The organism is Neobacillus sp. S1227, assembly GCF_055385255.1.
This window is the reverse complement of sequence record NZ_AP038276.1, coordinates 5,096,896-5,212,238: the sequence shown is the minus strand read 5'-3', so window position 1 is coordinate 5,212,238 and position 115,343 is coordinate 5,096,896. Positions and strand designations below refer to the sequence as shown.

The window sequence follows — 115,343 nt, the reverse complement described above, 5'->3', positions numbered from 1 at the left end:
CTGACGACCGCTGGATTCTTGACCATGCGATTTCCCGTCAGCTGGAGGGCAGCCCGACGACCGTGGAATATCGCATTATTCGTTCGGATGGCGAGGTAAGGTGGATTGAGAATCGTGCCCATTCGATTTTGGATTCGAAGGGAAAGGTCATCGCTATTAGCGGGTCGATCTATGACATTACCGAGCAAAAAAGAGAGTCCTTACAACTGCAGGAACAGCTCATCATGAACGAAAAAAGGTATAAGTCACTCTTTAACTACAACCATGATTTAGTGTGTTCCCTGGATTTGAAAGGGAATGTGACGAGTGTTAATAAAAGCTGTGAAGCTTTAACTGGATACAGTGAGACGGAAATGATGAGTAAGTCCTTTAAAGATTGGGTTTATGAAGCAGACCTGCCTAAAACCTATCAAGCTTACAAACTTGCGAAAAATGGTCATTCTGAGCGGATGGAATTAAGAATCGTCCATAAAAGTGGAGAAATTCTTTTCACAAGTACGACCACTATTCCAATCATGATTGATGAAAAAATGGTTGGTGTGTACTGCATTATTAAAGACATCACTGAACAAAAAAAATTGCAGAAGGTATTAGAAGAAAACAACCTGCGGTACAATTCGCTGTTTGAATATAATGCTAACTGTGTCTACTCTTTTGATTTAGATGGGTATTTTACAAGCTGTAATTCCGTTTGTGAACAACTTACGGGCTATCGAAGAGAAGAATTACTTAAGCCGATTTCTTTTCATTCGTTCATTGTTCCGGAAAAACTGGCCGATACCATCTATTATTTTGAACAATGCAAAAATGGCACACCACAAAATTTCCGAACGTCCATTAAAAGTACAAATGGCATGATTCTTCATGCCAACGTGACCATCGTCCCCCTAATGGCAGATGGGCAAATTAATGGTGTTTTTGGTATTGCGCAGGACATTACAAAGCAGGTGGAAATCGAAGAAACCAACGAGCATATGGCCTACCACGATTATTTAACTGGCCTGCCCAACCGAAATAAGCTAAATTCGACCCTTTCGAAGGAAATTATTATCGCTCGCGAACGAAACCAGCAGGTGGCGATTCTCTTTTTGGACCTTGATCGCTTCAAACTGATTAACGACACACTTGGTCATACGACAGGAGACCAATTGCTTAAGGAAGTAGCGGAACGAATGAAGTCCTCTCTGTATAATAAAGACATTGTGTTCAGGCAGGGCGGAGATGAATTTATTATTATTTTAAAAAATGCCGATCGGGATGTCGCTTCCATCGTATCGAGAAAAATACTCGATATTCTGAGCGAGCCTTTCCAAATTGGAAACTACGATATTTTTACCTCTCCTAGTATCGGTATCAGTATGTACCCGGAAGATGGCGAAAACGTGGAAATCCTCATCAAAAAGGCCGATTTCGCCATGTACCATGCCAAGAATGACGGAAAAAATAATTTTAAATTTTATTCCCAAAAAGAACGTAAATCCAACATGAATCCATTAAAAATCGAGATGGACCTCCATAAAGCGTTGGAAAAAGAAGAGCTGCTTTTGCATTACCAGCCGAAGGTGAATTTAAAAACAGGGAAAATAACCGGAGTGGAGGCGTTAATCCGCTGGAACCATTCGGAATTAGGGATGATTGCTCCCGGTACCTTTATCCCGATTGCGGAAGAAACAGGATTGATCACTCCGATTGGCGAGTGGGCCTTATATACCGCCTGCAAGCAATGCAAGGAATGGCAGCGCAAAGGTTTTTCCACTACGGTCTCAGTCAATCTCTCGGCCCGTCAGTTTACGCAATCCAATTTGCATGAAACCGTTGCGATTGTCCTGTACGAGACGCAGTTGGAGCCGCACTTTTTAGAGCTGGAGATCACGGAAAGCATGACAGCCAGCATCGAACGGACTATCTATACGTTACAAAAGCTAAAAAAGCTGGGTGTGCGGATCAGTATTGACGATTTTGGAAAGGGTTTTAGTTCGTTAAATTACCTGCAAAAGTTCCCAGTCGATACGTTAAAAATTGATCAGGAATTTGTCCAGCGTGTGCATAAAAACCCAAATGACGAGACCATTGTCAAAACGATCATTTCGATGGCGCACAATTTAAACTTAAGTGTGGTCGCGGAAGGAATCGAGACAAAGGAACAGCTGTTGTTCCTGCAGCAGCACCTTTGTGACGAAGGGCAGGGATACTTTTTTACAAAACCTGTACCGGCCGCCGAAGTTGAAACTAAATGGTTCGACATTCAGCGGATGGTGAAGGAATTCGGTTTATCGCAGGACGTCAACGAACGCAAGTGGGCAGAGGAATTTGTCCGGATTGCAAGGAAGGAATTAAATGAAACGATCCGTCTGCAGCAAGGGATGACTTTTAAGATTAAGAAAATTAATGGCCGTTTCATTCATACCTTATGTGATGGGGAATTGCTGTACCGGCTGGGCCTTATCCCTAGTCTTGTGGTAGGAAAAAGTTTAACAGAGTTTTTACCTAAGGAGTATGCCGATCAAAAGGAAAGCTACTATCAAAGGGCATGGGACGGGGAAGAACACGTTTCCTACGAAGGAGAGATGAATGGGGTTTCCTATCTGGCCGCGTTAAGCCCGATAAAACGAGGCGGGGAAGTGGTCGAGGTCATCGCTTCGTGTGTGGATATTACGGAAAGAAGAAAAGTGGAAAAAGCCTTGCATGATAGTGAAAATAAGTACCGGTTAATTACGGAGAACATGACCGATTTGATTATTTTATTTGATCGGAATGGAACCTGCACTTACGCTTCTCCGTCCCATCATACCGTACTGGGTTATGATCCTGAATTTTTTATAGGAAACGACACGGCTCATCTTATTCATCCGGAAGATTCCAAGCTTATCCTTAAGCTATTTGCCGAGGTGCTGGACAGCAAATCTCCGTCGAAAGTAGAACTTCGCTTTTTACATGCGAATGGGGATTGGAGGCTGCTAGAATGTAATGGCACGCCGGTCATTGGTGAAAATGGCGAAGTGGAACATATCATGGTGGTCAGCAATGATATTACGGAGAAAAGAAGAGCCGAGGAGCTGCTATCGAAATCGGAAAAATTATCTTTGGTGGGTGAGCTGGCAGCCGGTGTTGCCCATGAAATTAGGAATCCGATGACATCGATTAAAGGGTTTATCCAGCTATTTCAGCAGGGAATCATCAGGGACGAATACTTTGATGTAGTACTTGGCGAGTTCGACCGGGTAGAGGACATTATTAAGGAGTTTCTTTCTTTGGCAAGGCCTCAAGAAATTCAGCTAAAGCAAGTGAATATTCCAGTTTTGTTAAAAGAGGTGGAGACCTTAATCAAATCGGAGGCGCACCTGAAGGATGTGGAAATCCTGCTAGGAATAGAGCCGGATCTCCCGACGATTATGTGCGACGCCAACCAAATCAAACAGGTGCTGTTAAATCTCTGCAAAAATAGTATGGATGCACTGGATAGCAAACGAAAGGGTCTCATTAAAATCACGGTAGGGATTGAGTGTGACCAGCTGCTGATTCAGGTCATCGATAACGGGATCGGAATCAGTGAGGAGCGTATCAAAAGACTTGGCGAGCCTTTCTACAGCAACAAAGAAAAGGGGACAGGCCTCGGCTTGATGATCTGCTTTAGAATCATCAAACAGCACAACGGAACGATTACTTTCCAAAGCGAAGGAAACAAAGGCACCACCGCGCAGGTGAGGCTGCCGTTATAGGAGATAACGCGTATGACAACATTGCAAAATCAAAAACTATCAGAACGATTCGAAGTGGCCTTCAACCAAATTCATGCCTGGCTGCAGCGGAATATAAGGGAGGAACGATCCGATAAGTTTACCGACCTGCTTCGGTCCGGCTTTCCGCGCCACTCGATTCTTCGCAAGTACTACCATGACCTAAAAATGTTTGGCCGCCTGAGAAACTCGATTGTCCACGACAAGGTGGAGCTGGGCTTTTATATTGCCGAACCACATGAAGATGTTGTGGCAAAAATTGAAATGATTGCCGATTTGCTCCTAGAGCCCAAGGCGGCATTTTCCATCGCATCCAAGCCCGTATTCTACTATTATGAAAATGCCAAACTGAAGGATATCTTAACCGTCATCCAAAAGAAATCCGTTTCGCTTTTTCCTATTTATGATGAGAACGGTTTTAAGTGGCTGCTAACTGCGGAGGAAATCATTGGTTGGTTTGCCAATCATCTAACCGGCAGCAGTATCGTGATTGACGAAGTAGAAGTAAGAGAGCTCTTTTCTGAAAAAAGAAATCGCCGTGTCGAGTTTGTTAGTAAAGATATTGATATCTTCGAGGTAGAAGAGATTTTTGAACAATATCATTTGAAAAATCAAAAGCTCGAAGCGGTCATCATTACGGAAACTGGGGAGCAGCAGCAAAAGCCGCTCGCCATTGTCACCTCCTGGGATTTGGTAGAGATTGATGCGATAGAGTAATTCTTCATAGAAAGGGTGCCTGGGCTCCCCTGCATTAACACTTTAAAGCAGCGGACCCAGGCACCTGTTTTATTTCCCTTTAATGAAAGATTGAAAATATTATGTTGACAAAGGTTCTGACAGAACTGGTTAAATAGTGCCAGTTGGCCGTGAATTTTTCGATATCGAAAGCCACAATCGCAATCAGAAGTGCGGCAAACGCCAGGATGTAATTCGTCTGCGATACCTTTGCAATATTTTTGTCGAGCGTCCTGCCACCCATCGTGTCGATAATATGGTGCCATAATTTGACAAGCTGTCCTTCGCCGATCTCAGTTATTTTCTTCTGCTTATTTAGTTCCTTTTTTTCATAGAGGCAGTATTGATAGATGGAATTGATCATCGCTTTGAGAAAATCATCGCTGACCCCGGCCCTTGTATAGATAATCGTCGAAGGGATACTGATGCGAATGTTATACTTCTTGCCAATCGGTGATAGTTTACTAGGTTCGGTGATATCAAAGGCCATTGTGGTCGTATCATTCGAAAAGACAGGGTCTTCTTTTTTCATGAAAAAGTTTAACCCCTCATGGATAATAAAAAGCGGGTAAATGTCGAAGTCCATAAACTTTAGAGCCCGGTTCGGCTGAATGATGGCATTTTGAATAATTTCCTTTGAATAGGATTTCAGATTTTGCCTTAAATTGCGCAGTTCAGGGTGAAGATTTTCCCCTTCAAGAATAAAACGGAAAATGACGCGATGATGGTAATATCCCATTTCAGCTGCCGTGATGGTACAAGCCGTTGTATGAAGGCTTTCCGTTATTTCCTTTTGATTCAATGGATAGTTGACCCATTTACTGGGCTGGTTGACTCTTTTAATGCCTAACTGATTTTCAATATTGGTATTGATTATGTTTAATTGTTCATTGCTAAAAACGATATTTTCGTCTTCTTCCCCTTGAAATGTAAACAGTCCAAGTATGTATACTTCCGCTTTCACTTGAAACTTCCCCTTTTCCCTTTACAATTTTTCTATTTAATAAATTCATTTACGATTTTTGATTGAAATGCCTCATGGATGCTTTCAAATGATACGGAGTTTGGATATTCAATCAGCTGGCCGATAATGACCACCTTGCCGGATTCGCGGAACATGGGCAGGTCATTTGTGGAGTCGCCGAAGGCCAAGATGTTTTCCTTCTCTATTTGTAATTCTTTAGATAGCTTTTTTAAAGCAGCCCCTTTGTCCACCCCAACGGGAACAATGTCGATTGCGTCCACATGCACATACATCACTACCTCTTTTTCAATCGGCGTCAGCATTTCCCTTAAATATTCCGCAAGGTGTGGGACTTCCTGTTGGTTTTTTGGAAAAATAGTTAAGGCGATGCGGTTAGGCTGAATCCAAATCTTATCCTTAAAATCTACCACGGCTTTCTTTTCGATTTCATCTAATACCGGAAGTCTTTTGACGATATAGGATTCCTCTAATGTTGCCGCATTAAAAATAACGCCGCCGTTTTCGCCGATTATTTGGGCCTTTTTCAATCCCATCCCCCGTGCCAAGCCTGCCAAGTAATAGGCCGGTTTCCCGGAACAAATTCCAATTATAAGCCCGCTTTGTTCATAGCGCCTTAATTGTTCTGCCACTTCCTCAGGGATTGCCGTTCCATGCCCAGACAAAGTCCCATCCACATCAAAAACCATTAACTTCATTTCGTCACATTCCTTTATACCGGCTGGTCATTTTCGCGGTTCTTTCGCAATAGCTAAATTTACCTATAATACACATATTATCCTTTAAATAAGTGCTGTGTAAAGAGTGGTGGTCTTGGGATTACCTTTTAGCAAAAGTTCACTGAGTTGAAGCTCTAGTGAGCATGCCATGATGAAATTTCCTTTCACTGAATGATTCCCAAAACATATGATGGTTTATAGCAGGGGAGAATTAGGGGGAAGAGAAGGTGCCTTCAGTTATTAATTTAGGGGTGTTAAATGTTAATTCCCCTCAACAAAATGCTTCGGTCAATGTCGGTGAGTCATTTGTGACAGGGATGGATGCCCACAGGAAATTTAATCAGGCTTTCGGTAGTACGTTTGGGTTCTTTAATAATATATTCGGGAATGTCGTTTTTAACTTTGACAACTTAGATTTCATTGATGGTCTAATGTTTGACCAAGATTTCAAAGGGAATTTTGGCGGGAATGTGTAAAACTGGAAAGACCCTTAATCATTTAAGGGTCTTTTGTGTTGTCTGCTCAGGTTCAGGTCCCGTTTTCGCCTGGTCTTCATAATTGGTCAATCCAGCACTCGAGTGAGCAAAGTTATTTCGGTTGCCGTGAATATTGCCTAGCCCCTGGTTATGTTTTTTGTTGCTTTTAAAATCATCAATGAAGTTATTTCCGATACTAAAAACCGATGCCGCTTCGATATGGCCAATATTGATCGTGCCGATGTGAAAGGTTGGGGATAAAATGGGGGACGCCACGAATTATTCATCCTTCCTTGCTCTAGTTTTCATCCAATGGCCTTGGCTGAGTGTATTTTCATTCCCGGACAAGGATCCCACGACCTCGTTTTTGCAGGTTTCGCTGTGGAACTGTTGATGGGTATTCTTTTCCCCAAAAAACACTCCTGATGTGTTCCCGATATAGGTAATGCTGATCTTCCCTAATGAAAGCTTCATCCGAATTCAACCCATTCCTTTTTCGTTATCATATTCAGGGGATGGGCGAATGTCACAAATTTTTCTCCTTTCCTAGGCAAATATCACGTTCTCCCTGCTGTTAACATATTTTGTAAGATAACTTCGGTAAAAAAAGAAACGTGGTGAGAAGTTAAGATGGGCTGTTCATTTGAATTTACGTTTAATGGGAATATTCAAGTCCAAACGATGGAGCGGCAGGCCGGCATCTTTATTGGGGAACGGAATAATGCGATTGGCTGGAGTGCCCACGGGAAAACCAATAATGTGATTGGCGATATTAGCGGAGAATCTAATTATGTATATCAAAATTTACTGATATTAAATGACCCGGATGTTATTGATACGCCGATTGATGACCGAGACATTAATGTTTCTTTTGCGAATCCAGGAAATGAAAACACCTCGACCATTAATTTAGATAGTATAAATGTTGCCTCAATGGAGCGAAATAACGTGGTGACGGTCGGTGAAGGTCATATCACTGGAATGGATGCCAATGATAAATTAAATCATGCCTATGGCAGTACTTATGGAAATGCGAATCATTCCATTGCCAATGTCGCCATCAATACAGACAACGATGTGATCGACTCTATTATTGATGACCAAGATGTTAAGATTGCCAATATTACCCGGGTTTAGTGGATTAGAGGTTTAACCGCCGCTGCGGAAGCGGAAGCCTTTGGAGGTTTTGGTTATGTTTTCATTTAGAGGAGGGGTTTCTTCTGACATGGCTTCCTGCTTCAGTTCCTGCTTGTCAATCTTTTGAATAATCGAGGCAGCGAGATCATCAGAGCCGCTTATATTTGTGCCAATCAGCAGTTTCCCGCTTAACTCATCTATTTCGATGTTCTCTAACTGGAAGGTGATGTTTTCAAGATAATCGATATGGACTTTATCGATGTGGATGCTCTTTCCGTTCGGTTCCTGCTGCTGCTTCTCAAGGAGCTCAATCATACGGTCCAGCTTATCTAAAAGAAGGGAGTTTATGTTGTCATCGTTTTTCTTTTGTTTCTTTTTTTTTGAAAAAAACTTGAACATAAACTCCCCCCATTTTTCACGAATTTATACGGTTCGCCCAAGAATACCTTCACTTCTAACTATATGAGTTGGTTGGAGCAGTTATTCAGGAGCCTGCCCCAAGCTGCTCTTGCTCTGGGAAAGGATTGGGGAGATTTCATGGGGATTTTATTCTTGCTGCTGTCCAAAGCGGTGAGCCCTACAGCCATTTCGGGTTAATATTTTGTTAGTTTTGTCCGAAGAAACGGTCCCTACGGACAATTTGCGTTAATTTGCCTTCGATATTGTCCGTGGTGCCAAGTCCTACGGACATTTCGGGTTAATATTTTGTTAGTTTTGTCCGAAGAAACGGTCCCTACGGACAATTTGCGTTAATTTGCCTTCTGATATTGTCCGTAGAGCCAGGTCCTACGGACATTTCGGGTTAATATTTTGTTAGTTTTGTCCGAAGAAGCGGTCCCTACGGACAATTTGCGGTAATTTTCCTTCGATATTGTCCGTAGAGCCAGGTCCTACGGAATTCCGAGTTAATAGTTTGTAGGTTTTGACCGAATTGGCCTTCCTCCTCCAAAAGGCCTATTCAAGTCCCCTGCCCTTCTCCCTTTGAATACTCTTGTGATAAAATAAACCTGAATTTTCCTTTTAAGTGGGTGATGGTATTGGCTTTGTTAAGGCTGTCGAGAATAGAAAGAAAAACGAAGGTGGAGGGACCTGGCTTAAGGTACTGCATTTGGGTCCAAGGATGCCCAATCCGCTGCGAAGGGTGTTTTAACCCGCATACGTGGGACTCTAACGGCGGGCGCTTGGTGGAAATTGAGGAAATCTACGAAGATATCAAACGTACCATTGAAGCATCACCTGAACTTGAAGGCGTCACTTTTTTAGGCGGTGAGCCATTTAGTCAAGCCCAGGCGCTCACCATCCTGGCGCAAAAAATAAAAGCTTTGAAGCTATCGATTGTGACATTTACTGGCTATGAATATAAAACTATCCAAAAATCGTCCAATCCAAGCTGGCACAGCCTGCTCAAGGAAACAGACCTATTGATTGACGGCCCTTATATCCAAAGCCAGCATGACCTCAGCCGTCCTTGGATCGGTTCGAAAAATCAGCAGTACCGCTTTTTGACGGATGTATATAAGCATCTCGAAGCAAAACTGCGTGAGATTCCTAACAAACTAGAAATACGGCTCCATCCGGACGGTACGATATCCGCCAACGGAATGGCCGAGCCTATTGATTTACATATGTTGCTAGAACTAGATTACGAAAGAAGGAGTTAAATAACATGAGTCTTGAAATTGTGCTGGTTCCGTTGGCAATTGCGGTCACGAAAGAGGTTGTCGAGGGGATCGCCAACCGTTCTCAAAAAAGCAACCAGGACTATACCGTCCTTCCTACTAGAATGAAGGACGAGTCCCTTCTTCAGCAGGCCTTAGAGGAGTGGAGCTGTTCGTTTCGCAAAGCGGAGACACTCGACTCACTAAAAACAAGCAATGAAAACGAAGTGACCTTCATGCTAAACGAAGAGGGCTGCTACTCGCTTGTCCTCCCGAAAACAGTCGATATCAAGGCGTTCGAGGATTGGATTGATAAGGTGGAAGGATCCTACACCCACTACCTGCAGCAGCGGGTCTATCAGCATTTACTAGAAAAAGCGAAGGAACAGGGAATGGTTTTAGAAAAAGAAGAACTGCTTGATGATCATTCCATCCAGCTAACTTATCTGGTGAATCGTTAAAAGGGGGAACATAGCTTGGCGAAAGTGTATACAGATAGAGGCAGGAAATGGGAGATTCTGAACAGTTGGTGGATCATCTTTACGTTTCTGCCGATCGGCATGACTAGTTATATTGCATTTTTGTATACAGGCACCAAGGTCAAAAATGCGCGCTGGCGGATTTATGGGCTAATTTATTTGGCCGTCTTCCTATTGGCGTTTATTCCGACCTACACCGAATTTGAAGCGATGATTTTTCTGGCTCTGTGGATTGTCCCGATTATCCATGCCTTTAAAATCCGTCCGGCCTATCTGGTTCAATTGGATGTGTTAAAGGCCAATGAAAAATCGTTCCTCAATCAAGAGGTGATGAAGCTTAGGCAGGAGGCGGAAGCGAAATTTGGCAAGACGATGCAAAAGCCGCCGCAGCCCAAAAGTGAGGCCCGTTCGAACCAGCAGGAGGCAAGAACTGAACCAATGACCCCGCCAATCCAGCCGCTTTTTTCCGAAGACCAGGAAATCAGGAAAATTAATATTAATCTAGCATCGGAAAAGGAAATCGCGGCCATCCCTGAGATTGGGATTATTTTAGCAAAAAAAGTTGTCGTGAAACGCGAGGAGCTTGGCGGCTTCACAACATTTGACCAGTTCGCACAAATCATGGGGTTAAAGGAGCACACGCTGGAAAAAGTGAAGCAGCGTCTGGTTTTCTCCGAAACGGCCCATACTGATACACATATTCATTCTGGAAGAGTCATTGATTACTAAGTAAGTAGGCAAGCCGGGTTGGTCCGGCTGCCTTTTTGCCATATGTACATAGGGAAATGTTTTAATAAAGGTTTCATTAGGACAAGACGCGCCCAAAAATCAGTGGAAGTGTCCTCATGAAGGTCCTATGAGGACAAGACGAGCTCCAAAATCGGTGAAAGTGTCCTCATGAAGGTCCTATGAGGACAAGACAGCCCAAAAATCAGCTGAAGTGTCTTCATGAAAGTCTTATGAGGACAAGACGAGCTCTAAAATCGGTGGAAGTGTCCTTATGAAGGTCTCATGAGGACAAGACGCGCCCAAAAATCAGTTGAAGTGTCCTCATGAAGGTCCTATGAGGACAAGACGAGCAAAAAAATCAATTGAAGTGTCCTCATGAAGATCTCATGAGGACAAGACGAGCTCCAAAATCGGTGGAAGTGTCCTCATGAAGGTCCTATGAGGACAAGACGAGCCCAAAAATCAGTGGAAGTGTCCTCATGAAGGCCCCATAAGGACAAGCGAAATCAAAAAACGATAGAAATGTTCTCATAAATATCCCATAAGGACAATCTCTCCAAATAATCTAAGAAAAGAATCAAAATAGGAGGAAGAAAATGGCTATCGTCAAACAAAAAGGAACAAGAACGCTGCTGGCCAATTTATTGAAGGCAAGATTTCCTTATTTATATATCCAAACCTGGGAGGAGGACCGAGTCCTATCACTAATCCGTTCGGTTGCCCAGGACACAGAACTCATTAAAACACCGCGGGAAGTGTTTACCTGGAGCATCACAAAGGGGATTCAGGACCATAACCGGCAGTCCGTCGGCATCGGCGATAGCAAACAACCGATGAAGGTTCTCGAGTTTATTGAAAAACACGATAAACCAAGCATCATCGTACTTCAGGATTTTCATATCTATTTTGGCGGCCAGGGACGCCATGCAGACTTTCAGGTGATCCGAAAGCTGAGAGATATTTTATTAAAAATAAAACAAAGCCCAAGCCCAATCAATGTTATCTTTACGTCTCCATTTCTAGTAATCCCGGATGACTTGCAAAAGGATATCACGATTGTCGACTTCGATCTTCCGAACTTTCATGAAATCCATGCAGTACTCGATGAAATGATTCGTGTGAACCAGCAGACGGGCCGGATCCAGATTTCCTTGACGGACGAAGAAAAGGAACGGCTTGCAAAAGCTGCACTTGGGCTGACCTTGTCGGAGGCTGAGAATGCCTTTGCCCGCGCGATGGTCGAGGATGGCCGACTCGATATCAATGACGTTGAAGTCATTTTGCAGGAAAAGGAACAAATTATTAAGAAAACAGGTATTCTCGAATTCATTACAAGCGATTTAAAAATTGAGGACGTCGGCGGACTTGAAAACCTCAAACGCTGGCTTTCAAAGCGGAATAAGTCATGGCTCGATTCAGCCCGCAAATACGGCTTGCCTGCGCCAAAAGGGGTGCTAATCACGGGAGTTCCGGGTTGTGGAAAAAGCTTAATCAGTAAAGCGATCAGCTCAATGTGGCAGCTGCCTTTGCTAAGACTCGATATGGGGAAAATTTTCAGCGGCCTTGTTGGGAGCAGCGAAGAGAACATGCGCAAGGCGATTAAGACCGCCGAAGCGATATCTCCATCTATCCTCTGGATTGATGAAATCGAAAAGGGCTTTAGCGGTATTACAAGCGGCGGGGACAGCGGGACTTCATCGCGGATATTCGGCCAGTTTTTAACATGGATGCAGGAAAAAACAAGCCCTGTATTTGTGATTGCAACAGCTAACAACATTTCCGGGCTGCCGCCAGAATTAATGCGGAAAGGACGTTTTGATGAAATCTTTTTCGTCGACCTGCCAACGCTTAGGGAACGAAAGGAAATCCTTAAGGTGCATATCCAGAAGCGCATTAAGGATGAGGAAGTAAAGGGCGATTTCCAGTTAACAGAAAATGTGCTTGATAGGCTGGCTAGAAACTGTGACGGCTTTGTCGGCGCCGAGATTGAGCATCTTGTCATCGATGCCTTGTTTGAGGCCTATTCCAATGACCGGCCGATCCGCCTCGAGGATTTCGAACGGGCGATTGCCAATACGGTGCCATTGTCAGTGACCCAGGCTGAGCAAATCCGTGGAATCCGTGAGTGGGCCAATGTCCGTGCCGTCGCTGCAACCCCACAGGAAGATCTCAAGGAATATGGAAAAGACCCTGTGCTTGTCCCAGACGGTGGATTGGAAAAGGCAGATAGTCAGGGTTATGCAGATGACGTCCGTTTTAACCGCGGCGGCAGGACTATCGATTTCTAAAAAAGGGAGTGAAGAGGGCAGATGGAGGAAAAACTTCAAATCCGCATATTTCCTGATGGCCGAATTGAGGCGGAAACGTTGGGCATTAAAGGGGAAAAATGCACTGATTATATATTGATTTTGGAAAACATTTTGAACGCCCAGGCCGTCCAGGCGGAATATACGAGGGAATTTTACGAAACCGAAGTAAACCTCGCGCAAACCCAGCGGAATATTTTAAAATAAATCATTTATTAGTCTTGCCAAAAAAATGGCGAGGCTTCTTTTTTTTATAGTCAGCTTTAGTACATTGATGCTGCAGCTATTTTTACCACTTAAATCCGGCTTCCTCTCATCAGGCAAAATCGGCCGCTATTTTTACTGTTCGCATCACTCTTCCTGTTCTTTGGGTAAAATCCCCCAACTATTTGACCTCTTCGAACTCCTATATTTTCTTTGCCTCCCTCATAAAAATGACTTCCTATAAAATGGTAATTTAGCCTCTTTTTGTAGTCCAATAGTTATGTGAGAATAAGATTATGGGTAATTACGGCGTTCACAAGCTAGTTTTGCAGCTTTAGAGATATTATGCTAGGAGAAGAATGATGAATGTAACGTTAATAAACAGAGAGAGGATTCACTCGATTTCCCTGCCAGAAAAGGTGCGGGGACAGTTTTGGATATATGATTCCAATGGAAAATCCTCCCGAAAACTGATTGGCATAGAAGGGGTCAATGGAGAGTGGATTTTAAAATCCAATAAGGATGTCAAGGTTCTCGATAATACCGGGAAGCCGATTCGAAATACGGTCTTGCAGCCGTTAAGTATTTATAATTTGGGTCTTTCTGACCAGGACCAAAAAACGATTATTTTTACGGAACCGAGCACGGACGACCGACAAATTTTTACAAAATACATGGTAGACCGAGATATCGAGATTTCCATCGGCCGGACCGAGCAAAACGACGTCGTGTTGGCCAATCGGTTTGTCTCGGCGTCTCATGCGAAGTTGTCCTTTCATAACGGACAGTGGCGCATCGAGGATTTACATAGTACGAACGGAACTTTTGTCGCCGGCGAAAGAGTAAAAGGCAAAGCATTAAAGATTGGCGACATTATATACATAATGGGCTATAAACTGATCATCGGCAGCTATTTTGTTGCCTTTAACAATCCGGACGGGACGTTAGCGATCCGGACCAATTCCTTAAAGCTGTTCATTCCGCAATCCGTCCAGCCCCCCGATGAAGAGGAAGAGTACGAGGTGCCGGAGACCGACTATTTCTACCGTTCACCCCGTTTTAAGCGGGATGTCGAAAAAGCGGTTATCAAAATCGATTCCCCGCCGCCGAACGCGATTGGTGAAGAAATGCCGATGATGCTTGTCATCGGCCCATCGATGACGATGGGGATGGCCTCAATGGCGACGGCGCTTTTTGCTGTCAATAACGCGATGGCGACCGGCGATATTTCAAGGGCGATTCCGTCGATCGTGATGTCCTGCAGCATGCTGCTTGGAACCATCCTCTGGCCAATTTTGACGAAAAAGTTCGATATGCGGCGAAGACGGAAAAAGGAGAAAATCCGCCAAGAAAAATACAAGGATTATCTCGACCGAATTGCAGTCGTCTTTAATGAGGAAGCGGAAAAGCAGGAGGAAATTCTACGGGAAAACCATGTCCCCATCACAGATTGCATTAACCGAATTGAAAATGTCCAGCGCAATCTGTGGGAGCGCGGCCCTGGCCAAAACGACTTTCTGAAACTCAGGGTCGGCACAGGCAGCGGTCTCTTAGCGGCAGACCTTACCTATTCAGAGAAAAAGTTCTCGATTGACGATGACAATCTGCAGGAAGAATTGTACACCTTGGTGGAGTCGCCAAAGATACTGAAAAATATTCCTATTACCCTATCGTTATATGAAGATCATATTTCCGGCGTTATTGGCAGCCGCAAACAGACGATCGAGTTTGCCAAAGGGTTGATTTTTCAACTGGCTGCCCTGTACAGCTACGATGAAGTGAAAATGATTTTCGTCTATGACCAGGACGAGGAAGCACAATTCGGCTTTACCAAATGGCTCCCGCATGTGTGGAGCAACGATAATAAATTTCGCTTCATTGCGACCAACAACAATGAGGTGAAGGAAGTTTCCGCCTATATTGAAAAAGAAATTGAAATTCGCGCGAACATGAATGAAAGCGAGATGGAGGATGTTAAGCCGTATTATATCGTGTTTGCCTTAAGCAAAGAGCTGGCCATGAAAGCCGAGATGCTAAAGCAGGTGTATTCAAAGAAAGAGAACCTGCATATCAGTGTTGTCACTTTTTATGATGAGCTGAAAAACCTGCCAAAAGAGTGCTCGATGGTGGTGGAGCTGGAGGAAAACAGCGGGAAGCTATTCGACAAAAACGATATTACCGGGAAGACGACCTCATTCACACCGGACATCTTCCTAAACGGTGCCGACCCTAACCAGTTAAGCGTGAGGCTAGCCAATGTGCCGCTCGATACGCTGGCGAATTCCTTTAACCTGCCGCAAATGGTCACGTTCTTGGAATTATATGGGGTTGGCAAGGTCGAGCACCTAAACGCTCTTACCCGTTGGAAGGACAACGACCCGACGAAGTCACTGGAAGCGCCGGTCGGCGTCGATACCCTCGGCGAATTGTTCAAGCTCGACCTGCATGAAAAATTCCACGGGCCGCATGGCTTGGTGGCTGGTATGACAGGTTCGGGTAAAAGTGAATTTATTATTTCCTATATCCTATCGCTGGCGGTGAACTACCATCCACATGAGGTGGCCTTCATCCTAATCGACTATAAAGGCGGCGGCATGGCGAAATCGTTTGAAAAATTGCCGCACACAGCCGGAATCATCACCAACCTGGACGGCGCGGCGATTAAGCGTTCGCTCGTGTCCATCGAAAGCGAATTAAAACGGCGCCAGGCTATTTTTGCCGAAGCAAGCAAGCTGGTGGGTGAAAGTAATATCGATATCTATAAATATCAAAAACTATATCGCGAAGGAGTCGTCCGCGAGCCGCTCCAGCATTTGTTCATTATCTCCGACGAGTTCGCTGAACTGAAAACGCAGCAGCCGGAGTTCATGACCCAGCTTGTCAGTGCCGCACGGATTGGCCGGAGCCTGGGTGTGCACTTGATTTTGGCAACACAGAAGCCGAGCGGGGTCGTCGATGACCAAATTTGGAGCAACAGTAAATTCCGGGTCAGCCTGAAGGTGCAGGAGCGGGCCGACAGTATGGATATGCTGAAGCGTCCGGATGCTGCTGAACTGACCGATACAGGCCGCTTTTACCTGCAGGTCGGCTATAATGAATTGTTTGAAATGGGGCAGTCGGCATGGGCAGGGGCGCCATATTATCCGTCTGATAAGGTCGTAGTCGAAAAAGATAACAGTGTTGTCGTCATTGACCGCAACGGCCGTCCGATTAAGCAGGCGAAGATTGATAAAAAGAAGGGCTTATTCGCAAATCCGAAAAAGCAGCTTGATGTGATTACTGATTATTTAAGTAATATTGCGGCAGAGGAGCATATTAAGATTCGTCCACTCTGGCTTGAGCCGATTCCGGCGTTGATCCTCTTGGATGATATTCGGAAAAAATACAATGCGGACCGTGGTTTTTGGCTAACGTCAGAAAATAAGCCAGATGTTTTTCAGGAGGCCGTCAGCGAAATTGCAGCGGCAGCGGAAACCGTGCAAGAGAACATGCTTAAAACAACAAAGACTGACCGCCGACAAGAGGATTCCCTAAAACGTTTGGCTTCCTTTAGGCTTAACCCAGTCATCGGCGAATACGACGACCCGGTTCACCAGCAGCAATGCCTGCTCCGCCTGCCGCTGACAGACGAAGGCAATACGATTATTTACGGGTCAGCCGGCACCGGCAAAACGACCTTCTTGAACACGATGATTTATTCGCTCATTCATGAGCATACTCCGGAGGAGGTCAATCTTTATCTATTAGATTTTGCTTCGGAGACACTGAGGGCTTTTTCAAAAGCACCGCATATCGGTGACGTCATTCTTTCGTATGAAAGCGAAAAAGTCAGCAACCTGTTTAAAATGCTGCAAGGTGAAGTGGAAAAAAGGAAGAAGCTGTTCGCTGATTACGGCGGCGACCACCGTTCTTATATGGAGGCGACCGGTCAGAAGATTCCGGCGATTGTTGTCACCATTCATAACTTCTCGGCATTCACCGAGATTTATGATGAAAAAGAAGAGGCTGTATCCTACTTGTCTCGTGAAGGCACGAAGTATGGCATCTATTTTGTCCTCACTGCGCTGGGGACAGGGGCTGTTCGCTTCCGCCTGCTGCAGAACTTTAAACAGCTATTAACCTTGCAATTAAATGATGAAGCCGATTATGCGACGGTTGTCGGCAAGACGGACGGTTTGTTCCCGTCGAAATTCAGAGGGCGCGGCCTTGTGAAGCGGGATGCGCTTTACGAATTCCAAGTCGCCCAGATTGTCAGCGATCCGGTGCCATATCCGTTCATTCAAGCGGAATGCCTGAAGCTGCAGGAGGCTTGGAAGGGTGCGGCAGCGAAGAAGATTCCAATTCTGCCGGAAAGGGTGGATCACGAATTCCTGGCAGAGTACACCGGACCAAAAGGAAGCCTCAGCGTTCCGATTGGGGTGGAAAAGAACTCGCTCGATGTTCACTATTATCCGTTCGGCAAGTCCTATATTCATATGATTCTTTCAGCCGGAACTGAGCACCAGTCGTTTGCCTATGACTTATCTCTATTCATGGCGCAAAAAGGCGGCTTGGATGTAACCGTGCTGGACGCCGAGCAAAGTTTCATGGAGAAACAGACGGATGGCATCACTTATTATTCTACTGTTAAAGAATTTGAAGAGGCGATAGGTAGCCTGTTTGATACCGTCGTCTATCGAAATAATACATTCAAAGAGGCTCTCGAGCAGGGCCGGGAAATCGAACGCTTTGAGCAAAAGGTGATGATCATCAATTCGATTTCTACGTTGAAAAATTCTCTTTCACAGCTTGGTGCTGAGAAGCTTGGGTTAATCCTGGAAAAAGGCGAAGCAAAGTATAACTTGACGGTTATTTTTGCTGAACAGTCCAAGAATCTTTCCGGGCTTACTTTTGATAAATGGTACAAACAACATATTCACAGTGGAAATGGGATTTGGATTGGCAGCGGCATAACCGAGCAATTCCAGCTGAAGCCAGCCAAAATCACTTCCGAAATGCGTGAAGAGATGCCGGCAGAGTTTGCTTACTCCCTTCAAAACGGGAAGGCCGTCAAGGTTAAGCTATTAAACTCGCAAAAGGAGGACGATGACAGCGATGAATAAAGTACTCGTGGAAATTATCCTTCCTGCAGCAGGCAAAAGCTTTGATGTGTACATTCCATTGGAAAGCCAAATGAGTGAAGTCCTCACATTGGTATCATCCCTGATCAGCGACTTGTCCGATGGCAAATACAAAGCCATGGGCAGCGAGGTTTTATGCGACGCTGAAACAGGAATTATTTTCAATATTAACATGCCGGTTGCCGAGCTGGGCATCAAGAACGGTTCGAAACTCATGTTGATATAAATTTTTACAAAAAGAGAAAGGAGCAACAAAAATGGGGAAAAGAATTAGAGTCACACCTCAAGAGCTTGAAACAGCTTCGAAAAAGTTAGCCGAACTATCTGAAACCTATACAGGAATTTATACTCAGTTAATGCAGGCGGCCAATACCATGGGCGAGGCTTGGGAGGGCGAGGATAACCTTGCTTTCGTTGACCAGATCAACGGCTTAAACGAAGATTTGAAACAGATGGCTGATAAGCTTCAAACCGCAAGCCGCGCTCTTGATACCCAGCGTGCCAACTACGCTGCTACTCAAGAAAATAACATGGTTCAAGTTAGGAAACTAACAAACTAGGAAGGAGTGAAGGAACGATGGCAGGTTCGATTAAAGTAAGTACAGCCCAGGTGGCTGATATAGCAAATACGATTGAAAGACTAAACCAACAGCTGTTGGAAGAATTGAAGAATAGCCAGAGCACGATCAAAAATCTTACCAATACATGGGAAGGGGAAGCAGCTCAAGCAACTGTTTCCGCTTATGACGAGTTTTCTGCGAAGTACTTTCAAACCTATTACGAGATTCTTGATAACTATGTAAAGTTTTTACGTGTCAATGTTGACCAAGGCTATTTTGAAACAGAAACAGCCAACGTTAACTTGGCTGATGCTTTTAAATAAGAAAGTTTTTGAAAAAATGAACACGCAGAAGGTGATGGGTTTCCCATCGCCTTTAGCCTTAATTTTGAAAATAAGTCCATGTGGATATTAATAGATACAAAAACATCAGATAAAGTTTGGAGAAGTGACCATGAAAAGGATCCTTTACAGCTTTCTTTTAATCATTTTAGCAGTAGGAGTGAGCGGGTGTATGAAGCAGGAGTCAACGGATAAAGAAGCCAAAACCAGTGAACAGGCAATGCTTAAGTATTTAAAAGATACGTATGGACAGGAATTTACGAAGGTTGAGTATATTCCAGCGAAACGCGGATTTAATGACAGTCTTAATAAGAATATTCTTGTTGCCAAATCGGAGGACGGTGTATTGGTCAATGTTCAAGAAACATTGGAGAGCAAAGGCGAGTTTTATGATAATTACCCCAATGCTTATGCTGGTAAACTGTTCGATGCAAAAATAGATTACCCGTCGATCAAAAATATACGGGCAGCCAAAACCTATGCCAATCTGAATAACGAAGATCTCACAATCGAAGATATGCAACAGAAAGAATTTACGTTTGCCAAGGGTGATGTTTACAGCTTGGACAGCATCATTTCCATTTCAGGTGAAGCGGACGATGAAGTGTTAAAGGATCTGTATCAAGTCTACCAAACTTTGCAGACATTTGACTCAGAAAATATTAGTTTCATTGTTGCATTTTCCGGAGACGAAGATAAAGCGAAAAAATACGTGGAAAATTTCTATCTCTACGGAGTCCAAGATTGGGAGGAATTTGACAAATCTGTAAAAGAGACGCTGACAGTGTTAGATAAAGGATTATCGTTTGAAGAGTTCAAGAGTCAGCTAAAGACAGTAGGAGGTTGAAAGCATGGCTGAACAAGTCTCTTTAGATCAGTTAAAAGATCGTCAAATCGCTGTGCTAAATAAGATTGCTTATACAGATATGCCAACAAAAAACTGGCATGCGGGAGATTCTCTTTATAAAAGGGTTCAAGCGGCCGACCCCAAGCTGGCAAAAGAGCTTAAAGCGGCGGGACTGGATCATTTGGTGATCAAGGACTATACGAACCGAAATGATAAATCCGGCTTTTGCGCGATTGCCTATGTAGACCCGACAACCGGTGCCACCGGCATGTCCTTCAGGGGAACGGAAGGCATGGATGATTTGCTCCACAACCCGAAAGATATGGCAGACAACACGATGACTGCCTCTATCGGTGTGTCCCCGCAGTCGCTCGAGGCCATTGCTTTTTTTGAAAAAAATGAGGATAAGAGCGGGAACAACTATTTATTCGGCCATTCCAAGGGCGGCGAGCTCGCTGCTGAAGTGTATGTGACAAATTATAACAATGTCAAAGAAGCCCATACCATCAACCCGCAGCCAATCAATCCCTACAAATTAAGCCCGGATCAGCTGGCAGCACTGCAGCGGGATAAGTATGACGCGATTGTGGTCAATGGGGACATTGTCGCCTGGCTTGGGACCACCCTGTATCCAGTGAGATATGTGAAAAACAATGGTTCACAGGAAGGTTTTTTCGGCCCGCATGCCGTTGATGCCATGCTGATTGACAAAGACGGCAATGCTGTTATTGAGAGAAATCCTTTTTCAGGTTATTTCGGCCAGGGAATTGCAGCATTGCTTGCCACAAAAATATTAGGCGGCGTCCAGCGCCATCTGATGCTGTACTCCTTTACGATCAACTTGATGGTGAGGGTCGGGAACTTTCTAGTCAATGACCTGCCCGATTTGGTCCATAAGTTCGTCGACCATGTGAAGAAGGCGATCGACCGGTTGGCTGAATTTACCCATGAAGTGAAGAATGCCCTGAAGGAATTTGTGGGCGAAGTGGTCAAAGGTGTTTCTTCCTGGTTTAACAAGCACTTCAACTCCGGCTTTAAATACGCAACAGCGCATCCCTCTATCCAGGTGGACACGTATAAGCTGCGCAACTATGCCCAGCGCTTGGAAAGTATCAATAAAAGATTAGGACAGATTGACCGGAGAATGGACTCCCTCTATACCAAAGTGGGATTTATGGATTTATGGAATCTGATCCAGGCCGATTTGTTCACGGGTGAAAGCTATAAATTGAGAAAATGTGCCGCCTACTTGGAGGAAACGGCTGACGACTTTGAAACGGTAGAGCGGAAAATAATGAGCAGCCTGTAAGATGACTAAAAAGATTTGGTTGGCGAACATAAATAGCTTGTAATGGGGGAAATGGTGATGGATGCACATGCACAGCAGGAGCTCTATCTGATTAAAAGAGAGCTCCAGCAGATTATAAGTGAATTGGAAAGTATTGCTTCGGGAATTGGCGGTGGCTTTGAAGGAATCGGCCAAGAAAAATGCGCCTCAAGAATCTATCAAATTGCCGATCACTACCGCTACGTTTCCGGAAAACTGAACAATATTGATACGTCGAAGGTGACGGAGTCATTTGCCAAAGCCCATGGAGGGGCAAGTTAATTTTATAGAAGAAAGGGGTTTTACCAATGGCTGATTTTATTAAAGTCGATACAGCCCGGGTGTCTGCAGCTGCGAAAAATATTGCTAACTATAATAGTAGAATCAGAGATGACTTCTCGTCTGTAGAGTCTGCGATGAGGGCATTAAACAATGCCTGGGACGGAACGGCTGCATCGAGGGCGATGAGTGCTTTCCACGAAATCAAAAACGCCTTTCATGAACCGCGTTTTGAAGTGGTCCAAAACTATGTGACCTTTTTGCATCAAACCGTTGACCCTGGCTACACGCAAACGGAAACAACAAATACTTCGCTTAGCAAACAGTTTTTATAAGGAGGAAAATGGCGTGAGCTACCATATAAAAGTGAACCACAGTCAATTTGAAGCGGCTGCGGATGCGATGGACACCTATATTTCCAGACACAATAAAAACATGTCTGCTGCCGGGAGAGAAGTCACTGTGCTTGCTGCATCCTGGCAGGGCAAGGACGCAGCGAAATTCCAGCAGCAGTGGAACCGGGTGGATGACTCGGATTCTACCTCGAAAAATATGACCAAGGCGCTCGAACAGTACGCTGATTTTTTGCGTTTTGCCGCCAAAGCGTACAAGGATGCGCAGGTGAAGGCCGTTAATAAAGCGAACCGGCTGTAAAAGTAGATTTAGATTTTGATAGCAGGAGATAGTTATGGGAAAAACAACCGTTGAACAGCAGGCAAATAAATATATGGTCGTAAATAAGCTGATCGACCCCGAGGCAATCAATGAGCGGGAGCTGAAGGCGATTGCCGCTGGGTTTGTGGGGTGTCTTCTGCCGGTAACCGCCGAGAAGACGAAAAAGGGCCTTACCTTAAGGTGCCAGGTCGACGGGATGATGACGCTGCAATCCTATTTTAGCGGGATTGTGACAAAGAAGAAGTTCCTGGGGACAATGGCAAGGGTTGCGGAGGCCGTCAAAGTATGCGAGAAGAATTTACTGAATGTCAGCAACCTGATGCTGAATTGGGAAACGATTTTTCTCGACCCAAGGACGAAAGAGGTCAAATGCATCTACTGGCCGCTCGTGAACAACCAAAATTCCAGCGTGGCACCCGACTTTTTTCAAGATTTGCCGTTTCGGGTGGTGTTTAACAAGCACGAAGACAATGGCTATGTATCGAGCTACCTGGCTTATTTCCGCAGCCACAGCCCGTTTTCTATTAATGGTTTTGAAAAATTGCTGCTTGAACTGCTGGGGAAGACAGTCGATAGCAAAGGGTATCTGCCATCCGGTTCCACGGGCAGCGTTGGCGAAGGTACCCGGGAGTCTGTGAGGACCGGGGATATGGCTGGAAAGACAGGCGGCGGCGCTCCGGCGGGATCAAAGGGGCGCCCTGCGAGCATTGCCTATAATCCGTTCGGTCAACCACACGATTTTTCAAAAAAATTAAAGGCTTGCCCAAGGTGCGGGGCGGACTGTTTGATGGATGCCCGGTTTTGTTCGGCTTGCGGGACGGAGTTGAAGGGGATAGCAGGGATGCCGGAGCAGCCGGCGGTCCCGTCGACTGCGGTGGAGAAAAGAGAACCTGCACCGGCACCTGCTCCAGCACTGCCGCCGGAGACAGTGCACTTTAGCGAGACAACGGTATTGGGTGTGGAAGATGTTGGAGGGACGACAGTGCTCGGTGCTGATGTATACGAGGAGCCGAGTTTCCCCTACTTGGTCAGGGAAAAAACGCAGGAAGAAATCAGCGTTAACAAGCCTGTCTTTCGGATTGGCAAGGAGCGGAACTATTGCGATTATTTTGTTTCCAACAATAACGCCATCAGCCGCAGTCATGCCGACATTATTACAAGGGGAGGCCGCTGTTACATCATCGACAATAATTCCACCAACAAAACGTACGTCGATGGCCGGGTGATCCCAGTCATGAAGGAAGTTGAAATCTTTTCAGGCACCAAACTGCGGCTGGCTAATGAGGATTTTACGTTTTATATATAAGAAAGGTAACTACGGACAAAACTGGTTGAAAAAACTCGGGAACTGTCCGCAGGAAAGGCGTCTACGGACAAAACTGGTTGAAAAAACTCGAGAAGTGTCCGCAGGAATGGTGTCTACGGACAAAATCGGTTGCAAAAGCAAAGGAACTGTCCGCAGGAATGGAGTCTACGGACAAAACTGGTTGAAAAAACTCGAGAAGTGTCCGCAGGAAAGGCGTCTACGGACAAAACCGGTTGCAAAAGCAAAGGAACTGTCCGCAGGAATGGGTTCTACGGACAAAACCGGTTGAAAAAGTAGAAGAACTGTCCGCAGGAAAGGGTTCTACGGACAAAACCGGTTGAAAAAGTAGAAGAACTGTCCGCAGGAAAGGATTCTACGGACAAAACCGGTTGAAAAAGTAGAAGAACTGTCCGCAGGAAAGGATTCTACGGACAAAACCGGTTGAAAAAGTAGAAGAACTGTCCGCAGGAAAGGGTTCTACGGACAAAACCGGTTGAAAAAGTAGAAGAACTGTCCGCAAGAATGGTGTCTACGGACAAAACCGGTTGAAAAAGTAGAAGAAATGTCCGCAGGAATGGGTTCTACGGACAAAACCGGTTGAAAAAGCAAAGGAAGTGTCCGCAGGAATGGCGTCTACGGACAAAATCGGTTGCAAAAGCAGAAGAAATGTCCGCAGGAATGGGTTCTAAGGACAAAACCGGTTGCAAAAGCAAAGGGAATGTCCGTAGGAAAGGTGTCTACGGACAAAACCGGTTGCAAAAGCAAAGGAAATGTCCGCAGGAATGGGTTCTACGGACAAAACCGCTGGGAAGCCAAGCGAATCTGTCCGTATGCAGAATTCATATAGGCTAAGCAGCTCGGAGCCGATGAATCATCCAAGCGATTAATTATGAAAAAGGCAACAATTTTTTAGAAAGGGCCCTTATATTGGCAGTGCCGCATTTCGGGGGGGAGGCCCCATCTGCGGTGTTGCGTTAAAGTGATGACGGGCAGCACCGATTATTTAGGCAAGGAGTTTTAGAAAATGGAAGTGTTATGCACGGCAGTTACAGATACCGGGATTAAAAAACCGACGAATCAGGACAGCCTGCTCATAAAGGTTGCTGAAACATCGGTCGGAAAGGTTGTTTTAGCTGTCATTTGCGACGGGATGGGCGGGCTTTCCAAGGGGGAAGTGGCCAGTGCCAGTGTCGTTCGTGCTTTTTCAGATTGGTTTGAAACTGAGCTCCCGGCCCAGCTTGCCCGGAAGGACTGGGACTATATCCAGTACCGCTGGGAGCGGATTATCAAAGAGCAGAACCAGCGGATTGCTGAGTACGGACGCCGCTTGAGGATTCAGCTTGGCACGACGATTACGGCGCTGCTTCTGATCGATACAGCATTCATGCTGATTGGCCATGTCGGCGACTCGCGTGTCTATCGAATCGGTGAGAGCCAGCTTGAAATCTTGACAGAGGACCAGACGGTAGTCGCAAGAGACGTCAAGCGGGGCACGATCACACCGGAGCAGGCGAAAACCGACCCGCGGCGGAATGTCCTTCTGCAATGTATCGGGGCCTCCAAGCTGGTTGAGCCAGAATTTATCCACGGCCGCGCGAACCCTGGCGAAGTCTATATGCTATGTTCTGACGGGTTCCGCCACATGCTGAGCGACCAGGAGATTTTTCAAGCATTTGCCCCGCAGTCGTTAAAAAACGAGGAAATCATGGAACAACACGCATTCCACTTAGTGGAACTTAATAAGCAAAGACAGGAAACAGACAATATCACTGTGCTGCTTGTAAAAATTCAGTAGGGATGGGGATTTCACGTGGCAGCAATTGGCTCCGTTATCGACGGAAAATATGAAATACTGAAGCTGATCGGCCAAGGCGGGATGTCCAAGGTATACCTGGCGATGGATAAACGCCTGAACAAGCAGTGGGCCGTGAAGGAAATTGAAAAAAGAGGCAGAGACAAGAACAACGAAGTCATCATCCAGAGCGCCATCGCCGAAGCGAACATGATCAAGCGGCTCGACCACCCGGCCCTGCCGCGGATTGTTGACATAATCGACAATGGCAAGGTTATTTTCGTTATCATGGATTACATCGAAGGCGAACCGCTAAACAAGATTTTGGAGGAGTACGGTGCCCAGCCTCAGGACCTGGTGATTGAATGGGCGAAGCAGCTTTGTGAGGTACTTGTTTATTTACATACCTGCAACCCGCCGATTATTTATCGGGATATGAAGCCGGCAAACGTGATGTTGAAGCCGGATGGCAATCTGAAGCTGATTGACTTCGGGATTGCGCGCGAATACAAGGAGCAAAACCTTGCTGATACCATCAGCCTGGGAACGAAGGGCTATGCGGCCCCTGAGCAGTTCGGCGGGAAGGGTCAGACTGACCCGCGTACTGACGTATACTGCCTTGGCGTGACACTCTATCATCTAGTCACCGGACACAATCCGACCGAGCCGCCGTATGAGCTTTATCCAATAAGGCATTGGAACCCTTCGTTGTCAGGCGGATTGGAGCGGATTATTGAAAAATGCACCCAGCTTAACCCAGATCACCGCTATCAATCGTGTGCTGAGCTGATGTATGCACTGAACCATTATGAAGAGGCCGATGATTTATATCGAGAGAGGCAAAAGAAGAAGCTGCGGGGCTTTTATGCCATTGCGGGTGCTGCGGTGCTGAGCCTCGGGATTGGCATTGTTGGTCAAGTAATGAATATCCAAACGAACAACGCCGATTACAATAAAACGGTTCAGATGGGGGAAAAAGCCTCGACCGATCAGGCAAAAGTTAGTTATTTTTTGAAAGCAATCGATATTAAACCTGTTGAAACCAAGGCCTATCTAGGATTGTTGAATGCCTTTAAGGGGGATGCAGCCTTTACGGTCGAGGAGGAAGAACAGTTTAAGAAAAAAATTAACGCCCACCTCATCGAGTTTCGCGATAATCCGGACTATCCTGACCTTGCTTTTGAAGTTGGAAAAATGTATTGGTACTACTACGATTATGGGAAAAGCGAAACGAGCGATAACCAGATTACCAGAATGAAAAGCTCCATCCAATGGTTTGAGGATGCCGTCCAGTACGGTTCGAAAAAAAGTGATTATTATGAGATGGCCGTCATTTACCGCGATATTGGCCGGTTTAACCAGAATATCACGCTCCACATTGAAGAGGCATCGGACAAAGGGAAATACAAGCCATATTGGGAAAACATTAAGGGTTTGCTAGAGATTCTTGATCAAAACCCTGATGAGAGTGAGATTGTGAAATTAGAACTCTATAAATTAACGATGTATTCGGTTGAGACCTATGCCCGGAAGTTTAAATTGGATGGTGTGAAGGAAAGTGACCTGCGTTCGGTGACTGAGGCCGTTAAGCGGAGTACCAGGGATGTTGAGGTTACCGCCGAGAAGACGGAAACGATTAAAAAGGAAGTTATTCAGCGTTTTGCCCTCACTGAAAAAGCCGTGGATAACGCCTTTCGGAAGGAATAGGGGGGAAGCACAATGAATGCAGCAGCATGGCATATCGTTTCGATCGTGGGCTATTCCCTCGCCGCCGTATTGGTAATTGTGACTGTGTTTTTATTTTTTAAAATGAACATTTTGGCCATCATCGGTGATTTGTCGGGTCGGACTGCTGCCAGGCAGATTGAGGAAATTCGTGAGCGAAACAAAATGACAGGCAGCAAGCGACACCAGCCGGATGCGTTTAATCTCGAACGCGGTTCTTTGACGGAGCCGGTCGGGGTTCGCAGGCTTTGGACGGGACGGACCGGGAATACAGGCCGGACCGGAAAGACTGGAAATACGGTTATGAACGGGAATACGGCTGGGCCTGCGAATCTGTCCGCCGGTACGGCAAGGCCGGGGGATACGGTTGGAAGAACAGGGAACATGGGGAACATGCCAGGCACCGTTAGTACCGGATTGACAGGTAGTACTGGGGACGCTAGAGGGAATACGGTAAGTACTGGTAACGAGTTTAATACTGTAAACACGGGATTTACAGGTTCAAGGATGCCAGTTTTCGAGTCCGGCCCTTCTGATGCGACTGAAGTGTTGGCCAATGATGCGACGGAGGTCCTTTTTCAAGCAGAAGAACATCGATCTGAAGGGACAGCGGTCCTTTCGAATGAAACCGCGGTTCTTATCGACAGCGGTACGGCGGTACTGTACGAAGGTCCGGAGGCATTTGAGTCTGGTACTGAGGTGCTGGATCTAGAAACCGAGATATTATATTCGGGGACCGAAGTCTTAGATGCGGGCACGGAGGTTTTAATAGAAACAAACGAAACAACCGTATTAAACTCTGCTGTCGAATTGGAATATGAAGACGATACCCCAATGTCAGGGATAGAATTTAAGATTATTCGAGATATCAAGATAACCCATACGGATGAAGTGATTTAGAAGAGGGTCCGATCTTACGACAGTTTTTGAGGGGAAATCAGACAAAAGCGGTTCTAATCTGTTATGCCGCCCGATACCGTGCAAAATTTCCTAAATGGCTGCCAATAAAGTGATAGCCGCCAATAAATTAATAGGATTTTAATAAAATGTAATTCTTCAAGGGGAGGAGAAAAATGTTTACAAACAGAAAATCAAGGGCGACCCGCATTCTAGCGGTCATCCTTGCGATTCTGCTGGTTGCTTATAACATACCAGCCAGCTCAATTATGACGGTGTTTGCCCAAACAACCGACACCGCAGATGCTGGGACTGACCAAAATGCAGCAGCAGATTCAACAACAACGACAACACCGACAAAGGAATCAGGGGAGCAAGCAACAACACAGGATTCAACTCCTCCAAGTGAAACATCGGGTTCAAGTGAAACCACTGTGCCTGGGGAGACGACTGATACCGCACCCCAAAGCCCAGTCGACCCGCCTGAAACAGCAAACTATCAAGTGAAAGTAAAAGTAACAGCGGGCGAGGGTACGATCAAAATCAATGAAGCGGAGTACACCGCCCCAGTTCAGGTGAAATCAGGTTCAGATGCTTCCATTGAAATCGTGCCTGCATCAAATTACGAAATTAAGTCGGTAAAAATCGCGGGGGCTGCACAGGAGGTAAACAACAACCAAAGCTACACCCACAAGATGTCAGCGATTATGGCCGATACCACCATCGAGGTTGAGTTTGTGTTAAAAACATACACCGTTACCTTCCAATACGACGCACTTAAAGGGACGGTAAAGGACGACGCAAACCAAACCATTACCTCTCTTGGCGGAACGGTCAATGTCCAGCATGGCAAGGACTCGTTTTTCACCGTGACTCCGTTGACTGGGTTTCATGTCAAAAGCATTCATTTAGATGGCGACGATCTCGACCTAGCTAAGGATGTTACGCCAATCCCGCCAGACAGCTATAAGTACACCTTCACAAATGTCACGGCCAATCATGACGTGAAGGTTGAGTTTGCCATCAACTCTTACACCGTTACGGCCAGTGTCAGCGGCGGCAATGGGGAAGTGATGCCCGATAAACCCACCGTCGAATATAATGGGACGGCTGTTGCAACGATGATCCCGGATGAGGACTACCGGGTATCCTCCATCAAGGTAAATGGAACGTCAGTCGACCTCGCTGCTGACGATAATTTTAAAGAAAACGAGGATGGGACTTATTCTTATACTGTAAAAAATATTATCCAACCGATAGCAATCGAAGTGACATACGAGAAAATCCCGACACTAGAAGGGACTTGGTCACAGTACGTTTCCATTACACCAACTGCCGGTTCATTAATCGACTCGTATAAAGAAGACGGCAAAGAAATCCGCGTCTATTCAAAGGATGCGGTGGTGAAGGTTGCACCAATTGGAAACTACAACCTTATCAACCTGCAAACCTCCGCCCGCTCAAGCAAAAAATGGGTAACGGAGTACACCATCAATAAATCCACTTCGATTATGGGCATGAAGGTGAAGATTGCTGGCTCGAAAAAGAGTGAGCAAAGCATTGACCTGCCTGGTAATGTAGTAATCGTATTTGATAACCAAGGCCCAGCGATAAAAGAGCCTGCTTTGGATGGAAAAGACAAAACGACGATTAATAACGTGCAATGGTTTAGTGACAGCGTGACGGTTTCCGGTGAAATCGATAATGTAGCCGAAAACTTCGATGGCGTCACCTACGCTGCTCCTATTGAAAAAGTTTTTTACAGCAAAGCAACAGATTTAGCGGACGCTGCGATTGAGGTCAAATACGATGTCAAAACCAACCGCTACTCTTTCGGTCCAGTCGAAAAAGGACAATACAAGATTTGGGCGGTTGACCAAGCAGGGAACCAATCAGCCGATAAACTGGTTAACATTAATATCGACCAGACAAACCCGACACTTGCTGACGGCAGAGCCGTAAAAGTGGAACAAATCAACGACGACACATTATCAGAGGTTTTAAACTTCCTTACATTTGGAATGTTTTTTAACAAAGGAATCAAGGTTACTGTGAATGCCAAGGATGGGGAATCTGGGGTTCAGAAGATTGCTTTGTATTCGAAGACTGTGAACTCCTCCGATAAAAAGAAGGTTCCATTGGTTTCAGAAAGCTTTAGCAAAGATACCCGTACAGCGCAGGCTGTGTTTATCCTTGATGACGAAAGCTTCGAAGGGACTTTTTCCGTTGAGGTAACTGACAATGTGAATAACACCCAAACCTATGATGTCAACAAGGATAACATCGAACCAGAAGGCAACGGACATTTCATGATTGACCGAAAGGCACCGACCGCGGAATTAACGGTTGCTTCAGAAAAAAATCCGTATGTGGTTGATGATACTGAATTTTACAGCGGTGATGCGAAATTAAATATCAAAGCCGAAGATCAGGAATCCGGCGTCAACAAGGTGACGATTAACCTAAATGACAAGAAATACAAAGAATATGATTTTTCTCAAGAAAAGACAGTAAATCCAGCGATTGATCCGATTGACACAAGCACGTTAGACAAGGAAAACCGCTTGTACGATTTTTCTGTAACAGTAAAGGATAATGCCGGCAATAAAGCTGATGCGGTACAGAAGAAGATTTATATCGATGAAAACGCACCAGTGCTTGCTGACGGAGAAGCGGTTACGTTCAACGTCATGAATGACAGTACGATTGCCAAGGTGTTAAACTACCTTAGCTTTGGAACTTTTTTTAATAAAAAAATAGAAGTGACAGTGAAGGTCAAGGATGACGCTTCCGGAATCAAGGCCCTAAAGCTAAATGCCGTTCCAGAGAACGCTGGGGAAGAGGCACCGGCGTTAACTCGGGAAAGCTTTGAAACCCAAGGCTTAACCGCAGAAGCCAGATACACACTCGATGTGGACAGTTTCAAAGGAACGTTCCAAGTCGAAGTCACGGACAATGTAAACAACAAGAACCAGACGCCATATCTGGTGAACTCGAGCAATTCCAATATTAGGGCAAAAGACAGCGGAGTATTCATGATCGAGAAATCGGCCCCTGCAGCTGCGATCAATATTACGCCTAAAGATGGCGTGTCAACCTATGTAGCCGATGATAAAAAAGAGTTTTACAACGGCGAAGTGATCTACGATGTCGATGTAAAGGACGCTGATTCAGGTGTGAATGCTGTAAACATTAATGTGAACGAACAGCCTATTGACGAGTATTACTTCCATGAAATGGATTCCATTCAGCATCGGCCAGATTTGGCTGCAACGGATACTGGCGATTCGCGAATTGTCAGGAACGAAGATGGTTCCTATCATATTGCTGTTGATACCGTTGATAATGCTGGAAATGCATCTCAGGTCGAAAAAACGATTTTCATAGACGAAACAAGCCCAATAATTACTGATTTTCATTTTTCGACAGATGACCGTCAGGAGGATGCAACCGAAAGTCTTCAAGAAGCTGTAGAGCTCACGGAATATGGCTTCTTCTTTAAAAAGCCGATTCAGGTGACTGTCAAAGCGGAGGATCCGGTGATTGGCTTTGAAGCGACGAGTGAAGTCAAATCGATGGTTCTTTATCTGCAAGATTACGAGAATGGCAAATTCTATGCGGTCCTTGCGGATGGATCGCTGAAGGAAATCGCGCCGACGGCTGTTGATAGCATTGCGGCGGTTCCGACAACCGGCGAGTTCAGTTTCAATATTCCGGCTGCCTTTAAGGGACAGATTTTTGCAAAAGCAACAGACCATGTCGATAACACCAGTGCTTTTGCCACACCGGACGGCACGGTCATTGAGGATGAAGCGCAGCACAGCAAAGAAGGGCATATTGACCTTGAAAAAGCTGACACAAGCTATCGCGACAATCAGGGTCTTGAGCTTTACCCGAACAATGTCCCAGTCAAACTGACTGTTACCGACACTTATTCAGGCTTGAATGATGTGGAATGGTCAGTTGCCGCACCGTATGATACGGCGAACAACCAAAGCGGCCGCCTCCAGATTAACAATGACGGTACGTTTGCGGACGGCAGCAATGTGGATGGCTGGCAGGTAACCAAGACAGATAAAAACCTTGTTACCGAGATGACAAAAACCATTACAGCAGCGCAAAACAGCAATGCGATTGTGCTAAAAGTGAAAATGACAGACCGGGCCGGCAATACGACGGAAAAAGATATGACGTTCAGTATCGACAAGACCGCGCCACAGATTAAAGTGACCTATGACAACAATTCGCCGGATGCGGATTACTCTGATTATTACAAAGCAGACCGGACGGCGACGATTGTGATTACCGAGCGGAACTTTAATCCGAAGGATGTTGAGCAACTGATTACCAATACGGATGGGGCTGTGCCATCAATGGTTGGCTGGAGTACTGCTGCTAATTCAGCAGACCCAGATAAGACGACCCATACGGCAACAGTGAAATTCTCTTCAGATGGCGATTATACCTTTGATATAAAGTATAAAGATAATGCCGGAAATGCAGCACCTGCTGTTCCGCAGCAAAAGTTTACGATCGATAAAACGGTTCCGGTGATTAAGGTTTCTTACAGCAACAATTCGGCGGCTAACGGAAATTATTATCGGGCTGGCCGGACAGCAACGATCTCAATTACTGAGCACAACTTTGATGCCGGACGCACAAGAGTGACGGGGACAGCCAGCGATAATGGCGCTGCAGCAGCATTTCCGAAGATGAGCGGCTGGAGTTCAAAAGGCGATGTTCACACCGCAACCATTCAATATTCAATGGATGGCAAGTACAGCTTTGACATTGATTTCACTGATATGGCTGGTAACGTGGCGGCCGATTATAAAGCGGAAGAGTTTATTGTCGACCAAACGGCACCTGAACTGACCATTACCGGCGTGCAGGATCAGTCGGCCAATAATGGCGACGTCATTCCGGTTGTAACCTATTCTGATACGAATTTTAATCAGAAGGCTGTAAGCATCAAGTTAACTGGTGCGAACCGCGGTCCAGCAGCGCTTGACGGCAGCTATGCAGATGGGGCGAACGGCCAGGTGTTTACGTTTAAAAACTTTGAAAAGAAAAAAGAAGTCGATGACCTGTATACGTTGACAGCAACACTTGTCGACTTTGCCGGAAATGAAACCTCCAAGACCATCCGTTTCTCTGTAAACCGTTTTGGTTCAGTGTATGTGTTTGATGATGCCTTGAAGGCGATTGACGGCAAGTATGTTAAGAAGGAAACAGATGTCATTGTGACAGAAACAAACGTTGACAGTTTGAAGCATGATAGTATTAAGGTGAAAATAACGAAGAACGGCACGCCTTCAGACCTGGCGGAAGGAAACGATTATACCGTCACTGAATCGGGCGGTGCCGGCAAGTGGAGCCAGTATAAATATGTGGTGAAAAAATCGCTGTTTGCCGGTGACGGAAAATATACGGTCGCGCTTTATTCAGAAGATGCTGCAGGCAACATTAATGAAAACATCGATGAAAAGAAGCAGGCCGAGATTGCCTTTGGAATCGACAAGACCGCTCCGGTCATCGTTCCGGTTGATATTGAGAGCGGCGAGCAATATCCGGTTGAGACGAAGGACGTTACTGTTTCTGTGAAAGATAACCTTGTTCTAAAAGGTGCCAAGATTTATTTAAATGGCAAAAAAGTGGAGCATAAGGCAGATGGAGAAAACTATACATTTGACATCCAAAGCGCAAACTCCAAGCAGAACGTAAGGATTATTGCTGTCGATGCAGCAGGAAACGAGTTTAGCAAAAAAGTTAGTGACATTCTTGTGTCTACCAATCCAATTGTCCGCTGGTATAACAATAAGACCCTGTTCATGGGATCGCTTGGCGGTGTCGGCGGTCTAGGAGCTGTGATTGTGGCATTAGTGCTTGCCCGGAAACGCAAGGCAACAGCCGAAGATACAGTCGAGAAAGCAGGATAGGAGGTCATAACGGCTATGTTTAAAGATACATCATTACTTGTGTTGATCATCGTGGCTGTCGGATTGGTTGTGAATATTATTACATTGATTGTAGTTATAGGGATTTTAAGAAGGTTTAAAAAGGAGGCGGCCAAACTGGATACAGGGCAAGCCGCCATAGCCGATGCCTTGGCGCAAAAGGAGCAGCATGAAGGGCAGTCAAAGCCCGCCGGGGCAGGCGTCGTATTTTGCCGCAGCTGCGGCAGCCCCTTCGACTCCCACAACGCTTCCTGCCCGCAATGCAACACACCGCGTGGCTACAGAAAAGAAGAAGGGACCTGATTCCCTATTTGATGACCTATGTTTAGGGGCTTGCCGGTTTGGCAAGCCTTATTTTTTGCTCAGTTGTTTCCTTTTGAGAAATTGCCCTTTATTTTGCCATTCGGGTTCAAAAAAACTTAGAAGATGGTAAAAATAGAGTTCCTATTTTTAAATAAACGGCGTTTCTCCTATAATGGAAATAGCAATATTTTTTACGGGAGGCAGGAAACTGATGCTAGCAGTCATAGAAAAATTAGAAAATAGCTACATTGCACAATTCGAGCGGCAATTTGATCACTCCGTTGGGGAGGTATGGTCCTTGTTAACGGACAACGAAAAATTAGCAAAGTGGTTTAACGAGCTTCGAGTTGGTGAGCTGCGTGAAGGCGGGTTTATGAAGTTCGATATGGGTGACGGTACCTTTGAGAAGATGGAAATCACGGACCTCAAAGATCAATCTGTATTGGAATTTACTTGGGGAAGCGACATGGCGGTGCGATTTGAACTTTCAACGGAAGCCCCTGGCTGCAAGCTGTTTTTGATAGAAAAGATAGAAAAACTCACCTCCCATACCCCGAAGGACCTGGCAGGCTGGCATGTATGCCTTGATGTGATCAAGGCCCTGATGGAGGGCGACGTAATTGAACGGATGGAAGAATGGAAAAAGTGGTATGAGGAATATAAACAAGCAGTTGAGAAAGTATCTCCAATTCAATAAAGACTGGAATCAGACATTAGGAAGGGGAACTTTATGCGGTATTTACTTTTATTAATCATAGCTGTGCCAGCAGCGGAAATTGGGTTTTTGCTTCTTTCAGGAAAAACAATCGGAGTCTGGCCTACCGTCCTGCTCATTATTTTAACCGGCGTGTTAGGAGCATACTTAGCCAAAAGAGAGGGACTACAAACCATCCGGAAGGCACAGGAGCAGCTTCGAATGGGACAAATCCCGGGGGAAGCAGTTTTGGATGGCATTTGTATCATGATCGGCGGAATCCTTCTGTTAACCCCGGGGTTCCTGAGTGACATATTCGGCTTCCTGCTCCTATTCCCTCCAACCCGAAAGCCGGTTAAATTTCTGATGATTAACGCACTAAGAAAACGAATAGAAAAAGGCAATATACGAATCATAAAATAGGCAAGGGGCTCGAAACCCTGCTTCTGCAAAAGTTTAATGCGGCAAAGCAGTGGGGGTGGGCCCCTGTTTTATTCGATAAAGGTATTCTAAAAAATAAAGGAGGTAAGCAGGATGTATTTATCAGGTAACACGATTTTAATAACCGGCGGTGCCTCTGGTATTGGTCTAGCGTTTGCGGAGCGGTTTTTGGCAAGAGGAAACGAAGTCATCATCGTCGGCCGGCGCCAGCAAAAGCTTGAAGAAGCGAAGGAAAAGCATCCTAAGCTACATATTTATGCTTGTGACGTTTCAAAAGTGGAGGACCGTAAAAAGCTTTCGGAATTGGTGACAAAGGAATTTCCTTCATTAAATATGCTGGTTAACAATGCCGGCATCCAGCAGCGGGTAAATCTCCTCAAACCGGATCAGGATTGGGACTATTACCAAAATGAAATCGCCATTAATGTCGAAGGGCCGATTCATCTATCGATGCTATTGATTCCGCATCTTAAGAAGCAGCAGGCGGCAGCCATTATCAATGTATCATCCGGGCTTGCGCTGATGCCGGGCGTGTGGGTCCCGATCTATAGTGCAACAAAAGCAGCCCTTCATTCCTTTACGGTTTCTTTAAGGCAGCAATTAGCAGAAACGAGCATAGAGGTGGTTGAAATTTTTCCTCCAGCAGTGAATACAGATTTAGGCGGGGCGGGCCTGCATACCTTTGGGGCACCTCTGGACGATTTTGCTGACACTATTTTCCGAGGTTTCGAAAATAACCGGCAAGAAATAGGCTATGGCGATACCGAGAATCGGCTAAAAGCCTCAAGAGAGGAAAATTTGCAAGGCAGCAAACGGGCCTGGGAAGGGTTTTTGAAAAATAACCCGGATTGGCGGGAGTAAAGCGCGTACCAAATTTTAGAATTGAAACAATTTCCCCACCGTGATAATCTTGTGATTATATGCAGATAAAAGGGTGAGGGGAAAAATGAATATAAAAGCTTTAATAATCGCTTTGTTTACAGTTATGATATGGGGATCTTCTTTTCCAGCTATTCGTGTTGTGTTGCATGAGGGCTACTCTGCAGGACACCTAATCCTCACACGCTATCTCATCGCTTCGGCCCTATTTGCCGTTTATGCACTGTGGCCAGGCGTTAAATTTCGTCTCCCTCAAAAAAGAGATTTACTGAGAATTGTGATACTGGGATTAATCGGAATCAGTGTTTATCATATTGGCGTTGCTTTCGGTGAAAAAACCGTAACCGCAGGGGTTGCGGGAATGCTGATTGCGTCAACGCCTATTTTTACTGCACTTCTTGCGGTGTTCGTGTTAAAAGAACGCATGGGATTGTTTGGCTGGATTGGCTTGGGATTAGGCTTCTTGGGCATTGGCACCATTGCATTGGAAACAGCCGGCCCGTCTTTTCATATTTCCAGCGGGGTGTTCCTATGCCTGATGGCCGCTTTAGGGACATCGGTCATGTTTGCTTTTCAAAAGCCTCTGTTGAAACGTTATTCATCGATCGAATTAACAGCTTACTTTACCTGGGTTGGAACGATTCCATTTTTTATTTACTTCCCTGGCTATCTTCAAGAGCTGCAGCACGCCTCACTGACAGCGCATTTATCGACGATTTATATTGGCATTTTCCCGACCGCAATTGGCTACGTAACATGGACGATCGCCATTTCATTGGGAAAATCCGGATCAGTCATGAGCATGCTTTATTTTGAACCAGTATTCTCCATCCTCATTGCGTGGGTCTGGATCCATGAACAGCCAAGCATCATTTCCGTCATTGGCGGCGCTATCGCCATCTCCGGCGTCATTGTCGTCAACACACTCGGATCTAAAAAACACAAACCAGCAATCGAACCAGTAAGCGTCCAGCCCCCGCTGTGATGCATGGGGGCGGTTCTCATGACTCACTATTTTGAGGCATAAGAACCGTACCTATGCATCATTTTTGTAAAACTTGATGGATTGATGGTACAATTGATGGTATAATGAGATTAACCTGTCGTATCGTGGAGAAAGGTAGATTACGATGAAACCATTGCAAAATGATAGTGTCATACCACTTTATCATCAGCTTAAGGAAAGACTAAAACAGTCCATTGATAGTGGTGACTGGAAGCCTGGGGATCAAATTCCATCCGAGCATCAATTAATGAATGATTATAACGTTAGTAGAAATACCGCAAAAAAGGCAATTGAGGAACTTGTTCAGGACGGGCTGCTTTATCGGATTCAGGGAAAAGGCACGTTTGTAGCGAAGCCGAAGCTGATGGAGCAGTCCTTAATGGGATTATACAGCTTCAGCAAGGGCTTTAAGGAAAAAGGGATGATTCCCAATGACATTGTGATTGATATCCGGGAAGTCAAACCAACCCCGGAGATCATGGAAGAATTACAGGTAACCGGCGATGAGCAGGTCATAGAAATGAAGCGCCTTCGCTGTGTCGATGATGACCCCTATATTCTGGAATCCTCCTTTATTCCCAAAAGAGTTGTACCCAATATTGAGCCATTGAAAAGGGTGGGGGAGACTTCCTTGTATGATCTGTTTGAGGCTGAATTTAACGTCGTTGTCAGCAGGGCAAGAGAGGCGTTTGAACCTGTATTAATCCGTCCAGATGAAAGCGAATACCTAAAGACAGAAGCCGGAAAACCAGCTCTATTATTAGAACGGACTGCTTTTGACGTGAGCGGGAAACCGGTGGAGTTTTGCCGTTCGATTGTGCGCGGCGATCGCTGCCGTTTCTATACAGAACTTACGTAAATTCATTTTTTCAAAAAGGCCTCACCAACTAAGAATCAGAAGTGAGGCTTTTTTAGAAAACAATTTTCAACTAGATTTTACTACAAAGGTTATTGACTTAAAATTACGAATGGTGCTATATTCGTATTAATTTAAAAAATTTAAGCAATTGCCGTTGTAAGATTTGGCTTCGAGGTGTTTTACTAGTGGTAAGATTAAAAGATATTGCGGAGTATGTAGGCGTTTCCATCTCTACGGTTTCGCGGGTCATTCAAAACGACCAAACACGAAATGTGAATCAGGAAACGAAAAACAAGATTTGGCAGGCAGTCAAGGAGTTAGGTTATACACCAAACCAGCATGCTCGTAATCTTGTTCACAACAAACAGCAGAAAAGCAATACACGAACGATGAAAATTGGCTGGGTGGCAAATCCAAAGCAAGCGGAAACCAACCCCTACTTTTCTGATATCTATACAGGGATTCGTGATACATTAACTAATAATGATTACACCCTAATTAGCATTACCAAGGATGAGCTTGAAAATGAAGCATTGCTTCTTAAGACAATCCATGACTTGGGAATTGAGGGACTGCTGCTCATCGACAGGATTGATGACAGCCTGATTGATTACATACAACAAACGATCCCAGTGGTCGGGTTGGACTTTTTTTATACCGATAAGAACATCGCCATCGTCGACTACAACCGGATTGATGCCATTAAAATGGTGGTTCGGTATTTAGTCAGCCAAGGACATCGTGACATTGGGTTTATTGGCGGTGGTTTGAATGAAACCTACGAGGATCTGCATGCAGAGTCAAGGTTTAAAGGTTTTCAAGCTGCCATGGACAAAGCGGGACTTGCCATCAGGCAGGAATGGATCCTCAACACGAAGTGGAAAATGGAAAACAGCTACGAGGAAATGAATCAGCTGATTCAAAACAACCCCGGCCATTTGCCAACCGCCATGGTTTGTGCCAGTGACATGATGGCAATTGCAGCCATGAGATCTGTGATCGAGAACCGGCTTAACATTCCGGAGGACATCGCTTTCTTTGGAGTCGATAATATCGAAATGGGGAAATATTCTTCACCGCCGCTTTCAACTGTTGATATCCCTAAATATGAAATGGGAAAAATGGCAGCGAAGACAATCATGGAAATGGTAGAGGAAAAAGTAACGCTTCCCATTAAGATGATTTTGCCTTTCCAATTGGTTATTCGTGAGTCATCTGCTATAAAACGGACCTAACCGGTTCCTTTTTTTAAAAGCTTTTGGAAAACGTTTGGATAAAAAACGGAAAATTTTCCAAGGAAACGAAATGAGAGGAGAAAAAGTATGAAGATAATGACAGCACTCCTGATTGGAGCAGGTGACAGAGGGGCAAGGGCTTATGCGCCGTATGCTTCGGCTTATCCGAATGAATTGAAGATTGTCGGTGTTGCAGAGCCGTGGGCCGAAAGAAGAGCAAAGGTGCAGGAGGCTCACCAGATTCCGACGGAAAATTGTTATGAATCGTGGGAAGAGGCACTGCAGAAAGACCAGCCGATTGCCGATATTGCCATCATCTGTACGCTCGACCGGGATCATTTCAAGGTAACCATGAGAGCATTGGAGCTGGGCTATCATGTTCTGTTGGAAAAACCAATGTCCCCGGATCCATTGGAATGTATTTTGATGGAACAGCAGGCGAAAAAATATAACCGGCAGCTGACAATCTGCCATGTCCTGAGATATACCGATTTCTGGTCCACGATTAAAAAGGTGATTGCAAGTGGAGATATTGGTGAAGTGGTCTCCCTGCAGTTAAATGAAAATGTCGAAGTCATGCATATGTCGCACAGTTTTGTCAGGGGGAACTGGAATAACAAAGAAAGATCCAGTCCAATGATTCTCCAGAAATCCTGCCATGACATGGATATTATTTCGTTTGTGATGGGCAAAGAGTGCAAACGTATAAGCTCCTATGGCTCGCTTATGCACTTTAAAGAAGAAAATGCCCCCGCCGGTGCGCCGCTCCGATGTTTGGATGGCTGCCCAGCCGAGCATGAGTGCCCATTCCATGCGGGAAGATACTATCTTGGCGAAGGAAAGGGCTGGGCCAAGAAATTCACCGAGGACCATACAAACGAAGGGATTATCAAAGCATTAAATGAAACTCCTTACGGAAAATGCGTGTACCGCTCCGACAATAATGTTGTGGACCATCAGGTAGTCAACATGGAATTTGCGGACGGTGCCACGGCCACCTTCAGCATGTGCGGCTTTACAAGAGAACAGACGCGGATTGTTCAGATTATGGGGACAAAAGGGGAAATCCGAGGAAATATGGAGGAAAATAAGATTTCCATCTTTGACTTTCTGACCAAGCAAGAAACCGTCATCCATTTTGACAGGCCTCTCGGCGGCCATGGCGGCGGTGATCAAGGAATCATGAGAACATTTCTACGGGAGATCCAGTTGGGCAGCCATGGGGATGGTGTTTCTTCCGCATCCGCTTCAGTTAGAAGTCACCTGATGGCATTTGCCGCTGAAGAATCCCGCTTGCATAAGGGCAAATCGATTAATATAGATGACTATTATCAAAGTTTACAAGAAACCAGTAAAGCTTTAAGTTGAAAAAGTTTGATTGTCACACCGCGTTTTCGTGGTGATACAATAATAAAAAAGTGAATGGATGTATTAAATTGTTTTGGAAAACGTTTGGATTAGGGGGTGACAATCGTTATTCAAAATGTGTTAAGAGATACCAAAATGAGTCAACATGAAGTTTTTATCATCTAGAAAACCCTTATATGAAAAAGCAGTATTGAATCAAAAACTACTAAACTATTTTTGAAAGAAGGGCAAAAGGATGAGAAGATGGCTAATCATGCTTCTAACAGTGGTTCTAGGGTTACTGGGGCTTGCGGGCTGCAGTGATAGTGACAAAGCTTCCAGTGATGCGAAAGACGGAAAGGTTGAAATAACCTATGGCATTTGGGATAAAAAACAACTTCCTGCCATTGAAGATATTATCAAATTATTTAACGAAAAATATCCAAACATCAAAGTGAAAACGGAGATTACTCCGTACGGGCAGTACTTTCAAAAGCTTGAAACAGCAGCAACCGGCGGCGCTTTGCCTGATGTTCTGTGGATGAACGGAGCACATGTTACTCAATATGCAGAGGGTAAAGTAATCCTTCCATTAAGCGATATGGCAAAAAAAGATAACTATAGTCTAGATAATTATCCGAAGTCATTAATCGACCTTTATACAGTTGACGGAAAAGTTTACGGAATTCCAAAAGACTACGATACAATCGGTTTTTGGTACAATAAAAAGATTTTTGACGATGCCGGTGTAGCGTATCCTGATGAAACCTGGGACTGGAATAAATTAAAAGATGTGGCGAAACAGCTGACAAACAAAGATAATGGGGTTTGGGGTTTTGCTTCTACGATTGCCAACCAAGAAGGCTACTATAATTTCATTTGGCAGAATGGCGGCTATGTCATTTCCAAGGATGGCAAAAAGGCTGGATTTGATGATCCAAAAACAGTTGATGCCCTTAAATTCTATACAAGTTTCATCAAAGAAGGCTTGTCACCGACACAAGCCCAAATGACGGAGACGGCAGCTTCTGAACTATTCTCTTCAGGAAAAGTAGCGATGATGCTGGATGGCCCATGGATGGTACCGGAATATAAGAAGAACCCTGATCTAAATGTAACTGTTCTCCCAAAAGGAGAAACCCGCGCGACAGCGATTCATGGATTGTCCAATGTGATTGCGGCCAATACGAAGCATAAGGACGCGGCATGGAAGTTTGTCCAGTTCCTGGGTTCTAAGGAAGCTGCAGAGATCTATGCGAAAACGGGAACGGTCATTCCAGCATTTAACGGTGCGCAGGATACGTGGGTACAATCTGTTCCAAGCCTTAACCTACAAGCGTTTATTGATGCTAGTGAATACTCTGTGCCGCTGCCAAATGCGAAAAGCACGGGAGAAATCTGGCAATACGAGGTTGATATCCTGAAAAAAGCATGGAGCCAAGAAGAAAGCATTGAAGCTGCCGCGAAAGAATTAACGAAGAAAGCAAACGAGGCTTTATCCAAGTAGTTAATAAAAGAAGAGGAGAATCGATTTCTTCTCTTCCATTTCCTTAAAGGGAGGGAAAAGTGTGAAAGAAATTCCTCTTCAGACCGAAGTCAAGCCAGTAAAAAAATTAAAGGCTGCAAGCCTTGCAAAGACTAGAAAGCGTTCCGATTATTTTTGGGCCTATCTGATGATAGCCCCAACGATGCTGGGGCTTGCTATTTTTTACCTGTGGCCTATTATCCAGAATTTTTATTTTAGTTTTACTGAATGGGGCTCTTTTGGCCAGTATGAGTGGACAGGGCTCGACAACTACAAGCGGATGCTCGAGGATACCACGCTCCTGCAATCATTTAAAAACACGAGCATCTATATAATCTTTACTGTTCCGATTGGAATCTTCCTATCTATTATTATAGCCGTTCTGTTAAACCAAAATATTAAGGGGAAATCGGTTTATCGGACGTTGTATTTTTTACCCGTGATTACCATGCCGGCAGCTATCGCGATGGTTTGGAAATGGCTGTATAACGCGGATTACGGGCTTCTCAACTATCTATTATCATTAATCGGAATCAAAGGGCCGCAATGGGTCACCGATCCGGATATTGCCTTATATTCGGTCATTGCTGTCGCGATTTGGAGCGGGATTGGCTATAACATGGTCATTTTCCTTTCCGGATTACAAGGGATTCCGAAAATGTACTATGAAGCAGCTGAAATCGATGGTGCCGGCCCGATCACGGTATTCTTTAAAATCACGCTGCCGCTGCTCTCACCGGTTATTTTCTTTGTGACCATCATGTCTCTTATCGGCGCGTTCCAGGTGTTTGACCTGATTTTCATGATGATTGGAAAAGGAAGTACGGCACTGGAGAGTACGCAGTCAATTGTTTATCTGTTCTACCAGCATGCCTTCGTATTGAACGACAAAGGCTATGCGGCCGCCATTGCGGTGCTATTATTGATTGTCATCCTGATTATTACCGCGATTCAAATGGTGTTACAGAAAAAGTGGGTTCATTATGATTAAAGGAAGTGGTACCATTGCAAAGAACAAAACAGCTTGTTACAAGTAAAACATTCATTATCCATTTCATCCTGATTGTCGGAGCGGTGGCAATGGTATTGCCTTTCTTATGGATGATTCTCACCTCGCTTAAAACGTACCAAGAGTCCATTCATGTTCCTCCCGTTTTCATTCCTGAGGAGTTCCAATGGGGGAACTACAAAGAAGTGTTTGGGCTTCTGCCTTTTTTCAAATTTATGTATAACACGGTCATCATCACACTGCTTCGGACTGTCGGCCAGCTGTTCTTGTGTTCGCTCGCAGCCTATGCATTTGCCCGCATTGAATTTCCCGGCAGAAATGTCCTGTTTTTACTGGCGCTGACCGTGCTGATGGTACCTGGTCAGGTGTTTTTGCTGCCGCAATATATGATTATGGTAAAGCTGGGCTGGCTGAACACCCTGTCGGCTGTTGTTGTGCCAGGATTGTTTAGCGCTTTCGGAACCTTCCTGCTGCGCCAATTCTTTATGGGGCTGCCAAAGGAATTGGAGGAGGCGGCAAGGCTTGATGGCTGCAACCACTTCCAAATCTATTGGAAAATTATGCTCCCGCTCGCCAAACCAGGATTAATAGCATTGGGGATTTTCACGACGCTTTGGAGCTGGAACGAGTTGATGTGGCCAATGATTGTCAACAGCTCGCCGGAATCGATGACATTGTCAGTCGGCTTATCCTCCCTGCAAGGTCAATATTTAACCAATTATCCTATTCTCATGGCTGGTTCTTTTTTAGCCATCTTGCCAATGCTGATCCTGTTTATTTTCCTGCAAAGGCAGTTCATTGAAGGAATTGCCGTTACCGGTGGAAAATAAGAAATTGCTTGGAATCGGTCAGGAAGTTTTTTATCTGTTGGGTTGACCCTACAAGTAAGCGTGTTATAATAAAATTATGAAAATAATGAACTCATAGCCTCAATGTCTATGAGTTTTTCTTTAAGTTAACTTGTACCAACAACCCATCTTTACATAAATTTTTTTACAGTCGAGGTGCTAATTATGAAAAAAGCCATTGGGCTTGATATCGGAGGAACCAAGATTGCGGCGGGCATCATATCAGAAACGGGTGAATTGCTGAAGCGCGCCGAAGTGAAAAGTGATCCTTCGGATAGAGAGAAGATGTTTACCAGAGTCGTAGAAGCAGTTAAGCAGGTTCTTAGCGATTCGTCCTTTTCTATTCCTGACATGGCAGGAATTGGTGTAGGTGTCCCAGGCAAGGTGGACAGGGAGAATGGTGTTGCTGTTTTTCAAAATAACCTGCCATGGGTTGAGTTTCCAATCACGGCCCGCCTGCGTGAGCATTTTGGCATCGAGCGGGTTGAAATCGACAATGATGTCTATACAGCAGCCTTTGCCGAGTGGAAGGCTGCCGGTGGAAACAGAGAGGAAACCTTCGTTTATGTAACGATTAGCACGGGCATCTCCTGTGCCATCATCCATCAGGGTTCCTTTTTCAGAGGGGCGGGGTTTGCTGGTGAGCTTGGATTAATTCCGGTTCGAACAGGGGCAGGGAGTCCTGTATTGGAGAGACTGGAATTAGCGGCTGCGGGCCCGGCGATTGCAAAACTGGCTGAAATGGTGCTGGCCGAGCCCCTATCAACTAAAGATGTTTTTGAACGCTATCAAGCAGGAGTGCCTGAGTATCAGCAGATTATCGAGGAAGTGGCGGCCAACTGGGCTCAAGGTTTATACTCGATTTCCAGTTTGCTGGACCCGCACCAAATGGTATTTGGCGGCAGCGTGATCGCAAACAATCCTTTTTTACTTGAAATTATTAAAGAGAAACTAAAAGCCTATCAAATTCCAGAGCAGCAGTATGTACTAAACCGGATGTCCGTCAGCACCATCAAGCAGGATAACGGCATCGTCGGCGCGGGGCTCAGAGTATTTGAAGAAATTTAATAATATATAGGGAGTGTCGAGAATGTTTACGTTAAGTATGGAAAAATTAAAGCCGTTAGGGGCTGAGATTACAACAGCGGAAATTAAGCAGCAACCGGAATTATGGGCCGAAACGTTTGCCCTTTATAGTCAGAAAAAGGGGAAAATCCAGGCATTTTTGCAGAAGATAACGGAAAAGCACGAGCGGGTTCGGGTCATTTTTACAGGTGCTGGAACTTCTGCCTATGTCGGCGACACGGTTACTCCATATTTAAAAGGAAAAGTCGATGAAAGACAGTGGGACATCCAGAGTGTTCCAACGACGGCGATTGTCTCCAACCCTTATCAATTTTTGAAAGCCGATATCCCGACTTTGCTGGTTTCTTTTGCGAGAAGCGGTAACAGTCCGGAAAGTGTGGCGGCCGTTGAGCTTGCACAGCAAATCGTCACGAATCTCTATCAAATTACGATTACCTGCTCAAAGGAAGGGCAGCTGGCAAAGAGGGCACATGACGATGACGAGAATCTTCTATTATTAATGCCAGAGAAATCCAATGACCAGGGATTTGCGATGACGGGAAGCTATACCTGTATGGCGCTAACCGCACTGCTTATATTTGATACATTGTCAGATGAAGAAAAAGGACAGATTGTTAAAACCGTCCGCACAATGGGGGAAAGTGTCATCAACAGAGAAGCAGAAATCTCTGAAATGGCGGCAATTGATTTTGATCGAATTATTTATCTTGGATCTGGCGGGTTTGAGGGCTTAGCACGAGAAGCTCAATTGAAAATCCTCGAATTAACGGCTGGAAAAATTGCTACTGCTTTTGATTCATCACTTGGATTCCGTCATGGCCCGAAATCTTTTGTGAATGAAAAGGCAGCGGTATTTGGTTTTGTTTCCAATCAGCCTTATACCAGGAAGTACGATTTAGATATGTTAAACGAATTGAAACAGGATCAGGTGGCAAGCCTCATTTGTGCCATCTCTGTTGACGGGGATTGCAATTATTCCGGTGACACTTTCTTATTTGACTGTGAGGCTGGCACTGGCACTGTACCGGATGCTTACCTGTCACTGCCGTTTGTGATGGTAGGGCAGACAATCGCCCTGCTATCTTCCATAAAAGTAGGGAATACACCGGATACCCCATCGCCGACCGGAACGGTTAACCGGGTGGTTAAAGGAGTAACAATTCACGAATATAAAAATTAACAAGGATGTTGTCAGCATCCAGTTTTCATAGAGGTGCAGGTATGGAGCTATTTATTTATGCAGATCAGTTTTTTCTTGAGGACGGGGTGGCAGGCCCTGGTTATCTGGAAATTAAAGAGGGGAAATTTTCCTATTATTATCATGAACTGCCGAATCCGTCTGCGACAGTCATCGATTATTCCGGCTATTGGATTGCTCCGGGTTTAGTTGATACGCATATTCACGGCTTCCAAAACCATGATGTCATGGACAATGACCCAGAGGGGTTAAGGGCGGTTTCTGAAGGGCTGCTCTCGTGTGGTGTCACCTCGTTTTTGCCAACGACACTGACCTCTTCTACGGAGGCATTAAACGATGTAGTCACCATGATTGGCGAGCATTATTCAAGCGTTCAGGGAGCAAAGATCAAAGGAATCTTTTTAGAAGGTCCATTTTTTACAGAAAAACATAAAGGTGCGCAAAACACTAAATATTTCTGTGACCCTTCAGTTGAAAAGCTGGAAGCCTGGCAGGCCAAATCGAATCGCTTCATTAAAAAAATTGCGCTTGCACCTGAACGGAATGGGGCACTGGAATTTATTGAGCATGCCGTGAAGGACCAGGTGACAGTGGCGTTAGCCCATAGTGATGCTCTCTATGAAGAAGCAAAACTGGCGGTTGAAAAAGGCGCATCGATCTTTGTCCATACCTTTAATGGCATGAGCGGCCTGCATCATCGTGAGCCTGGGATGGCAGGTGCTGCAATGAATCTGCCAGAAGTGTTTGCGGAAATTATATGTGACGGTCACCATGTCCATCCTGCTGCCGCCAATATTTTAATGAATGCGCGGGGCAGGAAGGAAACGGTTCTGATAACCGATTGCATGATGGCTGGCGGCATGCCTGACGGGCACTATCAACTCGGTGAATTTCCGGTCGAGGTGAAGAATGGTGCTGCCCGTTTGGAAGGTGGAAGCTTGGCCGGCAGTATTTTGCAATTAATTAATGCTGTTAAAAATGTAGTCGATTGGGGGATTGCCACCCCGGAGGAAGCCATCTATATGGCAAGCACCGCACCTGCGAAAAGCATCCAACTGGACGAGGAATGCGGCAAAATCGCCAATGGTCTTTCAGCCGATTTTATTGTGCTGACACCAGAAGTGGAGCTTGTAGCAACCTACCTTGACGGTGTTTGCCGGTACAACACAGAAACCTGTACGCAGAAAGAGGGAGTTCGATGATTTTAACGGTCACAATGAACCCATCTGTTGATATTTCCTATCCAATCCAAGATTTCAAGATTGATGATGTAAACCGGGTTGAAGCCGCCAGCAAAACAGCAGGCGGCAAGGGCTTAAATGTGGCCCGCGTCATCAAGCAGCTTGGCGAGGACGTGCTGGCGACAGGCGTCCTCGGCGGAACGATTGGCGGCTACATTGTTCAAGAATTGACGAAAGCCGAGATTGAAAACAATTTTTTAAACATAAACCAAGAATCAAGAAACTGCATCGCGATTCTTCATGACGGCAAGCAGACGGAAATTTTGGAATCGGGCCCGACCTTGACCGCGGAAGATGGGTCTGCTTTTCTAGCAAAATACGAAAACCTGCTGTCCAGTGTTTCCTTAGTGACCATTTCGGGCAGTTTACCGAAAGGTCTGCCTTCTAGCTTTTACCGGCAAATGGTCGAGATGGGCCGTGACAAGGGGATTCCAGTCATTGTGGATACATCAGGGGAGGCGCTTCATCAGGTTTTGTTACATAAAATAAAGCCATTTGCCATTAAGCCAAATATCACTGAGCTATCGCAGCTACTTGGCAGGGAAGTGGAGCAAAGCATTAGCAGCTTGTCGCAGGCGTTAGAAGATCAAATGTTTCAAGGGATCGAGTGGATTGTCGTATCCATGGGCAGAGCAGGTGCCTTTGTTAAGCATGGTTCGGACTATTTTCAGGTGACGATCCCTCCGATTGATGTAGTCAATCCGGTCGGCTCCGGTGATGCAACCGTAGCCGGGCTTGCAGTCGCTTTGAACCACAAGCAGCCCGTCCCGGTTGTGCTAAAAACGGCAATGACCACGGGAATGTTAAATACGATGGAAGCAGCCACAGGATATATTAATACCGGTAACTTCAGCCGAATTTTCGAATTGGTCCAAGTGAAAAAAATAGATTACTAGAGGTGAATGTCTATGTTAAAGCTCACGAAAAATAAATTGGAAGCCCTTAAACGTTTGTCAGATGAAAATGGAATCATTGGTGCATTGGCGATTGACCAGCGCGGTTCCTTGAAGAAAATGATTGCCTCCGGCAGCAAGAGTCCAGTTGGCGATGAGGGCATCGTCCGCTTTAAACAATTAGTCTCCGAAGAACTGACACCCTATGCAACTTCGATTCTATTAGATCCGGAATATGGGCTTCCTGCCGCACGGGTCCGTCATCCGGAAGCTGGTTTACTAGTGGCCTATGAAAAAACAGGCTATGATGCTACTGCGGTTGGCCGTTTGCCTGATTTATTGACTGAATGGTCGGTACGCCGCTTGAAGGAGGCCGGCGCCGATGCAGTAAAATTCCTGCTGTATTACGATGTGGATGAAGATGAAAAAATTAATGAATATAAGCATGTGTATATGGAGCGTGTCGGCTCTGAATGTGCGGCAGAGGATATTCCTTTTTTCCTTGAGATTGTCACATACGATGCTAAAAACGATGATGCGAAAAGTTTGGAGTACGCAAAAGTGAAACCGCATAAAGTCATTGATGCGATGCGGGAGTTTTCAAAGCCGCAGTACCAGGTGGACGTTTTGAAGGTAGAAGTTCCTATTGATATGAACTTTGTGGAAGGGTACACGGACGGGGAAGTCGCTTATTCAAAGGAAGAGGCTGCCCGCTATTTCAAAGAGCAAAGCGAAGCAACTGACCTTCCGTTTATCTTCTTAAGCGCTGGCGTAAGTGCACAATTGTTCCAGGAGACATTGAAATTTGCCAAGAAATCCGGCTCCACCTTTAACGGTGTATTATGCGGCCGCGCCACCTGGAAGAACGGAGTTGCTCCATTTGCTGAACAAGGTGAAGAGGCAGGCCGTGCCTGGCTCCAGGGCACCGGCAGTAGAAATATCCAAGAATTGAACGCAGTCTTAAAAGAAACGGCTAGCTCTTGGTTTGAAAAGACCGCTCTAGGAATCTATCGCTAGTTAAAAATTCATAATACTCCATACTCTTAAAGCCGGGTTTGTCATTGAATTCCGGCTTTTTGTCTATGGTTTGGCAAGTTAACCACAAACTTTACTATATACAGACGTTGATCATGGTCAAATCATCCAATCGTTCATGAAAAGCACCCTGAGTTTTTTTACCACACCCCCCTTTGACTTTTTGCGAGTGCTTTCAATGTAAATTAAATTACCATCATCATAGATTGAAATTTATTCGAAATTTTTAAAAGAGTATAAAATAGTAAATTCTACCCGTTTTTCTTTAGGGTAAATTCTGTTAACTTTTTGAAAAGGCGGCTCTTTCAGGAAAATATTACTGTTCGCTACCGTAATTACATTTAGGAGGTAAAAATGAAAAGGAGAAAGCTATTTTGGCAGATGCTGATGTACTTCGGTATAATTATTATCTTATTTTCATCCGTTACAACATTCCTCTTATATAAAGAGAGCAGTGAAGTGTACCAAAAGGAACGAAGTCAGCATCAGAAAATCTTGTTGGAGCAGGCAAAAAAAAGTATTGATACAAGAATCCAGGTAGCGTTTAATGCACTTATGCAATTGCAAAATAGCCAAGAATTTAAAGATTACATTAGGCCAAATCAAAAAGAAGACTATTATTACCGGATGCTGCAATTGTTGAAACAGTTGAAAATTAATAATTCTGCATTTGCAAATTTTGAATATAGAAGTGGGGTACTGAACCTTGCTGATAACGTAGTCGTCACACAAGATTCAACGGTGAACAGAGAAATGTTTTTTAAGGAATTAGGATTTTCTAAAAAGAATATTTCAGCATTGGAGGATTATGTACATAATTCAACTCCGCAATATGGCAATCATCAAGTCTTGATCCTAGCGAACGAAAATAATAGTGATTATTTGACATTAATTAAAAAGGAAACAAATTTTAATAAAGTTGAAACATTGTTCTTTATTTCTTTTTATGTAAAAAGTTTTTTTTCCTTCGTGGATGGAAAGGACAAGGAAGGGTTTGGTTTGGTAACTAAGGATGAAATAAAATATTTGCAGACGAATTTAGAATCTGCCAAAGTGAAGGACATCCTAGAGCCTAAGGAATTAGCTAAATTGGATAAGCTTAGTTTTGAATCCGGCTCTGTCACGACGGAAAATGCCAAGTACGATCTTCATCTTACACAGTCTACTATTCTCAGTAATTTAAATTATGTTTATTTTTCACCAAAGCCGGCTTTGATTGAAGCGATGAAAAGGGTGTATCTAAAAGCCTTTATAATCGGACTTTCGTTGTTAGCAGCAGGAATACTATTAGCTGCGTATTTAGTGACTCGAACGTATCGCCCGATACAACATATTATTCACCATTTGTCCCAATACCAGAATTATGAGGGGTATGATGAGCTTTCATTTATAAAAAATACAACCGATCAAATTAGCACAATGAACGAAAATCTGAAGAAGACGATTGAGCAAAACAAGCTGCCTCTTAAACAGCAATTCCTCAACGAATTAGTTGTGGGGCCCATGAATGAAGAGGAGTTTTCAGAAAAAATAAAGCGCTTTCCGCTCAAGGTTAACCAGGGGAATTTGAAGGTCATCATGATTGAGGTTGATTCCAATGTCATTCTTCAGGAACGTCTTTCGAAAGAGGGAATCTTGACGGTAAAGCAGCAAATTCTCGGTATTCTAATAAAAGAAATTGAGCCGTTTTTTGCCTGTGAATTATTCGAATATGGCTATCAGAATATTGTGCTTATCATTCATCAGGAAGATGAAGAAAATATTGTTTTAAGGTTGACACTATTATTTAAAGCGATGAATAAAGAATTAGAGCTTAATATTAGTACAGCTGTCGGTCAGCCTGTAGTCGGACTGGAGCAAATTTATCATTCATTTGAAAGTGCCCAGAAAATTTTGGAGAGTAAATTCGCTTTGGAGCGGAACACAGTCCTTTCATACGAGGATTTCACCTATTTGGATCAGACTAACTTTTATTTTCCTTTGGATGTTGAACGGAGTTTAATTCAGCTAGTTGTTCAGGGAAACAGTGAAAAAGCAGAAACGATTCTAAATCGAATTCTTGAGGAAAATCTGTATTCTAAGAAACTAACAAAGAATGCGCTCTCCCAATTCGTGTTTGCAATCAGAGGGACAATTAACCGGATATTGCAGGCAGCCAATAAAACATCGAAAGAGATTTTCGGTGATGAAATGTCCACTTTCCATTTCGAACTTCAGCAAATTCATGATAAAGATCAATTAGAAGAGAGAATCCGTTGGATTTTTTCGGTGATGTTAATTCGAATTAGTACAAAGGAAAATGAGGAGGAAACGTCGATTGCGACGAAATTTTTAACTTTTATTCAGCAAAACTATGAAAAGGATATCTCCCTTCACGATCTTGCTGATGAATTTGGGCTGTCCTCCAGCTATATCAGTACCATTTTTAAAAATCATACTGGGGAAAATTATAAAGATTACTTGAATAAATATCGTATTTTAAAAGCGCAGGAGATTTTAGAAAACAGAGAGGTAAAAATAAAGGAATTAGCAGGGATGGTAGGATTCAACAACGTGAACACATTCATCCGTACTTTTAAGAAATATGTAGGACTGCCACCGGGACAATATGAAAGAAGCAGTTAACATTTTGGCGTGGATTGGAACTCAATGTCCCATTCCATGCTTTTTTAGTTTATTTACTGTTTCTCGATAGTCATTTTCTTTAAAAATGGATATTCATTTTTTTCGAATATCTACAAAACTTTCAAAATAGGAGAAATCATAACCGCTACAGCGCTGGAATATTCAAAATAGAATAAAAATTTGAATACAAACCTAAAAAATTGGAGATAGCAACCGTGGACATGGTTTTTTATGATGAGAATAACAGAGAGCAGGAGGGGGAGTTCATTGGAAAATAAAAGAAAGCGCATTCACTGGCAGTAAACGCAGGAAGGATGGTTGCAGTTGAATAGTCCAATGTCAGAACTAAAAGAAACAATTGTTCCAGCAAAACGATCGCTCCTTGCAGTGAAGCTGCAAGCCGCAAAAACAATTATCTGGCGGGATAAATACCTATATTTAATGTTAATTCCATTTGTTCTATGGTATTTAATTTTCGCCTACAAGCCGATGTACGGATTGCAAATTGCATTCAAAGATTATAGCTTATTTAAGGGAATCTCAGGAAGCCCCTGGGTCGGGTTTGAAAATTTCGAACGTTTTTTTCGCAGTGAGTATTTCATCAGAAATTTAGTGAATACATTTATGATCAATTTTTGGGGTTTAATTTTTGCTTTCCCGGCACCGATTATTCTTGCTTTATTGTTAAATGAAGTAAAGAATATGGTGTTTAAAAAGACCGTGCAGACGATTACGTATCTCCCTCACTTTATTTCGGTTGTCATTATCGCAGGGATTGTCACCAATTTTCTGGCGCCAACGAATGGGATTGTCAACATTATAATTGAAAAATTGGGGGGAGAAAAAATCAATTTCCTCGCAATGCCGGAATTCTTTCGTACTATTTATATTGGCTCGATGCAGATTTGGAAGGATGTAGGCTATAGCGCCATTATTTATTTGGCAGCCATTGCCGGCATCAATCCTGCCCTATATGAGGCGGCAAAAATGGATGGGGCAAACAGGTGGAAACAAATGTGGCACATCACCCTCCCAGGAATGCTGCCGACGATTATGATTTTACTGATCTTAAATCTCGGTAGTTTTCTCGAAGTAGGCTATGAATCAATTATCCTGTTATACCAGCCTGCTACTTATGAAACGGCTGATGTGATTAACACTTATGTGTACCGGGCAGGTCTTCAAGGCGGAAACTATGAGGTAGGGGCAGCGGCCGGTTTGTTTAATTCGGTGGTAAGTTTGATTTTAGTAGTTGCAGCCAATCGTTTAAGTAAAAAAATGACTAACATTGGATTATGGTAGGTGATGAGATGAAGCAATCCTTTTCTGATAAACTATCATCGGGCTTTATTGCAGTAATCCTAATTTTGCTTTCAGTTGTCTGCCTGTATCCCTTTGTCTATGTCCTTTCCGCTTCATTTAGTTCAGGGAATGCGGTTATCACGGGTGAAGTGGTACTGTTTCCAAAGGACCTCACACTTGATTCCTATAAATCTATTTTAGCGAAAGAGGGGTTATGGCAGGCGTATGGAAATACCGTTTTCTATACCGTAGCCGGTACTGCTTTTAGTATATTATTGACCATTTGCGGAGCCTATCCTCTGTCAAAAAGCAGGCTCCGGGGCCGGACCTTTGTCGCCTTTTTTATCGCGTTTACCTTGTGGTTTGGTGCGGGGCTTATTCCGACTTACTTGAATTTTAAAGATTTGGGGTTATTGGACACAAGGACTAGCATTATTGTCGGGTTTGCCGTCTCAGCGTTTCTCGTCATTCTCTTGAGGACTTTTTTCCAATCCATTCCTGATTCTTTAGAGGAGTCGGCTAAAATGGACGGTGCCAATGATTTGCAAATCCTGCGGTATATTTATTTGCCGTTATCCAAGCCCGCCCTAGTGACCGTGGGACTCATTTATGCAGTAGGCAAATGGAATAGCTACTTTTGGGCGATGATCCTGTTGAAAGATGAAAGTAAAATTCCGCTCCAGGTACTGCTGAAAAAAATGATTGTCGAAATGAGTTTAAATGAGGAACTGACAGGTTCGATGAATGCCGCCAATACGATGTCACAGGAAACGTTTATTTATGCCACAATTATTGTGTCGATTTTGCCAATTGTGCTGGTTTATCCCTTCCTTCAGAAGTATTTTGTGAAAGGGACGATGATTGGCGGGATTAAAGAATAATTTTTGTTCAGGGTACTTAAAAGAGCAGCATTTATTAGTTAAAGCTTTAGCAAGTAAAAACCTATATGAGCGGGGGTAAAAAAATGAAGAAAAGAAAATTAGTTGTTCCTTTACTTGCAAGTATGATGATGTTAGTAAGCGGTTGTAGTGATGCTGCTTCCACCAGCAGCAAAGAGAAGAATGCGAAAAAGGATGGAAAAGTCGAGGAATTGAAGGTCTTTATGCATGCTTCCAATGGTTATTTTATTTTCAATGATGATTGGGCCACCTTCAAAGAGGCGGCTAAAAAGACAGGAATTAAACTAAAAGGAACGGCGCCAAAATCGTCGACAAACAGTGCGGAGGCATTTAACTTGATGATTGCATCTGGCGAAATTCCGGACTTGGTCCACGGTCAAAAGAAATACTTAAATAAATACGGAATGGAAGGTGCTTTCCTCCCGCTGAATGATTTAATCAAAAAGCATGCGCCAAATATCCAAAAATACGTAAAAGAAAAAGAGGGTTTCTTAAAGGCGAATCAAGGTCCGGATGGAAAGTTGTATATGGTCCCATATATTTCGGATGGCTTGGTAGCGGAAACGTATTTTATCAGACAGGATTGGCTTGATAAGCTCAAGCTTCAAATGCCCCAGACGGTCGACGAGTTTTACAATGTTCTGAAGGCGTTTAAAGAGCAGGACCCGAATGGAAATGGAAAACTGGATGAAATCCCTTATTTTTCGGAGGATAATATCCTGGGTCTGAGTACATTATGGGGAGCTTTCGATGGCCTTTACCTTGATAAGGGTGAAATAAAATATGGACCATATGAAGCAAAGTTCCAAACAGCAATGGAAAACTTGTCAAAATGGTATAAAGAAGGGTTAATTGATCCAGAGATTTTCACTAGAGAAAAATCAAGGGAATATTTGCTAGGCAATAACCTTGGCGGGGCATCCCGGTATTATCCTGGAAGTACGGCCGGATATAACGATGCACTAAAGGATTCTGTTCCAGGTATCAATTTTGTCGTAATGTCACCGCCTGAAAATACAGACGGCAAACGAATTGAACCGACGAAACGATCCGATTATGGAAATAATCTGGGTGTTGCGATTAGTGCACAGGCGAAAAACCCTGAAAAAATTATTAAATATCTTGATTTTTTCTATAGTGAAGAAGGGCGTAGACTGATGAACTATGGAATTGAAGGCGAAACATATGAAATCAAAGACGGGAAACCTGTGTTTACTGACAAGGCGTTAAAGGCGAAAGATGGGAATATTGTTGAAAACCTAAGGTCTTATGGAGCTCAAGTTCCGTTCTCCTTCCATCAAGATTTTGAATATGAAAAGCTTTGGATGAATCCAATTGCGGTGAAAGGGGTTGAGGAATATACAAAGGGCAATTACTTTGCCGAACAAATTCCGAACCTGACATTTACCGCGGAAGAAGAGAAAATTCTTACAGATATTGGTACGCAAATCACGACTTATAAAGATGAAACGGTGCAAAAGTGGATCATGGGATCAGAGCCAGTAAACCTTGAAGAATTCAAAAAGCAATTAGATGAAATGGGCTATAAAGAGTATATCAAAGTTTATAAAGAGGCTTATAAGCGTTATCAAGATAGCTAAGCTCTTCATTTAGTTCTATGACCCTGAGGTGTTAGTTCTTCCCCCTGAACTAACACCTTCATTTCATACTGAGGATGGGAGAAGAATATGAAACTTAATCAGATTCCGATTATGAAAAATCCGCTTAAAACCAGAGAAGATGTAATGGAAGCAGTAAGACAATTATGTCTGCCATTGGTTGATTTTTATTCAAACGGTAAATCTTTATTAGATGTTGGCAGAACGAGCGCCATTTCAAGAAACCAAGTCATCCAAATGGAAGGTTTTTCACGTCCATTATGGGGGTTGGTTCCTTTTTGGAGGGGCGGCGGCACCTGTCCAATATTAGAGAATGTGTACCTCGAAGGCATCCGAAATGGCTCCAATCCGGATCATGAAGAATATTGGGGGGACATTACTGATGTTGACCAGCGGATGGTAGAGATGGCTGCTCTCTCATTGGGGCTGATTCTCGTTCCGGATAAACTGTGGCATCCATTAACAGAACAGGAAAAACAAAACTTATATCAGTGGTTAAATCAAATAAATGAAAAACAGCCTGTCGATAATAATTGGCTTTTTTTTAGAGTCATGGTGAATACTGCGTTTGAAACATTGGGGTTACCCTATGATCAAATACTGCAAGAGAAAACGTTAACGAGATTAGAAGAATTCTACTTAGGGATTGGCTGGTTTTCAGATGGCAATGCCCCGCAGGTTGATTACTATATTCCGTTTGGGTTTTATTTTTATGGGCTTATATACGCAGAAGTCATGAAGGATAAGGATCCGGAACGGTCCAAACGATTTAAGGACCGGGCAAAAGTTTTTGCGAAGGACTTTATTTATTGGTTTTCCGAGGATGGTTCATCAATCCCCTTTGGCAGAAGCCTGACCTATCGATTTGCCCAAGGGTCATTTTGGAGTGCGTGTGCCTTTGCTGATCTCGAAGTCTATTCATGGGGTGTGATGAAAGGAATTATTCTGCGCCATTTACGATGGTGGCTAAGTAAGCCAATCTATCATTCAGATGGTATTTTAAGCATTGGGTATGCATATCCCAATTTGATTATGGCGGAAAAGTATAATGCTCCGGGTTCACCCTATTGGGCACTAAAAATATTCCTGTTGCTTGCCTTGGATGAAAATCATCCGCTCTGGGCTGCAGAAGAGGAGCCACTGCCTAAACTCGAACACACGAAGGGGCTGCTGCACCCGAACATGATCATTTCAAGGGATGGAGATCATGTTTATGCTTTGACCTCTGGCCAGTATGCGTTATTTGAACCAGCCCACACGGCTGAAAAATATGCAAAGTTTGCTTATTCGACTGCCTTTGGATTTAGTGTGCCAAAAAGCAATTATGACTTGATTCAGGGCGCGTTTGACTCGATGCTCGTTTTCAGTGAGGAAAATATGTATTATCGCGGCCGCAGAAAATGTGAAGAAGTAAGGATGGAGGATGCAGCTATTTTTTCACGCTGGAAGCCATGGAGTAATGTCGAGGTGGAAACCTGGCTGATTCCTCTGAAAGGCTGGCATGTAAGAATTCATAAAATTCAAACGGACAGAAAGCTTCATACAGCCGAAGGCGGGTTTGCGATTGCCCGTGAAAAGGAAATGAGTCTTCAACGCCTCCATCAGAAATTGGCAGGTGCGGATGGTATTGCTACCCATTGCCCGTGGGGTCTTAGTGGAATCATCAATTTATTCGGAGAACGGTCGTCTTCCTTAGTATTAGCTGACCCAAATACAAATGTACTCCACTCTTCTACTTCGTTCATTCCGACTTTACACGGAGAAATCAGCCCCGGAACACATCTATACGCAACATCCGTCATAGGTCATTGTGATTCGGAACGGGGAAAATTCCTTTGGGAGCGTAAGCCTGGGGTAGTTTTAAGAAATGACAATTTGGCTATTGTGACCAATGACAATAAAGAAGTTTTTGAGATTAAGGGAATCCTGGCGGCATCAACTGTTTGAGGAGGAGTGAACATGATGATTAAACAAATCAATAAAACTGTTACAGATGAAGGTATTCAGCGAAAAGAACGTTATGCAAGCCGGCCGGCATTTTCGAGGGAGGATGCAGAAAACGCCATTCGCCATGTATTAAAAAAAATAGACCAAAAGCTACCGCGTTTTACTGAGCAATTTCCAGCCCCTTGTACAACAAATCTTCGCTATGATGCTACGGAAAATCTCGAGTGGACACCGGGGTTTTGGACGGGCATGTTATGGCTAGCCTACGAAGTGACAGGTGAACCAAAATACCGTGAAGCCGCGGAAGTTCAGCTGACTAGCTACCGGGAAAGAATCGAAAAAAGAATAATGACCAATACTCATGATCTCGGCTTTTTATATACCCTCTCCTGCATGGCTGCTTATAAATTGACGGGAAATCAAGAGGCACGGGCAATTGCTTTGAACGCCGCAGACCTCCTGCTTGAAAGATTTCATGAAAAGGCAGGGATTATTCAGGCATGGGGAGATTTAACCAATCCTATGCAGCGGGGCAGGATGATTATCGATTGCAATATGAATCTTTCTTTACTCTATTGGGCTTCAGGAGAAACGGGCGACCTTAAATACAAGCAAGCTGCCTATCAGCATATTCTCCAGGCGTTTAACTATATTGTACGGGATGATGGATCTACCTACCATACATTTTATATGAATCCGGAAACGGGCGAGCCCATTAAGGGCGATACACACCAAGGATTTTCCGATGAATCATGCTGGTCTCGGGGGCAGGCTTGGGGTATGTACGGCTTCCCATTGAGTTATTTCTATACAAAAGATGAAAAGTTACTTTCAGTGAGCAAAAAGTTAACTCATTATTTTCTTAATCGTCTCCCTGAAGATGATGTCTGCTACTGGGATTTGTTTTTTACCGAGGGAGAAGAGGAGCGAGACAGTTCAGCCGCGGCGATCGCGGCTTGTGGATTACTGGAAATGGTCAAACAGCTGCCGGTTTTAGATGAAGACCGCAAATACTATGAACATGCAGCCATAAAGATTATTTCTTCGTTAGCGAAACAATATGTTTCTAGTGAGGAAGATGCAGAGGAAGGCGTATTGCTTCATAGTGTATACAATAGAAATTTCGGCCACGGGGTCGATGAAAGCTGTATGTGGGGCGACTATTTTTACTTTGAAGCGCTTGTCAGATTGACGAAAAACTGGACATTATACTGGTAGTTTGAAAGGAATGGGCGGTGTTCATCATGGAATTCAAAGGGGTAATGGGCAGGCTTTATAACGGAATGGAATGGATTTCAAAGCTCGTCTATGTACAATTTCTATGGCTTCTCGGATGTGCAGCCGGACTAGTCATCGGCGGGCTATTTCCGGCAACAATGGCCATGTTTGCAGTACTTAGGAGGATGATTCAACAGGAGGTGGAATTTCCCTTTTTTCAGATGTTTTGGGTTACATTTCGAAAAGAATTTTGGAGGGCAAACGCATTAGGCGGGATCATCAGCTTGATAGGGTTTATTCTGTATTTCTACCTTGTTTTTCTAAAAGCGCATGAAGGGGCAGTTTCTGTAATTCTCTATATTCTCGTGTTGTCAATTACCTTTGTCTTTCTCATTACAAACTTGTTCTTGGGTCCAGTTTTTGTTCATTATCAGCTGCGTTTCTTTCAATATCTGAAAATGGCTCTTTTGTTTTGCCTTTCCTGTCCGTTTCACGGGATTTCGATGATCGGCGGGCTTGTCGCATTTTATTTCTTTATGTCATATGTACCAGGCCTGCTGCCATTCCTAAGTGTAAGTTTATTGGCATGGTTTTTGATGTTTATCGCGGACCTGGCATTTCAAAAAGCAAAGCAGGAATCAGCTGCAGGGAAACTATCAATCTGAAAATATCCTTGTTCAAGGTAATTCAAGGTTTTTTTCAGATATAGTTCAGACTCTACTACATCGAATTGTGATTTTTCAATGGACGGACGATCAGAGGTGTACGTTAAATTTCCTGCAATAAACAAACGGAGGAAAGCCATGCATATAGTTAAATACGAAAATGCAGAAAGTGGTTGGAACGAGGCTTTGCCAGTTGGAAATGGAAATTTTGGGGGAATGGTATTCTTCGAGGAAAATAGGCTGACTTTAGCCTTAAATCATTATGAAGTTTACTATAAGAAACTTCATCGTTACAGCGAAAAGTATAAAAAAGGTGAAGGACCTCATTTCGATAAAGTATTTGGCTTCACGTTTGATGAAATGAAACAAAGGGCGAAAGAAATGCAGCGTGATCCCGAGCAAGGCTCGTATTTTTTATACACCGATGCCTTATGGAACAGCAGTTTTTATAGAAGGTATGGAAAACCTGGAGGGGGATCTTCCCATTATCCAACCGGTGAAATTCAGCTTGTGCCACATGAGGAATTGACTGACTCTGATCACTACTCTCTTCAGCTTAATGTCGAGGAGGCGTGCATCGATTTCCAAATTAAGAATGAAAGCAACAAACTTGACGCACGTACGATCGTAACCCAAAACGAGGATTATGTAGTCACTGAAATCAATCAGACGAATTCAACTCTTTTGAAAGCTGTCGTTATGTCAGTCCCTTCCAGAAGATATGCAAATATGACCATACAATCTCACCAGTTGAACAACACAACTTTCTATTATAAAGGCTCTTTCTATCCAGATGGTGAAGATACAGAATACGGTCCGTTTAGCTTTCTCGTGATGATGAGGCTAATTGGAGCGAAGGGACATCCTGAGTTTGCATCAAATGGTATGGACATCCATATTCACGATGCAGAGAAGAAAGTCACCCTTATCACAACCGTTGTTACGGAAGAGGAAACGAAGGAGCTTTTGAAGACAGCCGCACAAAGATTAGACAACGCTGCCCGCTTTTTGCCTGACAAAGTCACCGATCACAAGCAGCATTGGGAAAACTTTTGGAAGAAATCCTCGATTACTTTACCGGATAAAATGGTGGAGGATTTATGGTACGTTAATTTGTACGCCATTGCCTGCAGTAGTGGAAAAGGGGGAAGAATGTATGAGCAGGCATGCGGGTTAAACGGTTTGTGGGATATTAAACAACCGACGAAGTGGGGGAGCATGTGGTATTGGGATGTTAACATTCAGGCCGCCTTTTGGCCTCTCTATACGGCAAATCATCTTGAGATTGCAGAGGCATTTAATGACGGTTTGTTGTCTTTCACATCTCTAGCTAAAAAAATGGCAAAGCAGTTCCACGGGTTACAAGGATATGCGGGCGATTATCCGTTCCCCTTGTATTTAAGCACATGGCCTTGGTGTGCCCAGTTTTTATGGTATTACTACAAATTCAGTATGGACCAAGACTTTCTGAAAGAGAAGGCTTATCCCTTGTTTAAGCAAATTCTCGCATTTTTCGAAGGTTATCTCCATATCGACAATGATACAGGACATTACGTCGTCTTTCCTGATATTTCACCGGAACAAGGTCCTGTAACAATGAACTCTACCATTACGCTTGCGACAGTCGGTTATTTATTAAATATTTCAATCGAGGCAAATGTCATTCTTGGTGAAGAGGAAGCCGACCGTAAAAGATGGAGTGATTTACTGGCCCGATTAGCTCCTTATCCAATAGCCATTTCTAAAAAATATGGCGAGATCATCAAAGATTCCAAATGGGCCCCTGCTGATTTGCATTTAAGGCACCCATCCGTCCTTATGCCGATTTATCCAATTGGTGAAATCAACAAGCATAGTGAAGAACATATAAGAAAAAGGGCGGAAAATACGCTGCGTTATGTACAGGAAAATACGGAGTTCGGTGTGTTTCAGTTTGGCTGGCTCTCGTGTGCTGCTTCAAGGCTTGGGAAAGGGAACACAGCGCTAAGACTGCTATATGAGCAAGGCATTGATTTATCATTACGGCCAAACGGTTTATTTTCCGAGGAAACGGAGCGGTGGATTAACTATTGTAATATTACAAATGAGCCGCTGTACTATCCGCATATGATGGAAGCCTCTGGAGAATTGGTCGCCTCCGTTAATGAAATGCTGCTGCAAAGTTATAACGGAATTATCGATGTTTTCCCGGCTGTTCCATCAGGGGAGCCCGAAAATGAGCGTAAGGCCGGCCTTTACGATCACGAGGTTGAAAAGAATGTGCGGACGTACGAAAGATGGGAGGATTGTGAATTCCATGGCCTGCTTGCCGAAGGAGCCTTCGAAGTAAGTGCCGTTATGAGAAAGGGACGAACGACCTTTGTTCAAATCAAAAGCATAGTGGGAAACAAGTTCGTTATGCGAAATCCATTTGGATTGGGAGAAAAGTTATCAGTAGCAAGTTTTGACGGGTCAGCTTGGGAGAGGATGGAGCTCCAGGAGGGTGAATACGTTTCTTTTTTTACTGAAAAAAATGGAAAGTATGCGATTTTCCCGCAAAGGAATGACAGTTTGAAGCAAGATGCCCGTCCAAATCAGCCTTTTGTTAGAGGATTTCTTTCTCCGAGTGAAAGAGGGGACGAAGGGAACTATCCGCGAATCCATGAAGCCCATACGTCCCGAAGAGTTTTCTTAGGGAAAAATAAAGATACATATCATATGAAGATGCTGGATCATTTCACATTCGATTATTATTCCGGCAATTACCGAGAATCGCGAACTGCTGTTTACCGATTAGACTTTGGAACGGCAAAGAATCAACCGGTAAAGGATTATGCCAAAGCGCTTCCGAGACAGCTTCATATGGGGGGTGGAATCGGCCAAGATTTTCGAAAAATATCGCCAGAGACGGTATTTACTTCGTATTCGGGGTTTGGCTGGGAAAATGCAGGCGATTTAACAGCGATTGATCGCAAGGGGCCCGATGAGATTCGGAGGGATTTCGTTGGCGGCGAAACAGAAAAGACATTTTTGCTTGAGCTTCCAAAAGGAAGGTACGATATGTTATTCGTGTCAGGAGACAACGCTGCCCCATCTTACACTGAGGTAGAAATTGAAGGACAAAGCGCATGGAAGCCGGAAAAAGCTTTGCGGGCAGGGGAGTTTGTTACAGAAATCTTGCCTATCATACAACGAAAAGACGGTTTTCTGAACATTCACTTTCGAAGTCAAAGGGGTTTGTCATGGAAAATAAATCTACTAGTCTTTAATAAAAGCTATACCTACCTTTAACACGGTTGATTTGGAAGTTTACTTGAAAAGAGTGGGAGTGGAAATAATGAGAACAGTAAGAATAGGGATAATTGGTGCTGGATTGCGGAGTGGAATTGCAAAGTATTGGCATAATCCCGGAGGAAAATCAATGGTAGTAGGAGCAGCAGATGTTTCAATATCAAGGCTGAAAGAGTTTAAGGAGAAGATTAACGAACAGGCATTTATAACTACAGATTATAACGAACTATTAGCGCGTAAGGATATCGATGCCGTTGCCATTCTATCACCAGACTATTTACATGAGGAACATGCTATTGCTGCCCTTCGAGCTGGAAAACACGTCTATTGTGAGAAGCCTCTTGCCATCACGGTAGAAGGCTGTGACCGGATCATTGAAGAATCCAAAAAGTCAGGAAAACACTTAATGGTAGGATTTAATATGCGCTACATGAGCATGTATCAAACAATGAAGGAAATTATCGATTCGGGATTAATCGGTGATCTTAAGGCCGTTTGGGTTAGGCATTTCGTGGGGTTCGGCGGATATTTTTATTACCATGACTGGCATGGTACAGCTGAAAATACCACCTCTCTACTATTACAAAAGGGTTCGCATGATCTTGATGTCATTCACTGGATTACCGGAAAATATACGAAAAAAGTATCTGCATTTGGTGGACTTGACTTCTATGGCGGGGATAAACCAAATACCTTAACCTGTCCAACGTGTGAGGAAAAAGATACTTGTACGGAGGCGAGTCTTAAGATTTTGACCCAATGTGCTTTCAGAGAAGAAATTGACGTAGAGGATAACAATATGTTGATTATGGAGCTTGAAGGCGGAATTAAGGCATCCTACCTGCAATGTCATTTTACACCGGACTATTCGAGGAATTATACCTTTATCGGTACAAAAGGACGATTGGAAAACGATGATGTCAACAATAAAATTTATGTAAAAACGCGAAAATCCAATACATGGAACGAATTCAGTGATATGATCTATGACATGAAAAAGGAACAGGGAAGTCACGGTGGTGCTGACCCAAAAATTTGCACTGATTTCATCGAGTTAGTTTTGCACAACAAGCAGCCCTTGACGACACCATTCGCTGGGAGAATGAGCGTAGCTGTCGGCTGTGCTGCAACAGAGTCAATTCGTTCTGGCGGTAAGGTGGTTGAGGTTAAACAGGCATCAACTATCATTCTATGATACAAGTTGAAGAATATATGAAACTAATCCTGTTTTTAATAGGAATTTTCCTCAAAAAATAAGGCGGTGTTAATAGATTAATATACCGACTTCATTCTTCTCGTGCAATCAAAAATTTTACGTATACGGGTCTTTGACATTAAAAACACTAAGGCACAGCTAGCATAAATCATAGCTGTGCCTTTTTTTACTCAAAACTTCCGCTTGTTCCCTATAAGTACCCTCCCCATGCATCAAGATATATCCTTAATCAAATCAAACAGTCTTAGTTCGTTGACTTCGGTGATGATTTCTTTGGTGCTGTTTTTGTCGAATTTTTTCAATAGGCTGCTGATTTGCTTTTTGATAGTTTCTACTTCGACAGAGCGGATTTCGGCAATTTCCTTTCGCTTTAAGCCGCTGCAGAGCAGTTTTAAAATCTCAAGTTCCGATTGGGTCAGATTGGCAATGATTTTAAAAAAGTGCGTTAATTGATCTTCGGATTTTTTGATGCGGGCAAACTCCGTGCGAATTTTTTCAGCTATGATCGGCCGGATGGGCGATTGATTTTTATACGCCGAATAAATCGCTTCAATGATTTCTTCCTTAGGGGCATCTTTCATTAAATAATCAACAATGCCAGTTTGAAAAGCGGCAAAGACAATATTATTATCCTGGTGCACTGTCAGCATAATGATTTTTGTATCCGGTAAAATCTTGTGAATCTCTGAAGCTGCCTTAATCCCCGCCATTTGACTTTCCATTTCAATGTCCATCAAGACAATATCCGGTTTCTTAATCGCGGCATAAGCGACCGCCTCATAGCCGCTCTTGGCAGAAGCTGTGATCGAAAGGTTGTCCACACTGTTGATGATTCTTTCAAGCCTTCTGCGGTGGGCTTCCATGTCGTCTGCTATTAAAATATGAATACTTTCCACGTGAATACCTCCTTAGCCATAAGGGGTATATTTTTATACCCTTTTTACCAGCGGCAATAGAATATCAAACTGTGTATATTTACCTGCTTCACTTTTAACCTCAATCTTGCCGCCGTGTGCTGTGATTACCTTGTGGCAGAATGATAGGCCGATTCCCCAATTGGTGATGCTTGGCTTTGTAGAGAAGAAGGGGGTGAAGATTTCTTCCACGTGCTCTGCCTCAATTCCCGGTCCGTTGTCCCGAATCGAAATAGTCCCCCACTGATCTACATAGTTAGCGCTGATCCATATAGACCCGCCGCCATTAGAAAGTGCCTCTACCGAATTTTTCAGGAGATTATTAAGCACCTCGTTGATATAATCTTCATCCATGTAGACAAGGATGCTGGAATTTGCTTTTTCAAAATAAATCCCGACATTCGTCAAACTGGAACGAAACCGTTTAATCGCCCTTTCGATAGGGGCATCGAGCGGAACGGCTTTTATGTTTAAGGTAATCTGTTTCAGCTTATCGTTTGCTTGATTAATGCTTTGGAACGACTGCTCGCACGAATCGGTTATCAGTTTAAGGCTGTAAAGCGCGTCTTCATCATCCGCAAATTTCTCCTGTAAATATTCAGCTTCGGAGCGAATCGCCAGCAGATGATTTTTGATGGCATGGGTGAAGGCCCGAATCCCAAGTGAGGCGGTGTCAATTTTCTTTTTGGTAATGATATTGATGTTGGAATAGCGCGCTTCGTTCGCTTTGAATTTGTAAATATTATAGAGCATGATGCCGATTGCCCCAATGGCCAAGAGCGGGAAAAAGCGATATTCCATTAAAAACAAATTAATCGATGGCTGCACATAATTGATAAAGCTTTTACTAAAGGTGATTCTCACAAAATTGGAGGGCGCCCAGTAAAAAATAAACAGGTGTACAAAGGTTAATGGCAGCAAACTGATAAAGATATAGAAGGTATGATCCCGAATGGACCTCAATCGGTAATAACGGATGTAGTGGTACAAAAATAGGGTAAGACTAAGAACCAGATAAGTATCATTTATCACTTGAAAGACAATATCGCCTGTATGGCTCAACCGCTCGTAGAGATCCATCTTATCTGCCTCAAAGGCCAAATCCTGAAGCATCAGATTCAGACTTGGGTCGTAAAAAAGAAACTGAATGACCCCAACTATCCCGAGTCCTAGGTAAACAAAACGCAATCTGGGATGACTCCTGAGACTGCTGACGAAGGAAATAGAAAAGCTTAGGAAGGAAAAATAAAATAAGATAATCCCCAGGTTAAACAGCCTAATTAACGTATGAGCATCAAAGTTTCCAAGGACAAGGCGGTTCCAGGTTCCCGGGCCAAAATCAATGAATTGATTGACGACATTATAGTAATAATTAAATTTTGATAAATAGAGGGTGAAAGAAATATAGGCCAAAATCCACCCAATCGTTAATGTACATAAAAAGAAAATGGATCGGCTGCTAAGGTATTTATAGATAAAAAAGATTAAGAATACCATAAAAACTAGGCAGAGAAAGATCATGTTAGTCACTCCTGGTCTGCAAAAAAGGGGGAAGAAAATTTTCGACTTATTTTGAAAACTGTAAACCCTTACACTGAGTATATAACAAACTATTAAAAAATTTAAGGGGGACAATGTATGAAAAAACGTTTTAGTTTAGTGGCATTATTGCTTTTATGTTTTAGTTTAATAGTCGGCTGTTCCAATGGAGAAACCGAAAAAAGCAGTGCAAACTCTAAAGAAGAAAAGAATTCCAATGAAAAAGTTAGTTTAAAAATGGCTGTTTTCCCAGCAGATGAAGCCGTCTTTAAACAAGGCTATGAAAATTTCAAGAAGGATCATCCGAATATTGATATTACATTCGAAACCTTCCCACAACAGCAATATTATGAAAAAATCCGCATGCAGCTTTCAGGCGGCGAAGGATATGACCTATTTACCGGCCAAATGGATAACATGGTAGACACAGGCATTCTCGCACCGCTTGATAAGTACATTAAAGACAGCGGCGTCGATGTTTCCGGATACGGCTCCATGTATGACACTTATAAATATGACGGAAAAATACTCAGCCTTCCTTACCGTAAGTCCAATTGGATGCTCTACTATAACAAGACGTTATTCGACCAAAAAGGCGTCCCATATCCAAGTGATGATATGACTTGGGACGAGTTCCGCGAATTAGCGAAGAAAATGACAAGCGGCAGCGGAGAAAACAAAGTATACGGTGCATATTTACAGCAATGGCCGCAAACCTGGTACATGAGCGCTGTTCAAGAGGGTGCAACGATTATTGACAAAGACTTAAAACCATTTAAGGATGCCTTACAAGTAAGGGTTGACCTTGAAAAAGACGGCTCGATCATGAAATGGTCTGAGCAGGTTTCGACTGGGGCACATTATAATGCAGCCTTCCAAAAAGGTAATATTGCGATGAATCTCATTGGTGACTGGCATGTTGCCCAGCTTCGTCAGGCAGAAAAAGAAGGAACCTTAAAGTTTGATTGGGACGTTGTTCCGATTCCTCACCCAGAAGGTGTGGCTAAGAATACATCGTTGGCATTGCCAGTTTCGATTATGATGAACAAAAATACTAAACATCCAAAAGAAGCATTTGAATTCCTGAAGTATATGACTGGAAAAGAAGGGGCAGAACTTCTTGCTTCCCAAGGTTATTTAACTGGATATATGGACAAGGATGTTGAAACTGCGTATCTTGGCGACGGCACACAAAAGCCAAAGAACCTTCATTATTTCTTGGAAACAAAAGAATATCCAGAATACCCAATGCTGCCAGGTGTGAAAAACGTGGTCGTTGAACAAATCTTCAAGCAAGAGGGAGAGCTTGCCTTGATTGGTCAAAAATCTGTTGATGACACCATCAAAGACATCACGAAACGCGTAAAAGACGAATGGGCAAGTAAGTATGGAGGAAAGTAATTAACATCGAACTTGGCACTGCTCTTGGCTTGGTATAGCAGTGCCAATTTTTTTAAAAGAAAGGATTGAAACAGTATGAAGCCTGGTAAAGCTGTAAAATCGAAAGCGATTAGGCGCAATCGGATCACCGCTTATACTTTTCTTCTGCCAAATATTATTGGCTTTCTTGCATTTATCTTCGTTCCCGTGATTGCCTCCTTCTGTATGAGCTTCACCTCTTGGAATGGCTTTGGGAATATCGAATTTATAGGCCTCGACAACTACAAACAATTGCTGAAGGATGCTAATTTCAAAATTTCATTTATTAATAGCATCCTGTTCATGTTAATCTCTGTCCCGATTACGTTATTAATTTCGGTGCTGATCGCGATTGTCTTAAACAGGGGCATCCGGTTTGTCAAAGTGTTCCGGACAGCGGTTTTCCTGCCGTATGTCACAGCGACGATTGCTGTTGCAGCTGTCTGGCAGCTTATTTTTAATCCTTCCATGGGTCCGATTAATGGGACATTGCTGAAGCTGGGGATTGATTCTCCTCCCGGCTGGTTATCATCGCCATCCTGGGCATTAATCTCCGTATCGATCGTCTACATTTGGCATTCAGTCGGCTATTATATGGTTCTTTTTCTAGCGGGTCTGCAAAACATCCCGGATTATCTGTATGAAGCAGCCGAATTGGACGGCGCAGGACCGATTACGAAGTTTTTCCATATCACCCTGCCAATGTTATCTCCTGTCTTATTCTTTACCACCATCATTGGTGTGATTAACTCATTTAAAGTATTTGATTTAATCTATGTGCTGACAGGCGGGGGACCGGGCCGGTCGACCCATGTGCTCGTTTACGACATTTACAATACCGCCTTTAAACAATTTGAGTACGGGTACGCTTCCGCGATGGCTTACGTCTTGTTCTTGGTAATCTTAATTATCTCTATCATCCAATTTAAAGGGCAGAAAAAATGGGTGAACTATTAATCTATGACTAAACCAACAGAAAGGAGCGGAAGTATTGTATGAATATTGCCACTGAAGCTCAAGTCTATACACCCGAAGTGAAAAAGAAGAAAAAAATCGCGGGCGGCCAAATCATCAAGTATGTTGTGGTTATTTTAGTTTCCTTGACGATGGTCCTTCCGTTTGTTTGGATGCTGTCTGCTTCCTTGAAGCTGGAAACAGAGATTTTCGGGTTTCCCATTAAGTGGATCCCGGAAACCTTCCACTGGGAAAATTACAAGGAAGTTTGGACCGCTGTTCCCTTTCATATTTACTACTTGAATACGTTAAAAATTGCTGTTATCACCACGATCTTGGTGATTATCAATAGTTCCTTGGCTGGTTATGCATTTGCGAAAATTAAATTTCCAGAAAGCAACCGGTTGTTTTTCATCTATGTGGCAACGATGATGATTCCTTATCAGGTCATGATGATTCCGCAATTTATGCTGATGAAGCAGCTTGGACTTGTTAATTCTCATTGGTCGCTGATTATTCTTGGGGCCTTTAATCCATTTGGCGTGTTTCTGTTCCGGCAGTTTTTCCTGTCGATTCCAGATGAATTGCTGGAAGCAGCAAGAATTGATGGCCTGAGTGAGTTTGGCATCTACTGGCGGATTATCCTGCCATTGTCCAAACCGGCAATTGCCACACTCGTTATTTTTTCATTCATGCATTCCTGGAATGATTTCTTGGGACCGTTAATCTATCTAACATCGGATCATTTATACACATTGCAGCTGGGCATCCAGCATTTTATCACGGAGTATAACACCGAGTATTCTCTGCTAATGGCAGCAGCGGTTTCAGCTGTTATACCAACCATTATTGTTTATTTCTTAGCACAGGATCATTTCATCAAGGGCGTTGCTAACACGGGAATCAAAGGATAAAGGAGCGAACTGATGAACAAAAAGTCTGCAAAAGGATTGTCTGTTCTAATCATACTGTCTTTACTCATTACCATGTCCGTCAATGTACCATTGATTTTCGCCGATGATACCGCTAATCGTTTAGTCAATGCAGGATTTGAAGAAACGCAGAAGGCTCAGTCCGGTTGGGATCAATTGGGCGCAGCCAGCTGGAATGTGTGGAAGCCGACAGGAAAACCAATTGTGTCGATTTCTGAAGATGCCGCCCACACCGGAAAATACGGGTTGAAAATTACAGCGGCTGAAACCGCAAGGGCGTCTGTGAATCAGGATGTACCTGTAAAAGGCGGAAAAACCTATTTATTAAGCACCTGGCTGAAGACAGATAATATTGTCAGCGGCCAGGGGGCACGGATCAGAGTGACCACTTATGAGAAAGGGCAGCAGCTCGACCTCCTATACTCAACTCGGCTAACCGGCACTCATGATTGGTCACAAATCAAGATGGAGGTAAAGCCCCCAAGTAATTGTGACAGCATCCGTGTTCAGCTTTTCTTTGAAACAGGGACAGGAACTGTCATGTTTGACGATGTTTCCTTAGAGTTGATTGACCCGGCTGCATCTATTGCGATTGAAAATAAGGAAGTGACGATTAAAGAGCAGGAGACAGCCGTTTTGAATGCCAAAATGGAACCTGCTGACGCCAGCTCAAAGATTTCTTGGTTTTCAAGCGACAATTCGGTTGCCACAGTCGATAACAACGGCACGGTAACAGGAGTAAAAGCAGGTGAAGCCGTGATCATGGCTGTTACAGACAATGGTCTGACTGCCAGCAGTACAGTAAAGGTTTTAAGAAATGACGCCCTTGAACGGCCAGCGATTGAACAATTGGAATTGTCTCCAAAAGAACTATCATTAACGGCAGGGCAGATCCGCCTTCTGCAAACGGAGGTTACTCCGGAAAATGCAGACACCGGGCAGCTCGTCTGGACGACTTCCAATGAAGAGGTAGCTTCAGTAAAGAACGGTCTTGTCGAAGCGAAATCACCAGGAACAGCGGTCATTTCTGTTTCGACAGCCGATGGGCGGATTAAAAGTGAAAGTCAAGTCACTGTTAAAGCAGCTGTCCTTGATGAGTACGATCAGCTTCGTCATAAGTGGGAAAACCAAATGACCAGTCTAGACTATTACGATGCTTCGAATGATCGAATGAAGCAAATGGTGGCCAGCCAAACGAAATCGGCGCAGTCCTTATGGAGGACAATGGTTAAGAACAGTGACCGCTCTTTCCTTTGGTATGAGTACAGAAGCACGGATAATTCGGCCGATATTCGCGACAGCTACCGGAATCTGACGACAATGGCCAAAGCATTTGCGAATGAGCACTCGAGCCTTTATCGCAATCCGCAATTGTTAAAGGATATCGAAGCAGCCCTAGAGTGGCTTTATCAAAACCGCTATAACGAGAATATTCAGCAGTACAGCAACTGGTGGCACTGGGAAATCGGCGTGCCCAATGAATTAAACAGCATCATGGTCCTTTTATATGATTATTTGAATCAGGAAACCATTCACCGCTATCTGAATGTGATTGATCATTTTCAGCCGGATCCGACTAAATCAGGTGCGACGACCCCTAGTAATTACCGCGAAGCAGTCGGGGCTAATCGGATTGATGTCAGTAAGGTAGTCGGCGTGCGCGGCGTACTTGTAAAGGATGGTGCGAAAATCGCAGCAGCCCGGGACGCACTGAGCCAAACCTTTGAAAACGTGACATCGGGTGATGGTTTTTATGAAGATGGCTCGTTTGTCCAGCACGAGGATATTGCCTATACCGGTTCATATGGAAATGTGTTAATCGAAGGGTTGACCGATCTGCTTGATTTATTAAGCGGTTCGACCTGGGCTGTAACGGACCCTAAGGTGTCGAATGTCTATGATTGGATTGAAAATGCCTTTGAACCATTTATGTATAAAGGCGCATTGATGGATATGGTAAGGGGAAGAGCGATTTCCCGCAGTTTCCTTCAGGACCACCAGGCCGGGCAAACGATTACCAAAGTAGTGATCAGGATGGCGCAATTTGCACCAGAACCGTATGCAGCAAAATATAAGAGTATGGCCAAAGCTTGGCTGCAGGAGGATACGTACCTCGATTATCTTTCAAACTCCAGCAATTTCAAGGACATGGTCCTAGCCAAAGAGCTGCTCGAAAATCAAAACATCAAGCCTAGGAGTGAGCTTGATTACCATAAGACCTTCGCGTCGATGGACCGTGTGGTGAACCGGAAACCTGGCTACACTTTCGGCATTAGCATGTATTCCAACCGGATTCAGAACTATGAAGATATGAATGATGAAAACCGGAAAGGCTGGTACACAGGCGAAGGGATGACCTATTTGTACAATGCCGATCTTGCCCAGTACAGCGATGACTTCTGGCCTACCGTTGACCCGTACCGGATGCCCGGAACGACCGTTGATACGATGAAGCGGGCAGACGGCAGCGGGGAGCATAATTCACCCGAGTCTTGGGTGGGGGGATCGACGCTGGACCGATTTGGTACAGCAGGCATGTCTTACAAAGCCTGGAACAGTTCTTTAACAGCAAAAAAATCATGGTTTATGTTCGATAACGAAATTGTCGCGCTTGGAGCAGGCATCAACAGCGGGGACAACAGAACGATTGAGACGATTGTCGAAAATCGAAAAATCCGTGACAACGGCTCAAACGAATTGATCATTAATGGGGAAACACAAGACTTAACCGATGGGCAAAATCATACGGCTGAAGCCAAGTGGGCGTTCCTTGAAGGAAATGTGCCGGGGGCAGATATCGGCTACTACTTCCCTGAAGGAAAAAACCTTACCGTGAAAAAAGAACAGCGGACTGGCGCCTGGAAGGATATCAATTATACCGAACCGGCCACACCAATTACGCGTTCCTACGCCACAATGTGGTTTGACCACGGTGTGAATCCGGCAAATGACACGTACTCTTACGTTCTGCTGCCAGGCTTAACATCGGAACAAACAAGCCAATATGCCGCCGAGCCGGAGATTTCAATTTTACGAAATGACACAGCCGTTCAAGCAGTACAGGAGCTGAAGCAAAATATCATCGGGGCAAACTTCTGGCTGGATGAAAAACAAACAGTTGGACCGTTAACCGTTTATCAAAAGGCGTCGGTAACGATGCAGGAGAAGGATGGCGTGCTGACACTGGCTGTTTCTGATCCAACGATGCAAAATACCGGCACAATTGACCTTGATTTTGACGGAAAAGCCTTCGAGGTACTTGAAGCCGGCGAACAGGTGAAGGTTGTACAGACAAAGCCATCGATTAAGTTGAAAGTGAATGTCAACCAAGCTCATGGGAAAACCCTCACTGTCAAATTAAAAATGATTCCGAGTGTAAAAGGAAACAGTCCACATTCCATTAGATAGACGTAAGAAAAAAGGAGCGAGACAAATGGAGAGTCAACAAAGACCGAATCTCATCTATATTTTTGCCGATCAATGGCGCCGTCAGGCTGTCGGCTATGAAGAGGAGGACCAGGTGATTACACCAAATATCGATGCTTTTGCGCGAGAAGGGACGATTTTTTCTAATGCTGTCACCTGCTCTCCATTGTGCTCTCCTCATCGAGCCTCCTTGCTGACGGGAAGATACCCCAACAGCACAGGGGTTTATACCAATTGCAAGGTCGGGGCGGATGTCATGTTGAGTCCGGATGAAACTTGTATCAGTGATGTGCTCTCAGAGAACGGCTACCAGACAGCCTATATCGGCAAGTGGCATCTCGATTTGCCAGAATTAAACGTGACCGACCAGCCGGAATCCGGTGCTTCCGACTGGGATGCCTATACTCCGCCGGGACCGAAACGGCACGGCTTCCAATACTGGTATTCCTACGGGGCATGGGATGAGCATCTAGCTCCGCATTACTGGCAGGACAGTCCGGAAAAAATCAGGGTCAATCAATGGTCGGTCGAGCATGAAACCGACCAGACCCTTAGGTATCTTCAACACCGGGATAAACAGCGGCCGTTTGCTTTATTCCTATCGTGGAATCCGCCGCACAGCCCGTTTGATCAGGTGCCGGAAAAATACCGGAAACTGTACGATCGGGAACAAATTTTCTTAAGAGAAAACGTGAACCAGTCGACCTTCTTGGTGCATACCGGGGAACCAGTTGACGGCGGCATCGAGGAACTAAAAGACAAACAATTAAACTATTACGCTGCCATCTCAGGCATTGATGACCAGTTCGGAAGAGTTTTGCAATTTTTAAAGGAAGAAAATTTGGAGGAGAACACGATTGTTGTGTTGACCTCGGACCATGGCGAAATGATGGGTTCCCATGGCTTGATGGCGAAGCATGTGTGGTATGAGGAATCGATCGGCGTTCCGTTTTGCGTGCGCTGGCTAGGGGTGATTCCGCAGATAAGAACAGATCTCCTGCTAAACACCGTCGATATTATGCCGACCCTTTTGAGTCTGCTGGATTTAGAGATTCCTAGTTCAGTAGAGGGGACGGATTTATCGGGTTATATCCTGAACCGAGAGAGCGGTGGACCGGGGGAAGCGTATATCAGTGCCTATCCGGGCCGAAAGGAAGCGATTGAAGCGTTTCATGAAGCGGGGCTGGATAATCGGGAATATGGCTGGAGAGCCGTTCGCACACATGACTTTACCTATGTGATTCACCATGGCTATTCCCCTGGTGATGAATTGGTCCGTTTGCTTTATGATTTGAAAAACGATCAATACCAGCTTCACCCGGAGCAGATTGAAGAACCTTCCAGCCATCCGGCCGCCTTGGTGCTTGAAGGAAAGCTGTGCCGCTGGCTGAACGAAGTAAATGATCCTTTTTACAACAAACTTAGAGGTGTTATGAAATGACCGTGTATGCAACGGAAGTACTTAATGAAGACATTAAAAATATCGAACGCTTTACGAAAGCTCCGGCAGTCGACCGTGCCTTTGTGGAAAAAGCCATCCAGCATGTGTTGGCCAAAATCGACCAGAGCTTAGATGTGTTCACAGACAAGTTTCCCGATTCCAACAGTGTGAATCTTGTCTATAAACCGATTGAAAACGTGGAATGGACGACAAGCTTTTGGACAGGGATGCTGTGGCTCGCTTATGAGTACACCGGGGAAGGAAAATACCGGAAAGCAGCAGAGAAGCAGATTCAAAGTTTTAAGGAAAGGATTGAAAACCGAATTGAAGTTGACCATCATGACTTGGGCTTCCTCTACACATTAAGCTGTGTCAGTGCCTATAAGCTGACTGGCAATGAAGAAGCAAAGGAAATCGCCTTAAAAGCGGCAGATTTGTTGATTACCCGCTATTACGATAAAGCCGGAATTATCCAGGCATGGGGTGATCTTAACGATCCGAAGCAGCGCGGCCGGATGATTATTGACTGCAACCTGAACCTGCCGTTGCTTTATTGGGCATCAGAGGTGACTGGTAAATCTCATTATCGGGAAATTGCCGAGAGCCATGTCAAACAGGCAGCTAAATATATTGTCCGTGAGGATGCCTCTACTTTCCACACATTTTATATGGATCCGGAGACTGGTGAGCCGTTATATGGAAATACTCACCAAGGCTTTGCAGATGACTCCTGCTGGGCGCGCGGGCAAGCCTGGGGCATCTATGGGTTTCCACTCAGTTACCACTACACAGGTGATTGGAGCTTAGTAGAGTTAGCGAAGAAACTGACAAACTATTACTTAAATCGCTTGCCGGAAGATGAGATTTGCTACTGGGATCTAATTTTTACCGAGGGTGACGAGGAACGGGACAGCTCTGCGGCAGCGATTACGATTTGCGGCTTGCTGGAGATGGCAAAGCACTTGCCGTTAACTGACCCGGAAAAACAAATCTATGAAAATGCTGCCTTAAAGATGGTGCAATCACTATATGAAAATTATCGGACCGAAATCGATAGCGAGGCCAACGGAATCCTCAAGCATGCCGTCTACTACAAAGCCGGCGGCCGCGGTGTAGATGAAAGCTGCATCTGGGGCGACTATTACTATTTCGAAGCGTTAATCAGACTTGTGAAGGATTGGAAGATGTACTGGTAATTTTAAATGATAAATTACATTGTGACACTTTGTTGATTGGAGCGGACGGGGATCGACTCCTGCGGGAGTACGGGGCAGGGGAAACCCCTCAGGCGCTAAAAGCGCTGAGGAGGCTCCCGGAATCGCCCGCGGAAAGCGAGCCCGTGGAGCGGAATTCAACAGCTTTCTAAAATGCACTGATCTGAAAGGGGAAATGTTAGGATGGATGGCAAACTATATCGAACAATGGAGTTTATCATGAATGCCTTTTTACTAAATACATTATGGTTGGTGATGTGCCTGCCCGTCCTGACGATTTTCCCCGCCACAACAGCCATGTTTGGGGTGGTCCGGGAATGGCAGAAGCAAAAGGACATTCGCGTCATTTCCGCTTTTTTCCGCCACTTTAAAGGAAACTTTAAACAAAGCTTCATTCTTGGCATTTTATGGAGTGCCTTTACCTGTGTGCTAATTGGTGATTTTATCATCACAAACCAACTGAATTCGAACCTGAAATACGCGCTATTTGCGTTTTTCTTCTTATTAACAATCGTTTACCTGTTTGCAGCCATTACAATTTTTCCCGTCATCGTTCATTACCGGGTATCTTGGAAAGATGCAATCAAGAATGCCATGCTGCTTTCGATTGGCAAGCTTCATTTCACGCTTCTTTCCCTTGTGATCATCGCCTTGACGGTAGGGATTGTTTCTTATTTTCCAGCAGCCTCAATGTTAGTATTTAGCGTGGCTGCCTACCTGATTTATGCCCTGGTATCAAAGGGGTTTCATAACGAGAAAAAGGTTCAAACCAATGGCCAGGCTGCTGCTGTTTAACATTTCGATTACATCATGAAAGAAGGGGCGATCATGTATCAGATTTTGGTGACGGGATATGGCGGTTTCCCGTCCGGTGTCCAATCTGCTCTCCGCTATTTAATGGGGGACCATCCGAATCTATTCATTTTAGAGCTTTCTGAAGGGATGACTCACGAACAGTATGAAGCAGAGGTAACCGAGTTTTTGAAAAATCACCCCCGGGTGCTGGTCTGTGCCGATTTGACAGGTGGTGCTCCGCACCAGATTGCTGCTAAGGTCCTTCTTGAACATCATTTTTCAGCCGAACAATTCCTTATTTCAGGCATGCCGTTAAGTATGATGACCGAGTTAACGATGAAGTTTCAATTTCAAGAAGTATCGGTCGAGGAAGCTCCAGCTGTCATCCAACAGACCATAGCTGAGTGCAAAGACATGATTCATTATCTCTCATTAGCGGGAGGCGTTTGAATTGGATTTTACTCGATTAAAAGCAAACCTTGCAAAATATTCTTCCTGTCAGCAAATGCCCTTTCTGAACGAGCGAGAACGAAAAGCTTCCTATTTAAATAGCAATCTTTTATGTTCCAACATTTTTGTTTTTAAAGAGCCGTTGGATATGGAGGCATGCTATATTCCCTACTCCTTTCAAGAGATTGATTGGAACCGGGCGATGAATGCGGATGAAGAGTGGATTTTCATGTTAAACCGGCATGAATATCTGCTTGATTTAGCAAAGGTTTATTCCGATTCATTAGACGAGAAATACCTAGCATGCTGGAAACGGCTTGTTTTTGACTGGATTGAGCGGAATTCCTTTTCCGAGGAGAAGCTCCGGACCTCGTGGCGGACAATTGACACTGGGATTCGCTGCACAAGCTGGGTGAAAAGTCTCCAATTCATCCATGAGGAATTGCATGATGAGGAGCTGCAGACGATCTTTGACGCCCTTAAGCTGCAAGTGCTGTTTTTGAAAAATCAATACCTTGACCGCTATACATTAAGCAACTGGGGCAATTTACAAATTGCCGGCATTTTGCAGGTAGTCATGATTTGTAAAGACTTGGTCTCGGAGGAAATCGTGAAGTGGGCATGGGAAGAGCTTGAGCGGCAATGTGGCATCCAGTTTCATGGGGACGGTGTCCATTGGGAGCAGTCGCCGCTATATCACTTTGAGGTCCTGTTTGCTTTAGTTGATATTTATAGGACTGCTCAAGCGTTAGACATCTCGCTGTTCTCTGAACTAAAAGGGATCATCGAGAATGCTGTTCATGCTGCTTATTACATGATTTATCCGAATGGTTATGCCGTTCCGCAGCATGACAGTGATTATGTATTTGTCCAGGATGTATTTGATAGATTACAAGAGTTTCAGCAGGCGAACCTGCCTGAGCTGTTCATCGGTGGTGATAGCGGTAATTTTGTCTACAAAACGGAACAGGATTTTGTCAGCGTTTGGAACGGACGCCATGGGAGCGGGCACGCGCATGCGAGTTTAGGCCATCTGAATTTGTTCTTGAACGGGGAGAGAGTCCTGTGTGATTCGGGAAGATTCACTTATCAGGAAGGCCCTGTCCGAAACTTTTTAAAATCAGCCCAAAGCCACAGTACGGTCGTTGTCGACGATATTCCGTTCATGTCCATCAAAGACTCTTGGTCCTATTATTATGTCGGGAAAGCTCTAGGGAACCGTGTCAAAGAAACGGCTGACTTTATCGTGATGGAGAGTTCCTTTTCCCACACGGCCTACCTTGTGCAGCGGACAGTTGTTTTTATCAAAAAGGAAGGGATTGCGATTGTCATCGATCATGTTGACAGCGAAGGCCCCCACAAGATGAAACGATACTTTCAAGTAAATCCGGAGATGAAGGCAAGAAAACAGAATGATTGCTGGGAGTTAAGCGGTAAACGGAATAAAGCCTATACATATTTTTTGGAAGATGCCAATACGTACTGTCAGGACAGTATTTATTCGGACATTTATAACCGGCTTGGTAATCGAACGACATTAATAGAGGAAAAGAATTTTGACCACCGCGGCATCAGCACAGCGGTCTTTTCCGCAAAGCTGCTCGTGGTGACGAAGCATCGCATTGAGCAATGCGGAAGTGAAGAGCCGCCGGCAGATGAACAGTTTGTAGGATTCCGGCTTGAGTCAGACTCCGCAGCCTATGATGTTTATTTTGCAGCCAATGACACGGTAAAGGGAGAACGGGTTTACAAGCACAATAATTTGCACCTTTATCATAAACTGACGGTTTTGCATGACGGCAAGAAAGTGACGGTTTTTTAGGGCGTGGCGGGGGAATTGGATTTTCAAAGCTTGTGCAGGAGTTTCGGCTTGAGCAGATTGGTTAACCGCTTTGGAGGGGGTGATTCGTTTGCAGCAGAAATTTGGGCGGCATTTTGGAAGGACTGCCAGCACAGCAGATCATTTCTTTCGGAAAGCCTGCCTTTCAGGGCACTGTAATCCGTTTTCTTAGGAAGAATTTCTTCCGTTTGCTGCTTCAGAATCAGGAGCATCAAGAAGGAGGCCTCTCAACCTAGGAATTTTAATCCTATTGGCGGATATCGGTGTTCTATTGGCGAATTTTGAGGTCCTATCGGCGAATTTCAGTGTTCTATCGGCGAATTTTTGCATTCTATCAGCGAATATCAAGGTTCTATCGGCGATTCGCAGTAACCATCTAAAAAAATCAACAAAAAAAGGAGATATGAATCATGGAAACACGTTATGCCCACCATCCGGAGGATATGAAAAAATACACAACGGAGGAATTAAGAAGAGAATTCCTTGTTGAAACATTATTTGAACCAGGTCAAGTGCATTTAACTTATACCCATGTGGACCGGATGATTTTCGGCGGCGTTACCCCTGCTGATCAGGAATTAACGATTAAGCTGGACAAAGAATTGGGAGTAGAGTATTTCCTGGAACGCCGTGAGCTCGGAATCATCAATATCGGCGGCGAAGGCTCCGTTGTCCTTGACGGAACAGAATATGAAATGCAGCAGCGTGACGGCCTATATGTCGGCAAAGGAACAAAGGAAGTGTTATTCCGTTCCAAGGATGCAGCCAATCCGGCAAAGTTTTATATCAACTCTGCACCGGCTCACCATACGTACCCTACCGTTAAAATCGATATTAATAAAATTGACCCGCTACATATGGGATCTCCAGAAACATTAAACGAGCGGAAAATCTACCAATATGTGCACCCCAACGTTTGTCAAAGCTGCCAGCTGCAAATGGGACTGACGATGCTGACGCCGGGAAGCGTGTGGAACACGATGCCATGCCATACCCATGAGCGCAGGATGGAAGTGTATTTATACTTCGACATGGAACCGGAAACCCGTGTTTTCCACTTCTTAGGAAAACCAGATGAAACAAGACATTTAGTCATGAAAAACGAACAGGCAACCATTTCACCAAGCTGGTCTATCCATACAGGTACAGCAACAAGCAATTATACCTTTATTTGGGGCATGTGCGGTGAAAACATCACATATAGCGACATGGACCATGTAAAAATGGAAGAATTGCGCTAATTAAAACACAGAAAATGCATCCTGAGCCCCGACAAGCCCGATTGCTTTGAGGGGCTCAGGCGTTAAAGTCTAGAAAAATATCATTTTGGAGGTAACTAGAATGACCAATAGTCTTACATCATTTTCACTTGATTATTTCAATCTCTCAGGAAAAGTCGCGATAGTTACAGGGGCCAATAAAGGGCTGGGGCAGGCATATGCTGTGGCGCTTGCCAAGGCCGGTGCAAATCTCTTTGTTGTTGCCCGCAGCGGCAGCTGTGAGGAAACTCGGGGCTTGATTGAAGAAACGGGTCACCGGGTGAAATTTTTCCAAGCCGATTTAAGTGACCGGGAAGCAGTCAAACAAGTTGTGCCCGAGTGTCTGAAGGTATATGGAAAAGTGGATATTTTGGTCAACAATGCCGGCACCATCTTGCGTTCACCGTTAGTCGAGTACAAGGAGGAAGATTGGGATACAGTCATGGAGGTCAATTTGAATTCGTTGTATCTGCTAAGTCAGGAGGCAGCCAAAGTGATGGTAGAGCAAAAGAGCGGAAAAATCATCAATATCGCCTCAATGCTCTCGTTCCAGGGCGGCAAGTTCGTTCCTCCGTACACAGCCAGCAAACATGCAGTTGCAGGACTGACAAAGGCCTTTGCCAATGAATTGGCTGAACACAATATTCAAATTAATGCGATTGCACCAGGCTATATTGCAACCGATAATACTGCTCCAATCCGCGCTGATGAAAAGCGAAACGCTGAAATCCTATCGCGTATTCCGGCCGCACGATGGGCAGACCCGTCCGACCTGATGGGCACAGTTGTCTTTTTGGCCAGTAAAGCTTCTGATTATATGAATGGACATGTTCTGGCGGTAGATGGCGGCTGGCTGGCGCGGTAAAACTCGATCTGTCTACTTGGTTATTAAAATTTGTGTCTCAAAAAACTTCTTTTTAGGATGGTGTATTTATGGGGAAAAATCTAAAGAAAATTTTAGCGACATCCGTGACATTAACGACCTTTTTAACCGTACCGGTGATAGATTCCAACAACTCCGTTCAAGCTTCTGAACCGTCGGCATCTGCTGTCACCGAGACAAACCCCGCAGAGATTGTAAACGACCTTAATCAATTAAAGGTAAACTTTAAAGAGTATCTGGTTGGCAATGCGAGTTTGAATACGAACCCATCGCTAGCCAGTAAAATCAACTCTGTCCATAATACGGCCAATACTAGAATCGGGGACTTCCTTCCAAAAGACGAAAGGGCACAAGGTCTGTTCAAAGGCGTCATTCTAGGCGAAGATCCCAAAAATTTAAGCAACTCCTATTTATATTTATACCAAATGGCGCTGGCTGCCAAGACCTATAAAGACCCAAGCCAAGCCGGAAATAACTTTTACGAAAATAAGGAAATCATCAATAAAGTCATTGATGGGTTGGATTGGCTATATGCCAATCACTTTGCCGATCAGGAAAAGGGTTACTACGGGAACTGGTATGAATGGGAAATAGGCGCCCCGATCAATGTGACGAAAATCCTGCTTTTGTTAGAGGATGAGATTAGAGCTTCTAAACCGGACTTAATCGAAAACTATGTTAAGTCCATGGATCTTTATTTAAGAAATGGAAAAGACGGGGATATTGACTTAACTGCACGTCAACACACAGGAGCCAACCTTGCCGATATTGCCACCAATCGAATAATCCAGGGGGCACTTACAGGAGATGGGCAGCGGGTTTCAAAGGCAGTGGCCAATATCCTGACTGTTTTTCAAACGATTGACCCTAATCATATTGTGAATGGGAATACGGATGGATTTTATGAGGACGGCTCCTTTATTCAGCATCACCGAGTTGCTTATACCGGTTCATATGGAAAAGTCCTCTTAAATCGAATTATGCAAACCATGAATATTTTAAATGGCAGTTCTTATAATCCGGAACAAATATTGGTTCCAACGGTCAAGAATTGGCTTTATCAAGGGTTCTCCCCTGTCATTTTTGAAGGGTATATGATGGAAATGGTAAAAGGCAGAGCGATTTCCAGAACAACAACAGGGTATGCGGATGTAAACAATATCATCGAGGCAATGCTGGATTTAACGAACAAATTAAATGATGAAGACAGTAAACGTTTAAAATCTCACATCAAATATATTGCGCAAACATCCAAAGGAGGTATTTCACCAAACACTTTCACCTCCTATAATGCCATTATTACCTATAACAACATCATGGCAGACAGCCAAATTGAGGCTAAAAACGCGATTGCGGAAGAAAATCATTATGCGTTTAATTTAATGGATAAAACCGTTCATTTACGGGATTCCTATGCATTTGCTTTTTCTAGAAGCTCCGACCGAATCAGCAAGTATGAATATATGAGCGGCGAAAATTTAATGCCATGGTTCCAAGGCGATGGAGCGTATTACTTATATTTATCAGGAAGGGATCAGACGAAGTCATTTGGGGCTGATTATTTGGCAGCCATCGATCCTTATAAACTCCCGGGGACCACTGTGCCTGTAGAGGAGCGAAAAACCATTCCCGAGCTGTATGATGGAAAGCTTTTCTATGAAAATACCAATCATCCATTAAATTTCTATGCATCCTCAGTGTCGCAAAATGATTATGTTTATTTTCCAGTAGGAACAAATCATTACTCTGGTGGAGTCAAGCTTGGGAAATACGGCGTATCCGGTATCCAGCTTGGTGATGAGATTGGCTATCGCGACAAACAAGCAGGGCTGCTTCCGGATGACTTTGTCGTGTATAAGAACGCCGATGCCAATAAATCAGCCTTTATGTTTGATGATGAAATTGTCTTGCTAGGTTCTGGCATTCAGGATCAGCAGGGGAGAGAGGTTATTTCCACCATCGATAACCGTATGTTTGACAAAAACGAAACGAGTTTCGTTGCCGGGGAAACTTATGAAAACGTTAAATTAGCGAACCCAGGTAATGGTCAATACGATCTAAAATGGATTCATTTCAATACGAATGCTGAAGGAACAAAGGTAGGCTATTACTTCCCTGAGTCTTCTAATATCCAGGTTTCCACAAATTCGGTGACGGAAAGTCTTAGAAAAATCCGTACTAGCAATCCAGATACTAAGATTACAAAGAATTTCTTTACATTAGGAATGGATCATGGAGAAAATCCGCAAAACGCTAAATATGCTTATGTAATTTTACCGAACTTTGGTGAAAACGAAACGGAACAGTATGCAAATAATCCAGGTGTGAAAATTTTAGCTAACACCGAGGATGTCCATGCTGTTGAGCAGACAAAGCTAGGGATAAAAGGATTTAACTTTTTTGGTGATATGAAGAGAACGGTTAGTAATGTTACATCCTATAATCCTGCATCGATTCTTGTAAAGAAGGATGGCGATACGGTAACCATCGCTGTCTCCGACCCTACCCTCAGCTTGGAGAAAATGAAGCTGGAAGTTGACCTGCCTAGGCCGGTAGTTGTGGAAGCCAGCAAGGGTGCAAAAGTCTCTGTATCAAGTAAAAAAGCTTTGATTCATATTGACTCCAAGAATTCTAATGGGAAGAGCTTTGAGATTAAATTGAAGATTAAAGAGTAATGTGTTTGTTCTTCGGACAAAAATGGTGGGGAAATAGGAGGAACTGTCCGAAGTTCTTAGTGCTTCGGACAAAACCGCCACGAAAAGAGGAGAATCTGTCCGAAGCTAGTGGTTGTTCGGACAAAACAACCGCGAAACGAGGCGGGACTGTCCGAAGTTCGTGGCTGTTCGGACAAAACAACCGCGAAACGAGGCGGGACTGTCCGAAGTTCGTGGCTGTTCGGACAAAATAGTCGCGAAAAGAGGCGTGACTGTCCGAAGTTGGTGGCTCTTCGGACAAAATGGCCGAAGATGGTGGTCCTACGGACAGAACCGCCACGAAAAGAGGAGGGAATGTCCGTAGAATATGGTCCTACGGACAGAACCGCCAAGAAAAGAGGCAGAACTGTCCGTAGAATGTGGTCCTACGGACAAAACAGCCGCGAAAAGAGGAGGAACTGTCCGTAGAATGTGGTCCCACGGACAAAACCGCCAAGAAAAGAGGCAGAACTGTCCGTAGAATGTGGTCCTATGGACAGAACAGCCACGAAAAGAGGCAGAACTGTCCGTAGAACGTGATCCTACCGACAAAACAGCCACGAAAAGAGGAGGGAATGTCTGTAGAATATGGTCCTACGGACAGAAACGCCACGAAAAGAGGCAGAACTGTCCGTAGAATGTGTTCCTACGGACAGAACAGCCACGAAAAGAGGAAGAACTGTCCGTAGAATGTGTTCCTACGGACAAAACCGCCACGAAAAGAGGAGGAACTGTCCGTAGAATGTGGTCCTACGGACAAAACCGCCACGAAAAGAGGAGGAACTGTCCGTAGAATATGGTCCTACGGACAGAACCGCCAAGAAAATAGGAAGAACTGTCCGTAGAATGTGGTCCTACGGACAAAACGCTCCCCAAAAAAGCTCAATCTGTCCGTAGCCCGGCATACTAAGGACAATCCGGCACCTAAAGGCAATAAAAATGTCCTTAAGACTTATTACCACTTAATAGAATAGTAGTTTTTCAAAACAATTGAGGAGTACACGTCATGAAAAAGCCAAACATTTTACTAATCACCAGTGACCAGCAGCACTACGATACCATCGGTGCCTTCAATCCAGAGATTTCAACCCCAAACCTCGACCGGCTAGCAAGGGAAGGTACGACATTTCAGCGTGCATATTGCCCCAATCCTACCTGTACGCCGGCAAGGTCATCAATTATTACAGGCACGTATCCAAGCCAGCATGGTGCCTGGACACTGGGGACAAAGTTAAGCGAGGATCATCTGACAGTCGGTGATGTCTTCGTCCAAAATGGATACAGGACTGCCCTCGTAGGCAAAGCCCATTTCCAACCGACACGCACAACGGACGAATACCCATCGCTAGAATCGCTGCCGCTTCTTCAGGATATTGAATTCTGGAAATCTTACAAACAGCCATTCTATGGCTTTGAAAAAGTTGAACTCCTCCGCAACCACACAAATGAATATTTAGTAGGACAGCATTATGTGGCATGGCTGGAGGAGAAGGGGTATCATGACTGGAAACAGTATTATATGCCGCCAACTGGAACGATGGACCCGACGATCACCTATCAGTGGGGAATTCCAGAAGAATATCACTATAATACCTTCATTGCCGAAAAAACAAATGAGCTTCTTGAAACCTATCAACAGCGGGAAGAAAACTTCTTCCTATGGGCGAGCTTTTCGGACCCGCATCCGCCTTATTTAGTACCTGAACCGTGGGCCTCGATGTATGATCCTGGTCAATTGACGATTCCGGAACTTTTTCCGGGAGAACATGAGAAGAATCCTCCTCATTTTCAAAAGACGCAGGAGGATAATCCAGATTTTTCATACTTGGCGGAAACAGGCTTTGGTATCCATGGATATCACTCTCATCTACTGCCTGAAGACGACCGGAAAAAGTTAGTAGCGACTTATTACGGAATGATTAGTTTTATGGATAAGTATATTGGTAAGATTCTAGACAAGCTGGATGAATTAGGAATTGCTGACGAAACGATTGTTGTGTTTACAACCGACCACGGTCACTTCTTCGGCCAGCATGGCCTGCAGTATAAAGGCGGCTTCCATTACGAAGATTTGATCAGGCTGCCATTTATTGTCCGCTACCCGGGCAAGGTTCCGGAGCAAGCACAATCGCACGCCCTGCAGTCGCTGGTGGATTTGGCTCCGACCTTTTTATCGCTAGCCGGCATCCCTGTTCCACCTATTATGTCGGGAGAAAACCAAAAGGATGTTTGGCTTGGCGGCAAAGAAAAAGCAAGGGATCACATCCTATGTGAGTTCCGCCATGAGCCAACGACTATTCATCAAAAAACCTACGTGGATGAGCGATATAAAATAACCATCTATTATCGGCAAACCTATGGTGAAATTTTTGACCTCAAGGAGGACCCGAAGGAATTAAATAATTTATGGGACCATCCCGACTATCAAGAATTGAAAAAAGAGCTTCTATTAAAATACGCTTGGGCAGAGCTGCATAAAGAACAGATGCCAATGCCCAGAATTTCACATGCATAGGGACTAGTCCATACATTCACACATGAAGGAGATTAATATAATGGTACAATCCTGTTTAACTTCCCAACAACGTAGTAGCCATATCGGTGTCATGTGGAAAACCGTTTCCGAGGCGTGTAATCTGGCATGTGATTATTGCTATTATAGCGGATGCGGCGGACAGCCTGGGAAAATTGACAAGATTGATCCGGCCATCCTTGAAAAATTCATCAAAGAATATATGTCGCTAACCAGCGGGGTAGCCTCCTTTGCCTGGCAGGGAGGGGAACCGCTGTTAGCCGGCTTGGATTTTTTTAAACAGGTTGTGCTTCTGCAAGCGAAGTACGCACCGAAAAATACCATCATCAGCAACTCGCTGCAAACGAATGCGACGCTGATTAACGAGGACTGGGCACGATTTTTTAAACAATACAATTTCCTCATTGGTGTCAGTCTTGATGGACCAAAAGAAATCAACGACGCAAGAAGGGTGACCGGGCATGGGAAGGGAAGCTTTGACCGGGTAATGCGTGGAATTGATTACTTGCGAAAACATCATGTTGATTTTAATATCCTAACAGTCATTCATCAAGACAATGTGGGGCGGGCAAAAGAGCTAATGGCGTTCTATCAGCAAGAGGGCTTTAACCATGTTCAGTTTATCCCATGTATGGATTTTCGGGCGCAGGAGCCGAATAAACCGGGACAATATTTGATTACTCCGAAACAATATGGCCAGTTTTTATGCGAGGCGTTTGACATCTGGTATAACGACGGCAATCCGAATCGATCTGTTCGCTTCTTTGATAACATCCTGAGCACTTACCTGCATCAGGAGGCAGAATTATGTATCCACCGTCAGACGTGCCCGAAAACATTGATTCTTGAGCAAAATGGCGACGCCTATCCGTGCGATTTTTATATGAATGAAGATTATAAGCTTGGGAATGTCGGTCAGGGTTCACTGATAGACATCCTCAACAGTCCAAAGTATAACGACTTTCTTAGATTGAAGCCTGCTTTGCCTGATAAGTGCAAAAGCTGTGAGTTCTTAAAGCTATGCCATGGCGGCTGTCCAAGAAATAGGGCCTGGAACCAGGCGGATGAAACGATAAACCCGGATTATTTCTGTGAAAGCTACTTGCAGGTTTATAAGCATGTACATGAACGAATGGAAAGGTTGGCAGAAAGTATAAAACTTCAATGGTTACAAAATCATCTTAAAGCTGGACGCCCAAAGCCTGAAAGAAATGATTTATGCTTATGCGGCAGCGGGAAGAAGTTCAAAAGATGCTGTGAAAAGTTTGTTCAAATGGTTTAACTTTCCTTAATGGGGGAATGAAAATGGATCTAACAACAGGCTCCATACTTTTACTGATTGGGATCCTGGCTGGAGGTTATGGAACGATTGTCGGTGCCGGGGGCGGATTTATTTTCGTGCCGGCACTGCTGCTTTTATTTAAAATGGAACCTGCGATTGCTGCAGGATCAGGACTTATTATCGTGTTAATTAATTCTTTGTCCGGTGTGATTGGGTATGCCAAGCAAGAGAAGATTCAATTTCGAACGGGGCTTACACTCGCAATTGGTGCCCTGCCAGGTTCTCTTCTTGGGGTATGGCTGCTCCAACTCTATTCATCTAGTTATTTCTATGTGATATTTGCTACCTTGTTGGTTGGATTGGGAATCTTTTTATTCACCAAAAATCTACCTGAAAAATTACAAAGACGCCAGCCATCTGAAGGGTATGCATGCATAGCGGCAGGTGCTTCCAGCGGAATTGGGGATGCTCTTGATATGATAGTTAAAGAAAATGGCCGTTCGATAGAAAAATGGCTTATTCCGCTTGGGGTCGTGATCGGCATTTTATCCAGTTACCTCGGGATTGGCGGCGGCTGGCTTCTCGTTCCCATCTTAATTTATGTATTTAATGTCCCTGCACACAATGCTGCGGCAACGTCCATTTTTTCACTTTGTCTGTATTCAACAATCGGTGTGTTTGCGCAGCTATTGTATGGCCATATCGATTGGCCAGCTGTCATCTTTGGCGGCATCGGTGTGATCGTCGGTTCACAAATCGGGGTGTTGCTCTCGCAAAAAATCCCTGGCAAAGTCATCATCCAAATGCTGTCCGTGTTATTGATATTTATTGGAGTTCGTATGTATTTTTCATGAAAAGAAGCATGGGGGCGGTTCTCATGCCTCAAAATTTTGAGGCACAGAAACCTTCCCCCATGCTTTACACTGCTGCTTTCTGCATTGGCGGGGTGGCTTTTTGTTTTTTGCTCATGAAGAGGAAGACGCCGAGGAGGACAAGTAGTCCGCCGAATATTTGCCATCCGGAAAGCCGTTCTCCTAGGATAAAGATAGCCAAAATGGTGCTGCCGACCGGTTCGCCAAGAATACTCATTGAAATGGTCGTGGCGTTCACATAGTTTAACAGCCAGTTATTAATCACATGGCTAAGGCTCGGAACGATGGCCAGAAGCAAGAAAATCCCCCATTCCTTCGGCGGATAATCCCAAAACGGCACCCCGGCCCAAAGATTATAAACAACTAGTACAATCCCGGCGCATAAAAACACGCAGAAGCTGTAAATCCAGTGGGATAAATTTTTCACGACGGTTTGCCCGATAAATAAATACCCGACCACTGCGATAACGCTGAAAAAGGAGAGAATATCTCCACGGATGGCATCGGCACTTAAACCGAAGTCTCCCCAGCCAATCATCATCGCTCCGATGATTGCAATCCCCATTGTTGCCAATGCGGAAGCGGTCGTTCTTTCTTTAAAAAGAAAAAATCCCCCAATAAGTGAAATGAGCGGCTGAAGGGCGAGAATGATGGTCGAGCTTGCGACTGTTGTAAACTTTAACGAGCCGAACCAAAGGGCAAAATGCAAGGCCAGAAAGACCCCGGAGAAAAAGAGCATGGCACCATTTTTAGGACTGACTTTTTTAAACTCCTTGCGTTTGACCCAAACCATCGGCGCTAATAACAGACTTGCAAACAACATTCTGTACATACTTAATATCGAAGCCGGTGCATCGGACCATTTTACAAAGATGGCCGAAAACGATATGGCGATAATGGAAATAGTGAGCGAAAGGCTGATTGTTTTAGAATTGATTGACTGTTTCATTGCTGCTTCCTTCCTTGGTGGGGTTTGTGAAATTGCCTCTAGCAATCTATTACCATTATCGCAGATATTGCTGGAAAATCGAAGCCCTATGTTTTTCCATGGCAAACGCCTCAAGGAACCTCCAATGGTTTATCAACAACAATTATTTAATTTCATTTTATGGTAGGTAATCTTTCTTTCGAGCTTGCACTGTAACTCATAGTCAAGACAGTCCGCAAGCAACAGCTCATGGTAATGCACCCTAAACAAGTGCCATTCTTTTTTGAATTTAGCTAATAATATATTCATTCCACTCTCAACTCCTCTTCTATTGTCATAAATCGCAGGAGTCCGTATTCGGAAGCTGGCAAGCATGGTCAGAAATGACCTTAGCCCCTGTAGCTTGCGTCGCCATCTTTCAATGGGTTTGCCTTTATCGTACGATTTATGGAATTACTACTATTTTGACGATGAACAACTTGTCCCAGCAAGTGTTTTCCTGTTTTTTATATTGGGAAAAAATTATTCTTGGACTTTCAGAATCATGATATCTACCCTTCGGTTAGCTTGGCGGTGCTCCATAGTGTCATTTGGATATAGCGGCTTTTGCTCACCAAAGCCAGCAAATTGCAATTTATTGGAAGGGATACCATTTTGCTCGAAAAAGTAAAGTACGGACAAAGCGCGAGCAGAAGATAATTCCCAGTTTGACCTGAATGTGCCCCCGGTAATCGGGACATTATCCGTGTGGCCCTCAATGCTGATAGGGTTTTGTACTCCCTTAATCAAATCCAGCAAGTCACCCAGAATAACAGGGGAATTTCCCTTCAATTCTGCGCTGCCGGACTCAAACAAAATGACATCCTTTAGTGAAAGCTTGATCCCCTTAGGTTCGTCCTGAACGGTGATGACCTTCTCCAACCCGCGTGCCTTGATATAGCTTTGGATATTCTCCATCAGGCTGTGCAGCTTATCATTCTCTTCCTGTTTCTTTTGCTCGTCAGCTGCATTTTCGATTGGCTTTACCGCAGGCGAGCCGGCATTTTCCTTTAAAATCAAACTGCTGCCTTTTCCGTTCAAAGCCGAATTCATCGAAATCATGATTTGCTGTAACTTCTCTGAATTGATGCTGCTCGAAGCAAATAGGACGATAAACAAGGCAAGCAGCAGGGTCAAAAGGTCCGCGTAAGGAATTAACCAGCTTTCATTCATATGCTCTTCACTGTCTTGTAGTCTCCGCTTCCTCACTGTCTAATTCCCTCCTTTCTTACTGCTGGTTACAGTCGTACCCCCGACCTTACAGACTTTCGACCTCTTTCACAACCATTTCCTCCTGTTTCAAACGTGCCTTTGTTGGCAAATAAACCGCAAGCTTTCGTTCGATCAATTTAGGTGTTAATCCTTCCTGGATGGCGAGCAGCCCTTCCATCATCATCAGTTTCAGGTCCTGCTCTTTTTTAGCAATGCGCTTCAGTTTATTTGAAATCGGATGCCATAGGACATATCCGGAAAAAATCCCAAGCAGCGTCGCGATAAAGGCGGCGGCAATCGAGTGTCCTAATTTATCCATGTCCTGAAGATTTCCAAGCGCCGCAATTAATCCAACTACTGCTCCCAAAACGCCTAAAGTTGGGGCGTACGTCCCCGCCTGGCTGAAGACGAGGCTGCCGGCCTTGTGCCGATCTGCCGCTGCTTCCAGCTCGCTGAACAAAATATCCTCCATATGGTCCCGGTCGCTGCCGTCAATAATCATTTCAAGACCATTTTTTAAAAAAGGATCCTCGACAGTCTCGGCAATTTCCTCTAATGCAAGTACGCCTTCCCGTCTAGCGACCATCGACCATTCCACCATCATCTCGATAACCTCATCTTGGCTGGGCAGCTTTGGCTCAGCAAAGGCAATTTTCAACAGGATCGGAATTTTTTTTATTTCACTCATGGGAAATGCGATAAACAAGGCAGAGATTGTTCCACCAAAAATAATTAAAAAGGCAGCAGGGTTCGCCAGTGCTTCAAACGACGCGCCTTTTAATACCATCCCTACACCGATAGAAACGATAGCCAGAATCAAACCGATAAAAGTCGTCATAAATTTCTCCTTTTCTAATCATTGCTAAAATTTATAATTTATTGTAATTTAGTTTTACAAATATCGACAATCACAGACTTAAGCGTTTGGAAGGTGTTTTCCCTTGAAAGTCAGTAACGGATTTGGTGTCACAAACGAAAAAATGTTTTTTCCAAAAGAAACGAAGCAAGCTGAATCATCCTCATTTCAACAGATTTTGACAGATTCAAAAATCAATTTGGTTAAGGAACAGCTAAGTTCCCTTTTAGAAGGAATTCAAAAACAAGGGGAGCAATTGGTTCAGTCGCGAACGGCCGCTGATCTTCAAAAATATAAAAAATTAATTCAATCCTTTTTGCAGGAAGTTGTAAAAAATGGCCTTTCACTAGAAATAACGGATACTTTCACGTCAATGAATAGAGGGAGGAGGCTAAAAATTATTAAAGAGATTGATAGAAATCTGTTGGAGCTGTCGAAGGAAATTTTAGAAAAAGAGGATGCAAATATTCAATTGCTTGATAAGATAGGGGAAATCAAAGGCCTGTTAATCGACCTCTATCTGTAATTTTGACACCAAAAGGATGAAAATAATGAAAAAAATCCTAACGCTAAGTGTAGTTCTTGTGTTAATCATCGCGGGCGGTCTTTTTTACTATCAATATCAAAAAAATAACCCTGTAAGCTCACAGGATAAGGCGCTTGATCAGCTCGCTAATCAGACCATTCAAACGAAGCAAATCAGCACCAACCTTAATTCGGAAAACTTAATTCAAGTCCAGTTTTCGATTGAAATGGATTCCAAGAAAACGTTGAAGCAATCAGAAAAAATAAAGCCAATCATCGAAAGCGACATTATCAAGATTCTGTCTAAATCAAATAAAGACGATTTTAAAGATATCACGGCCTTCGAGGGAAAAATCAAGGACAAGCTTAACGAGCGGTTCTCTGATGGTAAAATTACGAACGTTTATACAACGCAACTATTAATCCAGTAAATTTTTAATAAAAGGAGAATGACGATGCTAAGAGGGATCGACACAGCGGCTTCCGGTATGATTGCCTTGCAAAGAAGGCAGGAGGCGCTGACGAATAATTTGGCCAATATCGAAACGCCTGGCTATAAAAAAGTGGATACGACCTTACGCTCTTTCCCAGAGGTCCTGCTTGAGCGGATTCATGACTCTGGAAACGGTTCGAATCCGACAGGTTTCTCCTTGATCGGGTCGCTGCAGCAGGGGGTCTATGCGCAGGAAAATATCTCAAGCTTTGCGCAAGGGGACCTGGTGACCACGGACAATCCTCTGGATGTGGCCATTGATGACCGTGCTTTGGCGGTGCAAGATGGACAAAAGTCTGGGGTCTTTTTTGCTGTCATGAACGGTGCCGGTGAAGTCCGCTATACCCGGAACGGCAGGTTCACGGTTGATGAAGCGGGACAGCTCCGAACAACCGAAGGGTATGCTGTGTTAAACGCTGATGGCCAGCCAGTTCGGACGAATGCTGAACTGGGAGCCGGTGAAGTTTCCGTGAGTGCGGATGGGAAAATCATTCTCCATCCGGATGACCTTTCTAGGAGGACCGTTTTGGACCAGATTGGGCTTGTTTTGATTCAAAATCCTAATAACCTGATCAAGGAAGGGAATGGGCTCTTCAAGCTGGAGGGAGGCGGAAACCCGCCGCCGTTATTGAACGAATTGCCAGCCGGTGTGCAACTTCGCCATAAAATGATTGAAAAATCAAATGTCGACCCAACCATGACGATGACGAGCATGATGGAAAACGTCCGGCTTTACGAAGCGAATCAGAAGGTTTTGCAGGCTTATGACAAGTCTCTGGAGCTGTTGAATTCGATTGGGAGAGTGTAACTTACACTGGTTTCTTACAAGTTTCACGGGGATTTTTTTATGAAGGACAGAGTATGTCGTGGCAAGCAAGGAAATGTCCTTCATCCTTGCCCACCATGGACACACAAGCAAAGGAGATGAACACATGAATACATCGCTATATATTGCCACAAGCGGCTTAAATGCCTATCAAAAAAAGCTAGATACGATCGCCAATAATATGGCCAATGCTGAAACTGCCGGATTCAAGAAAAGAGAGGCATCCTTCGAAGAAAACTTGGCGATTTCCATCGATAATCAGAAGGCTGCTGGTCGCGAAGTCGGCAGATTGACCCCGAATGGAATTCGGACGGGTTTTGGGGTACATGTCACTGCGGCACAGCTGAATTTGGAACAAGGCGCTGCCAAAGCCACCAACAACCCTTTGGACTTTATGATTGACGGAAAAGGATTTTTTCAAGTGGGGAAAGGGAGCGAGGTATTCTATTCCCGTAACGGATCCTTTCAGCAGAGCCCGACAGGCAATGGCACTTACCGCTTGGTGAATGCGGATGGATGCTACCTTATGGACCGTAACGGCACCCCGGTGGAAATCCCGGAAGGAGCAGCATTTACCGTTAATGAAAATGGCGTCATTTCGCCAACGAACCAGCAGATAGCGGTAGTGGACTTTGTGAATCCTCAGCAATTAATCCAACAAGGTGGAAATGTCTATCGGTTTACAGGTGGAGCAAATGAGGTGTTGAGAAATCCGGCTGCGCAAATTCATCAGGGCTATCTTGAAGCATCCAATGTTGACTTGAGCAAAGAAATCACGGATATGCTGACTACACAGCGCGGATTTCAGTTTAATTCCAGGTCGATTTCCTTTGCCGACCAAATGATGGGGATTGCCAATGGAATCATCAGAAGTTAATCCTTAGAAAAAAAAGAGCCGTTTTCTGCGGCTCTTTTCCAGTTAAATCACGACTTTCTCTTTACTTTTCTCCCAGAGGACCTTAAATAGCTTTTGTTCCGTTTTTTCATCTAGCGGATGAAAATGTACCCCGTATTCATAAAAATCATTTTCCAAAATTTTTTTTCTGCGGATCTGGCCGGTCAGCGTGAAGGATTCCTGAAAGAAGGCAAACTCGATCGTTATTTCATCAATTTTACCTAGATCGACCAAAGAATGCAGCTTCATCCCGGTAGTGCTGATATCGCGAATCAGACCTCTGTATTCCGGTTCCCCTGAAGAAGCGGGGTAGAACCAGCAATCCTGATCCAGCAAGCTAAGTCGGAACGCTGTCCGCCGATTCGGTTTTTTTTGAACAACATGTATTTCTTTTTGGAAAAAAGTTCTTCCTGCATATAAAATAATAACCAATACCACTACTATACTTAGGCCAAGGATAATATGCGAAGTACTCAACTGTGATTCCCCTATCATATTCTCAATAAATAAAAATTTACCATTCAAAACCAAATCTGAAAAGAGGCTAAACGGTTTTAGCAAAGTTGCCGTTAATAAATTATAAAGAATGAGGCATGGGGACGGTTCTCGTGCCTCAATGATGCACGAGAACCGTCCCCATGCTTCACCCGGAAAGGAGCCGGTCGTATGAAAATTAATGATTTTAGTCGCTTGCAGGCGTATCAGTCGTATAAAAATCAAGTCAATAAAACGCCGCAGCAGGATGTGAATAAAAAGGTTCAGGTGGATAAGGTAGAGTTTTCACCAGCTGCGCAGGAAAAAATAAGCACGGAACGAGACAAGAGAATCGAAGAATTGAAAAAGCAAATTGAGAGCGGCACCTACAAGGTTGACAGCAAGAAAATTGCTGAAAAATTATTGGAATCTTGGGACAGAGGGACGGATCAATGAAATCGGTGGAACAATTAAAAACAGTCCTCCAGGAAATGATTACTGTTTATGAAAAACTGCTCGCAGTCGGGAGGGAAAAGCAGGCAGCCCTTATTAAAGGCGACCCGGAACAGCTGCTTGCCGTATTTCCAAAGGAAACTGCATTAATCAAAGAAATCAGCCACCTCGAGGACCGGCGTCAGCGGGAAACGATATCCCTTCAGACGCAGACTTTAAATGAGTTAATCGCAGAGCATCCATTCGCCGATCTCTCAACCTATCAAACCGAACTTAAAGCAAAATTAACAGAATTAGAGAAACAGCATGAGTTAAACCGGCAGCTGGTAGAGTCGTCATTAGAATACATCAACAGCATGCTGTCATTATTTACACAAAAACAAGAACAGCCACTGACTTATTCGGCGAAAAATTACATGCAGGCCAACACATCGAGAAGCTTTTTCGATGCAAAAGTGTAAGGGGAGGGTACGAGATGACTTCAACATTTCATGGAATTGAAATCGGCAAACGAGCGATTTTTGCATCATCTTCGGCATTAAGTGTAACCGGGCATAATATCGCTAACGCCAATACCGAAGGCTACACCAGGCAAAAAGCCATCACCGAAGCCTCCAATCCGCTTACCTACCCTGGCATGAATTCGGGAAAAGGACCGTATCAGCTGGGGACCGGCGTGGATACGAAGGAAATCACCCGGATCCGGGATTCTTTTTTGGACGGACAGTTCCGGACGCAAAACGAGCAGCTTGGGTATTGGAATGTGAAACAGGATACACTGTCAAAAATCGAACAGACCTTAAATGAACCTTCCGAAAATGGACTGCAGGCGGTCTTTGATCGCTTTTGGCAGTCTTGGGAGGATTTGTCGAAGGAGCCTGACAGCTTATCAGCTAGGGCAGTGGTCTTATCCAATGGCACGGCACTGGCGGACCGCTTTAATCAAATCTCCAATTCTATCGATAATTTAAGCCAAGATTTAAAAAATAACATTTCTACGAAAATGACAGAAATGAATAATTTGGCCAAACAGGTCAGCGGACTAAATACGCAAATTGCAAAAATGGTCGCTTCAGGACAAGAGCCTAACGATTTAATGGACAAACGCGATTTGATGGTTGACCAGCTTTCGAAATTGGCGGACATTGAAGTGAAGCCTGCGGCGGGCGGCATGGTTGATATTTTTATAGGCCAAGAGAATTTGGTAAATGGTGACCAAAGCAGCACATTATCCTTTGACCGCTCGAATAACCAACCATTGCTGAACGGGCAGAACATTTCCTTGAAATCTGGCGAGCTGGCCGGCATGGTGGATTCTTTAGTGCAGGATATTCCTTCTTATATGGCAAAAATCAATGAAATGGTGACGGTATTCAGTTCAGAAGTAAACAGCATCCATGCCGGTTCCAATGCCATGAATCTAGATGATATCCAAAATCGAAAAATCGATCCTAACGCCGCCCTAGAGAGGATTCCGTTTTTTGTATCGAAGAATGGCTCCGACCCAACAACAGCCGGTGACATAATAGTTAACCCACTGATTACGGCTTCCTTAAATAAAATTGCCGCGGCACAAGAGGCTAGCGCAGGGGACGCGCAAAACGCCAATCAGTTAAATGACTTAAAATTTAAGGTTCTTTCTTTTTCCAATCAGTCTACTACCTTGAATCAATTTTACCGGACGCTCGCAGGCGAAATTGGCATTAAAGCGCAAGAGGCACTGCAGATGGAAAATAACGCAGACATGTTAGTGCAGCAGGCAGAAAATCACCGCCAATCAGTATCAGGCGTTTCGATTGATGAAGAAATGACGAACATGGTCCGGTTCCAGCAATCCTATAATGCAGCATCACGATACATATCGGTCATGGACGAAGTTTTAGATAAATTAATAAACGGAACGGGTCGTGTAGGAGTTTAGTCATAGGCGGAGGTGAGAAAAGTGCGTGTTACGCAAAAAATGTTAAGTACGCAAATGATCCGGAATATCCAGCAGAATTACAGGTCGTTGAGTCAGTATCAAGAACAGATTGCTTCTGGCAAGGCGGTCAACAAGACTTCAGATGATCCGGTGAAATCAATTCAAATCATGTCCTATCGCTCGGCACTGGTGGAAACGGGACAGTTTAAACGGAACGCCGAAGATGGGCTGGACTGGCTGGAAGCGACGGATAAATCCTTAGACGACTTGACACAGGTGATGCAAAAAGCGCGCGAGCTGACGGTCCAAGGAGCAAATGGTGTCAATAACCAGGAAGCCAGGCAATCCATCGTGATAGGGTTGAAGGCCCTCATTGGAGAAATCGGCGATATCGCCAACGCTAAAATCGGCGACCGCTTTCTGTTTGCTGGAACCGATACGGACACGGCGCCGTTTCAGGATGGCAAGTTTGTGAATTCCAATCAGAACTCTCTGTCTTGGAACGTCGGCAAAGGCATCTATATGAACGTCAATGTCAACGGTACGGAAATTTTTAATTTTCAAGCCGATGGACTTAACTTAAGTGAAACGATCGAGAAAATTGCCGGTGAACTGGAGATGGGCAACAATCCGGAACAGCTGCTAGGCACTTTGGATAAGCAGTTAAACAATCTTTTGGCTCATCGTTCGGTGGTCGGTACCAATGTGAATCGTTTGGAAATGATGGTGAACCGTTTGGACGATACGGAAATAACTACTAAAAGCATCCTTTCTAAAAATGAGGAGGCCGACCTGGCTAAGGTGATTACGGATTTAACCAACCAGCAGGTGATTCTGAATGCAGCGCTGTCGTCGGGTGCTAAAGCAATCCAGCCTACGCTGGTGGATTTTTTAAGATAATAGTTATTAAAGGTGTTCCCGTGTGTGGCGGGAGCGCCTTTTTTTTTGAAAAAATGCAATAATCTACAAAAATGTTTAAAAAAACACTCTTCGACCTCTCTCCGCTCATCAAAAAATGTCGTTAAAGAATAGTAGAAAGGCAATAAACCAATTTACCTAAACACTAGGAGGAAAAAAGAGATGAGAATTAACCATAACATTTCTGCACTAAACGCTTATCATCAATTAAGTGCAAACTCAAATGCAGCATCAAAGAACTTAGAAAAGCTTTCTTCAGGTTTACGTATCAACCGTGCGGCAGACGATGCAACTGGCCTAGCAATCTCTGAAAAAATGAGAGCGCAAATCCGCGGTTTGGATCAAGCTTCCCGCAACGCTCAAGATGGTATTTCCTTAATCCAAACAGCTGAAGGTGCGATGAACGAAACACACAGCATCCTGCAACGTGTACGTGAACTAGCAAACCAAGCAGCAAACGGAACTTCTACAACTCAAGATAAACAAAACATCCAAACAGAGGTAAACCAACTAATCGACGAAATCGATCGTGTTGCAAGTGACACCGAATTCAACAGCTTTAAAATCTTAAATGGTGATATCTCTAAAACTGCTAAATTTGCACAATCAACTGGCGGTGCAGTTGATAATGTAGTAGCTTCTGCAACAGCAGCTGCAGGAACAACTACTGTGACAATGTCAGGACCATTAACAGGTGATAGAGAATCAATTTGGCAAACGGGAGTATTGCAAGATTACAATACTGGTACTGCTGCAGCTACAAACGGCGGAACTAAAATGACAGACCTTGGTGATGCGACGGCAAATTATGGTCTACAAGTAGGAGATGAAATTAGTCTTTCTGCAGTTGTAGGGGGAGAAGTAAAAACTTCTGTTTATGTTGTTACAGCTGAAAGTACATTAGATGATTTTATGTCATCTATTAAAAATACATTAGGTGCTGCCGATGTTAAAGTGGAAACAACAGCTACAGGTGTTGATGCCTTAGCAAAGGGTCTTGACGGAGCTGCAACTTCAGTTGATTCACTAGTTATTACTGGTCAATTAGGTGCTGCTAATGATATTAGTTCAATTAGCATTAAAGCGACATCATCGGACGGTATTTCTCGTTCTTCTTTCAATACCACAATGAGCGGTGGAAACAATGGTGCATTAGAGCAACTTCAAGTTGCTGGAAACAAAGGTGATTTTATAGCACAGGTTGATGTAGGTTCAAATGGTGCAACTAAAGGAGATGGAGATGGAAGAATTGCTGTTCGTTCTAACTCTGTAGTCAAAGTTTCCAATCTTCAATTATCATTTAAAGATACAATTGCCGGTGGGGATATTTCTACTATTACAGTAGGTTCTGCTAACAATACGGTTTCGATTCACGTTGGTGCAAATGCAGATCAAACATTAGAGATAGGTATCAATGCAATGGATTCGGTCGCATTAGGCTTGAAAAAAGACGGTGTAAATATTTCACTATTGAATGAATTTAGTGCCGAAAATGCACTCAAGGTTTTAGATGGAGCAATCAGCAATGTTTCCTCTGAGCGTTCTAAATTAGGGGCTATTCAAAACCGCTTGGAGCACACAATCAATAGCCTGGGAACTTCATCAGAAAACTTAACTGCCGCAGAATCCCGATTAAGAGATGTTGATATGGCCAATGAAATGATGCAGTTTACAAAAAATAACATCCTTTCTCAAGCAGCTCAGTCAATGCTTGCACAAGCTAACCAACAGCCACAAGGTGTTTTACAGCTTCTGCGTGGTTAATCACTAGTTTTTCAATTTAAAAGAAGTCTCTTGCATTAAGGGACTTCTTTTTAAGCTACCTATACCTAAGATAAAGGAGGAGAAGTTATGCGGAAAATCAAGAAGAAGTTTTCTTTGTTTGTATTAGCGGTCTTATTACTGCAATTAATTTCACCGATTACTTCTGCTTTTGCAGCAAGTAACCTAACTGCACCAGTAAATCTAAAATATTCTCTTGATGGATATGATAATGTCATTTTAAATTGGGACGCAGTAAGTGGCGCCACTCAATATCGTGTTTATGAAGTAGTTGGAGAAAATAAGATTTATATCAATCAAACTAAGTACAATAACAGCTACATTCCAGGAGCTTTAGAGGGAACACATTATTACGCTGTCTCAGCGGTTAATAGTACGGGAGAGTCTGTATTATCATCTCCCTTAAAAATTGATATTAATTATCCTGATATGCAGCCGCCCAATGGATTAACCTTCAGCATCGTTAACGGTAATGATGTATCACTAAAATGGAATCCAGTTGAATTCGCAACAGGCTATAAGGTTTATGAAATAAAAAATGGGCAAAGAGAATTGCTTGCTACAACTGCCCAAATAAGTCAAAGTTTCTTCAATGTATTAGAAGGAAAACATGATTACGAAATAACCTCTTATAATGCCAAATTCGGTGAATCAATAGCGGGTACTGTTTCAGTAAATGTTGTTTATCCCGAAATGTTAGCACCTAGTAACCTATCAACTTATATTGATGACATTAATAATGTTAGTTTGAGTTGGGCAAAAGCACTTTATGCCACTTCCTATAATGTTTATCAAGTAGTGGACGGGAAAAGAAAACTAGTTGCTACTACAAATACTACAAATCAATATTTATCAAATCTACCAGAAGGCGAACTAAATTATGAAGTGACCTCTTATAGTTCTATATTTGGTGAATCGCGAGAAGGAAGCAAAACAACGGTAAAGATTGTATATCCTGAAATACTTCCACCAGGGCAAATCTATTCTTACTTCTATAACGGAAATGATTTGTCGCTGATGTGGTCATCAATAAAATATGCAGATAGTTATAAAGTATTTCAAATTGAAGACGGCCAAAAGAAATTACTGACTACTACTCAAAGCCGCTCATACTATTTAAGTGACCTCCCTGAGGGAGATTACACCTTTGAGATTGTATCTGTAAGTAATCGATTTGGAGAATCGGTACCTAAGACATATAATGTCTCGGTTGTATTCCCTGAAATGCAAGCTCCAAAAGTTATGTTATTGAAGGATACTTATAATAGTGCGTTAATTGGGTGGCCAGATGTTCCGAATGCAAATGAATATGAGGTTTATGAATTAATAAACGGTGTCCCTACCTTAATAAAAACAACAACAAGTAATTCTCATTACGTAAATAATTTAGAACAAGGAAAACATGAATATACTGTCATTGCAAAGTCTGAACGGTTTGGTTCATCACCCTATTCCAATGTAGTAGCATTCGATGTTGCCCCTGTAATAGAAGCTCCGATCGCGAACGAACCAAATGTAAATGATAATTCTGTAAACCTCTCTTGGGAACCAGTTGCTGATGCAGACAAGTACAACATTTACGAAGTAGTTAATGGAGAACGCGTCCTAGTTGGAACGACTACAAATTCAAACTTCACCTTGGATAAATCAGAAGAACAAGGCGCCCACGAGTACCAAATCGTCCCAGTAACAGCTGACGGAACCGAATCCATCGACTACGCAACCGTTACCGTAGACATCGATAAACCATCCGATGTCACACCGCCTGTTACTACTGCCGACACCAATCTGGATTGGTCAAAAGATGATGTGTCTATCACTCTTACTGCAACAGACGACTTAAGTGGCGTGAAGACCACCTACTATTCTATTGATCTTGGAGAATTTGTGGAAGGTACTAGCGTTGTTCTCGATAAAGAAGGATTACACACCGTGTCTTTCTTCAGCGTTGATAACGCTGGCAATGTGGAAAAAGTGAAAACGGTAGAGGTGAAGGTCGATAAAGAGGCACCGCAAACTGTCATCAATACAAGTGCCTATTGGTATAACAAGGACGTACAAGCCGAGTTAACAGCCACTGACAATCTGTCTGGCGTAAAAGCAACCTATTATTCTGTTGATGGCTCTGAATTTGCGGAAGGAACAAGCTTCCCACTTGAAACAGAAGGTATCCACACCGTTTCGTTTTACAGCGTTGACAATGTAGGCAATGTTGAAGCTGTAAGAACAGTCGAAGTAAAGATTGACAAAGAAGTACCAAAAACCACTGCCAATACAACTGGCGACTGGTATAACCAGGATGTCACGGTTCAATTAACAGCAGTTGACAATCTTTCAGGTGTCCACAGCACGTACTATTCCCTAAATGGTTCCGACTTCCATGAAGGCACTAGCATTGTGCTCGATAAAGAAGGCGTCAACACAATTACTTTTTACAGTGTAGACAAAGCTGGAAACATCGAGGAAAAACAAACAGTTGAGGTTAAAGTAGATAATACCGCTCCAACAACAGTAAGCAATGTTGAAGATAAATGGTATACAAACGATGTGAATGTTGAGCTTACCGCGACCGATGATTTAAGCGGAGTAAAAGCAACATACTACTCTATCAACGGCTCTGAGTTTGCCGAAGGCACTAACTTTGTGATTGATAAAGAAGGCATCAGCACGATTGCTTTCTACAGCGAAGATAATGCCGGAAACATCGAGGAAAAACAAACTGTTGAGGTAAAGGTGGATAAAACCGCTCCAACGACAGTAAGCGATGTTGAAGACAAATGGTACACAGATACTGTGAATGTAAAGCTTACTGCTACTGATGAATTAAGCGGAGTAAAAGCAACCTATTACTCTATCAACGGGTCTGAGTTTGCAGAAGGAACAAGCTTTGTGATCGACAAAGAAGGCGTTAACACAATTGCTTTCTACAGTGTCGACAATGCCGGAAACGTCGAGGAAAAACAAACTATTGAGGTAAAGGTGGATAAAACCGCTCCAACAACAGTGAGCAATGTAGAGGACAAATGGTATAAGGATGGAGTGAATGTGGAGCTTACTGCAACCGATAACCTAAGTGGTGTGAAAGCAACCTACTACTCTATTAACGGCTCTGATTTTACAGAAGGAACAAGTCTTGTTCTCAATCAAGAAGGAACCAATACAATTACTTTCTATAGTGTCGACAATGCCGGAAACGTTGAGGAAAGTCATACGGTTGAAGTGAAAACAGATAAAACTGCCCCAATAACCGTTAGTAATGTAGAGGATAAATGGTATACAGACACCGTGAATGTAAGGTTAACTGCAACCGACAATCTAAGCGGCGTCAAGTCAACAAACTATTCTATCGATGGCGCTGAATTCGCTGAAGACACAAGCCTTGCTGTTGAAAAAGAAGGCATCCATACTATTTCCTTCTATAGCGTCGATAATGCAGGTAATGTCGAAGAAACGAAGACAGCAGCAGTTAAAATCGATAAGACTGCTCCAACCATAAAAGTTGATTTTCCAACAGAATATGCGCTGGGATCAAGCTTGGAACTTAACTATAAAGCAACCGACAACCTCTCAGGAATTAAAGAAACAATCGTTGAAGTCAATGGGGTCAAGAACACAACAGGAAAAATCACATTTAATAAGCCTGGCGACCAAACGATTAGAATTACCGCCATCGATAATGCGGGATTAAAGACGGTCGTAGAAAAAACGATTTCCGTATACATCGAAGCTACGATTGAAGTTACACCAAAGGTAATCAACGGCAACAAAGGAGAATTTACAGTAAGGGCAACATTACCTAAAGGATACAGTTTTGCAAATGTAGACTTATCAACCGTCACCATCAACAACATCCATGCACTAAGCGGCAGCAAGGGCTTAGAAAACCAAGCAAAAAATGGCCAATTTAAGTTTGACCGTGAAGACTTTGTTTGGGACGAGAAAGAAGAGCTGTTGGTGTTCCGTGCAAAGGTTGGCGGATATCTTGTAAAAGGAAGTACAACCGTTGAAGTAATTAATCCACAAAAAAAGAGCTGCGGCAATAACTGGCTGTTCTCGTTTCTTTTTTAAAAATAGCAACAAAAAAGAGGATGTCCCAAGAAGTTTTCTTCTAGGACATCCTCAACCTGCTTATGAAAGAAATGAATAAAAGTAGTTGTTAACACCCTTAACCCAGTGATTATTCAAACCGGTTGGGTCGTTGGCAGCACCGACGGGAGCGTATTTGGCACCGATTTTTGCAATGGTGTCGTAGCCTTTGTCCAAATAATTCTGGCGCAGGTTGCGGGCAAGATCAACAATACTATCGGCAACGGAATCATACTGGCGCAGGCCGTTTTTGCCCATCATGCCGGCGATATTATTTTTTACATTGGCCGCATGGGACTTGCCGTTGCCCGTTTCATGAACGGCGATGGATGCAAGCAGGTTTGGATTGATATTATATTTTCGTCCTGCCTCAACGAAAAACTCACCCATATTGCTTAATTTCCCTTTAAGGGAACTGTTTAATTTTTCGACAGAGACATCAGAAAAATCCAATGTTGATGTCTTATTATCCAAAATATAGGAGTAATCCTTTATCTCATTTACACCAGAAGTGTTGTTTGACAGCAACGAGCTGTTTGTACTCACAGGCAAATTGGCAGCTTGCTCGGATTGCCCGCTTATGAATGCCTGCAGTAAATTTGTGAAAAGATCACTTGCCGGCTCAAGGCTTGCGTTACTGCTGAGGCCCTTTGCGGTCAGACTTTTTGAAATCGAAAGTAAGGCCATGTTTTTAAACCATTCGGAAGAAACTGGACTGAAATTCATGATTTATACCTCTGTCATTAATCTGGAAATTGGAAACAATAACCGTTTTTTAATATATATTACTCTAATTCTATAAAAATTAAAATGATAGAAAATACAAATTTTTTTGTTTATGATTATAATACTTTCGCCGGAAAGGAGAATAATTTGTGATTCCATCCGCTTCGATGAGTTCCACATGCCACAAATTATCAGAGAAAACTAGCAACGGTAAACAGGAAAATCAACAGCCAGGTTCGTTTATGGAGCTGTTGAATGCATTGAAAAATGGGACAGATTCACCTAAGAATCTCATTTCGATGGTTGACCAGGTCTTAGAGCAGCATGACGCAGCAAATCAGGAACAGGACCAAGACAGTGAACAGCAAACTCGAGATGATTTGCTGGCTTTTATCAGTTCGTTTTTTGAACAGACAAATCTGGTACTTTCTCCTCTTCAAACGGCGATCGGGGAGACTTCCCATAACGAAGGGAAGCAAGCATTTCCGGTGCTGCAGAAGGAGTTGGAAGGAATACTGGGTCAGAAGCAAGCTCAAGAATTAATAAAGTCATTTCAGGAGCAGCTTAAATCGAATCAAAACTCAGTTCAGGTGCAAAACCCGCTTCAACAGCCAATCCAATTTGTAAGGGAGCAAGTTCACCAGCTACAGAATGCGGGCGAGACACAGCAAAATCAACCTGTTTCTAAACTTGAGTCCGATGCTGATTTCAAACAGCAGCAATTTGACGGAAAAGAAGTGATTTTTCAATCCCTAACTCGCCCGGGAGGTACAGACCAGCCAGCTGCTGCTTGGAATGAACCTACCCATCCAGCAAAGGTTTCTAGAGAACAACTGGCAGCAGAGGTGACGGGCTTATTAAAAATCCATGCAAATCTACATAAGGGCTCTGACATCATCGAAGCAAAATTCTCCTTGACTCCGGAGCATCTTGGGGAGATTGATATAAAAATTGTCATTCAAAAGGGGCAGGTAACGGCGCAGTTCCTTGCGGACACCCCCCACGGAAAAGAAATGCTAGATTCGCAAATGTCATTATTGAAGGCTTCCTTGCAGCAGCAAGGGTTTCACGTGGATAAAATTGAAGTCGCGCAAAGCAGCCCAATGCTGCAAAATCATTTTTCTCAGCAAGAAAATAGGTCGCAGCAGGACCAATCGCAGCAGCGCCAGCCCAAAAAGAAAGTGAATCGCGAAGATTTTTATCAAAGCCATTCCACGATTGATACTTACCTGCATAGAGGGTCCGATACAACCATCAATATTCTTGCATAAAAGGAGATGAAGAACATGACATCCGTAAATACAACCACACCATTCTCGAACACGCTGAATGCCAAACAGACAAACCAAGCCACTAATTCATTAGGCAAGGATGCTTTCTTGAAGCTGCTGACCACCCAATTGAGAAACCAGGATCCAACCCAGCCAATGGAGGACCGGGAATTCATTTCCCAGCTGGCCCAATTCAGCACACTGGAACAGATGTCCAACTTAAATCAGGCCTTCGTCCAATTCGCAAACTCAAACACGAAGGACATCAGCTACTATTCCCATATGATCAGCAAGGAAGCGTCCTGGTTAAATCCAGAAACAGGCCTGCAGGAGAACGGCATCATTAATGGGGTTATCAAAAAAGACAATCAATTCTTTTATCAAATAAATGACCTAGATATTCCAATCGAATCAATCCTTTCTGCTAAAAACCAAAACTAACAAACTCTGGGGGTAGTTAACATGCTTCGTTCTTTAAATTCAAGTGTATCTGGTATGAAGGCGTTCCAAAACAAATTAGATGTCATTGGTAACAATATTGCAAATGTGAATACGGTTGGTTATAAAAAAAGCAGAATCATGTTTCAAGATGTGTTAAGCCAGACTGTCCGCGACAGTTCATCACCGGATCCGGTCGGGGGATCCGGCGGAACAAATCCGGTGCAAATCGGGTTAGGCGTGAAAACGGCGACTATTGATACAATTCACATGGCTGGAAGTCCAACGACTACAAATCTATCATCTGACTTATACATTGATGGGGATGGATTTTTCGTGGTTCAAAGCGACAGTGGGGCAAAGTACTTAACACGCGCCGGTAACTTCGACCGGGATGGCGCCGGCAACCTAGTGAATCCACAAGGATATAAAGTGCTAGATTCTGATGGGAATCCTATCCAAGTTGATTCAGATGTTTATGTTTCCTACACCATTGATTATAATGGGGTTATTAAAGGGGTCACTCCAGCAGGCACTGCCAATGAAATTGCTACACTTGGGACGGTTGTTATTTCCAATCCAGGCGGCTTGAAAAAAGTGGGCGGCTCGCTGTATGAATTAACAGGAAATTCCGATACAGAAACCAATATCGATAATCTAATTGCGAAGCGTTCAGATAACCATGCCGGGCAAATTGTTTCTGGCCAGTTGGAAATGTCAAACGTGGACCTGTCTGAAGAGATTACCGAAATGATTACCGCACAGCGCGGTTTCCAGGCGAATGCCAAGGTAATTACCGTTTCCGACTCCATTTTGGAAGAATTAGTGAATTTAAAACGATAATAGTTTCGAATTTTTAAAAGGGAGGGAAAGTATTTCTGCTTTCCCTTTGCATCATTTTATGGTGGTGGAACCTACGCAATGAAAGAAAAAATCATTCAAAACAGCCAAGACGTCAAAGTCTATGATTTTAAAAAAGCACTTCGTCTATCGATGGAGCAGGTTCGCGTGCTAACAAGAATCCATGATAATTTCGCTTATCAACTGGCTTCCTCGATTTCGACGCAATTAAGAACCATCGTGCAAGTGGATGTGGTGTCAGTCAATCAAATGCTTTACGAGGAATTCATCAAGGAACTGCCGGCCTATACAATTTTAAACGTTTTTGAAACGTCCGAAAAAGGGCGCATGATTATGGAATTAAAGCCGCAAATGGCATTAGCAATCCTTAATCGCCTACTAGGCGGCAGGGAGCTTTCGGCTTCCCCCGAGGAAAAAACGACATTAACGCAAATTGAGAATAAAATTCTTCATAAGCTGTTCGAGGGCTTTGTAGAAAACTTGCAGAAATCCTGGAAAGATCTCATGAACGTCGATTTGAAGGTGTTTGAGATTGAAACGAATCCGCAGTTTTTACAGGTTGCCATCCCGAATGAGACTGTGATTGTAATTGCCTTTACGATTAAAATCGGCGATGTGACGGAACGAATGCACATTTGCATTCCGTATATCATTTTAGAGCCGTTTTTACCAAAGCTATCATCCTATCAATTGTTCTCGACCCGAAGCCAAACGAAAAGCACGCAGGAATCCAAGCTGTTAAAGTCAAAAATTGAAGAACTGGAAATCCCGTTAAGCGTTGAACTAGGGCGCTCGAAGATTTCGATTGAAGAGTTTTTATCGCTAAACGTCGGGGATGTCATCCAGTTGAATCAATTGTATGATGAACCGTTAAAGGCGAAGGTAGGCAAAGAAGTGAAATTCTTTGTCAAACCTGGTGTGAAGAAGACACGGCTAGCAGCCGAAATCGAAACTGTGTTAGAAAAAGAGGGAAAATAAGATGAGTAACGAGGGGAAAATTTCAAGAGAAGAATTGGAAGCTCTATTAGGCGATACTGAAAAGGAAACGAAGCCGTTTATTTTTCAAGACTTGCCGGATGAACCGCAAAAGCGGGAAACGGACGACTCCGTTAATTTGGATTTGCTCATGGATATTTCGTTGGAGCTTGTGGTGGAGCTGGGCCGGACGAAAAAGAAAATTAACGAAATTCTCGAACTCACGCAAGGCTCAATTATCGAACTGGACCGCGTCTCCGGAGAGCCGGTTGATGTCCTGATCAACGGAAAAATTGTCGCCAAAGGCGAAGTGGTCGTCATCGACGATTATTTTGGGATTAGAATCACCGAAATCTTAAATAAAACGATCAATTAATCTAAGAAAGGCTAAAGCGGCCTTTCTTTTTTCTTTATTCTAAAAATATATCTACGAATTTTTTATCTATATCTACAAATTTTCAAATATATCTACGAATTTCCCAATTTATCTACAAATCTATTGTACCTGGGCCCTCCCCTCTCCAAAGTTTTTCAAAAAGAACTAAACGTTCCCCCAAAACTTGCCGTTATTTTTATTAAGAGCAAAGAAACGATGGTACGGAGGATTTCCAAATGATCTCAAATGATTTTCGCTTATCTGGTCTGGCCTCGGGGATGGATACAGAGGCGCTTGTGACCAAATTAATGAACGCAGAAAAAATCCCCTTAAACAAAGTCATCCAAAATAAGACGATGACGGAATGGAAAATGGATGCGTATCGTGATGTGAATACCAAATTTCTCGATTTGCGGTCTTCAATGGAAGCCCTAAGGCTGGAATCCACTTTTCAAAAAAGCAAGCTGTCTTCCTCTGACGCTGCCAAGATCGACGTTTCCCTAACTGGAACTCCAAGCAGAAGCGAATATGTGATTTCCTCTGCCAAACTCTATCAGCCGGGTACGCCTTCTTCTGTCAAATTCGCACAGGCAGGAGTAGCCAATGATAAAGCCGAACTAGGCTCGGGGTTTAGTTTTACCCTGAACAACGAATCGATCAACCTGACTGCACAGGATACAATCCAAAGCTCGATTGCAAAAATCAATGCCTTATCCGCCAAAACAGGGGTGACGGCCACTTATTCCAGCGGCGATAACGCGATTATTTTTACCTCAAAGGATGACCAGACGGATATCAGCATTGCCAATATATCCGACAGTTCGAACGTCTTAAAGATCGCAGCGGGTACGGTGGGGAGTAATCAGAATGATTTCCCAGCCGGAAACGCAAGCGGAGCAGCCGGAACTTCAGCTGTCACGTCAACACCCGGCGAGGTCACCATTAACGGAACGACCATCACCATCAAAAGCAACCAATTTAGCTATGACGGCATCCAGTTTAGCCTAAAAAACGAGCTTCCGCCCGGAAGCAATGTCACCATTACGAAGAAACCGGATGTCGATTCGATTTTTGACAGCATCAAGGGCTTTGTGGACAAATACAACGAAACCATTAAAACCCTTCACGATAAGTTGGGTGAAAAGAAATATAAGGATTATTCCCCTCTGCTCGATGACCAGAAGAAGGAAATGAAGGACAAAGAAATCGAGCTGTGGGAGGAAAAGGCAAAGAGCGGACTACTATCAAATGACCAGATAATTGCCTCTGCCCTCGATAAAATGCGGTCCATCCTCTATTCCAAAGTCAGTGACAAGGACCCGGCCAAAATGAACAGTGAGTTCGATACACTGGCGGAAATCGGTATCACCTCAAGTACCAACTACCGGGATAATGGAAAGCTCGTCATCGATGAAACGAAGTTAAAAGCGGCACTAGAAAATAATCTAGACCAAGTCGCCCAGCTTTTTTCAAAAAAATACGACACAGGGGCTTCCACCAACAACACGGTGAACAATGCCGGGGAGTTTCAAAACAGCGGGGTCGCCTGGCGATTGTACGACCAGCTGAATGAAACGATGAAGGACATAACGAAAACGGCCGGTTATTCGAGTGACACTTACCTTTCAAAGGCGTTAAATCGACTGGACGAGCAAATTGATTCGTGGGAGAAACGCCTGCAGACAAAGGAAAGCTATTACTGGAAGCAGTTCACCGCGATGGAGCAAGCCATCCAGAAATCGAATACGCAAAGCAGCTGGCTGATGCAGCAAATGGGCGGTGGAATGTAATCGATGGAGAAACAAAAAGAGCAGTTTTTAAAAGATTATTATCAGCTGACAAGCAATCTACTAGAAACGAATGAAATAGAACTTATTGAACAGCTGCTCCAAGAACGAGACCAGTGCATTGAGAAAGTAAACGAGCTAGATCAACGTAACGGTGCCATCCTCATGAGCCAAGCCATCAAGGAAGAGCTCCGGCGCATTCACCCGTTAGAACGAAAGCTTCAGGAAAAATTAACTAGGACCAAGCAAAAGATTCTTGCGGCGATTGGTTCTCTCCAAAAAGAGAAAACGATCAAACAGCAGTACGGGGAACCAACTGCGGCAGCGGTAAGCGGAATTTTTTACGACAAGCGAAAATAAGGGAAAGGTGTGAGATAATGGCTCTGAATAATGCCTATCAATCCTACGAAAATAATCAAGTACTATATGCGAAAAAAGAAGAGCTGCCCCTTTTGTTATATACCGGGGCGATTAAATTTATCCTTCAGGCCAGAATGGCAATGGAAAAAAAAGATTGGAACAGAACCAATGACCGGATTCAAAAGGCCCAAAAAATTGTCACTGAATTAATGGTTACCCTGAATATGGATATCGAAATCTCAAAATCTTTTATAGTACTTTATGATTACATGAAGGAAAAGTTAATAGAGGCGAATATCAAAAAGGACGAGCAGCTGTTAATCGAAGTGGAAAAAATGTTAACAGAACTGCAGGATACCTGGAAAGAAGCGCTGAAAATAGTACGGCCTGCTTAACTAATTTTAGTTAAGTAGGCCTTTTTAATTAATTTTGTTGTCAACTGACTAAAACCATTGTATTATTATTTTTGTAGGAAAAATTCGACAATATAATTTTCCAAAAATCGACAAATACAATCCGATAATAGCAAACCTGGGGAAACCCAGCGACGCAAAGCTATAGGGGCTAAGGATCCGAAGGGATTACGCCAGCCAGTTGCCGAAGAGACTCATAGTTTACCCTATTAGACTATTCTTCGGAATGGTCTTTTTTATGTCCTAAAAATAAAAATTTAATTATTCTGAATTTTTGATAGGAGTGCTGATCCATGTCGATGCTTCAAAATATTAATCTCGTCCAACGTGCTTTAGATGCCTCTGTGTTAAGACATAATGCCATTTCCAACAATATCGCCAATGTGAATACTCCAAACTATAAACCCCAAAAAGTTATTTTTGAAGACATTTTAAAACAAGAGCTTTCCGGTGCTGGCTTTGGCGGGAAGAGAACGAATGCCAAGCATATCCCAATTGGCATAACCGCTTCAAGCAAGCCATTGATCACCCAGGAACCTACCGTCATGCAAAATAGCGGCAATGGGGTGGATATGGATAGCGAGATGACGGAGTTGACCAAAAACTCGATTTGGTACCAAACATTATCATACCAGATAGGCGAAGAATTCAATTTACTCAAAACAGCGATTAAGAGCAGGTAGGTGATTCATAATGTCGATGTTCCAACCCTTAAATATTAGTTCTTCAGCCCTAACTGCCCAGCGGTTAAAAATGGATACAATCTCCTCCAACATCGCCAATGCCACGACCACTCGGGGCCAATTGGTAGATGGGGTCTGGATTCCTTACCGGCGGAAGATGGTCGAGGTGCAAGCGAATGGGACGGGAGGAACCCCGTTCAGCCAATTCTTGCAAAATGAAATGAATTCAAATGGGGTCAAGGTTACAGGAATTGTAGAAGACAAGACTCCGTTTCGGCCGGTTTATGACCCGACCCATCCCGATGCCAATAATGAAGGCTACGTGATGATGCCAAACGTTGACATTACAAAAGAAATGGTCGACCTGATGACAGCTTCCCGTACTTATGAAGCCAACATCACAGCCTTTAATGTCGGAAAAAGTATGTCACTGAAAGCTTTAGATATTGGTAGATAAGGAGTGTTAAAAAATGAGAATTGATCAGCTGTTTCCGGCGAAAGCATCGATAGTGGGAAAGACGCAAAATGCACAGCCTGCGTCTGTGTCGGGCGCCTCTTTTTCGAACTCGTTAAGCGAGGCCTTGCAAAAAGCAAATGAAACGATCGTCCAATCGGAAAACATGTCCGAAAAAATAGCCACAGGTGAAATAAAAAATATCCACGACGTCACCATCGCTGCACAAAAAGCACAAATCGCCCTGCAGCTGACCACACAGGTACGGGATAAAGTAGTCGAAGCCTATCAAGAAATCATGAGAATGCAAGTTTGAGGCATGGGGAGGCATGGGGACGGTTCTTGTGCATCACTTTTCAGAAGCAAAGGTTTGGTTCCTTTGCACAACCTTATCAGGAAGTCATGAGAATGCAGGTTTTAAAGGTACAGCCGATTCTTGGCTAGCATAGCGGAGGGCTTATGAATCAGAAATTTAATGATTTCAAAGAAAAACTCTCGCAGTTTTGGAAAAACGCGAGCAGGAAAAATAAAACATTGTATATTGGTACGTTTATTTTAGTAGTGGCCCTTCTCAGCGTTGGTATTTTTTATTTCTCCAAGCCCAGCCTTGTTCCTTTGTATGCCAATAGCTTGAGTCAAAAGGAAATTGGCGAGATTAAGGCTGTCTTGGAAAAGGAGGGGGTCACCGATTACAAAGTGACCAATAATGGCACGCAAATTCTTGTTCCGAAAGAGCAGGCAGCAGACCTGATTGTCAACCTGGCGGCAGAAGGGTATCCCAAAAGCGGCCCGATTAGTTTTTCGGAACAGACCAAGGATTTGAAATTTGGCGTAACTGACCGGGAGCTTGATGCCATAGAGAGGGAAGTCATTCAAGGGCAGCTGGCCAATTTGATGGCGAAAATCAACGGCGTTAAGAATGCAGAGGTTATGATTACTCTTCCGAAGGACAGCGTGTTTATTCGGCCGGAGGAGGAAGGGAAAGCGAGCGCATCGATAATTGTTGATCTTGAGCCCGGTTATGAATTAGAAAAACAGCAGATTAAAGCACTGTACCATTTAGCATCGAAAAGCATTCCCAATCTGCCGGAAGAAAATATAGTGATTACTGATGAAAATGGTCAGCTTCTATCCTTGCCGCAGTCAGGCGATAATGCCTTTGCTGGGGTAGAAAGCTATGAAAGCCAACGGGAGATCAAACAAAAGGTAGAGGCGGACATTCAGCGCAGCATCCAGCAGATGCTCGGCACGATGCTGGGACAGGATAAGGTGCTGGTCCAGACCTTTGTGAAGCTAAATTTCGACCAGGTGAAGACGCAGCAAAACTTAGTTGAACCACTTCCGGATTCCGATAAAGGAATGGCTGTCAGTGTTGAAGAGGTCACGAAATCCTACAGCGGATCGGGGGCTGTTCCGAGCGGCGTTGACGGCACCGGTGAAGACGATGTGCCTGCCTATGCAGCAGAAGGCAGCGGCGGAAAAAATGACTACCAGGAAAAGGTTAATCGAGTCAACTATGAATTCAACCGGATTACAAAGGAAATGGTCGAAAGTCCGTATACGATTGACGATTTGACCATTAACGTCGGAGTGGAACCGCCGAATCCGAAAAATCCCGTATCCTTAACAGCAGATACACAGGATAATATTCGCAATATTATCGCCAACGTCGTACGGACGGCCATAAAAGACAATAAACAGTTAACGGATACAGATATCAATAATCGCATCACCGTATTCCCAAGAGAATTTGCCGGAAAACGGGATGTGACGCCAGCCAAGACGGATTTAAGTCAAAAGGCAACTTATATGAATTATATCTGGATTGGAGCAGCAGCATTAGGTCTGCTTTTGGTGGGTGGTTTGATTCTCGCCGCCCTGCTTAGAAAGAGAAAGAAAGAGGACCTGGAGTCAGCTTCAGAATTTTTAGAAATGAAAAAGCTGACTGAATTTGAGCCTATCATCAACAAAAAGGAATCAGTACAAAACGAATTAAATCATTTGGCCGGTAAAAACACGGATGAATTTGTCGATCTTTTAAGGTACTGGTTAAAGGAAGAAAAGGAGGGATAACATGCGGAAGTTAACGGGAATTCAAAAGGTTGCGATACTTTTGGTTGCTTTAGGTAAAGAGGGGTCATCGGCAATTTTGAAACAGCTGAAGGAAGATGAAGTGGAACTGATAACAAAGGAAATTGCCCATCTTCAATGGATTGATGCCAAGGTGAAGGAAGATGTGCTCAATGAATTTTACCAAATGGCGTCGGAGCGGAAGGTCGTTTCGACAGGCGGTGAGCACTTTGCCAAGGATGTGCTCGCACTCTCCTTTGGTGAAGAAAAGGCGAAGGAGATGCTGAACCGCTCCTCCGAAAAGAATCGAAAGAAGCCTTTTTACTTTGCGCAAAAGGCGGAGCCAGTTCAAATCCTCAACCTTTTGCAATATGAAAATTCCCAAACCATCGCACTCGTTCTTTCTTATTTGGAGCCGAAAAAGGCCTCCGTGATTCTGTCTTCTTTTTCACCGGAAAAGCAGGCGGAAATCGCAACAAAAATTGCGTTAATGGACACGGTTTCACCTGAAGTGGTCCGCCAGGTGGAGGAAGTACTTCAGGAAAAGCTGTCAACGACGACCTCGCAGGATTATTCCGTTAACAACGGGATTGACAACATTGTCAATATCCTGACTGGTGTGGACCGAAGCACGGAAAAGCATATTTTAGAATCATTGAGCAAGCAGAATGCGGGCCTTGCTGAAGAAATCAAAGGGAAAATGTTCGTCTTTGAAGATATCGCCTTA

General features: G+C 43.9%; 101 protein-coding genes and 2 riboswitches (2 of these 103 only partly in view). Of the genes, 88 read left to right on the top strand and 13 right to left on the bottom strand.

Translation table 11 applies throughout. The features are described 5' to 3' along the window. Positions 1 to 3,719, top strand: partial view of a PAS domain S-box protein gene (locus ACZ5AE_RS26080; protein ID WP_464567462.1) — the 3' portion only. Its footprint begins 211 nt before the window's first position; the window shows 3,719 of its 3,930 coding nt (coding positions 212–3,930); the start codon falls outside the window, past its left edge; the stop codon is at positions 3,717 to 3,719. A 12-nt stretch (positions 3,720 to 3,731) separates the two neighbouring features. After that, the gene (locus tag ACZ5AE_RS26075) at positions 3,732 to 4,454 is read left to right on the top strand and encodes a CBS domain-containing protein (protein ID WP_464567460.1); all 723 of its coding nucleotides are present in this window, start codon (positions 3,732 to 3,734) and stop codon (positions 4,452 to 4,454) included. A gap of 79 nt (positions 4,455 to 4,533) precedes the next feature. Here the strand turns inward: ACZ5AE_RS26075 and ACZ5AE_RS26070 are convergent, their stop codons facing one another. Beyond that, positions 4,534 to 5,436, bottom strand: coding sequence for a hypothetical protein (locus ACZ5AE_RS26070; RefSeq protein ID WP_464567458.1), 903 nt, complete (start codon positions 5,434 to 5,436; stop codon positions 4,534 to 4,536). Positions 5,437 to 5,468: 32 nt separating this feature from the next. Further along, a complete protein-coding gene (locus ACZ5AE_RS26065) occupies positions 5,469 to 6,152 on the bottom strand; it encodes an HAD family hydrolase (RefSeq protein ID WP_464567456.1) in 684 nt (227 codons plus the stop codon). A 248-nt stretch (positions 6,153 to 6,400) separates the two neighbouring features. Between ACZ5AE_RS26065 and ACZ5AE_RS26060 the strand changes: the two genes are divergently transcribed. Continuing rightward, on the top strand, positions 6,401 to 6,649 hold the full coding sequence (locus ACZ5AE_RS26060) for a hypothetical protein (protein ID WP_464567454.1): 249 nt from the start codon (positions 6,401 to 6,403) through the stop codon (positions 6,647 to 6,649). An 18-nt stretch (positions 6,650 to 6,667) separates the two neighbouring features. On the opposite strand, the gene ACZ5AE_RS26055 is transcribed toward ACZ5AE_RS26060, so the two are convergent. After that, the gene (locus tag ACZ5AE_RS26055; RefSeq protein WP_464567452.1) at positions 6,668 to 6,925 is read right to left on the bottom strand and encodes a hypothetical protein; all 258 of its coding nucleotides are present in this window, start codon (positions 6,923 to 6,925) and stop codon (positions 6,668 to 6,670) included. Positions 6,926 to 6,928: 3 nt separating this feature from the next. Further along, positions 6,929 to 7,123 (bottom strand): hypothetical protein, encoded by a 195-nt coding sequence (locus ACZ5AE_RS26050; protein WP_464567450.1) that lies wholly within the window; start codon positions 7,121 to 7,123, stop codon positions 6,929 to 6,931. Positions 7,124 to 7,279: 156 nt separating this feature from the next. Between ACZ5AE_RS26050 and ACZ5AE_RS26045 the strand changes: the two genes are divergently transcribed. Then, positions 7,280 to 7,786, top strand: coding sequence for a hypothetical protein (locus tag ACZ5AE_RS26045; RefSeq protein WP_464567448.1), 507 nt, complete (start codon positions 7,280 to 7,282; stop codon positions 7,784 to 7,786). 12 nt (positions 7,787 to 7,798) lie between these two features. Here the strand turns inward: ACZ5AE_RS26045 and ACZ5AE_RS26040 are convergent, their stop codons facing one another. Continuing rightward, complete coding sequence (locus ACZ5AE_RS26040) at positions 7,799 to 8,185, bottom strand: hypothetical protein (RefSeq protein ID WP_464567446.1); 387 nt, start codon at positions 8,183 to 8,185, stop codon at positions 7,799 to 7,801. Between the two features lie 632 nt (positions 8,186 to 8,817). Here ACZ5AE_RS26040 and ACZ5AE_RS26035 point away from each other — a divergent pair. From ACZ5AE_RS26035 to ACZ5AE_RS25815, 45 genes are all read left to right on the top strand, one after another. Then, entirely contained in the window at positions 8,818 to 9,447 is a 630-nt protein-coding gene (locus ACZ5AE_RS26035; RefSeq protein WP_464573739.1) for a 4Fe-4S single cluster domain-containing protein, read from the top strand. A gap of 5 nt (positions 9,448 to 9,452) precedes the next feature. Next, positions 9,453 to 9,905 carry a hypothetical protein gene (locus ACZ5AE_RS26030; RefSeq protein ID WP_464567444.1) on the top strand — a complete coding sequence of 151 codons (453 nt, stop codon included), beginning with the start codon at positions 9,453 to 9,455 and terminating at the stop codon, positions 9,903 to 9,905. 24 nt (positions 9,906 to 9,929) lie between these two features. Beyond that, positions 9,930 to 10,652, top strand: coding sequence for a ComEA family DNA-binding protein (locus ACZ5AE_RS26025; RefSeq protein WP_464573738.1), 723 nt, complete (start codon positions 9,930 to 9,932; stop codon positions 10,650 to 10,652). 596 nt (positions 10,653 to 11,248) lie between these two features. After that, positions 11,249 to 12,940, top strand: a complete 1,692-nt coding sequence (locus ACZ5AE_RS26020; protein ID WP_464567442.1) for an AAA family ATPase — start codon at positions 11,249 to 11,251, stop codon at positions 12,938 to 12,940. 21 nt (positions 12,941 to 12,961) lie between these two features. Beyond that, positions 12,962 to 13,165 carry a DUF2997 domain-containing protein gene (locus ACZ5AE_RS26015; RefSeq protein ID WP_464567440.1) on the top strand — a complete coding sequence of 68 codons (204 nt, stop codon included), beginning with the start codon at positions 12,962 to 12,964 and terminating at the stop codon, positions 13,163 to 13,165. A 356-nt stretch (positions 13,166 to 13,521) separates the two neighbouring features. Further along, complete coding sequence (gene essC, locus ACZ5AE_RS26010) at positions 13,522 to 18,264, top strand: type VII secretion protein EssC (protein WP_464567438.1); 4,743 nt, start codon at positions 13,522 to 13,524, stop codon at positions 18,262 to 18,264. Beyond that, complete coding sequence (locus ACZ5AE_RS26005; protein ID WP_464567436.1) at positions 18,257 to 18,508, top strand: ubiquitin family protein; 252 nt, start codon at positions 18,257 to 18,259, stop codon at positions 18,506 to 18,508. Before essC ends, ACZ5AE_RS26005 begins: the two co-directional genes overlap by 8 nt. A 31-nt stretch (positions 18,509 to 18,539) precedes the next feature. After that, entirely contained in the window at positions 18,540 to 18,842 is a 303-nt protein-coding gene (locus ACZ5AE_RS26000; protein ID WP_464567434.1) for a WXG100 family type VII secretion target, read from the top strand. Between the two features lie 17 nt (positions 18,843 to 18,859). Beyond that, positions 18,860 to 19,165 carry a WXG100 family type VII secretion target gene (locus ACZ5AE_RS25995; protein ID WP_213117480.1) on the top strand — a complete coding sequence of 102 codons (306 nt, stop codon included), beginning with the start codon at positions 18,860 to 18,862 and terminating at the stop codon, positions 19,163 to 19,165. Positions 19,166 to 19,295: 130 nt separating this feature from the next. After that, positions 19,296 to 20,030: a hypothetical protein gene (locus tag ACZ5AE_RS25990; protein WP_464567432.1), complete on the top strand. Its 735-nt coding sequence runs from the start codon at positions 19,296 to 19,298 to the stop codon at positions 20,028 to 20,030. Positions 20,031 to 20,034: 4 nt separating this feature from the next. Then, positions 20,035 to 21,339 (top strand): hypothetical protein, encoded by a 1,305-nt coding sequence (locus ACZ5AE_RS25985; RefSeq protein ID WP_464567430.1) that lies wholly within the window; start codon positions 20,035 to 20,037, stop codon positions 21,337 to 21,339. Positions 21,340 to 21,396: 57 nt separating this feature from the next. Further along, positions 21,397 to 21,639, top strand: a complete 243-nt coding sequence (locus tag ACZ5AE_RS25980) for a hypothetical protein (RefSeq protein WP_464567428.1) — start codon at positions 21,397 to 21,399, stop codon at positions 21,637 to 21,639. A gap of 26 nt (positions 21,640 to 21,665) precedes the next feature. Then, positions 21,666 to 21,971 carry a WXG100 family type VII secretion target gene (locus ACZ5AE_RS25975; protein WP_464567426.1) on the top strand — a complete coding sequence of 102 codons (306 nt, stop codon included), beginning with the start codon at positions 21,666 to 21,668 and terminating at the stop codon, positions 21,969 to 21,971. Positions 21,972 to 21,984: 13 nt separating this feature from the next. Then, complete coding sequence (locus ACZ5AE_RS25970) at positions 21,985 to 22,290, top strand: WXG100 family type VII secretion target (RefSeq protein WP_464567424.1); 306 nt, start codon at positions 21,985 to 21,987, stop codon at positions 22,288 to 22,290. A 34-nt stretch (positions 22,291 to 22,324) separates the two neighbouring features. Next, on the top strand, positions 22,325 to 23,617 hold the full coding sequence (locus tag ACZ5AE_RS25965; protein ID WP_464567422.1) for an FHA domain-containing protein: 1,293 nt from the start codon (positions 22,325 to 22,327) through the stop codon (positions 23,615 to 23,617). A gap of 106 nt (positions 23,618 to 23,723) precedes the next feature. Beyond that, positions 23,724 to 23,906, top strand: coding sequence for a hypothetical protein (locus ACZ5AE_RS25960; RefSeq protein WP_464567420.1), 183 nt, complete (start codon positions 23,724 to 23,726; stop codon positions 23,904 to 23,906). A 735-nt stretch (positions 23,907 to 24,641) separates the two neighbouring features. Beyond that, positions 24,642 to 25,412 carry a PP2C family protein-serine/threonine phosphatase gene (locus ACZ5AE_RS25955; protein ID WP_464567418.1) on the top strand — a complete coding sequence of 257 codons (771 nt, stop codon included), beginning with the start codon at positions 24,642 to 24,644 and terminating at the stop codon, positions 25,410 to 25,412. 15 nt (positions 25,413 to 25,427) lie between these two features. Next, positions 25,428 to 27,116 carry a serine/threonine protein kinase gene (locus ACZ5AE_RS25950; protein WP_464567416.1) on the top strand — a complete coding sequence of 563 codons (1,689 nt, stop codon included), beginning with the start codon at positions 25,428 to 25,430 and terminating at the stop codon, positions 27,114 to 27,116. A 12-nt stretch (positions 27,117 to 27,128) separates the two neighbouring features. After that, positions 27,129 to 28,034, top strand: a complete 906-nt coding sequence (locus tag ACZ5AE_RS25945; protein WP_464567414.1) for a hypothetical protein — start codon at positions 27,129 to 27,131, stop codon at positions 28,032 to 28,034. A 173-nt stretch (positions 28,035 to 28,207) separates the two neighbouring features. Further along, positions 28,208 to 33,970 (top strand): hypothetical protein, encoded by a 5,763-nt coding sequence (locus ACZ5AE_RS25940; protein WP_464567412.1) that lies wholly within the window; start codon positions 28,208 to 28,210, stop codon positions 33,968 to 33,970. 15 nt (positions 33,971 to 33,985) lie between these two features. After that, the gene (locus ACZ5AE_RS25935; RefSeq protein ID WP_464567410.1) at positions 33,986 to 34,291 is read left to right on the top strand and encodes a hypothetical protein; all 306 of its coding nucleotides are present in this window, start codon (positions 33,986 to 33,988) and stop codon (positions 34,289 to 34,291) included. A 211-nt stretch (positions 34,292 to 34,502) separates the two neighbouring features. Further along, positions 34,503 to 34,988 (top strand): SRPBCC family protein, encoded by a 486-nt coding sequence (locus ACZ5AE_RS25930; RefSeq protein WP_464567408.1) that lies wholly within the window; start codon positions 34,503 to 34,505, stop codon positions 34,986 to 34,988. Between the two features lie 33 nt (positions 34,989 to 35,021). Continuing rightward, positions 35,022 to 35,408, top strand: coding sequence for an FxsA family protein (locus tag ACZ5AE_RS25925; protein ID WP_464567406.1), 387 nt, complete (start codon positions 35,022 to 35,024; stop codon positions 35,406 to 35,408). A 111-nt stretch (positions 35,409 to 35,519) separates the two neighbouring features. After that, positions 35,520 to 36,287, top strand: a complete 768-nt coding sequence (locus ACZ5AE_RS25920) for an SDR family oxidoreductase (protein ID WP_464567404.1) — start codon at positions 35,520 to 35,522, stop codon at positions 36,285 to 36,287. An 85-nt stretch (positions 36,288 to 36,372) separates the two neighbouring features. Next, complete coding sequence (locus ACZ5AE_RS25915) at positions 36,373 to 37,290, top strand: DMT family transporter (protein ID WP_464567402.1); 918 nt, start codon at positions 36,373 to 36,375, stop codon at positions 37,288 to 37,290. A gap of 145 nt (positions 37,291 to 37,435) precedes the next feature. Continuing rightward, positions 37,436 to 38,170, top strand: a complete 735-nt coding sequence (locus tag ACZ5AE_RS25910; protein ID WP_464567400.1) for a GntR family transcriptional regulator — start codon at positions 37,436 to 37,438, stop codon at positions 38,168 to 38,170. A 185-nt stretch (positions 38,171 to 38,355) separates the two neighbouring features. Continuing rightward, entirely contained in the window at positions 38,356 to 39,405 is a 1,050-nt protein-coding gene (locus ACZ5AE_RS25905) for a LacI family DNA-binding transcriptional regulator (RefSeq protein WP_464567398.1), read from the top strand. Positions 39,406 to 39,492: 87 nt separating this feature from the next. Continuing rightward, complete coding sequence (locus ACZ5AE_RS25900) at positions 39,493 to 40,773, top strand: Gfo/Idh/MocA family protein (protein ID WP_464567396.1); 1,281 nt, start codon at positions 39,493 to 39,495, stop codon at positions 40,771 to 40,773. A 235-nt stretch (positions 40,774 to 41,008) separates the two neighbouring features. After that, on the top strand, positions 41,009 to 42,259 hold the full coding sequence (locus ACZ5AE_RS25895) for an ABC transporter substrate-binding protein (protein WP_464567394.1): 1,251 nt from the start codon (positions 41,009 to 41,011) through the stop codon (positions 42,257 to 42,259). A gap of 70 nt (positions 42,260 to 42,329) precedes the next feature. Next, the gene (locus ACZ5AE_RS25890; RefSeq protein ID WP_464573737.1) at positions 42,330 to 43,268 is read left to right on the top strand and encodes a carbohydrate ABC transporter permease; all 939 of its coding nucleotides are present in this window, start codon (positions 42,330 to 42,332) and stop codon (positions 43,266 to 43,268) included. 89 nt (positions 43,269 to 43,357) lie between these two features. Further along, positions 43,358 to 44,116, top strand: a complete 759-nt coding sequence (locus tag ACZ5AE_RS25885) for a carbohydrate ABC transporter permease (RefSeq protein ID WP_249366652.1) — start codon at positions 43,358 to 43,360, stop codon at positions 44,114 to 44,116. Positions 44,117 to 44,299: 183 nt separating this feature from the next. Continuing rightward, positions 44,300 to 45,202 carry an ROK family protein gene (locus ACZ5AE_RS25880; RefSeq protein ID WP_464567392.1) on the top strand — a complete coding sequence of 301 codons (903 nt, stop codon included), beginning with the start codon at positions 44,300 to 44,302 and terminating at the stop codon, positions 45,200 to 45,202. A gap of 22 nt (positions 45,203 to 45,224) precedes the next feature. Then, on the top strand, positions 45,225 to 46,400 hold the full coding sequence (locus tag ACZ5AE_RS25875) for an SIS domain-containing protein (protein WP_464567390.1): 1,176 nt from the start codon (positions 45,225 to 45,227) through the stop codon (positions 46,398 to 46,400). 41 nt (positions 46,401 to 46,441) lie between these two features. After that, positions 46,442 to 47,620 carry an N-acetylglucosamine-6-phosphate deacetylase gene (gene nagA, locus ACZ5AE_RS25870; protein ID WP_464567388.1) on the top strand — a complete coding sequence of 393 codons (1,179 nt, stop codon included), beginning with the start codon at positions 46,442 to 46,444 and terminating at the stop codon, positions 47,618 to 47,620. After that, on the top strand, positions 47,617 to 48,555 hold the full coding sequence (gene lacC / locus ACZ5AE_RS25865; protein WP_464567386.1) for a tagatose-6-phosphate kinase: 939 nt from the start codon (positions 47,617 to 47,619) through the stop codon (positions 48,553 to 48,555). The genes nagA and lacC overlap by 4 nt, the downstream gene beginning before the upstream one ends. 12 nt (positions 48,556 to 48,567) lie before the next feature. Continuing rightward, entirely contained in the window at positions 48,568 to 49,569 is a 1,002-nt protein-coding gene (gene lacD / locus ACZ5AE_RS25860) for a tagatose-bisphosphate aldolase (RefSeq protein WP_464567384.1), read from the top strand. A 372-nt stretch (positions 49,570 to 49,941) separates the two neighbouring features. After that, positions 49,942 to 52,212, top strand: a complete 2,271-nt coding sequence (locus ACZ5AE_RS25855; protein ID WP_464567382.1) for a helix-turn-helix transcriptional regulator — start codon at positions 49,942 to 49,944, stop codon at positions 52,210 to 52,212. Positions 52,213 to 52,548: 336 nt separating this feature from the next. Next, positions 52,549 to 53,514 carry an ABC transporter permease gene (locus ACZ5AE_RS25850; protein ID WP_464567380.1) on the top strand — a complete coding sequence of 322 codons (966 nt, stop codon included), beginning with the start codon at positions 52,549 to 52,551 and terminating at the stop codon, positions 53,512 to 53,514. Positions 53,515 to 53,522: 8 nt separating this feature from the next. After that, positions 53,523 to 54,395: a carbohydrate ABC transporter permease gene (locus ACZ5AE_RS25845; protein ID WP_464567378.1), complete on the top strand. Its 873-nt coding sequence runs from the start codon at positions 53,523 to 53,525 to the stop codon at positions 54,393 to 54,395. Between the two features lie 83 nt (positions 54,396 to 54,478). Next, a complete protein-coding gene (locus ACZ5AE_RS25840) occupies positions 54,479 to 56,014 on the top strand; it encodes an extracellular solute-binding protein (protein WP_464567376.1) in 1,536 nt (511 codons plus the stop codon). An 87-nt stretch (positions 56,015 to 56,101) separates the two neighbouring features. Continuing rightward, a complete protein-coding gene (locus tag ACZ5AE_RS25835) occupies positions 56,102 to 57,979 on the top strand; it encodes a DUF2264 domain-containing protein (protein WP_464567374.1) in 1,878 nt (625 codons plus the stop codon). A 12-nt stretch (positions 57,980 to 57,991) separates the two neighbouring features. Then, a complete protein-coding gene (locus ACZ5AE_RS25830; RefSeq protein WP_464567372.1) occupies positions 57,992 to 59,197 on the top strand; it encodes a glycoside hydrolase family 88 protein in 1,206 nt (401 codons plus the stop codon). Positions 59,198 to 59,223: 26 nt separating this feature from the next. Beyond that, a complete protein-coding gene (locus tag ACZ5AE_RS25825) occupies positions 59,224 to 59,862 on the top strand; it encodes a YesL family protein (RefSeq protein WP_464567370.1) in 639 nt (212 codons plus the stop codon). A gap of 138 nt (positions 59,863 to 60,000) precedes the next feature. Next, on the top strand, positions 60,001 to 63,132 hold the full coding sequence (locus ACZ5AE_RS25820; protein ID WP_464567368.1) for a glycosyl hydrolase family 95 catalytic domain-containing protein: 3,132 nt from the start codon (positions 60,001 to 60,003) through the stop codon (positions 63,130 to 63,132). A gap of 46 nt (positions 63,133 to 63,178) precedes the next feature. Continuing rightward, a complete protein-coding gene (locus tag ACZ5AE_RS25815; protein ID WP_464567366.1) occupies positions 63,179 to 64,327 on the top strand; it encodes a Gfo/Idh/MocA family protein in 1,149 nt (382 codons plus the stop codon). Positions 64,328 to 64,560: 233 nt separating this feature from the next. Here ACZ5AE_RS25815 and ACZ5AE_RS25810 read toward each other — a convergent pair whose 3' ends face one another. Further along, positions 64,561 to 65,244, bottom strand: a complete 684-nt coding sequence (locus ACZ5AE_RS25810) for a response regulator (RefSeq protein WP_464567364.1) — start codon at positions 65,242 to 65,244, stop codon at positions 64,561 to 64,563. 33 nt (positions 65,245 to 65,277) lie between these two features. After that, positions 65,278 to 66,783: a sensor histidine kinase gene (locus ACZ5AE_RS25805; RefSeq protein WP_464567362.1), complete on the bottom strand. Its 1,506-nt coding sequence runs from the start codon at positions 66,781 to 66,783 to the stop codon at positions 65,278 to 65,280. A 117-nt stretch (positions 66,784 to 66,900) separates the two neighbouring features. Here ACZ5AE_RS25805 and ACZ5AE_RS25800 point away from each other — a divergent pair, with 117 nt between their 5' ends. The 9 genes from ACZ5AE_RS25800 (at position 66,901) to ACZ5AE_RS25760 (ending at position 79,254) form a co-directional block, all read left to right on the top strand. Further along, complete coding sequence (locus ACZ5AE_RS25800) at positions 66,901 to 68,202, top strand: ABC transporter substrate-binding protein (RefSeq protein ID WP_464567360.1); 1,302 nt, start codon at positions 66,901 to 66,903, stop codon at positions 68,200 to 68,202. A 75-nt stretch (positions 68,203 to 68,277) separates the two neighbouring features. Continuing rightward, a complete protein-coding gene (locus ACZ5AE_RS25795) occupies positions 68,278 to 69,177 on the top strand; it encodes a carbohydrate ABC transporter permease (RefSeq protein ID WP_464567358.1) in 900 nt (299 codons plus the stop codon). 38 nt (positions 69,178 to 69,215) lie between these two features. Continuing rightward, positions 69,216 to 70,088: a carbohydrate ABC transporter permease gene (locus tag ACZ5AE_RS25790; RefSeq protein WP_464567356.1), complete on the top strand. Its 873-nt coding sequence runs from the start codon at positions 69,216 to 69,218 to the stop codon at positions 70,086 to 70,088. 12 nt (positions 70,089 to 70,100) lie between these two features. Then, complete coding sequence (locus ACZ5AE_RS25785; protein ID WP_464567354.1) at positions 70,101 to 73,514, top strand: polysaccharide lyase family 8 super-sandwich domain-containing protein; 3,414 nt, start codon at positions 70,101 to 70,103, stop codon at positions 73,512 to 73,514. Positions 73,515 to 73,539: 25 nt separating this feature from the next. Next, complete coding sequence (locus ACZ5AE_RS25780) at positions 73,540 to 74,973, top strand: sulfatase family protein (protein WP_464567352.1); 1,434 nt, start codon at positions 73,540 to 73,542, stop codon at positions 74,971 to 74,973. After that, the gene (locus ACZ5AE_RS25775) at positions 74,970 to 76,169 is read left to right on the top strand and encodes a glycoside hydrolase family 88 protein (RefSeq protein WP_464567350.1); all 1,200 of its coding nucleotides are present in this window, start codon (positions 74,970 to 74,972) and stop codon (positions 76,167 to 76,169) included. Before ACZ5AE_RS25780 ends, ACZ5AE_RS25775 begins: the two co-directional genes overlap by 4 nt. Before the next feature lie 201 nt (positions 76,170 to 76,370). After that, on the top strand, positions 76,371 to 76,982 hold the full coding sequence (locus ACZ5AE_RS25770; RefSeq protein WP_464567348.1) for a YesL family protein: 612 nt from the start codon (positions 76,371 to 76,373) through the stop codon (positions 76,980 to 76,982). 33 nt (positions 76,983 to 77,015) lie between these two features. Then, positions 77,016 to 77,432 (top strand): PTS sugar transporter subunit IIA, encoded by a 417-nt coding sequence (locus tag ACZ5AE_RS25765; protein WP_464567346.1) that lies wholly within the window; start codon positions 77,016 to 77,018, stop codon positions 77,430 to 77,432. Position 77,433: 1 nt separating this feature from the next. Then, complete coding sequence (locus tag ACZ5AE_RS25760) at positions 77,434 to 79,254, top strand: alginate lyase family protein (RefSeq protein ID WP_464567344.1); 1,821 nt, start codon at positions 77,434 to 77,436, stop codon at positions 79,252 to 79,254. A 23-nt stretch (positions 79,255 to 79,277) separates the two neighbouring features. Here ACZ5AE_RS25760 and ACZ5AE_RS25755 read toward each other — a convergent pair whose 3' ends face one another. Continuing rightward, the gene (locus ACZ5AE_RS25755) at positions 79,278 to 79,487 is read right to left on the bottom strand and encodes a hypothetical protein (RefSeq protein ID WP_464567342.1); all 210 of its coding nucleotides are present in this window, start codon (positions 79,485 to 79,487) and stop codon (positions 79,278 to 79,280) included. Between the two features lie 195 nt (positions 79,488 to 79,682). On the opposite strand from ACZ5AE_RS25755, the gene kduI reads away from it, so the two are divergent. From kduI to ACZ5AE_RS25720, 7 genes are all read left to right on the top strand, one after another. Further along, positions 79,683 to 80,513, top strand: a complete 831-nt coding sequence (gene kduI / locus ACZ5AE_RS25750; RefSeq protein ID WP_464567340.1) for a 5-dehydro-4-deoxy-D-glucuronate isomerase — start codon at positions 79,683 to 79,685, stop codon at positions 80,511 to 80,513. 100 nt (positions 80,514 to 80,613) lie between these two features. After that, positions 80,614 to 81,396, top strand: a complete 783-nt coding sequence (gene kduD, locus ACZ5AE_RS25745; RefSeq protein WP_464567338.1) for a 2-dehydro-3-deoxy-D-gluconate 5-dehydrogenase KduD — start codon at positions 80,614 to 80,616, stop codon at positions 81,394 to 81,396. A gap of 68 nt (positions 81,397 to 81,464) precedes the next feature. Next, positions 81,465 to 84,089 (top strand): polysaccharide lyase 8 family protein, encoded by a 2,625-nt coding sequence (locus tag ACZ5AE_RS25740; RefSeq protein ID WP_464567336.1) that lies wholly within the window; start codon positions 81,465 to 81,467, stop codon positions 84,087 to 84,089. 108 nt (positions 84,090 to 84,197) lie between these two features. Further along, the gene (locus ACZ5AE_RS25735; protein ID WP_464567334.1) at positions 84,198 to 84,536 is read left to right on the top strand and encodes a hypothetical protein; all 339 of its coding nucleotides are present in this window, start codon (positions 84,198 to 84,200) and stop codon (positions 84,534 to 84,536) included. 577 nt (positions 84,537 to 85,113) lie between these two features. After that, a complete protein-coding gene (locus tag ACZ5AE_RS25730; RefSeq protein ID WP_464567332.1) occupies positions 85,114 to 86,622 on the top strand; it encodes a sulfatase family protein in 1,509 nt (502 codons plus the stop codon). 40 nt (positions 86,623 to 86,662) lie between these two features. Further along, on the top strand, positions 86,663 to 87,922 hold the full coding sequence (locus ACZ5AE_RS25725; RefSeq protein WP_464567331.1) for an anaerobic sulfatase maturase: 1,260 nt from the start codon (positions 86,663 to 86,665) through the stop codon (positions 87,920 to 87,922). 23 nt (positions 87,923 to 87,945) lie between these two features. After that, positions 87,946 to 88,776, top strand: coding sequence for a sulfite exporter TauE/SafE family protein (locus ACZ5AE_RS25720; protein ID WP_464567330.1), 831 nt, complete (start codon positions 87,946 to 87,948; stop codon positions 88,774 to 88,776). Between the two features lie 64 nt (positions 88,777 to 88,840). On the opposite strand, the gene ACZ5AE_RS25715 is transcribed toward ACZ5AE_RS25720, so the two are convergent. From ACZ5AE_RS25715 to motA, 3 genes are all read right to left on the bottom strand, one after another. Continuing rightward, positions 88,841 to 89,743, bottom strand: coding sequence for a DMT family transporter (locus ACZ5AE_RS25715; RefSeq protein WP_464567329.1), 903 nt, complete (start codon positions 89,741 to 89,743; stop codon positions 88,841 to 88,843). 335 nt (positions 89,744 to 90,078) lie between these two features. After that, positions 90,079 to 90,164, bottom strand: a riboswitch (cyclic di-GMP riboswitch). Positions 90,165 to 90,244: 80 nt separating this feature from the next. Beyond that, positions 90,245 to 90,970, bottom strand: a complete 726-nt coding sequence (locus ACZ5AE_RS25710; RefSeq protein WP_464567328.1) for an OmpA family protein — start codon at positions 90,968 to 90,970, stop codon at positions 90,245 to 90,247. Between the two features lie 49 nt (positions 90,971 to 91,019). Then, positions 91,020 to 91,811, bottom strand: a complete 792-nt coding sequence (gene motA, locus ACZ5AE_RS25705; RefSeq protein ID WP_464567327.1) for a flagellar motor stator protein MotA — start codon at positions 91,809 to 91,811, stop codon at positions 91,020 to 91,022. A gap of 103 nt (positions 91,812 to 91,914) precedes the next feature. On the opposite strand from motA, the gene ACZ5AE_RS25700 reads away from it, so the two are divergent. The 4 genes from ACZ5AE_RS25700 (at position 91,915) to ACZ5AE_RS25685 (ending at position 94,550) form a co-directional block, all read left to right on the top strand. After that, the gene (locus tag ACZ5AE_RS25700; protein WP_464567326.1) at positions 91,915 to 92,355 is read left to right on the top strand and encodes a YaaR family protein; all 441 of its coding nucleotides are present in this window, start codon (positions 91,915 to 91,917) and stop codon (positions 92,353 to 92,355) included. Between the two features lie 25 nt (positions 92,356 to 92,380). Beyond that, on the top strand, positions 92,381 to 92,785 hold the full coding sequence (locus ACZ5AE_RS25695; RefSeq protein WP_464567325.1) for a flagellar basal body-associated FliL family protein: 405 nt from the start codon (positions 92,381 to 92,383) through the stop codon (positions 92,783 to 92,785). Between the two features lie 24 nt (positions 92,786 to 92,809). After that, positions 92,810 to 93,655 (top strand): flagellar hook-basal body protein, encoded by an 846-nt coding sequence (locus ACZ5AE_RS25690; protein ID WP_464567324.1) that lies wholly within the window; start codon positions 92,810 to 92,812, stop codon positions 93,653 to 93,655. A gap of 124 nt (positions 93,656 to 93,779) precedes the next feature. Beyond that, positions 93,780 to 94,550, top strand: coding sequence for a flagellar hook-basal body protein (locus tag ACZ5AE_RS25685; RefSeq protein WP_464567323.1), 771 nt, complete (start codon positions 93,780 to 93,782; stop codon positions 94,548 to 94,550). Positions 94,551 to 94,592: 42 nt separating this feature from the next. Here ACZ5AE_RS25685 and ACZ5AE_RS25680 read toward each other — a convergent pair whose 3' ends face one another. Then, the gene (locus tag ACZ5AE_RS25680) at positions 94,593 to 95,045 is read right to left on the bottom strand and encodes a PilZ domain-containing protein (protein ID WP_464567322.1); all 453 of its coding nucleotides are present in this window, start codon (positions 95,043 to 95,045) and stop codon (positions 94,593 to 94,595) included. A 189-nt stretch (positions 95,046 to 95,234) separates the two neighbouring features. Here ACZ5AE_RS25680 and flgM point away from each other — a divergent pair, with 189 nt between their 5' ends. The 6 genes from flgM (at position 95,235) to ACZ5AE_RS25650 (ending at position 104,184) form a co-directional block, all read left to right on the top strand. Next, entirely contained in the window at positions 95,235 to 95,498 is a 264-nt protein-coding gene (gene flgM, locus ACZ5AE_RS25675; protein WP_464567321.1) for a flagellar biosynthesis anti-sigma factor FlgM, read from the top strand. After that, complete coding sequence (locus ACZ5AE_RS25670) at positions 95,495 to 95,956, top strand: flagellar protein FlgN (protein WP_464567320.1); 462 nt, start codon at positions 95,495 to 95,497, stop codon at positions 95,954 to 95,956. Before flgM ends, ACZ5AE_RS25670 begins: the two co-directional genes overlap by 4 nt. Positions 95,957 to 95,970: 14 nt before the next feature. After that, positions 95,971 to 97,416, top strand: a complete 1,446-nt coding sequence (gene flgK, locus ACZ5AE_RS25665; protein ID WP_464567319.1) for a flagellar hook-associated protein FlgK — start codon at positions 95,971 to 95,973, stop codon at positions 97,414 to 97,416. A gap of 21 nt (positions 97,417 to 97,437) precedes the next feature. After that, entirely contained in the window at positions 97,438 to 98,316 is an 879-nt protein-coding gene (gene flgL / locus ACZ5AE_RS25660) for a flagellar hook-associated protein FlgL (protein ID WP_464567318.1), read from the top strand. A gap of 180 nt (positions 98,317 to 98,496) precedes the next feature. Beyond that, on the top strand, positions 98,497 to 100,098 hold the full coding sequence (locus tag ACZ5AE_RS25655) for a flagellin N-terminal helical domain-containing protein (RefSeq protein WP_464567317.1): 1,602 nt from the start codon (positions 98,497 to 98,499) through the stop codon (positions 100,096 to 100,098). Positions 100,099 to 100,185: 87 nt separating this feature from the next. After that, positions 100,186 to 104,184, top strand: coding sequence for an OmpL47-type beta-barrel domain-containing protein (locus ACZ5AE_RS25650; protein WP_464567316.1), 3,999 nt, complete (start codon positions 100,186 to 100,188; stop codon positions 104,182 to 104,184). A 60-nt stretch (positions 104,185 to 104,244) separates the two neighbouring features. On the opposite strand, the gene ACZ5AE_RS25645 is transcribed toward ACZ5AE_RS25650, so the two are convergent. Beyond that, on the bottom strand, positions 104,245 to 104,928 hold the full coding sequence (locus ACZ5AE_RS25645; RefSeq protein WP_464567315.1) for a glucosaminidase domain-containing protein: 684 nt from the start codon (positions 104,926 to 104,928) through the stop codon (positions 104,245 to 104,247). A 149-nt stretch (positions 104,929 to 105,077) separates the two neighbouring features. Here ACZ5AE_RS25645 and ACZ5AE_RS25640 point away from each other — a divergent pair, with 149 nt between their 5' ends. The 13 genes from ACZ5AE_RS25640 to fliG all read left to right on the top strand — a co-directional run. Further along, positions 105,078 to 106,199 (top strand): flagellar hook-length control protein FliK, encoded by a 1,122-nt coding sequence (locus tag ACZ5AE_RS25640; protein ID WP_464567314.1) that lies wholly within the window; start codon positions 105,078 to 105,080, stop codon positions 106,197 to 106,199. Positions 106,200 to 106,214: 15 nt separating this feature from the next. Beyond that, positions 106,215 to 106,640, top strand: coding sequence for a flagellar hook capping FlgD N-terminal domain-containing protein (locus ACZ5AE_RS25635; RefSeq protein WP_464567313.1), 426 nt, complete (start codon positions 106,215 to 106,217; stop codon positions 106,638 to 106,640). A 21-nt stretch (positions 106,641 to 106,661) separates the two neighbouring features. After that, on the top strand, positions 106,662 to 107,480 hold the full coding sequence (locus tag ACZ5AE_RS25630) for a flagellar hook-basal body complex protein (protein ID WP_464567312.1): 819 nt from the start codon (positions 106,662 to 106,664) through the stop codon (positions 107,478 to 107,480). 78 nt (positions 107,481 to 107,558) lie between these two features. After that, positions 107,559 to 108,476, top strand: coding sequence for a flagellar motor switch protein FliM (fliM, locus tag ACZ5AE_RS25625; protein ID WP_464567311.1), 918 nt, complete (start codon positions 107,559 to 107,561; stop codon positions 108,474 to 108,476). Position 108,477: 1 nt separating this feature from the next. Next, entirely contained in the window at positions 108,478 to 108,849 is a 372-nt protein-coding gene (gene fliN / locus ACZ5AE_RS25620) for a flagellar motor switch protein FliN (protein WP_213117551.1), read from the top strand. Positions 108,850 to 109,085: 236 nt separating this feature from the next. Further along, positions 109,086 to 110,639, top strand: a complete 1,554-nt coding sequence (gene fliD / locus ACZ5AE_RS25615; protein WP_464567310.1) for a flagellar filament capping protein FliD — start codon at positions 109,086 to 109,088, stop codon at positions 110,637 to 110,639. A 3-nt stretch (positions 110,640 to 110,642) separates the two neighbouring features. Beyond that, entirely contained in the window at positions 110,643 to 110,996 is a 354-nt protein-coding gene (fliT, locus tag ACZ5AE_RS25610; protein WP_464567309.1) for a flagellar protein FliT, read from the top strand. A 17-nt stretch (positions 110,997 to 111,013) separates the two neighbouring features. Further along, entirely contained in the window at positions 111,014 to 111,391 is a 378-nt protein-coding gene (fliS, locus tag ACZ5AE_RS25605) for a flagellar export chaperone FliS (RefSeq protein ID WP_464567308.1), read from the top strand. Positions 111,392 to 111,510: 119 nt separating this feature from the next. After that, positions 111,511 to 111,598, top strand: a riboswitch (cyclic di-GMP riboswitch). A 104-nt stretch (positions 111,599 to 111,702) separates the two neighbouring features. Then, on the top strand, positions 111,703 to 112,092 hold the full coding sequence (flgB, locus tag ACZ5AE_RS25600) for a flagellar basal body rod protein FlgB (RefSeq protein WP_464567307.1): 390 nt from the start codon (positions 111,703 to 111,705) through the stop codon (positions 112,090 to 112,092). 10 nt (positions 112,093 to 112,102) lie between these two features. Beyond that, positions 112,103 to 112,549 carry a flagellar basal body rod protein FlgC gene (flgC, locus tag ACZ5AE_RS25595; RefSeq protein ID WP_464567306.1) on the top strand — a complete coding sequence of 149 codons (447 nt, stop codon included), beginning with the start codon at positions 112,103 to 112,105 and terminating at the stop codon, positions 112,547 to 112,549. Positions 112,550 to 112,562: 13 nt separating this feature from the next. Continuing rightward, positions 112,563 to 112,862 (top strand): flagellar hook-basal body complex protein FliE, encoded by a 300-nt coding sequence (gene fliE / locus ACZ5AE_RS25590; RefSeq protein ID WP_464567305.1) that lies wholly within the window; start codon positions 112,563 to 112,565, stop codon positions 112,860 to 112,862. A 143-nt stretch (positions 112,863 to 113,005) separates the two neighbouring features. Continuing rightward, the gene (gene fliF / locus ACZ5AE_RS25585; RefSeq protein ID WP_464567304.1) at positions 113,006 to 114,619 is read left to right on the top strand and encodes a flagellar basal-body MS-ring/collar protein FliF; all 1,614 of its coding nucleotides are present in this window, start codon (positions 113,006 to 113,008) and stop codon (positions 114,617 to 114,619) included. Between the two features lies 1 nt (position 114,620). Next, a protein-coding gene (gene fliG, locus ACZ5AE_RS25580; protein WP_464567303.1) for a flagellar motor switch protein FliG crosses the window boundary here: on the top strand, positions 114,621 to 115,343 show its 5' portion. It continues 276 nt past the right edge of the window; the window shows 723 of its 999 coding nt (coding positions 1–723); the start codon lies at positions 114,621 to 114,623; the stop codon falls past the right edge of the window.

Coding starts and splice junctions, on each gene's coding strand:
- ACZ5AE_RS25780 (WP_464567352.1), top strand. CDS start 73,540: ATGGAGAGTCAACAAAGACCGAATCTCATCTATATTTTTGCCGATCAA.
- ACZ5AE_RS25685 (WP_464567323.1), top strand. CDS start 93,780: ATGAATACATCGCTATATATTGCCACAAGCGGCTTAAATGCCTATCAA.
- ACZ5AE_RS25895 (WP_464567394.1), top strand. CDS start 41,009: ATGAGAAGATGGCTAATCATGCTTCTAACAGTGGTTCTAGGGTTACTG.
- ACZ5AE_RS25945 (WP_464567414.1), top strand. CDS start 27,129: ATGAATGCAGCAGCATGGCATATCGTTTCGATCGTGGGCTATTCCCTC.
- ACZ5AE_RS25805 (WP_464567362.1), bottom strand. CDS start 66,783: ATGATCTTTCTCTGCCTAGTTTTTATGGTATTCTTAATCTTTTTTATC.
- ACZ5AE_RS25995 (WP_213117480.1), top strand. CDS start 18,860: ATGGCAGGTTCGATTAAAGTAAGTACAGCCCAGGTGGCTGATATAGCA.
- ACZ5AE_RS25990 (WP_464567432.1), top strand. CDS start 19,296: ATGAAAAGGATCCTTTACAGCTTTCTTTTAATCATTTTAGCAGTAGGA.
- fliF (WP_464567304.1), top strand. CDS start 113,006: ATGAATCAGAAATTTAATGATTTCAAAGAAAAACTCTCGCAGTTTTGG.
- nagA (WP_464567388.1), top strand. CDS start 46,442: ATGGAGCTATTTATTTATGCAGATCAGTTTTTTCTTGAGGACGGGGTG.
- ACZ5AE_RS25880 (WP_464567392.1), top strand. CDS start 44,300: ATGAAAAAAGCCATTGGGCTTGATATCGGAGGAACCAAGATTGCGGCG.
- ACZ5AE_RS25655 (WP_464567317.1), top strand. CDS start 98,497: ATGAGAATTAACCATAACATTTCTGCACTAAACGCTTATCATCAATTA.
- ACZ5AE_RS25715 (WP_464567329.1), bottom strand. CDS start 89,743: ATGAAACAGTCAATCAATTCTAAAACAATCAGCCTTTCGCTCACTATT.
- ACZ5AE_RS26020 (WP_464567442.1), top strand. CDS start 11,249: ATGGCTATCGTCAAACAAAAAGGAACAAGAACGCTGCTGGCCAATTTA.
- ACZ5AE_RS25825 (WP_464567370.1), top strand. CDS start 59,224: ATGGAATTCAAAGGGGTAATGGGCAGGCTTTATAACGGAATGGAATGG.
- lacC (WP_464567386.1), top strand. CDS start 47,617: ATGATTTTAACGGTCACAATGAACCCATCTGTTGATATTTCCTATCCA.
- ACZ5AE_RS25645 (WP_464567315.1), bottom strand. CDS start 104,928: ATGAATTTCAGTCCAGTTTCTTCCGAATGGTTTAAAAACATGGCCTTA.
- ACZ5AE_RS25790 (WP_464567356.1), top strand. CDS start 69,216: ATGAATATTGCCACTGAAGCTCAAGTCTATACACCCGAAGTGAAAAAG.
- ACZ5AE_RS25955 (WP_464567418.1), top strand. CDS start 24,642: ATGGAAGTGTTATGCACGGCAGTTACAGATACCGGGATTAAAAAACCG.
- ACZ5AE_RS25975 (WP_464567426.1), top strand. CDS start 21,666: ATGGCTGATTTTATTAAAGTCGATACAGCCCGGGTGTCTGCAGCTGCG.
- ACZ5AE_RS25925 (WP_464567406.1), top strand. CDS start 35,022: ATGCGGTATTTACTTTTATTAATCATAGCTGTGCCAGCAGCGGAAATT.
- ACZ5AE_RS25960 (WP_464567420.1), top strand. CDS start 23,724: ATGGTGTCTACGGACAAAATCGGTTGCAAAAGCAAAGGAACTGTCCGC.
- flgK (WP_464567319.1), top strand. CDS start 95,971: ATGACTTCAACATTTCATGGAATTGAAATCGGCAAACGAGCGATTTTT.
- ACZ5AE_RS25765 (WP_464567346.1), top strand. CDS start 77,016: ATGTATCAGATTTTGGTGACGGGATATGGCGGTTTCCCGTCCGGTGTC.
- ACZ5AE_RS25630 (WP_464567312.1), top strand. CDS start 106,662: ATGCTTCGTTCTTTAAATTCAAGTGTATCTGGTATGAAGGCGTTCCAA.
- motA (WP_464567327.1), bottom strand. CDS start 91,811: ATGACGACTTTTATCGGTTTGATTCTGGCTATCGTTTCTATCGGTGTA.
- ACZ5AE_RS25930 (WP_464567408.1), top strand. CDS start 34,503: ATGCTAGCAGTCATAGAAAAATTAGAAAATAGCTACATTGCACAATTC.
- ACZ5AE_RS26050 (WP_464567450.1), bottom strand. CDS start 7,123: ATGAAGCTTTCATTAGGGAAGATCAGCATTACCTATATCGGGAACACA.
- ACZ5AE_RS25670 (WP_464567320.1), top strand. CDS start 95,495: ATGAAATCGGTGGAACAATTAAAAACAGTCCTCCAGGAAATGATTACT.
- ACZ5AE_RS25690 (WP_464567324.1), top strand. CDS start 92,810: ATGCTAAGAGGGATCGACACAGCGGCTTCCGGTATGATTGCCTTGCAA.
- ACZ5AE_RS25965 (WP_464567422.1), top strand. CDS start 22,325: ATGGGAAAAACAACCGTTGAACAGCAGGCAAATAAATATATGGTCGTA.
- ACZ5AE_RS26030 (WP_464567444.1), top strand. CDS start 9,453: ATGAGTCTTGAAATTGTGCTGGTTCCGTTGGCAATTGCGGTCACGAAA.
- ACZ5AE_RS25635 (WP_464567313.1), top strand. CDS start 106,215: ATGACATCCGTAAATACAACCACACCATTCTCGAACACGCTGAATGCC.
- ACZ5AE_RS25820 (WP_464567368.1), top strand. CDS start 60,001: ATGCATATAGTTAAATACGAAAATGCAGAAAGTGGTTGGAACGAGGCT.
- ACZ5AE_RS26065 (WP_464567456.1), bottom strand. CDS start 6,152: ATGAAGTTAATGGTTTTTGATGTGGATGGGACTTTGTCTGGGCATGGA.
- ACZ5AE_RS25855 (WP_464567382.1), top strand. CDS start 49,942: ATGAAAAGGAGAAAGCTATTTTGGCAGATGCTGATGTACTTCGGTATA.
- ACZ5AE_RS25770 (WP_464567348.1), top strand. CDS start 76,371: ATGGATGGCAAACTATATCGAACAATGGAGTTTATCATGAATGCCTTT.
- ACZ5AE_RS26000 (WP_464567434.1), top strand. CDS start 18,540: ATGGGGAAAAGAATTAGAGTCACACCTCAAGAGCTTGAAACAGCTTCG.
- ACZ5AE_RS25740 (WP_464567336.1), top strand. CDS start 81,465: ATGGGGAAAAATCTAAAGAAAATTTTAGCGACATCCGTGACATTAACG.
- fliN (WP_213117551.1), top strand. CDS start 108,478: ATGAGTAACGAGGGGAAAATTTCAAGAGAAGAATTGGAAGCTCTATTA.
- ACZ5AE_RS25795 (WP_464567358.1), top strand. CDS start 68,278: ATGAAGCCTGGTAAAGCTGTAAAATCGAAAGCGATTAGGCGCAATCGG.
- fliE (WP_464567305.1), top strand. CDS start 112,563: ATGAGAATTGATCAGCTGTTTCCGGCGAAAGCATCGATAGTGGGAAAG.
- ACZ5AE_RS25900 (WP_464567396.1), top strand. CDS start 39,493: ATGAAGATAATGACAGCACTCCTGATTGGAGCAGGTGACAGAGGGGCA.
- ACZ5AE_RS25980 (WP_464567428.1), top strand. CDS start 21,397: ATGGATGCACATGCACAGCAGGAGCTCTATCTGATTAAAAGAGAGCTC.
- ACZ5AE_RS25835 (WP_464567374.1), top strand. CDS start 56,102: ATGAAACTTAATCAGATTCCGATTATGAAAAATCCGCTTAAAACCAGA.
- ACZ5AE_RS26035 (WP_464573739.1), top strand. CDS start 8,818: ATGGTATTGGCTTTGTTAAGGCTGTCGAGAATAGAAAGAAAAACGAAG.
- fliS (WP_464567308.1), top strand. CDS start 111,014: ATGGCTCTGAATAATGCCTATCAATCCTACGAAAATAATCAAGTACTA.
- ACZ5AE_RS25850 (WP_464567380.1), top strand. CDS start 52,549: ATGTCAGAACTAAAAGAAACAATTGTTCCAGCAAAACGATCGCTCCTT.
- ACZ5AE_RS26015 (WP_464567440.1), top strand. CDS start 12,962: ATGGAGGAAAAACTTCAAATCCGCATATTTCCTGATGGCCGAATTGAG.
- ACZ5AE_RS25785 (WP_464567354.1), top strand. CDS start 70,101: ATGAACAAAAAGTCTGCAAAAGGATTGTCTGTTCTAATCATACTGTCT.
- ACZ5AE_RS25800 (WP_464567360.1), top strand. CDS start 66,901: ATGAAAAAACGTTTTAGTTTAGTGGCATTATTGCTTTTATGTTTTAGT.
- ACZ5AE_RS25920 (WP_464567404.1), top strand. CDS start 35,520: ATGTATTTATCAGGTAACACGATTTTAATAACCGGCGGTGCCTCTGGT.
- ACZ5AE_RS25875 (WP_464567390.1), top strand. CDS start 45,225: ATGTTTACGTTAAGTATGGAAAAATTAAAGCCGTTAGGGGCTGAGATT.
- essC (WP_464567438.1), top strand. CDS start 13,522: ATGATGAATGTAACGTTAATAAACAGAGAGAGGATTCACTCGATTTCC.
- ACZ5AE_RS26075 (WP_464567460.1), top strand. CDS start 3,732: ATGACAACATTGCAAAATCAAAAACTATCAGAACGATTCGAAGTGGCC.
- ACZ5AE_RS25985 (WP_464567430.1), top strand. CDS start 20,035: ATGGCTGAACAAGTCTCTTTAGATCAGTTAAAAGATCGTCAAATCGCT.
- flgC (WP_464567306.1), top strand. CDS start 112,103: ATGTCGATGTTCCAACCCTTAAATATTAGTTCTTCAGCCCTAACTGCC.
- ACZ5AE_RS26040 (WP_464567446.1), bottom strand. CDS start 8,185: ATGTTCAAGTTTTTTTCAAAAAAAAAGAAACAAAAGAAAAACGATGAC.
- ACZ5AE_RS25935 (WP_464567410.1), top strand. CDS start 33,986: ATGTTTAAAGATACATCATTACTTGTGTTGATCATCGTGGCTGTCGGA.
- ACZ5AE_RS25915 (WP_464567402.1), top strand. CDS start 36,373: ATGAATATAAAAGCTTTAATAATCGCTTTGTTTACAGTTATGATATGG.
- fliT (WP_464567309.1), top strand. CDS start 110,643: ATGGAGAAACAAAAAGAGCAGTTTTTAAAAGATTATTATCAGCTGACA.
- fliD (WP_464567310.1), top strand. CDS start 109,086: ATGATCTCAAATGATTTTCGCTTATCTGGTCTGGCCTCGGGGATGGAT.
- ACZ5AE_RS25845 (WP_464567378.1), top strand. CDS start 53,523: ATGAAGCAATCCTTTTCTGATAAACTATCATCGGGCTTTATTGCAGTA.
- ACZ5AE_RS25885 (WP_249366652.1), top strand. CDS start 43,358: ATGGTATTGCCTTTCTTATGGATGATTCTCACCTCGCTTAAAACGTAC.
- ACZ5AE_RS25910 (WP_464567400.1), top strand. CDS start 37,436: ATGAAACCATTGCAAAATGATAGTGTCATACCACTTTATCATCAGCTT.
- ACZ5AE_RS25830 (WP_464567372.1), top strand. CDS start 57,992: ATGATGATTAAACAAATCAATAAAACTGTTACAGATGAAGGTATTCAG.
- ACZ5AE_RS25730 (WP_464567332.1), top strand. CDS start 85,114: ATGAAAAAGCCAAACATTTTACTAATCACCAGTGACCAGCAGCACTAC.
- kduI (WP_464567340.1), top strand. CDS start 79,683: ATGGAAACACGTTATGCCCACCATCCGGAGGATATGAAAAAATACACA.
- ACZ5AE_RS25725 (WP_464567331.1), top strand. CDS start 86,663: ATGGTACAATCCTGTTTAACTTCCCAACAACGTAGTAGCCATATCGGT.
- fliM (WP_464567311.1), top strand. CDS start 107,559: ATGAAAGAAAAAATCATTCAAAACAGCCAAGACGTCAAAGTCTATGAT.
- ACZ5AE_RS25840 (WP_464567376.1), top strand. CDS start 54,479: ATGAAGAAAAGAAAATTAGTTGTTCCTTTACTTGCAAGTATGATGATG.
- ACZ5AE_RS25695 (WP_464567325.1), top strand. CDS start 92,381: ATGAAAAAAATCCTAACGCTAAGTGTAGTTCTTGTGTTAATCATCGCG.
- lacD (WP_464567384.1), top strand. CDS start 48,568: ATGTTAAAGCTCACGAAAAATAAATTGGAAGCCCTTAAACGTTTGTCA.
- ACZ5AE_RS25815 (WP_464567366.1), top strand. CDS start 63,179: ATGAGAACAGTAAGAATAGGGATAATTGGTGCTGGATTGCGGAGTGGA.
- ACZ5AE_RS25650 (WP_464567316.1), top strand. CDS start 100,186: ATGCGGAAAATCAAGAAGAAGTTTTCTTTGTTTGTATTAGCGGTCTTA.
- ACZ5AE_RS26005 (WP_464567436.1), top strand. CDS start 18,257: ATGAATAAAGTACTCGTGGAAATTATCCTTCCTGCAGCAGGCAAAAGC.
- ACZ5AE_RS25940 (WP_464567412.1), top strand. CDS start 28,208: ATGTTTACAAACAGAAAATCAAGGGCGACCCGCATTCTAGCGGTCATC.
- ACZ5AE_RS25720 (WP_464567330.1), top strand. CDS start 87,946: ATGGATCTAACAACAGGCTCCATACTTTTACTGATTGGGATCCTGGCT.
- kduD (WP_464567338.1), top strand. CDS start 80,614: ATGACCAATAGTCTTACATCATTTTCACTTGATTATTTCAATCTCTCA.
- ACZ5AE_RS25775 (WP_464567350.1), top strand. CDS start 74,970: ATGACCGTGTATGCAACGGAAGTACTTAATGAAGACATTAAAAATATC.
- ACZ5AE_RS26045 (WP_464567448.1), top strand. CDS start 7,280: ATGGGCTGTTCATTTGAATTTACGTTTAATGGGAATATTCAAGTCCAA.
- flgM (WP_464567321.1), top strand. CDS start 95,235: ATGAAAATTAATGATTTTAGTCGCTTGCAGGCGTATCAGTCGTATAAA.
- flgB (WP_464567307.1), top strand. CDS start 111,703: ATGTCGATGCTTCAAAATATTAATCTCGTCCAACGTGCTTTAGATGCC.